The organism is Rhodococcus sp. BP-349 (assembly GCF_019835845.1).
In the GTDB taxonomy this organism is placed as follows: domain Bacteria; phylum Actinomycetota; class Actinomycetes; order Mycobacteriales; family Mycobacteriaceae; genus Rhodococcoides.
In genome coordinates this window covers 631,772-747,114 of the sequence record NZ_JABUDR010000003.1, presented here as the reverse complement: position 1 = coordinate 747,114, position 115,343 = coordinate 631,772, and the positions used below count along the sequence as shown (strand labels likewise).

Here is a 115,343-nt window from a genome sequence, read left to right as displayed (position 1 = left end):
CTCCTGCGCCATGAACCGGCCATACGGGATCTTCGACGCGTCGATCACCTCGACGTGCGGTCCCAGTTCGGCCAGCAGCTCGGGTGGTGCGAGACGGTCGGCCACCACCACGTCGGCGCGCGCGAGCAGTCGGCGTCCCCGCACGGTGATGAGGTCCGGGTCTCCCGGTCCGCCGCCCACCAACGCGACCCCGGCGATCGACTTCTCCGGCGCGTCCGCGATGGCCCCGGACTGGAGCCCGTCGAGCACGGCGTTGCGCACGGCGGCGGACCGTCGGTGTTCTCCGCTCGCCAGCACACCGACGGTCAGACCGTCGTACTCCGCGCTGGCGGGCGTGACCGCCGTGCCGTCCCTCGCCACGTCCGCGCGCACGCAGAAGATCCGGGAGCGCGCCGCTTCCGCGACGATCGCCGCGTTGGTCTCGGCCTCGTCGGTGCACGCGATCGCGTACCAGGCCTCGTGCAGGTCGCCGTCCCGATAGTCGCGCAGTTCCAGTGCGATCTGACCGAAGCTCGCCATGCCCTCGACGGCCGGGGTGGCCTCGCGGGTGATGACGACGACCTTCGCGCCGCACGACACCAGCAGCGGGAGCCGCCGCTGCGCGACACTGCCCCCACCGACGACGACCACGCGACGACCGGCCAGATCGAGCCCTGCGAGATAGGGAGAATCGGTCGCGTCCACGTCGGAAGACCCTACCTGTCGAGGCACGGGCACGATCAGCGCTGCCGCACCCCGGACGGCGTGAGGTCGTAGCGAGCCGTGGTGCTGAGCGTCTGACGCCCGTTCACCACCGCGGCGTGGTTCACCTCGAGACGCAGCGCCTGCGAGTCCGTGGTCAACGACATCACCCCGTTGTCGAACCACGGACCCGCCTCCGTGCTCCACTCCGCGTGCACGGGTTCCGCCTTGGCTCCGCGCGCCAGTCGCGCGAGCATCCTCGCGACCGGGCGGCGGATCGCGAGACGGTTGACCGCGCGGATCGGCAGGTTCAGCGGGTTACGGAACGGCGACATGGTCAGCTGGTAGAGCGAGGTCGACGTCGACACGCGGGTCTCCGCCTTGGCGACGTAGGAGCAGTGCACGTCACCCGACAACCACACCAGCGACTTCGGCGCGTCCGGTCCCACGACCACCTCGTCGACCAGATCCACCATGTCGCCGAACGACTTCCCGAACGCGGCCCAGTGCTCGAGATCGAGCGCGATACGCAGCTTCTCCCCGATTCTCCCGAATCGCTTCCCCCACGCGCCCTGTGCCACCGCCTCGTTCCACTGCTCCACCGCGTGCAGCCCCGGAAGCATCAGGAAGGGCAGCGACGACCCCAGGAGCACGTGCTCCTTGCCCGAGTTCAGCGTGTGCTCGCGCACCCATGCCCACTCGACGTCGTCGACCATGGCCCTGCGCTCGGGCGACAGGTCACGCGAACACCGGCTGTCGATCATGACCAGTCGCGTGTTGCCGATGTCACGGTGATAGCTCCAGCGCGCCGAGGACGGTTCCGCGTCCGCTTTCAGGGCGAACTCCGCGAGCAGCGTCTCGCGCTCGGAATCGCTCCCGGCGGATCGCACGGCCGCGTACATCGCGTCGTCCTCGAGTTCGCGCGGGGACAGGTTGCCCAGGTGTTGATAGACCCAGTACGAGGAGAAGGCGCCGATCACGCGGTCCTCCCACCAGGACGCCTGTGTCACCTCCGCGCGCCAGTCCGCGGAGGAGTTCCAGTCGTCCCGCAGATCGTGGTCGTCGAGGATCATGCACGTCGGGACCGTGGCCATCAGTTGGCGGACGCGGTCGTCCCCCCACGACTCCTGGTAGAGCCAGGTGTACTCCTCGAAGTCGCAGATCTCGTCCTCGACCTCCTCCGAGCGGGCGCCGGCAGCACGTTCGCCGGCCTCGCGCCGGGCGTGCAGGCGCTCGACGATCTCGGGCGACGGATCGTCCGCGTAGACCTGATCGCCTAGGAAGACCAGGAGGTCCGGCCACGTGTCCGGCTCCTCGCTCGCGACGCGGTCGGCGAGCCCGACCAGGGCGTCGGCGCCGATGCGCGTCAATGCCTCGTCGCTGTAGGTGTCACCCCGCCGGCAGGATCCGAAGGCGACGGTGACGGGCTCGTCGTCGCACATCGTGTGCACGACGGCCCGGCGATCGGGGGTGGGCCACACCTGCTCGCCGTCGATCGCGACGGTGTAGTCGACGACGGAGTTCTGCGGCAGATCCTCGACGGCGACGAGGGCGTAGTGGTGCCCGTGGAGACCCCACGTGCGCTCGTCCACCGAGGCGCCCGAGGACGTGGTGACCGTGACGGTGCAGGAGTGCGACGTCTCCACCCAGAAGGTCGCGCGATCGGTACTGACGTAGCGGACGAACGGCCCCAGGATCAGTCTCTGGTCGATGTCGGTCATTCGATCCAGATTGCCACCAATGCCCGATTTCCGCGCCGTTCACCGGCAACCTGTCGGAAAAGTCTCCCGTCGAGATGTCCGGGAAAAGCCGCCAGAGGGCACGTAGATGTCCCAATTGACGTGTGCGACAGGGGATGTTTACGTTGTTTGGATGACTGTGCGGATGTATTCGGTCGACGATGTCGCCGACATGCTGGGGCTGCATGTGCGCACCGTCCGCGGCTACGTGCGGTCCGGACGCCTCCCGGCCGTCCGCATCGGTAAGCAGTACCGCATCTCCGGTGAGGACCTCGAGACGTTCACCGGGCAGGCCGCCTCCACACTGCGCACCGAGCATCGGGTCGAGGTCACGTCGATCGTCGACATCGACACCGTCGACCGCGAGACCGCGGATCGGCTGACCGCACTGCTCGCCAGAGCCACCGGGGACGCGCGACCGGACAGTGAGCCGTTGCGCGTCAACACCGCCTACGACGCGCAACGCGACCGACTGAAGGTCGTCGTCCTCGGCGCCCCGCGCGAAGTGTCACGGCTACTGGACTACCTGGAGGGCCTGCTCGCGGCGTGATCGGTGGACGGTCGGCAGGCCGCCACGAACCGAGCGAATCCCCGGGCGGTCGCCACCGGATGGGTGTGCAGATACGACGCGTGCACCCGTCCGCCGGTGCCGACAGACCCCTCCTGCACGGTGCTGCCGTCGCGACGCCAGGCCCAGGCGGGTTCGAACGATCCCGCCCGGACGACGTGGGTGCGGTGGAATTCGTGACCGGTGATGCGCTGGCCGACGTCGAACATCACCGACCCCGTCAGCGCCACCGCGTCTCGATAGCCGAGGGTGAGCCGCGATCCGAACTCGACGTCGAGGTCGAGCACTCCCGCCATGCGGTGCCCGTCCAGCGAGGTGGCGAGGTACAGCAGGCCCGCGCACTCACCGTGCACCGGCCACCCGGCGTCGGCGAGAGCCCGGATGTCGTGCAGCAGCGGCTCGTTGGCTGCCAGCTCGGCGGCGTGGAGCTCGGGGAAGCCGCCGGGAACGACCAGGCCGGTGGCGCCCTCGGGCAACCGGTCGTGGCGCGGATCGAACACCGCGACGTCCGCCCCCGCGGCACTCAGTATTTCCGGTTGCTCGGCGTAGCCGAACGTGAACGCCGGGCCGCCGGCGACGGCGACGACCGGACGCGGACCCTCGATCCGCTCCCCCACCGCGGCGTCCGGACTCCACGGCTCCGCGGCAGGAACCTGCGCCGTCGCCGCGATGTGGACGAGAGCATCGACGTCGACATGGCGGGACACCAGCTCGGTCATCGCCGCGACGGCGTCCACCGCGGCGGAGCCGTGCTCGGCGGCGGTCACCAGGCCGAGGTGACGCGACGGCACCTCGAGCGCACCGGCGCGAGGCACCGACCCGATCACGGGAATGCCGACCCGGTCGCAGGCCTGCCGCAGCACCGCCTCGTGTCGCTCGCTGCCGACCCGGTTGAGGACCACCCCGGCGACGCGAACCGTGGGGTCGTAGGTCGAGAACCCGTGAACCAGCGCACCGATGCTCTGGCTGTGCCCTCGCGAATCCACCACGAGGATCACCGGCGCACCGATCGCGGCGGCGACGGCGGCGGTGGACCCCTCCGCAGCGGGTTCCGCGGCGTGGGGGTCGATGCGACCGTCGAAGAGACCCATGACGCCCTCGACGACCGCGATGTCGCAACCGCTCGCACCCCAGCGCAGCGCGGGCACCATCGCGTCGCGGCCCATCATGACGGCGTCGAGGTTGCGACCCGGCCGGCCCGCGGCGACGGCGTGGTACCCGGGATCGATGTAGTCCGGGCCGACCTTGAACGGAGCGACCCGCCGGCCGGCGGCGCGCAGTGCCCCCATGATGCCGGTGGCGATGGTGGTCTTGCCGCTGCCGGACGAGGGGGCCGCGATGACGACGGCGGGGAGGCCGTTCACCATTCGATCCCGCGCTGACCCTTGCGTCCCGCGTCCATGGGGTGCTTGACCTTCGACATCTCGGTGACCAGATCGGCGGCGTCGAGCAGCGCGGTGGGTGCGTTGCGGCCGGTGATGACGACATGCTGGTTGCCGGGCCGGTCGGTGAGGGTGCGCACCACGTCGTCGACGTCGATCCACCCCCAGTGCAGCGGATAGGTGAACTCGTCGAGAACGTAGAAACGGTGTCGTTCGTCGTGGATGCGCGCCGCGATCTCCGCCCACCCTTCACGGGCGTCCTCGGCGTGGTCGACCTCCTCGCCTCGCTTGCGCGACCAGGACCATCCCGAGCCCATCTTGTGCCATTCCACGGCGCCGCCGACGCCGGTCTCGTCGTGCAGATCGCCGAGGGTGCGGAACACCGATTCCTCCCCGACTTTCCACTTGGCGCTCTTGACGAACTGGAAGACCGCGACGTCGAAACCCTGGTTCCACGCGCGCATCGCCATGCCGAACGCGGCGGTGGACTTACCCTTTCCGGGGCCCGTGTGGACGGCCAGGATCGGAAGGTTGCGACGCTGCCTGGTGGTCAGACCGTCGTCGGGAACGGTACCGGGTGCCGGAACTCCCTGTGGCATGGACGATCTCCTCAGGCTGCGGCCCGGACGACGCCGGCCACGCTCGCCGACGACAGTTCGGGCAGTGAGATGTAGGTGCCGCGCAGGGCGGTCGCGAGGTCGCGCGCGAGTCCGAGGCGCACCATGCCGGATTCGCAGTCGACGACCACGGAGGCCACCTTGTCCGCGGCCAGCAGTGCGGCGGCCTGGCGAGCTCTCCCCACCGGATCAGGTCCACCGGTGGCTCGTCCGTCGGTCAGGGTGACGACGAGGGCACGACGCCCCGGCTCCCGGACCCGTTCACGTGCGATGACGTCGCGTGTCGTCAGGAAGCCCGAGGCGAGCGGCGTTCTGCCGCCCGTGCGCACGTCGCGGAGCCGGGTGACGGCGACGTCCACCGACCGGGTCGGCGGGAGGATCACCTCCGCGTCGCTGCCCCGCACCGAGACGACGGCGACGCGGTCGCGGCGTCGGTAGGCGTCGCGCAGCAACGACACGACGGCACCGGTGACCGCCGACAGGCGGTCGCGCGCCGCCATCGAGCCGGAGGCGTCGACGACGAAGACGATCAGATTGCCTTCGCGCCCCTCGCGATCGACGCCGCGCAGATCACCGCCCGCGATGGACAACCGGCCGGACTCGGCCGCTCCCCTGCGCTCCGCGGCACGCATCAGAGTGCCGACGAGATGGAGTGAGCCGCCGGTGAAGTCGGTCGCACGCACGACACGACCCGAGGACACCCGCGCGCGTGAGCGACGGCCGGGTGCGCCGTCGCCGACACCGTCGATCTGCAGAAGCCGGGCATCGAAGCCGTCCCCGGACGCGGCGGTTCCGGAGCTGCCGCCGGTCGACGGCGGCGGGGGCGGTTCATCGGCCGACGGTGCATCGTCGGAGCTCGAAGGTTCGGGGGCACCGTCCTCGGCACCGGGATCGGGTGCGCCGCCGCCGTCCGGGTCGGGATCGGGGTCGGGTTCCGGCTCCGAACGTCGCACGTCCTCGTCCGCCTGCGACATCGCGTCGTCCAGCTCGCCGTCCGCGAGTCCGGGCGCGTCGAACGGATCGCGCCGACGTCGATGCGGCAACGCCAGTTCGACGGCGACGCGCACGTCGTCCTCGGTCACCGTGGTGCCGCCCCGCCACGCGGCGTGCGCGGTCGCGGTGCGCGCGACGACGAGGTCACCGCGCATCCCATCCACGTCGAAGGCCGCACACACGGCCGCGATACGGCGCAGTTCCGAGTCGGGCAGCTCGACGTCGGCGACACGGTCACGTGCAGCGGCGATGCGGGCCGCGATCTCCGCGTCGGCGTCGGCGTGGGCCTCGGCGAACGCCTCGGCGTCGCGTTCGTAGTCGAGTCGGCGACGGACGACCGTCATCCGCGTGTCGACATCGCGGGAGGCGGACACGTCCACGGCGAGGCCGAAGCGATCGAGCAGCTGCGGGCGCAGCTCCCCCTCCTCGGGGTTCATGGTGCCGACGAGCACGAAGGTCGACGGGTAGGAGTGCGAGATACCGTCCCGCTCCACGTGTACCCGGCCCATGGCTGCCGCGTCGAGCAGCAGATCGACGAGATGGTCGTGGAGAAGGTTGACCTCGTCGACGTACAGCAGGCCACGGTCCGCTGACGCGAGCAGGCCGGGGGTGAAGGCGCGTTCGCCGTCACGGACGATGCGCTCGAAGTCGATGGACCCGACGACGCGGTCCTCGGTCGCACCGACGGGCAGTTCGACGAGCCGAGCGGGCCGGGTGCCCGCCGAGTCCGTGACGGGGGGCATCAGCGCCGTCAGGGCGCGCACGGCGGTCGATTTCGCCGTGCCCTTCTCACCGCGTACGAGCACGCCGCCGATGCCGGGATGAACGGCACAGAGTGAGAGCGCCAACAGCAGTCGGTCCTGACCGACGATGGCGGAGAACGGATATCCGGGATTCACGCGTGTGGTCCTGTTCGACCTCGGTGACCGCGCCGAGGAGTCGAGACGATGCTGCGCGTGGTCTCCTCACGCAGCAGTGACACGAACGCTCGGCGATCTGGCTCCGTGATCCGACCTCCTGAAGGAGGCCGGACCACGTCACAGTGGCGGGACCGCGCCCGAGTCACACGGGCTTCTCCGAGACGTTCGTCGGTTGTTCAGTGTCGGTGCAGGCGAGTCAGTTCTTGTCGCCTTCGCTCCAGGGACTGCCGCCGCCGCGCCGCATGGGCGTGTGCGGGATGCCGTCCTCGAGAACTTCCTGGCCGTCCGGGTAGAAGCCGTGCTTTGCGTACATCTCCACCAGGTAGCTCTGCGCGTTGATGCGGCACGGGGACGACCCGACCTCCGCGAGCGCAGCTCGCAGCAGACGCGTGGTGTGGCCCTGCCCGCGCGAGGAGCGGTGGGTGCACAGGCGCCCGATGCGGAACGACTTCTCGCCGTCGTCGTGCTCCTCGAGGAGACGCAGTGTGCAGACCACGCTGCCGTCGCGCTCGAGCCAGAAGTGGCGGGTGTCGGAGAGCAGGTCCTTACCGTCGAGCTCGGGGTAGGCGCAGGCCTGCTCCACCACGAAGACCTCCACGCGCAGCTTGAGCAGCTCGTAGAGGGTCTCGTTCGACAGGTCGAGTGCCCAGGATCGCTTGAGTGTTGCAGTCGCCGTCGTCATGTGATGGTGGTATCACACAGTTCCGGAGTGCGCGACCTGCCGGCCGGTGGCCGAGGTCGTGTCGAGCTGCAGCACTCGCGTGGTGTGCGACCAGATCTCGTCGAACAGACGCGGGTTCTCGGCCAGCTTGGTGCCGAGCGACGGAACCATGTCCTTGAGGGTGGGCTCCCACGAGCTGTACCGGTCGGAGAAGCAGCGCTTCAGCACGTCCAGCATCGCCGGCACGGCGGTGGACGCTCCGGGCGACGCCCCGAGCAGGCCCGCGATGGTGCCGTCGCCCGCGTTGATCACGGCGGTGCCGAACTCGAGCACGCCGCCGCGACCCTTGCGACGGATCACCTGGACACGCTGCCCGGCGGTGACCAGCTCGAAGTCCTTGCCCTGAGCGGACGGCATGAACTCCCGCAGCGTCTCCACGCGGTCGGTCTCGGACTGCAGCAGCTCGGTGACGAGGTACTTGGTGAGGGCCATCTCGGTGACACCGACGCCGAGCATCGAGAACAGGTTGTTCGGCTTGACCGAGTTGACGAGATCGGTCATCTTGCCCTGCTTGAGGAACTTGGGTGACCAGCCGGCGTAGGGCCCGAACAGGAGCCCGGGCTTGCCACCGATGACACGGGTGTCCAGGTGCGGCACCGACATCGGGGGCGCACCGACCGAGGCCTTGCCGTACACCTTGGCGGAGTGCTGCTCGACGAGCTCGGGGGTGGTGCATCGCAGCCACTCGCCGCTGACGGGGAAACCGCCGAAGCCCTTGGCCTCCGCGATACCCGACTTCTGCAGGAGGTGCAGGGCGCCGCCGCCCGCGCCCACGAAGACGAACTTGGTGACGATCTTGCGCGTGACGCCGGTCCGCCCGTTGTAGACCTTGACGGTCCAGGTGCCGTCGGAGTTCTTGGACAGGTCGCGGACCTCGTGTCCGAAGTTGACCGAGGCGCCCTCGACCGCGAGGTGGTTGAGGAGCTGCTTGGTCAGTGCGCCGAAGTCGACGTCCGTACCGCCGTCGGACCAGTTGAGCGCGATCGGATCACTGAAGTCGCGCCCCTTCGCCATCAGCGGGAGGCGATTGGCGAACTCGGTCTCGTCGTCGATGTACTCCATACCGGGGAACAGCGGGTTGCCCGACAGCGCGTCGTACCGCGCACGCAGGTACTTCACGTTGTCCTCGCCGTGCACGAAGCTGACGTGTGGGATGGGGTTGATGAAGTTCTTGGGATCGTCGAGCACGCCGGCCTCCAACGCGTGCGACCACCACTGCCGCGAGACCTGGAACTGCTCGTTGACGTTCAGCGCCTTGCTGATGTCGACGGAGCCGTCCTTGCCCTGCGGGGTGTAGTTGAGCTCGCAGAGGGCGGAATGGCCCGTACCGGCGTTGTTCCACGGGTCGCTGCTCTCCGCGGCCGCGGCGTCGAGACGCTCGAAGACGGAGATGGACCAGGTGGGCTCGACCTGACGGAGAAGCGTGCCCAGCGTGGCGCTCATGATGCCCGCGCCGATCAGGACGACGTCGGTCCTCTCCACCTTCGATCCCGACCTGGTGCCGGACTGACTGTTCTGATCGTGTTCGCCCACTGCTGGATCGACTTCCTTCGTCCATCGGCACTCCCTGCAGGAGTGCGGTGCGGATGCTGCTGTCCGCGGCGCCGTGCCGCGTCACCGCGACAGTCACCGTCTCTGTACCCGATTGTGCCCCTCGCCACCCCTGCGAAGCGGCCATTAGTGTGTGAGTGTGACTACATGGGCGCCCGATGTACTCGGTGACGATTACGAGCAACTGACCATACCGCTCGGGTCCGACCCGGACGGCGAGGGCGAGGTGCGGGCCACACTCGTGCGCCTGACGCGGTCCGTGACGGGTTCCGCGACGCCGAAGGGCGCGGTCCTCTACGTGCACGGTTTCACCGACTACTTCTTCCAGCGCCACCTCGCCGAGCACTTCGCCGCTCTGGGACACGCGTTCTACGCGCTCGACCTGCGCAAGTGCGGACGCTCCATCGGCGAGGGGCAGTCGCCGCACTTCGTGTCCGACCTGGCGCTGTACGACGAGGAACTCGACCGGGCGCTGGCGATCGTGCGCGAGGAGACGGGCGCCGAGGTCCTGATGGCGGCGCACTCGACGGGCGGCCTCATCGTCCCGCTGTGGCTCGATCGTCTCGAACGCACCCGAGGGGGCGCCGCTGCCGCCGGCATCTCCGGTCTGGTGCTGAACAGTCCGTGGTTCGACCTCCAGGGCCCGCCCCTGGTGCGCAGCGTCGGAACCGTCGCGATCGGTGTCCTGGGCCGCGTCGCGCCCCTGCGCGCGCTGCCGGGCCAGGGTCTGGACACCTACGGACTCTCCATCAGCTCGGGTGGCAACGGCGAGTGGGACTACGACCTGTCGTGGAAGCCGTTGGCAGGCTTCCCCATCAAGCTCGGCTGGATCCGCGCGGTCCGTCGCGGCCACGCGGAGTTGCACCGCGGACTCGACATCGGCGTGCCGTCCCTGATCCTGCGGTCCAAGGTCACCCGCTTCTCCAAGACGTACGTGCCGGACGTCGACGCCGCGGACGCCGTTCTCGATGTCCGTCAGATCGCGCGGTGGGCGGGGTGCCTGGGCAACCGCACGACGATCGTGCCGATCGAGGGCGCCCGCCACGACGTCTTCCTCTCCACACCCGAGCCGCTGGAACGCGCCTTCGCCGAGATGGACGACTGGCTGCGACACCGCGGCACCGGGTTGTCCGACGCGCCCTCGGGCGGCGACCACGCAGAACTGGCGACCGGATCGTGAGCGCCACGGCGGACACCGGGTCCGATGTCCAGCACTTCGACCTCGCGATCATCGGAACCGGTTCCGGCAACTCGATTCTCGACGAGCGCTTCGACGGGTTGACAGTCGCGATGTTCGAGGAGTCCATCTTCGGCGGCACCTGCATCAACGTGGGATGCATCCCGACGAAGATGTTCGTCTACGCGGCGGAGGTGGCCCGCGCTGTCACCACGGCGTCGAAGTACGGCATCGACGCCCACATCGACAAGGTGCGGTGGACCGACATCGTGGACCGCGTCTTCGGCCGGATCGACCCCATCGCGGACGGCGGGGAGAGATACCGCCGTGAGGGTTCGCCCAATGTGACGTTGTTCAGCAGCCACGCGCGCTTCGTCGGACCGCGCCGTATCGACACCGGTGACGGCCGTGTCATCACTGCGGACAAGGTCGTCGTGGCGAGCGGTTCGCGCGCCACCGTCCCGGATTTCATCCGCGACAGCGGCGTCACGTTCCACACCAACGACGACATCATGCGGCTGCCGTCCCTCCCCGATCGGCTGATCGTGCTCGGTTCGGGCTACATCGCCGCCGAGTTCGCGCACGTGTTCTCCGCACTCGGCTCGCACGTGACGATCCTGGCGCGCAAGGAACACCTTCTGCGCAAGTCCGATCTCGAGATCTCGCAGCAGTTCACCACGCTCGCGCAGGACAAGTGGGACGTCCGGCTCTCGGTCGATGCCACCGGTGTCCGGCAGGACGGCGACGATGTCGTGGTGTCCCTGTCGGACGGCACCGAGGTGCGCGGGGACGCACTGCTGGTGGCGATCGGTCGCGCTCCCAACGCCGATCAGCTCGGCGCCGACGAGGCGGGCATCGACCTGCACGACGACGGCCGCATCGCGGTCGACGAGTTCGGCCGCACGTCGGCCGAGGGCGTCTTCGCACTCGGCGACGTCTCGTCGCCGTACCAGCTCAAGCACGTCGCCAATGCCGAGGCGCGTGTGGTGCAGGAGAACGTCCTGCAGCCGTCGTGGGCCGACACGACGGGGTGGAAGCGCTTCGATCACCGCTTCGTCCCGTCCGCGGTGTTCACCGATCCGATGATCGCCGAGGTGGGCCTCACCGAGCAGGAGGCCCGTGACCAGGGATACGACATCGCGATCAAGGTCCAGAAGTACGCCGACGTCGCGTACGGCTGGGCGATGGAGGACGACGAGGGTCTCTGCAAGGTGATCGCCGACCGCGCGACCGGTCGACTGCTGGGCGCGCACATCATCGGTGAACAGGCGCCGACCGTGATCCAACCGCTGATCCAGGCCCTCACGTTCGGGCAGTCCGTCCGCGACGTCGCACGGGGCCAGTACTGGATCCACCCGGCACTGCCCGAGGTGGTCGAGAACGCGCTCCTCGGACTCGATCTCGACTGAATCGGACGCGCTCGCGCCACGCTGATTCGTGTCGGTGGTGTCGGTTACTGTCTGATCAGGCCGTCGGGGGGCGGTCTGATCGGGGCATCACCGGGGGGTGAATTCGTGTACGACACAGTGGTTTCGACGGATCTATTGGTGTCGTCGAAGGTGGACGCTCAGGCGTCGTACGCGCGGACCGTGTCGGCGTCGTGTGCGTACGTGCAGGAGTCGTCGCGCCGGCCGGCGGTGCTCGGTACGGGTGGGGTATTCGACGCCGAGGCTGCTGAGACCTGTGCGGTGGCGGAGGTCGCGGCGGCGTTGTCGGTGTCGACGCGCACAGTGACCGAGTGGTTGTTCCTGACCCGCACCGCGCATCCTGCGGTGGCGGAAGCGTTCGACGCGGGCCGGTTGGCGTACGCGGCGTTCCGGACGGTGTGCCGATCGGTGACCGGGGTTCCGAACGCCACCGAAGCACTGCTGCAGCGGGTGATCGCTGCCGCGTCGAAGTGCACTCCGGGTGCAGTGGCAGCCGCGGTCGACCGGATCCTCGCGGAGTTCGACGCGCAGTGGCACCGGAAGGCGCGTGAACGGGCGGCGTCGGAGCGGTCGGCGACGGTGCGGAAGCTGCCGCGGGGTCAGGCGGAGCTGACGATTCGTGGTCCGGCGGAGCAGGTCGCCGCGATGTGGCGGGTGATCGTGTCGGCGGCGCGTGGGGTGTGCGCCACGGATCCACGGCTGCTCCCGGCCCGCTTGTTCGACGCAGCTCACGCGGTGTTCACCGGTGGCGCTGTCTCGTGTGAGTGTGCTGATCAGGACTGCGCACGGCGGGGGCCGGTCGCCCGTCCGGACACCATTGCGGTGATCGTGCTCGATGCGGCCACGGCGGCGGGGTTGGCGGGGGAGCCGGGTCATCTCGTGGGTTGGGGACCGGTCCCAGCAGATGTGGCCCGGAGAATCGCCGGGGATGCGACGTGGCAGGCACTCATCACCGCCGCGACGGTCCCCGAACCGCGGGCGGGGTGCAGTTGCCCAAGCCCGCAGCACGACCCACCCACAATCCCCGACTCACCGGCCCCGCCGGTGCCGACCGCCGGTCGAGAAGTCCGCCGAACTCGCCGCATGCCGGCAGGGTGGACCCCCATCGAGGGGAAACTGGGCAGCACGAAAAACCGACAACTACGCGAGCAGGTCGACTACCTCCGCACGCTCCCACCCTCTGCGGTGGACCGTGCCGTCGAGAACCCCGACGGGCACGGCGGCTTCGCCGTACCCCCGACGGGTGCGTTGACGTACCGGCCGTCCGAGGCGATCGCCGCCCTGGTGACAGCCCTGTATCCGACGTGCATCCATCCGGGGTGTGCTGTGCCCAGCGAGGACTGCGACCTCGACCACGTCGTCCCGTTCGACCACACCGACCCCCGGAGAGGCGGATGGACGGTCGCCGCCAACCTTAAACCCCTGTGCCGCCGGCATCACGGGTTGAAGACACGGGGGCAGTGGCATTACCGGATGCTTCGCAACGGCATCGTCCACATCCGCGACTCCCGGGGCACCGACTACCTCACCGCACCCGGAGAGTGATCACCAGGCGCTGGTGCGCATCACGATCTCGGTCGCCAGGGCCGCGGCCGCAGCCTCGGGACTGGAGGAATCGAGCGTGACCACGCGGTAGTCGCCGTAGACGTAGCGACTCGTCGCGGACGCCTCCGCCGCGAGAGCCGGATCCACGACCACCATCGTCGTACGCAATTCGACTGCCGGGCAAGCGGAGTCGTCACGCACGGCCGGGTGGCCCCGGTCGATGACGACCAGGCTCGACACCCGCCCGAAGGTACGGGCGGCGAGCGACCAGGCGCGGTCTGCGCCCTCTCCCCTGCCGACCAGATTGACCCACGGCAAGCCGAGGGCATCGAGCAGCGCCACGAGATCGGTGTCGTTCGGAGTCACGCCGGGCTCGAGCGTCACGGTGCGCAGATCCGACGTGGTCAGTCGCGCCGCGGTGTCGTCGAAGACGTCTGCGCCGTCGGCGTCTGCCGGGAGCAACAACACCGCGTGGCCGCTGTCCGGCCCGTCGACCCGCACAGTCAGATCGCCGGAGGGCAGGGAGACGGTCTGCTGCTGCATGGGACCCGACGCTACCCGACCGACCACGACGACTGCGTGACGCGCAGTTCGGGCAGGGCGGGAGCGCCCTCGGCGACGAGCGTGAGAAGCGCATCGACGTCGAGGGAGCTCTCCATGAGGTCGGCCAGCAGATCCACCTGAGCCGTGCGCATGGCGTCGACATCGGTGTCCGGGGCCGCCACGAAGCCCGTGCGGCCGGCCTGCTCCGCCACCTCCGTGAGGAAGGCACGACGGAAGTCGTCGTTCTCGAGCAGGCCGTGCCAGTGGGTGCCGCGCACCCGTCCACGGACGCTGCCCTCCGGTTCGCCGTCCGTGCCCGTGAACCACGGGTCGTCCCCGCTCCGGGTCACCCGGCCGTGGTGGATCTCGTAGCCGGTGACGGGGACGGTGCCGGCATGCCCGGTGACCCGCGAGAGCACCTTGTTCGCAGCGAATTCGATGTCGAGGTCCAGGAGGCCGAGCCCCTGCACCTGCCCGGCACCCGACTCGACGGCGTCGGTGATCGTTCTCCCCAGCATCTGGTAGCCGCCGCAGATTCCGAGTACCGGAGCGCCGCGGGCGACGCGCCGCGCCAGCTCGTCCGCGATGCCGGTGCGCCGCAGCCAGTCCAGATCCTGGACCGTGGCCTTGGAGCCGGGGAGCACCACCAGATCCGCGTCCGCCAGCCGGGAGGCCTCGGTCGCCCAGTGCACCGTCACCCCCGGTTCGCAAGCCAGGGCCTCGACGTCCGTGGAATTCGAGATGCGCGGCAACCGTACGGCGGCGACGCGGAGCCACTGCGATCCGATCGGAGGAGCGGGCCGGCCCAACGGTGCGTCGGCCACGGTCCCCAGGGAGTCCTCGGCGTCGAGCCACAGCTCGTCGCTGAACGGAACGATGCCCAACGTCGGCCGGCCGGTGAGGCTCTCGAGGGTGTCGAGTCCCGGTTGCAGCAGCGCGGGATCGCCGCGGAACTTGTTCACGACGAACCCCGCGATCAGGGCCTGGTCCGCCGCGTCGAGCACGGCGAGTGTGCCGAAGAAGTGTGCCAACACTCCCCCGCGGTCGATGTCGCCCACGACGATCACGGGAAGGCTCGCAGCGCGCGCCAGTCCCATGTTCGCCAGATCGGTGGCCCGCAGGTTGATTTCGGCGGGTGAGCCGGCGCCCTCGCAGATCACCACGTCGAAGTCGGCCCGCAGCGAGTCGAGTTCCTCCGCCACGACCGAGCGCAGATGCTGTCGATGCGTCATGTAGTCGGCGGCGCCCACGGTGCCGGTGGCACGACCGCGAACGACCAGTTGCGACGTCCTGTCCCCGCCCGGCTTCAGCAGGATCGGATTGAACCGCACGCTGGGCTCGAGACCGCATGCCCGGGCCTGCAGTGCCTGCGCACGACCGATCTCCCCGCCGTCCAACGTGACGACGGAGTTGTTGGACATGTTCTGCGCCTTGAACGGTGCCACCCGCACACCGCGTCGAGCGAGGAGACGACACAGTCCCGCGACGACGACACTCTTGCCGGCATCGGAGGTGGTTCCCGCGACCAGGATGGCGCCGCGAACGGTCAAGGCAGGGTGAGGATCTCGGCGCCCGTCTCCGTGACGACGAGGGTGTGCTCGAACTGGGCGGTCCACGATCGATCCCGCGTGACGACGGTCCAGCCGTCGTTCCACTGATCCCAGTCGATACCCCCGAGGGTGATCATCGGCTCGATGGTGAACACCATTCCCGGCTCGAGCACCGTCTCGACGGTGGGCTCGTCGTAGTGCAGCACCACGAGGCCGTTGTGGAAGGTGGTACCGATGCCGTGACCCGTGAAGTCCCGGACGACGCCGTACCCGAAACGATCGGCGTAGGCCTCGATCACCCGTCCGACGACGTTCAGAGCGCGACCCGGCTTGACCGCCTTGATCGCCCGCATGGTTGCCTCGTGGGTGCGCTCCACGAGCATGCGCGCTTCCTCCGAGACGTCCCCGGCGAGGAAGGTGGCATTCGTGTCACCGTGCACCCCGTCGATGTAGGCAGTGACGTCGATGTTGACGATGTCCCCGTCCTGCACGACCGTCGAATCGGGGATGCCGTGGCAGATGACCTCATTGAGCGAGGTGCAGCAGGACTTGGGAAAACCCTTGTAGCCCAACGTCGACGGGTACGCACCGTGGTCGAGCATGTACTCGTGGGCGATGCGATCGAGTCGGTCCGTCGTGACGCCCGGCTCGACAGCTCTACCGGCTTCCTGGAGTGCCTGCGCCGCGATGCGACTGGCCAGACGCATCTTCTCGATGGTCTCCGGGGTCTGCACCCACGGCTCGTGACCTTCGCGGACGGTCTTCTTCCACGCGTACTCGGGACGCTCGATGGACTTGGGAACATCGAGAACGGGTGAGACGGTGCCGGGTTCGAGAACGGTGCGGACGGACATGGGTCCAGCGTAGTCGCCGCCGGTCGCGGTCAGTATCCGGCGGGCAACGCGGTGATCATGTCCCGCGTCACGGCGACGGCATTGTCCGAGCTGCCGCCGCGCACGACGAGTGTCGCGAACGCGAGATCACCGCGGTACCCCACGAACCAGGCATGGGATCCGCCCTCGACCTCGGCCTCACCCGTCTTCCCGTACACCTCGCCCTGGTCGGCGATCCGGTCCGCGGTGCCGCTCGTGACCACCGAGCGCATCATCCCGCGGAGTCCGTCGACCATGGCCGGTTCGATCTGCGGGTGGTCACCGTCGATCGTGGTCTCCTCCCCCTGGATCAGCCGGGGAACGGGCGTCGATCCGTGTGCGACGGTCGCGGCGGCGAGAGCCATGCCGAACGTCGACACCAGCACCTTTCCCTGCCCGAACCCGTCCTCGGTGCGCTGCACCAGTTCCTCGGCGGGCGGGACGGATCCCGACTCGGTGGGCAGACCCACGACGCCGTAGTCGGGCCCGACGCCGAACATCGCCGCCGCGTCGGTGAGAGCACTCGCCGACATCTCACTGGCGAGCTTGGCGAAGGAGGTGTTGCACGAGCGCGTGAAGGCCGTGCTCATCGAGACGTCGCCGAGCGAGAACTCGTTGTAGTTGGGCACGCTGCGCTCGCCGATGACGATGCGGCCGGGGCACGGCACCGTCGTCTCGGGCGTCGCGAGCCCCTCCTCGATCGCCGCTCCCGCCGTGATGATCTTGAAGGTGGAGCCCGGTGGGTAGAGGCCGGTCGAGGCCACGGGACCGTCCCGATCCGCCGCCGGGTTCTGCGCCACCGCGAGGATGTCGCCGGTCGACGGCTGGATCACCACCATCATCGCCTGGTCCCGGGACACGTTGACGGCGTTCTGTGCGGCCACCTGCACCGGTCGGTCGAGGCTGATGCTGATCGACGGAACCGGCTGCGGCGCCGTCTCGGTCAACACACCGGTGTCGGCGCCGTTGGTGTTGACCGCCACGACGCTCCAGCCCGCGGCACCGTCGACGCGGTCCATCACGGTCTTCTTCACCTGGCTCACCAGGTCGGGGGCGAACGTGCGATCGGTGGAGACCAGGTCGGACTGCTCCGTTACCGACACCCCGGACAACGCGAGCAGACCGGGGGCGACGGCGTCGTAGTCCTCGTCCCGGAGAGTCACCAGGCGGTACGGGCCCTGCGTCGCGGTCGCCGACTCCACGATGGACTGCGCCGTGATCGACGCGTCGAAGGGCTTCAGGATGCGTTCGAGGGTGCGCGCCGTGCCCACCACGTCGGTCGACTCGGCGGCGTCGAAGGACACCCCCTGGACCACCCCGGGGACCAGGACGTCGGACCCCGCGTGCTCGTTGACCCGCGCCCGCGGCGCCGACGTGGACCGCAGCACCATCGACTGGGTGTCCCCGAGCTTGGGGTGCAGATCGGTCGAGTTCCACCGGACCACCCAGGCCCCGTCGCGTCGGCCCATCTGGAGAGCGCCGTCGTACGTCCAGGTGCGGTCCTTCGGAAGGTGCCACGTGTAGGTGTAGTCGACGGTCGCGGTGTCGCCGTTCACGCTCACCGCACCGGTCGCCGCGTCGAGCGACTCGGCCTGCAGGCCGTCCCACGCCTGATCGACGGCGGCGGTCGCGAGATCCGGCCGATCCGTGGCCTGCGCCGCGGCGGCACTGTCACGCTCGGCCAGCGCGGAGACGAACGAATCGGCCGCGGACTCGGGGCCCTGCGGTTTCGGGGTGCACGCCGAGGCCGCCACCGCAGTCACCGCCGCGACGAGCACGATCAGGACGCGGGTGGCACGGCCGTGTTCACGAGAGGTCATCGATGTTCATCGTAGGGCGACGGGACGCCCGCGGCCCTCACCCTGACAGCGTGTCAGTCGAGCAGAACCGTGGAGAAAGTGGCGACGCGCTCGAACCCGACACGCTCGTAGGCCCGACGGGCGGGCACGTTGTAACTGTTGACGTACAGGCTGGCCGTGCGGCCGCTGTCGACCACCGCGGCCGCCACGGACGCGGTTCCCGCGGTACCGAGCCCGCGCCCGCGGTAGAGCGGGTGCACCCACACGCCCTGGATCTGACCGACCGAGGTGGAGAGCGATCCGACCTCCGCCTTGAAGACGACGCGCCCCTCCTCGAACCTCGCCCAGGCGCGACCCGCCGCGATCAACGAGGCGATGCGCCGCCGATAGCCGCGTCCGCCGTCGCCCGCGCGCGGATCGACGCCGACCTCCTCGATGAACATGGCTACGGCCGCTGTGAGGTAGACGTCGAGTTCGTCGACGGTGACGCGTCGGACGTGGGGGTCCACGGCGGTGGGCGCGCTCGTCAACGCCAGCAGTGGCTGTTCGGCACGCACCTCACGCGGGGTTCCCCAGTCGGCGGCGAGCAGGTCCCACAGCGGCAGCGTCAGCTCTGCCCGCCCCACCAGCGACGAGCAGACACGCGGAGATCGCAGCGCGCGCTCGGCGAAACTCCGGAGATCGTCGTAGGTACCGAACAACGGCACGAGATTGGCTCCCGAGAAACACAGGGACGATGCCGGACCTCCGCGTGACCACAGTTCACCGTGGTTGTCGCGGGGCTCCACGCCCGATTCCTCGACGCGCGCGAGCACCATGCACGACGCGACGGGATCGCTGCGCAGCACACGGACCACCTCGTTCGTGTCGCGGCTCGTCAGCGCCTTAGCACCGAGCAGCTTGAGCATCCCGCCACCTCCGTGACCACCGATCCACACCGCCCACACCCGTTGTCATGGTGACACTGCCAGGAAATGCCGCCGCAGACGAGGAGAATCAGCTGACCGACACGACGGGTGATCCGCCGGCGGCTTCCTGATCGGACTCGTACGACTCGGCGATACGCATGGCCTCCTCGATCAGGGTCTCCACGATCATCGCCTCGGGCACCGTCTTGATGACCTCACCCTTGACGAAGATCTGTCCCTTGCCGTTTCCGGACGCCACACCGAGATCGGCGTCGCGCGCCTCACCGGGACCATTGACGACGCATCCCATGACGGCGACGCGGAGCGGAATCTCCATGCCCTCGAGCCCGGCCGTCACCTGATCGGCGAGGGTGTACACGTCGACCTGCGCGCGTCCGCACGACGGGCAGGAGACGATCTCGAGCTTGCGCGGACGGAGGTTGAGGGACTGCAGAATCTGCGTCCCCACCTTGATCTCCTCGTTGGGCGGCGCGGACAGCGACACGCGGATCGTGTCGCCGATGCCGTCGGCCAGCAGTGACCCGAAGGCCACGGCGGACTTGATGGTGCCCTGGAACGCCGGCCCGGCCTCGGTCACGCCGAGGTGCAGCGGGTAGTCGCACTTGGCGGCGAGCTGCCGGTAGGCCTCGACCATGATGACCGGGTCGTTGTGCTTGACCGAGATCTTGATGTCGCCGAAGCCGTGCTCCTCGAAGAGCCCGGCCTCCCACAGCGCCGACTCCACCAGCGCCTCGGGAGTGGCCTTGCCGTACTTCTGCATCAGGCGCGGATCGAGGGATCCTGCGTTGACTCCGATACGGATGGGGATGCCCGCGTCACCGGCCGCCTTCGCGACCTCCTTGACGCGGCCGTCGAACTCCTTGATGTTGCCGGGGTTCACGCGCACGGCGGCGCACCCGGCATCGATGGCCGCGAAGATGTACCGCGGCTGGAAGTGGATATCCGCGATGACAGGGATCTGCGACTTGCGCGCGATGGTCGCAAGAGCGTCCGCATCTTCCTGTCGCGGGCACGCGACGCGGACGATGTCGCATCCTGCGGCGGTGAGTTCGGCGATCTGCTGCAGCGTGGAGTTGATGTCGTGAGTCTTGGTGGTGCACATCGACTGCACCGAGATCGGCGAGTCGCTGCCGACACCGACACTGCCCACCTGAAGCTGACGAGTCTTCCGTCGCGGTGTGAGCACCGGTACGGGTCCGGCCGGCATGCCCAGTCCAACGGTCACTTCGATCCTTTCGAGCTTCTGACGGCATCTGGTGCCGACTGACTCTCCCCACTGTAGTCGCGCCGTGAGGACCGCCGTGTGTTCGCGCCGTCACGCCGGACCTGCGCTTCTACCGGAAGATCTGAATGGGGTTCACGATGTCGGCGGTGAGGGTCAGGAGCATGAACGCGCCGCCGATGAGAATGACGACGTACGTCACCGGCATCAGCTTCAAATAGTTCACGGGCGCACCCTTGCCCAGCCCCCGCAGCGAGCGGATCTTGTTCCGAATGCCCTCGTAGACGGTCACCGCGATGTGCCCGCCGTCGAGCGGAAGCAACGGGAGCAGGTTGAAGGCACCGAGGAAGAAGTTGAGGGTCGCCAACAGCGTGACGAAGACCTCCCACAAGCCTCGTTCCGCCGCCTGACCGCCGATGACGCTGGCACCGACCACGCTGATGGGAGTGTTCGGATCACGCTCACCACCGGTGATCGACGTCCACAGTGCCCCCACCTTGCTGGGAAGATCGACGATGGCCTGCACCGTCTGTCCCGCGATGAAGACCGTGTAGGAGGCCGATCCGCCGATGGCGGACACCGGGTCGTAGTCGAGGGTGAGCGCGGTGCGGGCGACACCGATGGCGCCGGTGGTGCGCAGCTCGGTCTCGTCCGGTGCCCCGTTCTCCACCGGGAACAGTCGCTGGGTCTCCTGCACCTCGACGGGAAGGGTGAGAGACTCGCCAGCCCGGTCCACGGTCACGGTGACAGTGCCACGTTCGTCCTGAATCGCGGTCACCACCTCAGCGAACGTGTCGGTCGGCTCGCCGTTCACTGCCGTGATCACGTCACCGTTCCTCAGCCCGGCGGCGCCCGCGGGCCCGAGTCCGTCGCACGGCGCGAAGTTCCCGTCGGCGTCTTGCGGAGCGACACATTGCGTTCCCGCGACCGTGGACGAGTTCACGGCCGTCGTGTCGCGATTGGGTAGCCCCCAGCCGAGGGCGAGGGTGTACACGAGCACGAACGCCAGCACGAAGTTCATCGCGATCCCGCCGAACATCACGGCGAGGCGCTTCCAGGTCTTCTGCTTGTACATCGCGCGCTCGACCTCGTCGGGAGCGAGCTCGTCCACCGCCGTCATGCCCGCGATGTCGCAGAAGCCACCGGCCGGGATCGCCTTGAGTCCGTACTCGGTCTCGCCGCGACGCCAGGAGAAGATCTTGGGCCCGAACCCGATGTAGTAGCGGCGTACCTTCATGCCGGTGGCCTTGGCCACCCACATGTGCCCGCACTCGTGGAGCGCGATCGAGATGCCGATGCAGATCGCGAAGGCGATCACACCGAGAACGAACACCATCTTCTCGTTCAGCCTTTCGATCGTGTGGCGGCGAGTGTGCGGGCGGTGCCCCGAGCCCACGTGTCCGCTGCGAGAACGTCGTCCACCGTAGACGGTTCCGCGGACCAGTCGCCGCGTCCGGCGTCGACCACGTCGGACACGACGTCCACGATCTGCGGGAACGACAGGCGCCCGTCGAGGAACGCCTCGGCGGCGATCTCGTTCGCCGCGTTGTAGACCGCCGTCATGCAGCCGCCCAGCGCGCCGGCGGTGCGCGCGAGCTCGACCGCGGGGAACACCTCGTCGTCGAGTGGTTCGAAGTCCCACGTGTGGGCTCGGGTGAAGTCCAGGGCCGTCGCGGCGCCGGCGATGCGATCAGGCCATCCGAGTGCCAGCGCGATCGGCAGCTTCATGTCCGGCGGGCTGGCCTGAGCGAGCGTCGATCCGTCGGTGAACGTAACCATCGAGTGGACGATGGACTGCGGATGCACGGTGACGTCGATGCGGTCGTACGGGATGCCGAACAGCAGATGCGCCTCGATCACCTCGAGGCCCTTGTTCACCAGGGTGGCCGAGTTCAACGTGTTCATCGGACCCATCGACCAGGTGGGGTGCTTGCCGGCCTGCTCCGGCGTCACGGACTCGAGTCCCTCGCGATCCCAGCCGCGGAACGGCCCACCGGACGCCGTGACCACAAGTCGGGCCACCTCGTCCGCGCGACCGCCGCGCAGGCACTGGGCGAGAGCCGAGTGCTCGGAGTCGACGGGAACGATCTGGCCCGGAGCCGCCGCGGACGTGACCAGCGAGCCGCCCGCCACGAGAGACTCCTTGTTCGCCAACGCCAGTCGAGCTCCCGATTCCAGCGCAGCGAGCGTCGGCGGCAGACCGAGAGACCCGACGAGCGCGTTGAGGACCACGTCGGCCTGCACCTCGCGGACCAAGGACGTCGCCGCGTCGGCCCCCGAGCGCAGCCCCGGCGTGTCCACGGTCCGCGCAGCGTCGACGTCGGCCACCGCCACGTCGCGGACACCGGTCTCGGCGATCTGCCGACGCAACAGATCGACGTTGCCTCCGCCGGCGGCCAGCCCGACCACGGTGAAACGGTCCGGTCGAGCCGCCATCACCTCGAGCGCCTGGGTGCCGATGGACCCCGTACTGCCGAGCACCAGCACCCGCACGGGCCCGTCGGTCCCACGTGCCTTCTGTTCCGTCACCTGGACAGTGTGGACGACCTCACTGAGAGCACGGTGAGCGGGCAACTGCGTCTCACCGTGTGAGGATGGACCGCGTGCCCCTGCTCCCGTCCGCCGATCCGGACTCGTACTTCTCGACGCCCCTCACGTACGCCGAGATCGGAGGGACCGCGCACGAGTCGATGCCGGCGGATTACCACCACGTCGACGTGGAGAAGCGCATCGGGGCCGGCCTCGAACTCTTCGAGCGGGCCGGACGCCGCATCGTCGAGTGGGACATGCATCGCGGCGCCGGGCTGCGGGTGCGGTCGAGCGCGGCGTCGGCGACCGTCGACACCGTGGTGGTCCTGCTGCTCGGTCCGGTCCGTATCCCGTGCCGGGTCGTCGAGGTGATCGACGAGTCGCACCACCGGGGCTTCGCGTACGGCACGCTGCCGGGTCACCCCGAGTCGGGTGAGGAGCGCTTCACCGTCCGACACGATCCGGTCACCGACGCCGTAACCGCCCACATCCGCGCCTTCTCGCGGCCCGGCAACAGGGTCGTCGCACTGGGCGGGCCCCTCAACAGGGCGACCCAGCGCATCGCGACCGGTCGCTACCTCGCGGCCCTCACCGCGTGACACGTCGTGGCGACTGCCCCTACGACGGCCGGTCGTACAGCGCGCTAGGATTCAGCCCACCAGGGACCACCTGCATCACAGACTTTCAGGAGGATCGGCCGTGACCGACATCAGCCGCAACCAGGCTTCGGACGTCGAGCGCGTTCCCACAACCAAGGTCAGCACCGCCGAGGTGCCGTCCGCGGAGTGGGGGTGGAGCGGCGAAGGCCCCCGTACCTCGCGCATCGCGGGCTGGGTCACCGTCGCGATCCTGCTGGTCATGATCATCGGTAACCACACGGGCCGGGTCGAGGACATCTGGCTCGTCGGCTTCGCCGCGGCCATCGCAGGCCTGCTGGTCCGCGACATCCTGCTCCGCCGCAAGCCGCGCCGCTCCTGACGGCTCAGTTCTCGGCGGCCAGCTGCCCGCAGGCCGCCGCGATCTCCTGACCCCGCGTGTCACGCACGGTGCACGAGACTCCGTGCGCACGCACGCGTCGCACGAATTCCTGCTCCACCGGCTTCGGACTGGCGTCCCACTCGCTGCCGGGTGTCGGATTGAGCGGGATCAGGTTCACGTGGACCAGCGCCCCCAGGGCGCGCTTGAGCTTCTTGGCCAGCATGTCCGCTCGCCACGGCTGATCGTTGATGTCGCGGATCAGCGCGTACTCGATGGAGACCCGTCGCCCCGTGGTGTCGGCGTAGTAGCGCGCCGCGTCGAGGACCTCGGCGATGGGCCAGCGGTTGTTGACGGGGACGAGCGTGTCGCGCAGTTCGTCGTCCGGGCAGTGCAGCGACACGGCCAGCGTCACCGTCAGACCCTCGTCGGCCAGCTTGCGGATCGCGGGCGCGAGCCCGACGGTGGACACCGTCACCGAGCGCTGTGACAGGCCGAGGCCCTCCGGCGCGGGCGAGACGATCCGTTTGACCGCCGCGACGACGCGCTTGTAGTTCGCGAGCGGCTCCCCCATCCCCATGAAGACGACGTTGGACAGTCGCCCCTCGCCGCCCTCGACCGCACCGTCGCGGAGATCCGCCGCAGCGCTCCGCACCTGGTCGACGATCTCGGCCGTGGAGAGGTTGCGTTGCAGGCCGGCCTGGCCGGTGGCGCAGAACGGGCAGGCCATGCCACACCCGGCCTGGCTCGAGATGCACAGCGTCGCGCGATCCGGGTACCGCATGAGAACCGACTCGAGCAGAGTGCCGTCGGCGGCCTTCCACAGCGTCTTGCGCGTGTCCCCGCCGTCGCAGGCGATGTGCTTGACGGGCGTGAGCAACGTCGGGAACAGCGCGTCCCCGACCTTCTCGCGGACCGACGCCGGAAGATCGGTCATCTTCGCCGGGTCCGCCTCCAGCCGGGAGTAGTACTGCCGCGCCAGCTGGTCGGCGCGGAACGCCGGCAGGCCCAGCTCGGCGACGGCCGCTCGACGCTGGTCCGCGTCGAGGTCGGCGAGGTGCTTCGCGGGCATGCCGCGACGGGGAGCGTCGAACACGAGAGGGAGAGCGATGGGTGCCATAGTGAGCACCATTCTCTCACTGTTCGGCGACACTGTCGGGCACGGTCGGGGCAGACGTGCATTCGCCACCTCCGTACAGCATGATCTGTACATGGCCCGCTCATCGCACGACGCATCCGATCCGAACGCCCTGACCGGCACGGACGCTCCTCTGGACACCTCCTCCACCGCCGCGGGTCTCCCCGTCGAGCAGACCGGGCCCACGGACACCCGCCTGGCGCAGGGAAAGACGCCCGACGGCGTCAAGCACACCCGTGCGGCGGCGCTCTACACCGGTCTCGTGGTGGGCGCGATCATCCTGGTCGTCCTGATGGTGTTCATCATCCAGAACCTCGACAGCGTCCCGATTCACCTGTTCGGCTGGACCTTCGACCTGCCCATCGGCATCGGCATGCTCCTCGCCGCGGTCGCCGGTGCGCTCGTCATGGCCACCGCGGGTGGAGTGCGCATCCTGCAGGTCCGCCGGGCCGCCAAGCGCAAGTAGTTCGTCGGCCGCGGTCGTGAGCGATCTCACGTCGCGGCCGTCGGTGTTCCGTCGCGCACGTGAACACTATTGACACAACCTTCACGTGTGGTGGTCTGCCGTGCACAGTGGTGATCGAACGGTACGAGTCGCAGCTCGACGCGACCCACGAGCGACACACCGAGCGAGGACTGCACACGTGACGACCTTCCTGGAGAACCCCGTGCTATCTGGAGTGGCCGCCGACAAGGCGCGCTCGTGGCTTCTCGTTCCTGCGAGCAAGCCGGAACTCTTCACCCCGGCCGCGGAGTCCGCCGTCGACGCCGTGATCCTGGACATCGAGGACGCCGTTGCACCGGGCGCGAAGCCCGCCGCACGCGATGCCGTCGTGTCCTGGCTCCGTGCCGGCGGCCGCGCCTGGGTACGCATCAACGACGCCACCACGCCGTACTGGGCCGACGATCTCGACGCGCTGCGCGGCATCGACACCCTCGAGGGCGTCATGCTCGCCAAGACCGAGAGCGGAAGCCAGGTCGAGGCCACCGCCGACCGATTGGGTCACGGTTGCCGGATCGTGGCGCTGGTGGAGTCGGCCATGGGTCTCGAGGCTGCCCCCGAGATCGCGCGCGCCGAGGCCACCTTCCGCCTGGCGTTCGGCAGCGGCGACTTCCGGCGCGACACCGGCATGAGCGACGACCCGATGGCGATGGCCTACCCGCGCGCCCGGCTCGTCGTGTCGAGCCGCGCCGCCCGGCTTCCCGGCCCCATCGACGGCCCCACCCTCGCCGTCAACGACAGCATGCTGAGCCGCGACAGCCAGCTCACCGTCTCCATGGGCATGACCGGCAAGCTGTGCATGCACTCCGATCAGGGCCCCATCGTCAACCGCGAACTCGCACCCAGCGCTGCCGATGTGGCGTGGGCTCGGGACGTCATCGCCCAGCTCGGTGAGGACGGCTCCGGCGTGCGCGACGGCAGCGACCTCCCCCGCCTGGCCAAGGCGAAGAAGATCACCGCTCAGGCCGCGGTCTTCTCGATCGGCTGACGGTCACCGCTCGACGTACGCGGCGAGGTGTTCACCCGTGAGGGTGGACCGTGCCGCGACCAGGTCCGCGGGTGTTCCTTCGTAGACCACGGTGCCACCGTCGTGCCCGGCGCCCGGTCCGAGGTCGATGATCCAGTCCGCATGGGCCATCACGGCCTGGTGATGCTCGATGACGATCACCGACTTCCCGGCGTCCACCAGCCTGTCGAGCAGGGCGAGCAACTGCTCGACGTCGGCGAGATGCAGTCCCGTCGTGGGCTCGTCGAGGACCAGGATGCCGCCCTTGTCCCCCATGTGCGTCGCCAGCTTCAGCCGCTGACGCTCGCCCCCGGACAGTGTGGTCAGCGGCTGACCGATCTTCAGATAGCCCAGGCCCACGTCGTTCAGCCGAGTCAGGATTCGATGCGCCGCCGGTAGCGCGGCGTCACCGCCGGCGAAGAACTCCTGTGCCTGCGCCACCGACATCGCGAGCACCTCGCTGATGTCGCGGCCGCCGAGGTGGTACTCGAGGACCGAGTTCTGGAACCGTCGGCCCTCGCACAGCTCGCACACGGTGGCGACTCCGGCCATCATCGCGAGGTCGCTGTAGATCACCCCGTTGCCGTTGCACGTCGGGCACGCTCCCTCCGAATTCGCGCTGAAGAGAGCCGGCTTCACCCCGTTGACCTTGGCGAAGGCCTTCCGGATCGGCTCGAGGAGGCCCGTGTAGGTCGCGGGGTTGCTGCGCCGCGAGCCGCGGATCGCGCCCTGATCGACGGCCACGACGTCCTCGCGGCCCGAGAGCGAGCCGTGGATCAACGAACTCTTGCCCGACCCGGCGACCCCGGTCACGACCACCAGGACCCCGAGGGGCACGTCGACGTCCACCGACTTCAGGTTGTGCGAATCGGCGCCCCGGATCTCCACCGCTCCGGTCGACGTGCGCACCGCGTCCTTCACCGCGGCGCGGTCGTCGAAGTGCCGGCCCGTGATGGTGTCACTCGTCCGCAGCCCCTCGACGGTGCCCTCGAAGCACACCGTGCCACCGGCCGTTCCGGCGCCGGGTCCGAGATCGACGACGTGGTCGGCGATGACGATCGTCTCGGGCTTGTGCTCGACGACGAGCACCGTGTTTCCCTTGTCGCGCAACCGGATCAACAGATCGTTCATGTTGGCGATGTCGTGGGGATGGAGTCCGGTGGTGGGTTCGTCGAAGACGTAGGTGACGTCGGTGAGCGACGATCCGAGGTGCCGGATCATCTTGGTGCGCTGCGCTTCACCACCGGAGAGCGTGCCCGCCGGCCGGTCGAGACTCAGATAGCCCAGTCCGATCTCGCGGAACGAGTCGAGGGTGTCTCCCAGCGAGGTGAGCAGCGGGGCCACGGACGGTGCCGACACTCCGCGGATCCACGTCGCGAGATCACTGATCTGCATGGCGCACGCGTCGGCGATCGACACGCCGTCGATCGTCGAGGACCGTGCACCCTCGTTGAGCCGCGTGCCGTCGCACTCCGGGCACACGGCGAAGGTCACCGCGCGTTCGACGAACGCCCGGATGTGCGGCTGCATCGCGTCGACGTCCTTGGACAGGAACGACTTCTGGATCTGGGGAATCAGTCCGGAGTACGTGAGGTTGATGCCGTCCACCTGGATCTTGGTCGGCTCCCGGTACAGCAGGTCCTCGCGCTGGCGCTTGGTGAACTTCGCGATGGGCTTGTCCGGATCGAAGTAGCCGGAGCCGCGGAAGATCCTCCCGTACCACCCCTCCATGCTGTAGCCGGGGATCGTGATCGCACCCTCGTTGAGCGACTTGCTGTCGTCGAAGAGCGCGGTGAGGTCGATGTCGGAGACGGAGCCGCGCCCCTCGCACCGCGGGCACATCCCGCCGGTGATGCTGAAGGTGCGCTTCTCCTTCGTCTGACGTCCGCCCTTCTCCACCGTCACCGCTCCCGCACCGGAGATGGACGCCACGTTGAACGAGAACGCCTGCGGGGAGCCGACGTACGGCTGTCCGAGACGGCTGAAGAGGATGCGCAGCATCGCGTTCGCGTCGGTGGCGGTACCGACGGTGGACCGCGGGTCGGTACCGAGCCGCTGCTGGTCCACGATGATGGCCGTCGTCAGACCGTCGAGCAGATCCACGTCGGGCCGCGCGAGAGTGGGCATGAACCCCTGCACGAAGGCGCTGTACGTCTCGTTGATCATGCGCTGGGACTCGGCGGCGATCGTGCCGAACACCAACGAACTCTTGCCCGATCCGGACACGCCGGTGAACACCGTCAGACGGCGCTTCGGAAGGTCGACGCTCACGTTCTGCAACGTGTTGACTCTCGCCCCCTGCACCCGGATGACATCGTGGGTGTCGGCGACGTGCCGTGCGGTACTCGACTTCGTGGCCATGGCTGATGTCCTTCGTGGTGCAGCGAACGGGTCAGCGGACACGGTAGCCGGTGGGCACCGGGGCTGCTTCTCGATTCCTGATCGCCGACGCGGCGGCTCAGGCCGGCTCGAGTCCGTACGGTCTGCGACGAGTGTGCACCCGGTATCCGACCTCGAGGGACGTGCCGGTGAGCTGACGTAGCGCGCGAGCAGCCACGCGCGGCGAGAACTCGATTCCCAGCACCGCAGCGGCCTCCTCGCGGTCCGCGAACGACCACCGTGTCCGGACCCGGCGCAGGCCGAAGCCCTGCGCGGCGAAGAATCGTTCGACGGTGAGGGGGTCGTAGTGCGGCAGATCCCGGCGCATCCACGCGCCGTACGGATCGACCGTGGCATCGAGATCCACCACCACCAACACCCCGCCCGGACGTAGGACCCGCATGGCCTCGGTGATGCCCGGCCCGCATCCCGGCCCGAAGAAGTAGGCCGTCCTGGCGTGCACGACGTCCGCCGAGCAGTCCTCCAGCGGCAGCCGATCCGCAGTCCCCCGGAGCACCCGTACAGCGGAGCCCGCGACCCGGTGCCGAGCACGCTCGACCAGTGGTGGGTGCGGTTCGACACCGACCACGGACCGTGCCTCGCGGGCGAACAGAGGCAGATGGAATCCGGTTCCGCATCCGACGTCGACGACGTCGCGTCCCGCCCACGGCGTGAGATCCCGCAACACCGCCTCGATCTCGCCGGTGACGTCCTGGGCGCGATTCTCGGCCTCGTACACGTCGGGCCAGTTCCAGATGTTCGGACTGGCGATCACGCCGTCGCGGCCGGGCACGGGATCAGACGAAGATCGTCAGAACGATCCACGTCACGAGGATGCTGGGCAGAACGGAGTCGAGGCGGTCCATCAGTCCGCCGTGACCGGGAAGCATCGTCCCCATGTCCTTGATCCCGAGCTCCCGCTTGACCTGGGACTCGACCAGGTCGCCGAGAGTCGCGGAGAAGACGATGACCACTCCGAGCAGGGCGCCCACGAACGGGTTCGCATCCAGCAGGAACGTGACCGTCAGGACGCAGCCGACGACGCTGAAGAGTAGCGATCCGCCGAGCCCCTCCCAGGACTTCTTCGGGCTGATGGCCGGCGCCATCGCGTGTCGGCCGAACAGAACGCCCGCCGCGTAACCTCCGACGTCCGAACACACCACCGCGATCATCAGGACGAGGACTCGCGCGCCACCGTTGTCCTCGAGGGTCAGCAGCGCCGCGAACGCACCGAACAACGGCAGCCAGGACAGGACGAAGATGGAGATCGCGCAATCGCGCAGATAGTTCTTCGGTGCCACGTCGAGACCACCGGACAGCAGACGCCAGACCATCGTGACCAGCACCGTCGCCGCGAACGCGCTGAGCGCCCCCAGTGCACCGAACGGCCAGGCCAGCCAGATCATCGCCTGACCGCCGAGTATCACCGGGATGCGGGGCACCGAGATGTCGGACTCCCGCAGCCGCTTCGTCACCTCCCACGAGGCGACGGCGACCGCGGCGGCGGCGATGCCGATGAACACGAGCGGAACCAGGACCAGGACGACGATGAGGGACACGCCCAGTGCGCCACCGACCGCGATCGCCGCGGGGAGGTCGCGGCCCGCCCGCGAGGTCTTCGGGGCGGGATCGGCGGTCGAACCGCTGTCGGCCGATACGGACACTGCTTCTCGTTTCACTTCATCTGGGCCACCGGGACGTGCGGAGGTCACACCTCCATCAATTCCGCTTCCTTGTTCTTCACGATCTCGTCCACCTGCGCGACGTACTTCGCGGTGGTCTTGTCGAGCTCGGCCTCCGCGCGAGTGACCTCGTCCTCGCCTGCCTCGCCGTCCTTCTGGATGCGCTTGAGCTCGTCCATCACCTTGCGGCGGACGTTGCGGATGGACACCTTCGCGTCCTCACCCTTGCTCTTGGCCTGCTTGACGTACTCGCGGCGCCGCTCCTCGGTGAGCTGCGGGATGGAGATCCGGATGATGTGTCCGTCGTTGGACGGGTTGAACCCCAGGTCCGAGTTGCGGATCGCAGTCTCGATGGGGCCCAACTGGGCCTGCTCGTACGGCTTGACGATCACCATGCGCGCCTCGGGCACGTTGATGCCCGCGAGCTGGGTGATGGGGGTCAGCGAGCCGTAGTACTCGACCACGATCTTCGAGAACATCCCCGGGTTCGCGCGACCCGTCCGAATGGACGACAGATCGTTCTGCGCGACCGTGACGGCCTTTTCCATTCTCTCTTCGGCGTCGAAGAGCGCTTCGTCGATCACGACCGTTCCTTCCGAGAACCTCGAGTGTGCAGCGACTGCACGTGGTGACTCACTTGACCAGTGTTCCGATCTTCTCACCCGACACCGCTCGTGCGATGTTTCCCTCGGTGAGCAGATTGAAGACCATGATCGGCATCCCATTGTCCATGCAGAGGCTGAAGGCTGTGGCATCGGCCACCTTCAGCCCCTTCTCGATGACCTCGCGGTGCGAGATCTCGGTGTACATCGTGGCGGTCGGATCCTCTCGCGGGTCCGCGGAGTAGACCCCGTCGACACCCTTGGCCATCAGCACCACTTCCGCGCCGATCTCGAGCGCACGCTGCGCCGCCGTGGTGTCGGTGGAGAAGTAGGGCATGCCCATGCCGGCTCCGAAGATGACCACGCGCCCCTTCTCGAGGTGGCGTTCGGCGCGCAGCGGGATGTACGGCTCGGCGACCTGGCCCATGGTGATGGCCGTCTGCACGCGCGTGGTGATGCCCTGCTTCTCGAGGAAGTCCTGCAGGGCGAGGCAGTTCATGACGGTGCCCAGCATGCCCATGTAGTCGGAGCGGGACCGGTCCATACCGCGCACCTGGAGCTCGGCTCCGCGGAAGAAGTTCCCGCCGCCGATGACGACGGCGACCTGGACACCCGAACGGACGACGTCCGCGATCTCCTCCGCCACCTTCTGCACCACGTCGGGATCGAGTCCGACCTGACCACCACCGAACATCTCACCGCCCAGTTTGAGCAGCACTCGGGAGAATCCGGTGCGGGCGGGCGACGACTCGGTCATGAAGGCTCCTGTCCGTGGGGCGTGTGCGGGTCGGTGTCCGCACGACACTGTTGCGCCTGATCTTGCCCCATGCGTCGGCACGGGGCGCACATGACTGTGCCGTCCACCCCTCGGGGTGGACGGCACGGTCACGACGTCACTCGGGTGTCACGAGGCTCAGTGGGAGCCGACCTCGAAACGCACGAAGCGCGTGATGGTGACTCCGGCGTCGGCGAGAAGAGCCTTGACGGTCTTCTTGCTGTCCTGGACCGAGGACTGCTCGGTCAGCACGACGTCCTTGTAGTAGCCGTTGACGCGACCCTCGATGATCTTGGGCAGCGCCTGCTCGGGCTTGCCCTCCTCGCGGGCGGTCTGCTCCGCGATGCGGCGCTCGCCCTCGACGATGTCGGCGGGGACCTCGTCGCGGGTGACGTACTTGGCCTTGAGCGCGGCGACCTGCATCGCTGCGCCGCGAGCGGCCTCGGCTGCGGCCTCGCCCTCACCGGTGTACTCGACGAGAACGCCGACGGCGGGCGGGAGGTCCGAGCTGCGCTTGTGCAGGTAGGTCGCGACCGGGCCGTCGAAGGAGACGACGCGACGGATCTCGAGCTTCTCGCCGATCTTGGCCGAGAGCTCCTGCAGTGCGGCGTTGACGGTCTTGCCGTCGAGCTGCAGCGCCTTCAGGGCGTCGACGTCGGCCGGCTTGCCCTCGGCTGCCACGTCCGCGATGGACTGCGCGAAGTTCTGGAACTCCTCGTTCTTGGCGACGAAGTCGGTCTCCGAGTTGATCTCGAGGAGGACACCGTTCTTCGCGACGACGAGACCCTCGGCGGTGGAACGCTCGGCGCGCTTGCCGACGTCCTTCGCGCCCTTGATACGGAGCTGCTCGACGGCCTTGTCGAAGTCGCCGTCGTTGTCGGCGAGCGCGTTCTTGCAGTCCAACATGCCGGAGCCGGTCAGCTCACGGAGCCGCTTGACGTCGGCGGCAGTGTAGTTCGCCATCGTGGGCGAGCCTCCTTGCATTGCTCGAGGAAATGGGGGGTGAATCAGAACGAGACCCGGTGCGCCACGAACGGGCACACCGGGTCTCGACCGTGATCAGTTCTGCGCGGTGGGAACGTCCGCGACGGGTGCCTCGGTCTCGGCGGGAGCCGCCGCACCGTTCGCACCCTCGGCGGCCGGAGCCTCGGTGACGGGTGCGTCGGTGGCTGCCGGGGTCTCGGCAGCGGCCTGCTGCGTCGCCTCGGCGGCCGGGGAGGCCTGCGAGAGCTGCTCGAGCTCCCACTCGGCCAGGGGCTCGCCGGCACCGACCTCGGGCTTCTCGTCCGTACCGGCGTTGCGGCCGGCACGCGCCTGCACGCCCTCGGCCACGGCGGACGCCACGACCTTGGTGAGGAGTGCTGCGGAACGGATCGCGTCGTCGTTGCCCGGGATCGGGTAGTCGACGACGTCGGGGTCGCAGTTGGTGTCCAGGATCGCGATGACCGGGATGTTCAGCTTGCGAGCCTCGGCGACCGCGAGGTGCTCCTTGTTGGTGTCGACGATCCAGATCGCCGACGGGACCTTGGACATGTCCCGGATACCACCGAGGGTGCGATCCAGCTTGGTCATCTCACGCGTGAGCATGAGGATTTCCTTCTTGGTGCGACCCTCGAAGCCACCGGTCTGTTCCATCGACTCGAGTTCCTTGAGCCGGATCAGACGCTTGTGGACGGTGGTGAAGTTGGTGAGCATGCCGCCGAGCCAGCGCTGGTTCACGTAGGGCATTCCGACCCGAGTCGCCTCGGCCGCAATGGACTCCTGTGCCTGCTTCTTGGTCCCGACGAAGAGAACGGTGCCACCGTGGGCGACGGTCTCCTTGACGAATTCGTACGCCTGATCGATGTACGTCAGCGTCTGCTGCAGGTCGATGATGTAGATGCCGTTGCGATCGGTGAAGATGAAACGCTTCATCTTCGGATTCCAACGACGGGTCTGATGCCCGAAGTGCGTGCCGCTGTCGAGCAGCTGCTTCATGGTAACGACAGCCATAGCTGTGGATCTCTCTTTCGTGTGCCGGTTGACGCGCGAGCACCGCCGATCGCCCGGACCCGTGGGTCCGTCGTACCGCCGGTATGTCGTGCCCTGGCGCTCGTCGTCCGTCGGACCTGCAGTGCAGGACCAGCCGACGAACTCGTGCTCGGGTGGAGGATCGACAGGTGCCGTTCCGCTCCCGAGCGCGACGAGCGCGCGAAGTCGACCCGTGTGGACAGGCCGCAGATGCCAGTGTACGTCCGCGACGCCGCAGGTCATAACCGGGTCGACGGCCTGTGCACGGAGAACGGACCGTCCCCGGGAGACGACGCCTCGGTTCGGCGCATCGTCGACGCGCCCGCGAGAGTGCCGGGATGACCTGTCTCCGCACTGCCCGCCGTGTGTCGTCGCGTACGGCACTCGTGTACGCGGCGCTGACGGCCGCCCTGCTGGCGTCCGGATCCGTAGCCGCCGCGGACACGGACGGACGCACGTTCGACTGGCCGCTGCAGCCCCGTCCTGCCGTGGTGACCCCGTACGACCCGCCACCCGAGCGGTGGCTGCCGGGCCATCGCGGCGTCGATCTCGATGCGAGTTCCGATCCGTCTCACACCGTCGTCGCGGCCGGGGACGGCGTCGTCGTGTTCGCGGGTGCTGTCGCAGGCCGCCCGGTCGTCTCGATCGACCATGCCGGCGGCCTCCGGACCACGTACGAGCCGGTCACCTCCACCGTCACGGTCGGAACCCGGCTTCGACAGGGTCAGCCGATCGGTGTACTCGTCCCGGGCCACGTGGGGTGCTCCGCCGTGTGGTGCCTGCACTGGGGAGCGCGCCGCGGCCGCGACTACCTCGATCCCACGGCTCTGGTCGACCGCGGTGTGATGGTGCTGAAACCCCTGGCCGAGCCCGAGTGACGCGCCGTCAGTACGCGCGGTGACGCTGCGGCGTCGAGTGCGGAGAGGACGCGTGACGGCCCTCCGCGTCCGGAAAATCGTCCGCCATCATCGCCGCCAGGTCCACGAAGGCGGCGCGCGTGCGGGGGCGGAGTCGATCGAGGTCGACGACGGAGCCTTCCGCGAGATGATCGTCGAAAGGGATCACCACGACGGCACGGCAGCGCGCGAGGAAGTGGCGGGTGAGCTCCTCCATGTCGATGCTCGCGGCGCCCGGCCGGTGGGCGCTGATGACCACCACGGTCCGCTCCACGAGATGCGCGTACCCGTGCAGACCCAGCCAGTCGAGGGTTGCGGCGGCGCTCTTGGCACCGTCGACAGCCGGCGAGCTGACCAGCACCAGCGCGTGCGCCAGCGACAGCACCCCCTCCATGGCCGAGTGCATGATGCCGGTGCCACAGTCGGTGAGAATCAGGTTGTAGTGAGCTCGGAGGGTGTCGATGACCGCGCGATAGTCCTGTTCGGTGAACGCTTCCGACGCGGCCGGATCTCGTTCCCCGGCGACGACCTCGAGGCGGCTCGACGACTGGGAGGTGTGCTCCCTGATGTCGGCATAGCTCCGGATGGTCGGCCGGGCCGCGAGAAGGTCGCGCACCGTGGACATCGTCTGCCGCGGAACGCGTTCACCGAGCGTCCCGAAATCGGGATTCGCATCGACGGCGATGACGTCGTCGCGGCGCAGAGACGCGAACACGGACCCGAGGCCGACCGTGACGGTCGTCTTGCCCACACCGCCCTTGAGGGACAGGAATGCGATCCGGTAGTCGCTGCGCAGCGGCTGTCGGATGCGGTCGATCTGCTGGCGACGCTCCGATTCGGACGCGACCGGACCACGATCGCCCGGTCGCCCACTGCCCATGACCCGATCGAGGGCACGGCGCCATCCCGTCCGAGTCGAGGACGGCGACGGCGAGACGAACGGAGATCCGGGTCTGCGCATCCCACTCCCACCACCGAGGGCGTCCGAGTCACGTCGTGGATCGGCGAGGCCGGGGTGATGCGGTGCGGGACCGGGCGCGGGAGGAATTGGCTGTCGTACGAATCGTTCGGGTTCGGGCGGAGACCACGGCCCGTTCGTCTCGGCCCGGCCGTCGGGCGCTCCGCCGGGAGAATGCGCGCCGTCGTCTCGACGATCCACGGTCCCACCCTCCTGTCGACGGTCTGCTCCGATGGCCGATCAGGGACCGACGGTGTGGTTCACCACGCCGTCACGGTCACGCCCCCCGTGCAGACGGTACCAAACGTGCGCGAGCGCGCAGGGTCGCGAGACCGACCGACGTCAGGCTCGCGGATGCGCCTGATCGTGGACCGCACGGAGCCGCTCGACGGAGACGTGGGTGTAGATCTGCGTCGTGGCCAGTGACGCGTGACCGAGCAGTTCCTGCACCACGCGGAGATCGGCGCCGCCCTCGAGCAGATGGGTCGCGGCGGAGTGCCGAAGGCCGTGCGGACCCAGATCGGGGGCACCGGGCACGGCGGACAGCACCTCGTGCACCACCGAACGCGCCTGCCGTTGATTCAGTCGTCCGCCGCGTCGCCCCAGCAACAGGGCCGCGCCGGAGTCCGGTGCGGCCAGGGCGGGGCGGCCGACGGTCGACCACTGCACCAGCGCGTCCTCCGCAGGCGCACCGAACGGGACGACCCGCTCCTTGTCACCCTTGCCGAGAACACGGAGCACACGCCGGTCGAGGTCGACGTCGTCCACGTCGAGACCGCACAGCTCGCCGACCCGGATTCCGGTGGCGTACAGGACCTCGACGATGACCCGGTCGCGCAAGGCCATCGGATCCTGTTGTTCGGCACCGGATGTCGCGGCCGCCATCGCGTCGTGGGCGTCACGCTCGCGCAGCACGCCCGGAAGCGTCCGGCGCGCCGGCGGTGCCGCCAGCCGCACCGCGGGGTCCGCGGAGAGTGCTCCGACGGTGCACGACCAGGCGGTGAAGGTGCGCGCCGAACTCGCCCGGCGCGCGAGGGTCGACCGGGACGCTCCTGCGACCGACATGGAGGCGAGCCAAGAGCGGAGGTATCGGAGAGTGATCACGTCGTCGAGTGCCGCGAACGGATCCCCGTGCGCGTCACGACAGAATCCGATCAGCGCCGTCGCATCCCCGACGTAGGCGCGCACGGTGTGCTCGGAACGGTTGCGCTGCAGCGCGAGATGCTCGGTGAATCTCGCGAGGAGCGCGAGGTCGTCAGGATTCGCTGGCAGCGAGTTCTCGCTTCCAGGTACGGAACCCTTCCTCGGTGCGCCCACGACGCCAGTATCCCGATATCGACGCCCATTCCGCCGTCACGCCACGCTCCTTGCGGATGTACGGCCGAATCTCGTGCATCACGGAGTGCGCCTCACCGTGCACGAAGACATGGGGCTGTCCCGGTAGCCACTCCACCGCACGGACCGCAGCGGCCAGCGGTGAGCTGCCGGAATCGTGGTCGCGGTACACCCAGCGGATGTCGGCGGAGGCCGGCGCTGCGATCTCGACGCGGTCCTCCGTGGTGGCCGCTTCGAGCACCACGCGCGCGATCGCCCCCTCGGGAAGCGCCGCGAGTGCTGCGGAGATGGCGGGAATGCCCGTCTCGTCGCCGGCGAGGAGGTGCCAGTCGGCGTCCGCGCGAGGCGAGTACGCCCCGGCGGGCCCGAAGAACGAGAGGTGGTCCCCCGCGGTGGCCGCCAGCGCCCACGGGCCCGCGACACCCTCGTCGCCGTGGACGACGAAGTCGATGGCGACCTCGCGGGCCTCCGTGTCCACCGAGCGCACCGTGTACGTGCGTAACGTCGGCTCGTCGGCATCACCGAAGTGCAGCTTGACGTAGCTGTCGGTGAACTCGGACGGCGCGAACTCGTCGAAGTTGGCGCCACCGAGCACCACGCGCACCATGTGCGGGGTGAGTCGCTCGGTACGGAGAACGGTCAGGGTGGTCAGTCGTCGCGCCACAGGGCACCTCCATCGGGTACGGGCCTTGCCGCCGGTGGGGCACAAGACGTGGTTAGCCTACCCTAATTCGCCGACCGGCCCCACGACAGGTCAGTGCGCAGCGTCGTACGCGTCCTGGATCTCCTGGCTGATACGTCCGCGCGTGCTGACCTCGAAGCCGTTCTCCTTGGCCCAGGCACGCACGTCCTGCAGATTCTGACGGCCCTTCTTCGGCGCCGCGGCGGATCCGGTCCGGCGCGACTTCTTGCCGCCGACCTTCTCCGCATGCTCGATCCAGAATGCGAATTGGTCGTACAACTCGTTGGCGTGCTTGCTGTTGAGATCGATCGAGTAGGACACGCCTCCGACCGCGAACTCGACGGTTTCTCCCTGACCGTCCTTGATCAGAGAACCGTCGACGTCGTCGATCATCTGGACAGTGGTGCGTCGTGCCATTGTTCTGCGCTCCTCGATACCAAGTGAAGAAAGAATTTCCTCCAAGGTAACAGTCGAGACGGCCCTCCCTGTCACACCGACCCGACACCGATCCGAAAAGCACCCGAATCATGACGAACCGGTCGCGAATTCGACCACCTATTCTTCGGAACCGGCACGGCACGATCGGGCCCGACCGCGCCCAGCGGTACTGTGACGAACGCACACGACGCGGCCACACCCGTCGACGTCGGCCACGAAGGGTTCTCGGATGACCGCACAGAGTTTCTCGGAAACGCGTGCCGAGTCGTCGACGACCAGACCGTCCGGTCCGCTGACATTCGTCGATCTCTTCAGTGGCGCGGGCGGAATGAGTTGCGGCTTCGCACGACACGGCGCATTCGAGGTCGTCGGCGCGGCGGACGCACAACTGGGTAAACCGAGCAGCGCGCGCGGGTCGCTCGAATGCAATGCGTCCTACGAGTCGAATATCGGAACAGTGCCGCACGCGGTGGATCTTTCCGCCGTCACAGGAGTCGAGTTGGCGAGACTGTTCGCGCCGCGACTGAACGGACGACCGCTCGACGTACTCAGCGCGTGCCCGCCCTGTACCGGTTTCTCGCGGGCGAATCCGAGAAATCATCTCACCGACGATCCACGCAATTCGCTCGTGACGCGGGTCGCCGACGCCGTCGACGCTCTGCGCCCGATCGTTCTCGTCATGGAAAATGCGCGAGAATTGGTCGGCGGCAATTTCCGTGGTCATCTCGACGCGTTGGCGCTGCGGTTGGATCACCTCGGTTACGACGTCGATGCCTCGGTGCACATGCTCAGCGCCGTCGGATTACCGCAACGACGCGAGAGGTCTCTGGTCGTCGCGGTGCGGCGCGATCACGACATGCACACTCTGTCCGAATTGTGGGAGGGCACGACCATCGCACCGGAGGCGATCACGGTGCGGCGCGCGATCGGTCACCTGCCCCGCGTCGATGCGGGCGAGATGGCGCCCGGTGATCCGATGCACCTCTCGCCCAGCATCGGGCGTGAGTCCACTCGCCGGCGCCTGCAGGCGCTCCCCCACGACGGCGGTTCCTGGCTCGACCTCCGGTCCACCCCCGGCGGCGACGATCATCTGACGCCCGCGATGCAGCGCCTCGTCGCCGCCGGGCGGCTGGGGTCGCACCCCGACGTGTACGGCCGACTGTGGTGGGACCGTCCCGCGCCCACCGTCAAGCGGGAATGCGCCCACTTCGGCAACGGCCGCTACACCCATCCCGAGCAGGACCGACTGTGCACGGTGCGAGAATTGGCCCTGCTGAACGGTTTCCCGGACGACTACGTCTTCCGGGCGCGATCGCTGTCGAACATGTACCGACACATCGGCGACGCGGTGCCGCCACTCGTGTCCGCTCAACTCGCCGCGCTGTGCACCTGGATCATCACCGGGACCAGGCCGGACCTGCGCGACGCTATCCTGCCCGGCACCTCACTACGGCCCGAGGACCTGATCCCGGCACAGCGCTCACCGGATCTTCTCGATGCGCACCCATCCCGTCTCGTCGCGGCCGGCGTGTCCCTCGATCTCGAGGACCACCAGCGCTGACCGCACCGCCGACACGGGCACTCCGGAGTCCACGGACAGCTGCTGCACCGTTCGGGCGCCCGAGACCGGGAACGCGTCCAGTACGCGGGCGGGAGTCTGCGGCAGGCGGTCGAGATCACGGCCGAACAGGGCGTCCCGATCGTCGTCGTCCTCGACACCCGCACCCACCGCTCCTGCCTCGGCCACCACGTCGCGGGCGCCCGTCACCAGACGCGCTTCGCCCTCGCGGATCATCCGATGGCACCCCGTCGACGACGCGGACGTCACCGGCCCCGGCACCGCCATGACCGGTCGCCCCAGCGCCCGCGCCCACGACGCCGTGTTGCGCGCCCCGCTGCGCCACCCGGCCTCGACGACGACCACGCCGTCGCACAGTGCGGCCACGAGCCTGTTGCGGGAGAGGAAGCGGTACCGGGCGGGTGGTGTGCCCGGCGGATACTCCGACACCACCGCACCCGTCTCCGACACTCTCCGCAACAGACGCTCGTGCCCCGCCGGGTACGCACGGTCGACGCCGCACGCCAGCACCGCCACCGTGCAGCCGCCCACGCCCAGCGCGGCCCGGTGCGCCGCACCGTCGATGCCGTACGCGCCGCCGGAGACCACCGTCCACCCGTCCACGGCCAGGTCTCCCGCGATCTCACCCGTCACGTGCTCCCCGTAGCTCGTCGCGGCGCGCGTTCCCACCACGGCCACCGCCCGCTCCGTGGACGACGCCACCGGCGCCGGACCCACCACCCACAAGGCCAGCGGCGCACCGCCGTCCCGAGTGGGCAGGGCCCCGTCCGGCCGCTCGAAGCCGAGGAACCGCCATGCCGGCCACTCCTCGTCCGAGGGCACCACCAGCCGGCCGTCCATCGCCTCCATCAGGTCGAGGCTCGCCGCGGCGGTATCGAGATGCGCCCGCGCCGACACTCGGTCCCACACCGCCTTCGGCACGTCCCCGGTGCGCATCGTCGCCGCCGCGTCCACCACCCCGCGCGAGGCGATCAGGTGCTCGACGGCGCGCGACGGTCCCTGCACCACCGTCGAGACGTACGCCCACGCCACGGTCTCCGGATCCTTGGCCCCGCTCACACGCCGCTCCCCTGCTCGCGAAAACTCATCGCCGACGCCACGCACTCGGGTCCCGGAGACATCCGCCCCTCGAGGTCGCCGAGCGTCCAGGCCAGCCGCAGTATGCGGTCCGCACCTCGCGCCGTGATGCCGCCGCGGCGCAGCGACCGTTCGATCGGGATCAACGCCTCGCGTTCGAGTCGGAAGCGCTGTCGCAGTGCTGATCCCGGCACCTCCGCATTGGTCCGCCAGCCGAACTCGGACCACCGTTCCGCCGCCGCCTGCCGCGCCGCCGACACCCGGCCGCGCACCACCTCGGTCGTCTCGCCCACGTCGTCGGTGAGCATTCCCGTGGCTGCGGGCTGCATCGACAGCCGCAGGTCCACGCGGTCGAGGAGCGGGCCGGACAGTTTGCCCAGATAGCGCCGACGGGTGTTCGGCGCACACACGCAGTCGGCCGTCCGCGGCGATGCGCACGGGCACGGGTTGGCCGCCAGCACCAGCTGGAACCGAGCGGGATAGCGGGCGACCCCGTCGCGCCGCGCGATCCGCACCTCGCCGTCCTCGAGCGGAGTGCGCAGGGCCTCGAGCACGCGCACCGACATCTCGGCGCACTCGTCCAGGAAGAGCACGCCGTGGTGCGCCCGACTCACCGCACCCGGCCGCGCCATGCCGCTCCCGCCGCCCACCAGAGCCGCCACCGAGGTGGTGTGATGCGGCGCGATGAATGGGGCCGTGGTGATCAACGGGCACTTCGCCGTGAGCGTCCCGGCGACGGAGTGCACCGCCGTCACCTCCAGGGCCTGACCCTCCGTCAACGGCGGCAGCAGGCCGGGCAGCCGACCCGCCAGCATCGTCTTGCCGATGCCGGGCGGCCCCGTGAACATCAGATGGTGCGCCCCGGCGGCGGCGACCTCGAGCGCCCACCGCGCCTCCGACTGCCCGACCACGTCGGCGAGATCGCCGTACCGCGTCTCCGGACCCGGCTGTGTCGGTATCGGTTCCGGCAGCGAGCACCGGTGCGAGAGCCACTCGATCACCTGCCGCAGGTGCGCAGCTCCGAGGACCTCGATCCCGCCCACCAGGCCGGCCTCGGCGAGGCTGTCCTGCGGCACCACCACGCGGGTCCATCCCGCTCCGCGGGCGGCGAGCACGGCGGGGAGAACCCCGCGCACGCTCCGCACCCGCCCGTCGAGTGCCAGTTCACCCACCAGCACCGTCGAGGCCAGCAGACCTGGCGGCACCACCTTGGCGGCACCGAGCACCGCGCACGCCAGCGCCAGGTCGTACACGGATCCCACCTTCGGAAGCGTGGCCGGCGACAGTGCGAGCACCACCTTGGATGCGGGCCAGCTCTGGCCGGAGTTGTTCACCGCGGCCCGCACTCGATCCCGCGACTCCTGCAGCGCCGCATCGGGGAGCCCGACGACGTGCACGCCCGGCAGGCCTCGCCCCACGTCGGCCTCGATCTCCACCAGGATGCCGTCGATGCCCGTGACGGCGACCGAGAACGTCCGTCCCAACGCCATCAGAACGCCGCCTTCAGATGGGAGAGCAGGGGCCCTCGACCGTCGGCGACGACGACCTCCACGACGTCGAACCGCACCGGCACCCAGGGACCGGACCGCTCGGCGAGCCACAGGCCCGCCAGCCGGTGGATGCGCTGCGCCTTCGCCGGCGTGACCGCCTCGGCCGGAGTGCCGTACCTGTCACCGGAACGCGTCTTCACCTCCACGAACACGACGGTGTCGCCGTCCACGCCGATGATGTCGACCTCGCCGTGTCGACACCGCCAGTTGCGGTCGAGTATCCGCAGACCCACCGTCGCCAGATAGGACGCGGCGGCCTCCTCGCCCGCTCTGCCCGTGTCCCCGTTCGTCACCATGGCTCCCCCCGCCGACCCGGTGCCCGGTGGTGGGCACACCCGGTGTCGAGCACGACTGTGCAGGGATGCGCCGACCGTGCCGCTGCGCCGACCTGCAGCCACGGAATTCCCGGGGATGATGCTCGACCCGGGGATGACGGACCACCGAAACCCCCTGTTGCGCGGCGCCCGGCCGTGGGGTTTGCGATGATCTGGTCATGAACACTGCACGCGACACGTCGGCGAGCGGGACGCCGTCCGGCAGTGAGTTCCTTCTCCGCCGGGTGCCGGACGCTCGGCGGCCCGCTCACCCCTACGCACTGCTGTGGACGTCCAACGATGCCCTGGGGCAGGAATCGACGAGAGAGGTGGGATGCGGCGACTACTCGTGGGCGCTACGGACGGCGCGAATCCTGTCGATTCCTCGCGCGTCGATCGAGCACGACCAGCGCGGCGGTGTGGACGACGGTTACGAGGGGTGGCACCTCAACGCGCGCATCCTGGGAACGGATCAGCGCTGACTCACTCCGGGAGTCCCGTCACTCGGGAAGTCTCAGATCCGGCTTGTCGAGTTCTTCGATGTTGACGTCCTTGAACGTGATCACGCGGACGTGCTTCACGAAGCGCGCGGGTCGGTACATGTCCCACACCCACGCGTCGGACATCCGCACCTCGAAGTAGATCTCGCCGTCCGCGTTCCGCGGGATCATCTCCACCGAGTTCGCGAGATAGAAGCGGCGCTCGGTCTCCACCACGTAGGTGAACTGGCCGACGATGTCGCGGTACTCCCGGTACAGCGACAGTTCCATCTCGGTTTCGTACTTCTCGAGATCCTCGGCACTCATGCCGCCATCATCGCGCATCGACGCCCTGGTGTTCCCATCGACCCCGCTCCTGCGGCGACGCCGTCGATGTGGCGCCGGCATCCTCTAGGCAGGCGACGTTGGACCACGAGCGACGGTGCTCCCGGCTCGCCCCGAGACGGGCGAGAGCGTCGGTGTGCAGCGTCGTGTTGTAACCCTTGTGGACGGAGAAGTCGTAGCCCGGGATCTCGTGATCGAGTGCGCGCATGATGCGGTCGCGGTGCACCTTGGCGAGCACGCTCGCGGCCGCGATGCACGCCGCGGTGGCGTCCCCACCGATCACCGGGAGTGACGGAGCCGGGAGCCCGGGCACTCGAAAACCGTCGGTCAGCACGTATCCGGGATCGACCGACAGCCCGGCCACCGCGCGGCGCATGCCCTCGATGTTGGCGACGTGGATGCCGATGCGGTCGATCTCCGCCGCGGGGACGGTGACGATCGAGTATGCCGTCGCCCAGCGGATCACCCTCGGGAACAACGACTCCCGTGTCTTCTCGCTCAACTTCTTCGAGTCGTCCAGAAGGTCCAGCGCGGCACGGGCGCGATCGCCCAGGATGCACGCGGCGATGACGAGGGGCCCGGCACAGGCGCCACGACCCGCCTCGTCCACGCCGGCCACGGGCCCGAGACCCGACCGGAGGAGGGCCGACTCCATGGTGCGCATGCCACCCGCACGCCGGATGACGGTGCGCGGCGGCCACGACGTGCGGGAGAGCCGAGTGGTCGTCGATCTCGGGGTGGTCGACTTCATGGGCCCCGAACTCACTGCCCCTGGATGTCCGGATCGTCGATGAGACCCCAGCGGCCCGGCGGCAACACGATGACCTGCGCCTTGCCGATCACGTTGTCCAGCGGGATGGTTCCCTGCAGTTCGTCCGCGACGTGGTAGCGCGAGTCGGCGGAGTTGCTGCGGTTGTCACCCATGACCCACACGTTGCCCTCGGGCACGGTGACGGGTCCGAAGCACCGCCCGGAGCGGATCGGGGTGTCGCACGTGAGAGTGCCGGGCACGAAGTCGAAGTCCATGGTGATGTACGGCTCGTCGAGCGGCTTCCCGTCGACGAGGACGCGGCCCTGCTCGTCGCAGCACTCGACGGTCTGACCGCCGGTGGCGATGACGCGCTTGACCAGATCGTTCTCGTCCGGTGCGACCAGGCCGACGAGGGATCCGAGTTCCTGAGCGCCACGGATCACGACGTTGGACGACCGCGTGGAGACGTAGTCGCCGTCCCAGGACGGTGGTCCACGGAAGACGATCACGTCGCCGGCCGTCGGATCGCCGAACCGGTACCCGATCTTCTCCACGACGATGCGGTCACCGGTGCAACCGTTGCAGCCGTGCAGGGTCGGCTCCATCGACTCCGAGGGAATCAGATACACCCTCGCGACGAAGGTCTGCAACAGGAAGCTGAGCACCAGGGCGACCAGGATGAGAATCGGGAGCTCACGCCAGAAGGACCGTGGCTTCTTGGTTCGCTGCGCCTCGTCGTTGTCGTCGCCCGCGCGCTCGTCCGTCACGGGTCAAGATTAGCGGCAGCGCCGCGGTGCAGAACGGCCGGGACGCAGAACAGCCGGGACGCAGAACGGCCGGACACCGGGGAGCGAATCCCCTGGGTCCGGCCGTCGTGAGAGAAGAACGCCGAAGATCAGCGCTTCTCCTTGATCTTGGCTGCCTTGCCGCGCAGCTCGCGCAGGTAGTACAACTTCGCGCGACGCACGTCACCGCGGGTCAGCACGTCGATCTGGGCGATGTTCGGGGTGTGGACGGGGAAGGTGCGCTCCACGCCGACGCCGAAGGACACCTTGCGGACCGTGAAGGTCTCGCGGATGCCGCCACCCTGACGCCGAATGACGACGCCCTTGAAGATCTGCACGCGCTCCTTGGAGCCCTCGATGACCTTCACGTGCACGTTCAGTGTGTCGCCCGGGCGGAACTCGGGAATGTCGCTGCGGAGCGACTGCTTGTCCAGGAAATCCAGGGTGTTCATGGTTCATCCTTGCTGTGACGAGATCTCGAGCAGAGGACCCGAGCGGCTGCCGTCGGCAGATGCCGTCGACGCTCGACTGGTTCGTACTCCGAATAGGTGTCCACCGGATGCCGGGCATGCGAGAAGCACGCCCGGTGTCAGGCAACCCCACGATTGTGCCAGAGAACCGGTGCCCGACGAAATCGGTCGGTTCAGCCGGCCCCGACCGGTTCGCGGTCGGGCCGCGACTCCCCCGGCGCCGGCGCCGGAACGACGATGCGATCGAGTTCGTCCTCGGCCGCCGCACGTACGTGCGCGACGTCGGGCGTGCCGGCGATGGCGTCCTGCATCCAGATCTTGGCGCGCACGACAGGTCGACGCAGGTTCCGCTCGCGCCGCAGGGCCTTCGCCATCCGCCGCGGGCGCCGGGTGTAGCGCCAGCGCGCCCAGGGCGAGCCGGGCCGACCGATTCGAACGGCACCGACCACGAGCAGGGGCAGAAAGAACAATCCGGCCAGTCCCGTCCAGATCTTGCCCTTCGCGAGCACGACCGCGGCGAGGAGGAGGTTGAGCCCGGCCAGCACGACGATGGCGCTGCGCACCGCGACGCTGGGATCGTCGCGGAAGCCGGCCACATCGAAGAACTCGAGCGGCTTGGCGCCGAACAGCAGCATGACGGTGGCCGCCACGGCGACGAAGACCGCGTCGACGGAGGTGCGGCCCTGCTCGGCCCAGTACACGTCCTCCAGGTAGAAGATGAGGGCGAACTCGTCGAGTACCAGTGCCGCACCGATGCCGAAGAACGCCGCCAGCGCGGCACCCGTGGTCTGGGTTCCATCGACGTACACGGTGATCATCGCGATACCCGAGACCAGCATGGCGACCACACCGAACACCACGTGATGCACGTGGTGTCCACCCGGTGTGACGTTGCCCGGCCACCAGGACACCTGCGCGCGGATCATGCGGACGCTGAACCGGATGAAGACGAACCCGGCGACGAAGCCGAGGAGGAAGAACAGCAGCGGGATGCGCCCCTCATCGGAGATGTGATGCAGCCACCGCTCCATCGCAGCGCCTTCCTGCCGTGCCGGTCCCGTGACGAGGAAGTGTATCCACCGCCGCCGCGACTCCCTCTACTTTCCGAAGCCCGCCTTGCGCAGCGCATCGGCCATGGATCCCGACGCCGCGGCCGGTGCCGAGGACTGCACTCCCTTGCGCGGTCCGGCTCCGGTCTTCTGCCTGTTCCGCGCGCCCTGGCCTCCCGACCCGCCGCGTGGACCCGATGCCGCTGCCGTACCGCCGACCTCGTCGGTCAGTCGCAGGGACAGGCCGATGCGCTGGCGCGGCAGATCGACCTCCATGACCTTCACGCGAACCACCTGCCCGGACTTGACCACATCGTGCGGGTCCGAGACGAACCGGTCGGACATCGCCGAGACGTGGACGAGTCCGTCCTGGTGCACACCCACGTCGACGAAGGCGCCGAACGCCGCCACGTTGGTCACCACTCCCTCGAGCACCATGCCCGGCTCGAGGTCGGCGACCTTCTCGACGCCGGCCGCGAAGGTGGCGGTCGCGAACTCCGGGCGCGGATCACGGCCGGGCTTCTCGAGCTCGGACAGGATGTCGGTGACGGTGGGGAGCCCGAACCGATCGTCGACGAAGTCCTGCGGGCGCAGGGACCGCAGCACCCGCTCGTTGCCGATCACCTCGCGGACCCCCACTCCGGCCCTGTCGACGATGCGGCGCACGACGGGATACGCCTCGGGGTGCACGCTCGACCGGTCGAGGGGGTCGTCGCCGTCGGTGATGCGCAGGAACCCGGCGCACTGCTCGAAGGCCTTGGGCCCGAGCCGCGGAACCTTCTGCAGCGCGGATCGGGATCGGAAGGGGCCGTTCTCGTCGCGGTGCGCGACGATCGACTCGGCGAGGGTGGTGGCCACGCCGGAGACGCGCGCGAGCAGCGGCACGCTGGCGGTGTTGACGTCGACACCGACCGCGTTCACCGCGTCCTCGACGACGGCGCCCAGGGAACGCGCCAACATCGATTCCGAGACGTCGTGCTGGTACTGCCCCACGCCGATCGACTTCGGGTCGATCTTCACCAGTTCCGCGAGGGGATCCTGCAGACGACGGGCGATGGAGACCGCGCCGCGGATGGAGACGTCGAGATCGGGCAGTTCGCGCGACCCGTAGGCGGACGCGGAGTACACCGAGGCCCCGGCCTCGGAGACCATCGCCTTGGTGAGTTTCGCGTCGGGATATTTCGCGATGAGCTCCGCCGCCAGCGCGTCGGTCTCGCGCGACGCGGTGCCGTTGCCGATGGCCACCAGATCGACACGGTGCTTCGCCGCCAGTGCGGCCAGCGTCGCGAGCGCCTCGTTCCACTTGCTCTGCGGCTTGTGCGGATAGATGGTGTCGTACGCGAGGACCTTGCCGGTGGGGTCCACGATCGCGACCTTGGTCCCTGTGCGGAACCCGGGGTCGAGACCCATGGTGGTACGGCTGCCGGCGGGTGCCGCCAACAGCAGATCCTTCAGGTTGGAGGCGAAGACGTCGACCGCGCGCTCCTCCGCGGACTGCCGCAGCCGCATGCGGGTGTCGATGCCCAGGCTGACCAGGAGCTTGGTCCGCCACGCCCACCGCACCGTGTCGAGGAGCCACCGGTCGGCCGCACGGCCGTGGTCGCCGATACCGAAGCGCGCCGCGATGCGGGTCTCGTACACCGACGCGGTGCCGGGTGCGGAGTCGTCGGAGTTCGGCTCCGGGTCCATCGTGAGGGAGAGCACCTCCTCCTTCTCCCCGCGCAGGACGGCCAACACGCGGTGGGACGGAACGGAGGTGAAGGGCTCGGAGAACGCGAAGTAGTCGGAGAACTTCGCCCCGTCGGTCTCCTTGCCCGGTCGCACCGCGGACGTCACCCGGCCGCGGGTCCACATCAGCTCGCGCAGCGACCCGACGAGGTCGGCGTCCTCGGCGAAGTGCTCGACGAGGATCGCCCGCGCACCGGCGAGCTGGTCCTCGTCGAAGGACATCGGGTCGGTGGTCGGGTCGGACAGCAGGGCGTCCGCCACGGGCTGGTGGCCGGCCTCGCGCGCGATCTGCGCCTTGGTGCGTCGCTTCGGTTTGAACGGGAGGTAGATGTCCTCGAGGCGCGCCTTGGTGTCCGCGCGCATGATCGAGTCCTCGAGCGCGTCGTCGAGCGAACCCTGCGAGCGGATGGACTCGAGGATCGCCGAGCGGCGCTCGTCGAGCTCGCGCAGGTACCGCAGCCGCTCGTCGATCGTGCGCAGCTGGGTGTCGTCGAGCGTGCCCGTGACCTCCTTGCGGTAGCGCGCGATGAAGGGCACCGTCGCGCCTCCGTCGAGCAGGTCCACGGCGGCGCGTACGCGCTCCTCCGCGACGTCGAGCTCCTCGGCGATCCGGCGGTTGACAGATTTCACAGCGGTCGTCACGGCGATGGACCCTACCGCGCCGGTACCGTGGAGTGACGGTGCCGCCCCGGGTTCCGAGCGCCGACGCGCTCGGTACGTCCACTCTCGAATGCGGGGGCACTCGATGACAGAACGGTAGTCACGTGACAACTCTCTCGGCGCGGGTGCGACGAGCCTCCACCATGATGGCGGCGGTGGCGCTCGCCACCACGATGGCGGCGGCCTGCGCGCAGCCGACCGAGCCGGCCGTGACGACGGTCCCGGTCGCACCGGAGTTCCCCGAACCCGAGATGCCGATGGCGCCGGACCTCACCGGCCGCCTGCAGCAGGCACTCGACGGCGCGGCCGCGCGCGGCGCCTCGCTCTCCATCGGCTTCCTCGACCGGGAGACCGGCACGTACATGGGTTCCGGTGACAACGATCCGATCGAGACGGCGTCGGTGGTCAAGCTGTTCATCGCCGATGATCTGCTCTACCGCTCGTCGCGTGGCGAGTTCGCCCTCGACGAGGAGTCCCGTGCCCTCATCGCCCCGATGCTCTCGTCCTCGGACGACAGTGCGGCACAGGTCCTCTGGGATGCCGCCGGTGGATCCGACGTCGTGGGACGCGTCGCCGGTCGCTACGGCCTGCCCGCCACCACCGCGTCGGCGGACGGCATCTGGTGGAACACCCGGACCACCGCGGCGGACCTTGTGCGGTACTACGACGCCGTCCTCGACGGCACCGGCGGACTGAATCCGGCCGACCGCGCGACCGTCGTGGGCGATCTCGAGGCGTTCACTCCCGAGGGAGCGGACGGCTATCCCCAGACGTTCGGTATCCCCCGGGCACTGACGGGCGAGACGGTCCGCGGGGTCAAGCAGGGCTGGATGTGCTGCGTCGACGGTCGGTGGATCCACTTGAGCACGGGGTTCGTCGGCGACGGCGAACGCTACGTGGTGGCGGTGCTCTCGCGGGAGGAGCCCTGGTACGGCGCGGACGGCGGCAGCGCGGAGACGACGGCAGACACCGCGGTGACCGACGACGACGGAGCCAAGCACGCGCGTGTCACCGTCACCGGTGCGCTGAAGATCCTGTTCCCCGCCGGGGTCGTCGCCTGAGCGACCAGGTCAGGGCAGGAGGTCGGGACGCCGCTGAGCCGTGCGCTCGAGCGACTGTTCCCGCCGCCACTGTTCGATGCGGGAGTGGTTGCCGGACAACAGGACCGGCGGCACGTCGAGGCCGCGCCACGTGGCCGGACGGGTGTAGCCCGGCCCCTCGAGGAGACCGTCGGAGAACGAGTCCTGTTGATGCGATAGCTGATTGCCCAGGACGCCGGGCAACAGCCGCGTCACGGCCTCGGTCATCACCAGCACCGCGGCCTCGCCGCCGATGAGCACGTAGTCTCCGATGCTGACCTCTTCTACGCGCACCCGGGTCGCCGCGTCGTCGAAGACCCGCTGATCGATGCCCTCGTAGCGACCGCACGCGAACACCAGGTGATCCTCGCGCGACCATCTCTCGGCGGTGCGCTGGGTGAACGGCACCCCGGCGGGCGTGGGCACCACCAGGATCGGATCGGTGTCGCGCATGACGTCGTCCAGCGCGTCTCCCCACACGGTCGGCTTCATGACCATGCCGGGGCCGCCGCCGTAGGGCGAGTCGTCGACCGCCTTGTGCACGTCGTGTGTCCAGTCACGGAGGTCGTGGACACCGAGGGTCACCAGACCGTTCTGCACGGCCTTGCCCAGCAGCGCGGTACGCATGGGCTCGAGGTACTCGGGGAAGATCGTCACCACGTCGATACGCATGGTCACTCGCCGTCCAGAAGCCCTTCGGGCGGGTCGATCTCGACGATCCGCGTCTCGCGGGAGACCGACACCACGATCGCGGACACGAACGGGACGAGCAGTTCCCGACCGACGGTCTCGTCGGCCGGCCTGATCGACAGCAACTCCCCCGCAGCGGAGTGCAGCACCTCGCTGACCGTGCCGATCACCGTGCCCGCCGACTCGTGACCCGGAGCAAACCGCACCGTCATGCCCTCGAGCTCGTGGTCGTAGAACTCGTCCGGATCGTCGGACGGGGGTAGATCCGCGGTGTCGACGACGAACAGGATGCCGCGCATCGCGTCGGCGGTACTGCGATCGTCGATTCCCTTCAGACGCAGCAGAAGCCGCCCGGAGTGCTCCCGGGCGGCTTCCACCGTGTAGTCGGTCGTGCTGTTGTCGCGACGCGCGCGGCCGTGCAGAACGGATCCCGGAGCGAACCGCTCGTCAGGATCGTCCGTGCGGACCTCCACGACGACCTCGCCCTTGATGCCGTGCGACTTGGCCACGCGGCCCACGACGAGCTCCACGTCGGTGATCAGCGATCGGTGTCGACGACGTCGACACGGATCCCACGGCCGCCGATACCCGAGACGAGGGTACGGAGCGCGGTGGCGGTACGACCGCCACGGCCGATGACCTTGCCCAGATCGTCGGGGTGCACATGCACCTCGACGGTCCGGCCACGGCGACCGGTGATCATCTCGACACGAACGTCGTCCGGATTGGACACGATGCCGCGAACCAGATGCTCGACGGCGTCGGCGACCATGGTGCTCACAGGTGGGTCCTACTTCTCGGTGGACTCGGCGGTGGCGTCGGCGGTCTCGTCAGCCGGTGCGCTCTCGGCGTCGTCGGCCTTGGCGGCCTTCTTCTTCTTCGGCGTGGTGGCCTCGGCGACGGGCTCGTTGTCGGCGGCGGCGAGCGCAGCGTTGAACAGGTCCAGCTTGGACGCCTTCGGCTCCTTGACGCGGAGCGTGCCCTCGGCGCCCGGGAGTCCCTTGAACTTCTGCCAGTCACCGGTGATCTTGAGGAGTGCCTCGACGGGCTCGGTGGGCTGTGCGCCCACGCTCAGCCAGTGCTGCACGCGATCCGAATCGATCTCGATCAGCGACGGCTCTTCCTTCGGGTGGTACTTGCCGACGGTCTCGATGGCGCGGCCACCGCGACGGGTACGCGCGTCGGCGATGACGACGCGGTACTGGGGGTTGCGGATCTTGCCGAGACGGGTGAGCTTGATCTTGACTGCCATGTGAAACGAAGCCTCTTTCGATGTGGTCGCAGGACGCGACCGCTGGTCACGGCGCAATTCAGCGATGCGCACGGCATGCGCACCCGGTTTTGCGGTGGATGGGTGTTGTGACCGCCGCTCGGTACGGAACCGAAGACGGGCGAACAGCGCCTTATTCTGCCAGACACCGCCCGAGCGTCATAATCCCAGCCCGGTCACCAGATCCGGCCGCGCAACACCACCACGTCCGGCGCCGACAGGACGTCCGGCCCGGTTCGTGGGTCGGTGGAGTAGAACACCAGATCCGCGGGTGCGCCGTGCTCGATGCCCGCACGTCCGAGCCACCGCCGCGCCGTCCAACTGGCCGCGCCCAGGGCGTCGGTCGGCGACAGGCCCACGCCCACCAGCGCCGCCACCTCGTCGGCCACCCGCCCGTGCTCGATGCTGCCGCCCGCGTCGGTGCCCGCGTAGATCGGGACTCCGGCGTCGTGGGCGCGCCCCACCGTGTCCGCCACGCGGGCGTGCAGGTCACGCATGTGATCGGCGTAGCGCGGATAGCGGGTGGCCGAGTCGGCGATCGACGGGAAGGTCTCGATGTTGATGAGCGTGGGTACCAGCGCGGTTCCGTGCTCGACCATCATCTCGATGGTCTCGTCGGTCAGGCCGGTGCCGTGTTCGATGCAGTCGATGCCGGCACCGATCAGCCCGGGCAGCGCGTCCTCGCCGAAGACGTGCGCCGTGACCCGGGCGCCCTCGGCGTGGGCGGCCTCGATGGCCCGGCGCAGGACCGCGTCGTCCCACAAGGGTGCGAGATCGCCGACCTCGCGGTCGATCCAGTCGCCGACCAGCTTGACCCACCCGTCGCCGAGGCGCGCCTGCTGAGCCACGGCCTCGGGCAGTTGCGACTCGTCCTCGAGATCGACGGCGAGGCCGGGAATGTAGCGCTTGGGCATCGCGATGTGCCGACCCGCGCGGATGATGCGCGGCAGATCCTCGTGGTCGTCGAGTGCGCGGGTGTCGACGGGCGATCCCGCGTCACGCAGCAGCAGCGCACCCACCTCGCGCTCGGTGGTGGCCTGCGCGACGGTGCCGTCGTGATCCTCGTGTCCACCGCCGTACGCGATACCGACGTGGCAGTGCGCGTCGACGAGACCCGGGACTATCCAGCCGCCCCGCGCCACCGTGGTCGCACCGGGAACCGGATCCAGTGAGACGAGACCGTCTCGCACCCAGACGTCCACCTCGTCGTGGCCGGGCAGCACGACGCCGCGCAGATGCAGACTCGGCGAGATGCGCACCGCGTGCTCCGCCCTACTTCTTGGGGAGCTTCAGCTGCGACAGGTCGATGCCCTCGAGGCCCGGCGGAAGCTGGTCGAGGCCCTTCGGCATCGAGGACAGATCGGGCATCCCGGCGGGCATCCCGCCCGGCATGCCGGGGAAGCCTCCCCGCACGCCCTTGGGCGGGGTGGGCCCGCGGCCGCCCTTCTTCCCTTTCTTGCCCTTCTTGTTGCTGCGCTGGACCTGCTTGCGCGCGCCGGGCATGCCCATGCGGCCGGCCATCGACGCCATCATCTTGCGGGCCTCGAAGAAACGGTCGACCAGCTGATTGACGTCGGAGACCTTGACGCCGGAACCGTTGGCGATGCGCAGACGACGGGAGGCGTTGATCATCTTCGGATCGGCCCGCTCGGCAGGTGTCATACCGCGGATGATGGCCTGCACGCGGTCGAGCTGCTTGTCGTCCACGGACGCGAGGGCGTCCTTCATCTGACCGGCACCGGGCAGCATGCCGAGCAGGTTGCCGATCGGTCCCATCTTGCGGATCGCCATCATCTGCTCGAGGAAGTCCTCGAGCGTCAGCTGGCCGGACCCGATCTTCGCGGCGGTGTCCTCCGCCTGCTTCGCGTCGAAGACGGTCTCGGCCTGCTCGATGAGGCTGAGCAGGTCGCCCATGCCGAGGATGCGGCTCGCCATGCGATCCGGGTGGAAGATCTCGAAGTCCTCGAGCTTCTCGCCCGTCGACGCGAACATGATCGGCCGACCGGTGACCTCGCGGACGCTCAGGGCGGCACCACCGCGGGCGTCACCGTCGAGCTTGGTGAGCACTACGCCGGTGAAGCCGACACCGTCCTGGAAGGCCTGCGCCGTGCTGACGGCGTCCTGGCCGATCATCGCGTCGAGCACGAACAGGATCTCGTCGGGGTTCGTCGCGTCGCGGATACCGGCGGCCTGGCCCATGAGCTCGGTGTCGATACCGAGACGGCCCGCGGTGTCGACGATGACGACGTCGTACTGCTTGGCGCGAGCCTCGGCGACACCGGCGCGAGCGACCTCCACCGGGTCGGCCGCGGTCACGCCGAGGGCGTTCTCGCCGCCACCGATCGACGTGCCCGGATGCGGCGCGAAGACCGCGGCGCCCGCACGCTCGCCGACGATCTGGAGCTGGCTCACGGCACCGGGGCGTTGAAGGTCGCAGGCCACGAGGAGCGGGGTGTGGTTCTGGTCCTTGAGCCACTTGGCGAGCTTGCCGGCGAGTGTCGTCTTACCGGAGCCCTGCAGACCGGCCAGCATGATGACCGTCGGCGGGTTCTTCGCGAACTCCACACGCCGGGTCTCGCCACCGAGGATGCCGACGAGCTCGTCGTTGACGATCTTGACGACCTGCTGCGCGGGGTTGAGAGCAGCGGAGACCTCGGCGCCCTTCGCGCGCTCCTTGATCCGGGTGATGAAGGCGCGCACGACCGGCAGTGCGACGTCGGCGTCGAGCAGTGCCAGGCGGATCTCGCGGCACACCGCATCGATGTCGGCGCCCGAGAGCCGACCCTTGCCTCTCAGATCCTTGAGGCTTCCGGTCAATCTGTCGGACAGTGATTCGAACACCGATACTCCTGAACATCGCGAGAGAAGTGAAGACTCCGTCGACCAGCCTAACGGTCGACCGACCCGGCGGTGGCCCGGCCCGACGGGTGTCTCGGTCCCCCGTGTACGTCAGTCGTCCGACTCGGGCTCCTTCGGGCGCAGGGAGGGGACGACGGCCAGCAGTGCACGCTCGAGCTCCTCGCGCTGAGCCCGTGATCCGGGGTCGCCCTCCGCCGCACCGCTGGTGTCGACGCAGAACGCGTCCACCACCGAGGATCCGCGGGTGGTGACCTTCGCCCAGCGCACGTCGGCACCGTGTTTCTCGAAGACGGACGAGAGGCGGCACAGCAGCCCGAGCCGATCCTCGGCGCGAACCTCCACGATCATGGAGTCGCCGTCCGGACCGTCGAACCACAGCACCCGCGGCGGCGCCTGCGCGTACAGCAGCACCTCCGACGAGTCGAGCAGCCCCGGGTCGCCGTCCGCCGCGGCAGTACGTGCTCCGGCCTCCTTGAGGTCGAGTTGCGCGAGCAGGTCCAGGTCGCCGTCGAGTGCCCGGATGAGCTCCTGGCGCAGCAGGCCGGGCTGGGGCGGCGCCCCGAAGGTGGGCGTGACGACGAAACGGTTGATCGCGAACCCGTTCGCGCTGACCACGGACGCGGACAGCACTCGCAACGCGGCCAGGGCGAGTACGCCCGACGCGTTGGACAGCAGGCCGAGCCTGTCCGGCGCGGTCACCGTCACCTCGAACGTGTGCGGACTGTCCGACGGCTGCAGATCGACGTCGACTCCGCCCTCGGCGGCGCGGGCCGCGAGCGCCGCATCTATCGGATCGGGTGTCGGCAGCGGTTCACCGGCCATGATCATGCGGCACCGCCGTACGAGCTCACCGATGAGCGAAGACTTCCAGTCCCCCCAGACGCCGGGTCCCGTCGCGAGCGAGTCCGCCTCGGCCAGCGCGTGCAGGAGTTCGAGCAGGATCGGATCGCCGTCCAGCGCGTCGACCACCCGCTGCACCGTCGCGGGATCGTCCAGGTCGCGCCTGGTCGCGGTGTCCGGCAGGAGCAGATGGTGGCGCACCATCGCCTCGAGCAACCGGACGTCCGACGGCCACAGACCGAGCCGTTTACCCACCTGCGTGGCCAGATCCGCGCCGACGATGCTGTGGTCTCCCCCGCGGCCCTTGCCGATGTCGTGCAGCAACGCCCCGAGGACCAGCAGGTCGGGCCGCGCGACCCGGGTGGTGAAACCGCTCGCGTGGGCGGCGGTCTCGACGAGATGGCGGTCCACCGTCCAGGTGTGCACGGCGTCGCGCGGCGGCAGGTCGCGCACCGCGCCCCACTCGGGAAGGAGACGCCCCCACAGGCCCGTCCGGTCCAGAGCCTCGATCGCGTCGATGGCGCGACGGCCGGAGCCGAGGACCACCAGCAGGTCGTTGAGCGCCTCCTTCGGCCACGGCTCGCGCAGTTCCGGTGCACTGTCGGACAATCGGCCCAGGGTCGACGCGGACATCGGCATCCCCGTCACCGCGGAGGCCGCCGCGACACGCATGATCAGTCCCGGATCCTTGTTGGGGCGGGCGTCCCGCGCCAGCACCACCTCGCCGGCGTGCTCGACGACCCCCTCGTCGAGGGGCCGACGCACCGGTACCCGGCGGAGCCGCGAGAGTCCGCGTCGCGGTATGGCATTCCGGGCGGTACGCAGGCCCACGTCCGTCGAGTAGACGATGGTGCGCGCCGAATCACTGAGTACGCGTGCAAGATCGAACCGATCGCCGATGCGGAGCGCGGCGGCGATCTCGTCCGCGTCCTGCGCTCGCAGCTGATCACGGGCACGGCCCGCCACCCGGTGCAGCTCGGTGCGGACGTCGAGAATCCGCCGGTGTGCGAAATCCAGTCCACCGCCCGGTGATTCGGGCCCGAGGCCCGGCATCGCGTCGGTGAGCTGCGCGATGGAGAGCGCGTCGAGAAGCTGCACGTCGCGCAGGCCGCCGCGTCCACTCTTGAGATCGGGCTCGGCCCGGTGAGCGATCTCGCCGCTACGCCCCCAGCGAGTGCGGGTGAGCGCGTGCAACTCGTCGAACCGATCGCGGATCCCGATGCGCCACTGGCGCCGGATCCCGTCGATCAACATCGAACTGAGTTCGGCGTCGCCCACGATGTGTCGGGCGTCGAGCAGACCGAGGGCCGCGGTCATGTCGTGGGCGGCCACGTCCAGAGCCTGCGGAACCGTGCGGACACTGTGATCGAGCTTGATGTGCGCGTCCCACAGCGGATACCAGAGTTGGTCGGCCACACCGCTGACGAGCGCGGGGTCGAGATCGTCGTGCAGCAGCACGAGGTCCAGGTCGGAGTACGGCAGCATCTCGCGGCGGCCCAACCCGCCGACGGCGACGATGGCGAATCCGCTGTCCGGCTTGATCCCCACCTCGGAACCCTTGGTGGTCAGCCAGAACTCGTGCAGGTCGACCAGCGCCTGACGCAACGCCGTCGCATCCAGTCGTCGATTCCGGCCCTGGCCGGCGAGCAGTTGCTCGCGCGCCCGGACGAGATCCGCCGCTGCTTCGGAACCACCCACGGGGCTCACTCCTTCTGGTGTCGTGTCGCCGAGAAACAGATCGGCCGCGGATCCGCCCCGTCGAACGAGGCGGATCCGCGGCCGGACCGACGGGAACTACAGAGCGTCGGAGCCACGCTCGCCGGTACGCACGCGCACGACGGCCTCCACGGGCGAGACCCAGACCTTGCCGTCACCGATCTTGCCGGTACGGGCTGCCTCGACGATCACCTCGACGACCTTGTCCACGGCCGCGTCGTCCACGACGACCTCGACGCGCACCTTGGGAACGAAGTCCACGGAATACTCGGCACCGCGGTAGACCTCGGTGTGGCCCTTCTGTCGGCCGTACCCCTGTACCTCGCTCACGGTCATACCGAGAACGCCTGCCTGCTCGAGAGCCGTCTTGACGTCCTCGAGAGTGAACGGCTTGACGATTGCAGTGATCAACTTCATGTCTCACGCCTCCTTGCTGGGAACGCGTCCCAGTGTTGACCCACCGAGTGCCGCAAAGTCGTAGGCGGTCTCGGCATGTTCCGATTCGTCGGCTCCCATGGATTCACCATCGTCGTCGATCCGGAGGCCCACGGTGTACTTGACGATGAGCGCGACGATGGTCGTACCCACCAGAGAGTAGAGCAGCACCGCACCGGCACCGACTGCCTGACGCCACAGCTGGTCGAATCCGCCGCCGTAGAACAGCCCCTCGACACCGGCCGGTGCCTCGGAGGTGGCGACCAGTCCGACGAGCAGCGTGCCCACCAGACCGCCGACGAGGTGGACGCCGACGACGTCGAGCGAGTCGTCGAAACCGAACTTGAACTTCAGACCGACGGCCAGTGCGCAGAGCACTCCGGAGACGACGCCGATGACGAGTGCACCGAGGATGTTGACCGAGGAGCAGGCCGGGGTGATGGCCACGAGTCCGGCGACGATGCCCGACGCACCACCGAGACTCGTCGCGTGCCCGTCACGGATGCGCTCCGTGAGGAGCCAGGCCAGCATGGCTGCGGCCGTGGCCGCGATGGTGGTGACGAAGGTGGCACCGGCGATGCCGTTGGAGCCGACGGCGGAACCGGCGTTGAAGCCGAACCAACCGAACCAGAGGAGGCCGGCACCCAGCATGACGAACGGCAGGTTGTGGGGGCGGAACGGAGTGCCCGGCCATCCCTTGCGCTTGCCCAGGATGACGGCGAGCACCAGGCCCGCGGCACCCGCGTTGATGTGGACGGCCGTACCGCCGGCGAAGTCGACCGCGGCGAGCTTGTTGGCGATCCAGCCACCGGTCGTGGTGGTGACCTCGTCGAAGGAGAAGACCCAGTGCGCGACCGGGAAGTAGACGAGAGTCGCCCACAGTCCGGCGAACAGCAGCCACGGTCCGAAGCGCATGCGGTCGGCGACGGCGCCGGAGATGAGCGCGACCGTGAGAATCGCGAACATGGCCTGGAAGGAGACGAACACGGTCGCCGGGATGGTGCCGACGAGCGGGATCGCGGCATCGGTGAGGACACCGGCCTCGTCCTCGGAGGCGAGGTACGTTCCGCCGATCAGGCCCTCGAGCCCGAAGTACTGGAACGGGTCACCGATGAGGTTGCCCTTGTCCTCGCCGAACGTGACCGAGTAGCCGTACAGCACCCAGAGAACGCCGACGACGCCCATCGCGCTGATGCTCATCATGATCATGTTCAGCACGCTCTTCGCGCGGACCATGCCGCCGTAGAAGAACGCAAGACCCGGAACCATGAGCAACACGAATGCCGCGCTTGTCAGCATCCATGCGGTGTCACCGGTGTCGGGCGCACCGATAGTGGGAAAATCCACCTTGAGCCTCCTCCTTCTTCCTCGCCCCAGCCGATGGCGGCTGACGACCTGAGGAGAAGGGTGCTCACTCGACGTTTCGGCGACGACACTGCGGTGTTTCGTCGGTGTGAACGCACAGCCGAATCATGTTGCGACCGTGTTGCGTCTCGGTCTTTTCACCCGATTCGGCCGCCGGGACTCGACGAGAGTCGAATTCTCAGCGGCCCGATCGGGGCTGTCGGTCAGCCCAGAAGAGCGTCGACGAACGCGCCCGGCTCGAACGGAGCGAGGTCGTCGGCGCCCTCGCCGAGACCCACGAGCTTCACCGGGACGCCGAGTTCACGCTGCACCTGGAACACGATGCCGCCCTTCGCCGTGCCGTCCAATTTGGTCAGCACGACGCCGGTGATGTCGACGACCTGAGCGAACACGCGAGCCTGCGCGAGACCGTTCTGACCGATGGTCGCGTCGAGCACGAGCAGGACGTCGTCGACGGGCGCCTTCTTCTCGATGACGCGCTTGACCTTGCCCAGCTCGTCCATCAGACCGGTCTTCGTGTGCAGTCGGCCCGCGGTGTCGATGAGCACGGCGTCGACCCCGTCGGCGATGCCGCGCGTCACGGCGTCGAACGCGACGGCGGCCGGATCGGCGCCCTCCTTGCCGCGCACCACCTCGGCGCCCACGCGCTCGGCCCACGTCTGCAGCTGGTCGGCCGCGGCGGCACGGAAGGTGTCGGCCGCGCCCAGCACGACTCGACGACCGTCCGCCACCAGGACGCGCGCCAGCTTGCCGGTCGTCGTGGTCTTGCCGGTGCCGTTGACGCCGACCACGAGCAGGACGGACGGGCGGTCACCGTGCGGCAGCGCACGGATGGAACGGTCGAACGACGGGGTGAGCTGCTCGATCAGCACCTCGCGCAGCAGAGCGCGTGCCTCGGGCTCGGTCCGCACGTTGCGCACGGCCATCTGCTCACGCAGAGTCGCGACGATCTCGGCGGTCGCCGCGCTCCCCAGGTCGGCGACGAGGAGGGTGTCCTCGACCTCCTCCCACGAGTCCTCGTCGAGGTCGCCGCCACCGAGCAGTCCGAGCAACGACCGGCCCACGGCGTTCTGCGATCGCGACAGTCGACCGCGCAGCTTGGTCAGGCGGCCCGACGTGGGCTCGATCTCGTCGAGCACCGGAGCGGAGCTCACCGGTTCTGCGGGCGCCTCCTCCTCCACCGGAGGAACCACCACGGGCGGGGTCTCGACAGGCGGTGCCTCCGTGGCCGGAGCGGGCTCGTCGAGCACCGGGTCGGGCAGCGAGATGTCGGTGATGCCGCGCTTCGGCGCGTCGCGAGGGACCGACGCGTCGTCACCGACCCGCGGCTGATCGTCGGTGTCGGTGCGCTCGAGCGTGGGTTCAGGGATCGGCTTCCGGGGCGCCGGCGCGGGCGGAGCCGCCGTGCCCTGCGAGAAGTCGAATCCGGTGCCGGCCGTGTAGCCACCCGATCGGTCGACCTCGCGGACCTGCTCGGTGGTGTCGGGACGGGCCAGAGAGATGCGGCGACGACGCTGCAGCACCAACCCGACGACGAGCACGACGACGAGCAGTGCGAGGACGGCCGCCACGACGATCCAGAGTTCGGTAGTCACGTCGACCATCCTGTCAGGACGGCGGCTCGGCGCCCGGCTCGGGAGTCGCCACCTCCCCCGCGGGCTCGAGGACGGCACGCTTGGGCAACCGTTGCGAGATCACCGTCGTGATGCCGTCGCCGCGCATGCTCACCCCGTAGAGAGCGTCGGCCACCTCCATGGTGGGTTTCTGGTGGGTGATGACGATGAGCTGAGACTTCTCCCGCAGCTGCTCGAACAGGCCGATCAGTCGCCGGAGGTTCGTGTCGTCCAGCGCTGCCTCGACCTCGTCCATGACGTAGAACGGGGACGGCCGGGCCCGGAAGATGGCCACGAGCATCGCGACCGCGGTGAGCGACTTCTCGCCGCCGGACAGCAGCGACAGCCTCTTGACCTTCTTGCCCGGCGGACGGGCCTCGACCTCGATGCCGGTGGTGAGCATGTCCGAGGGGTCGGTCAGTACCAGTCGGCCCTCACCGCCCGGGAAGAGCTTGGCGAAGACGCCGACGAACTCGCGCTCGACGTCGGCGTAGGCCTCGGTGAACACCTGCAGGATGCGGGCGTCGACGTCCGCGACCACGCCCAACAGATCCTTGCGCGCCGACTTCACATCCTCGAGCTGGGTGGACAGGAAGTTGTAGCGCTCCTCCAGGGCGGCGAACTCCTCGAGAGCCAGCGGGTTGACCTTGCCCAGCGTCGCGAGGTCCTTCTCCGCACGCTTGACCCGGCGCTCCTGCTCCGCGCGGTCGAACGGCATCGGGGCCGGGGCCACCACCTGCTCGCCGCGTTCCTTCGCCTGCTCGTACTCCGCCATCTCGAGGTCGGTCGGCGGCAGCGTGACGTCGGGTCCGTACTCGGCGATCAGGTCGTCGGGCGCAATGGAGAACTGCTCCACCACGTTCTGTTCGAGCTGCTCGATGCGGAGCACCGCCTGTGCTTTGGCCACCTCGTCGCGGTGCACCGCGTCGGTCAACTGTGTGGCGCGCGCGGCGAGGGCGCGAACCTGTTCCCGCGTCCGGTCCAGCTCGGCCGCTCGGTCGGAGCGGCGGCGAGCCAGTTCGTCGCGGCGCACGGCAGCGTCCGCGACGACGCGCTCCAGCCGGCCGGCGACACGAGTCCCGGCCTCGGAGACCGCGGCGGCCACGGCAGCGGACTGCACGCGGCGTGCCCGTGCCCGCTCGGCCCGCGCTCGCCCTTCTCGTTCCATCCGAGCCTGCCGACGGAGCCCGTCGGCCTTGCCGCGGACCGAGTCGGCGCGCTCCTCGGCGGTGCGCAGGGACAGTCTCGCCTCGACCTCGACGGACCGCACCTCGGTGACCGCGGCGGCAGCGCCCTCGCGGGCCCGCGCCCACTCCTCCGCCTCATCGTCCCCGTCGGCGTCGCCGCCCTGGTCGTCCTCGGCACGACGCACGCGCTCCTCGAGCTCGGCGAGCGCGGTCACCGCCTCGTCCCGCTGATGCTCGGCCCGCTCGCGCTGGGTCTGCAGCCGGGTCGACTCGGCGTGCGCGACACGGGCGACCTGACCCAGTCGACCGAGTTGCTCGTACACCGCGGACATCGCGGCGTCGGACTCCGTGAGCGCGGCCAGTGCCTGGTCTGCGGCCTCCCGGCGGTCCGCCTGTTCGGCGAGCGCCCCGGACAGCGCCGCGGCGAGTTCCTCGGTCCGACGCTCCGTCGCCGCCAGTTCGGTCACCGACTCGTCGATGGCCGCCTGCACCTCGAGCGTGCTGGGCCGTCGGTCGGACCCGCCGGTGATCCACCCGCGCCCCACCAGGTCGCCGCCCCGCGTCACGACGCGCACGTCGGCGCTGCCCTCGACCAGGGCCGTGGCCTCCGCCAGCGTGTCGACGACGCTCGTGCCGCCCAACAGCGAGGCGAGCGCACCCCGCGCCGACTCGGACGCCTCGATCACCGACAGGATCGACGTCCCGGAGCCGATCTGTCGCTCGTCCACCCCGGGGCCCGTCGGGTAGACGATCGCCGCGCGCCCCGCGTCCGCGCTCTTGAGCGCCGACACCGCCTCGCGGGCGTTCTCGACCGACGAGACCACCACGGCGTCGGCCGCGGCTCCCAGCGCCACGGCCACCGCCACCTCGTAGCCCGGTCGCACGGTGAGGTGATCGCCCAACCTGCCGACGACGCCGTGCTGCTGCTTCTCTCCCAGCCACGCGCCACCGTCGCCGCGTTCCAGGTTCATCGTCAGAGCGTCGATCCGGGCGCGCAGCGATGCCACGCGCTGGCTCGACTCCCGTTCTCCCGTCTGCAGTTCCGCGACGCGGGCATCGGCGATGGCCAGTGCCTCGACGGCGTTCTCGTGCTGCGAGTCCAGTCCCGCCTCACCGGCGTCGAGTTCGCCGACCTTCTCCTGGACGATGTCGAACTCGGCCTGTGCGGCGTCGCCTCGGTTCCTCGCGTCCTCGATCGCGGTCGCGAGACGGGCCACCTCCGTGTCGTACGACTCCGCCCGGGCGCGCAGACCGTCCACCTGGCCGGACAGCCGCGCGAGCCCTTCCCTGCGGTCGGCGACGGCCCGTACGGCGGCGGCGTGTGCGCGCTCCGCGTCCGACGCGGCCGCCTCCCGTTCCGCGAGCTGCTCCCGCGCGGCGTCGAGTGTGGCGCGCGCGAACTCCACCGCCTCGGTCAGCTGCAGTTCCTCCTCGGCGACCCGGTCCGCACGCTGCTCGAGCTCGTCCGGGTCGGGACCGCGTCGGTCCTCCGGCTCGTCACCGAGGTGGCGCGCCCGCTCGGTCGCGATGCGCACGGTGGCGCCGACACGCTCCGCGAGCGCGGACAGCTGGAACCACGTCTGCGCCGCCGCCTCCGCGCTCGGGGTGAGTCGCGCGAGGTCCTGCTCGCCCTCGGCGAGCACCGCCTCGCCCTCGGCCAACGCGTCCTGGACCGCGGCGTACTCCTCACGGGCCTTCGTCTCGTCGTGCGACTGCTCCGCCAGTTCGGTCCGGCGTGTCACCAGATCGTCGGCGGCGATGCGCAGTCGCGCATCGCGGAGGTCGGCCTGCACCGTCTGCGCGCGCCGGGCCACCTCGGCCTGACGACCGAGAGGTTTGAGCTGCCGACGCAGTTCGGTGGTGAGATCCGTCAGACGTGCGAGGTTGGCCTGCATGGAGTCGAGCTTGCGGACGGCCTTCTCTTTGCGCTTGCGGTGCTTGAGGACGCCGGCGGCCTCCTCGATGAAGGCGCGCCGGTCCTCCGGCCGCGACTCGAGAATGGCGGCGAGTCGACCCTGACCGACGATGACGTGCATCTCACGGCCGATACCCGAATCGCTGAGCAGTTCCTGGACGTCCATCAGTCGGCACGAGCTGCCGTTGATCTCGTACTCGCCGGCACCGTCGCGGAACATGCGGCGGGTGATCGAGACCTCGGAGTAGTCGATCGGCAGCGCGCCGTCGCTGTTGTCGATGGTCAGCGTCACCTCGGCCCGGCCCAGCGGGGCGCGGCCGGACGTGCCGGCGAAGATGACGTCCTCCATCTTGCCGCCGCGCAGCGCCTTCGCGCCCTGCTCCCCCATGACCCAGGTCAGCGCGTCGACGACATTCGACTTGCCCGATCCGTTGGGCCCCACGACGCAGGTGATGCCGGGCTCGAAACGCAGAGTCGTCGCCGAGGCGAAGGACTTGAAGCCCTTCAGCGTCAGACTCTTGAGGTGCATGGCGGTTCAGACTACCCAGCCCTGCTCTCTCAGCGTTCGACGAACCCGTCGAGTCCGCCGCGCGCGGATTCCCAGTTGTCCACCACGGTGGTCACCGAGCCCGGGGTGTCACGCGATCGCAGAGCGGCGAGCAGCGCCTCGAGATCCGCTCGATCTCCCTCGGCGACCACGTGCACCCGGCCGTCGGACGTGTTGGTCGCTGATCCGACGAGCCCGAGTTCCAACGCGCGCGACCGCGTCCACCAGCGGAAACCGACGCCCTGGACACTGCCGTGGACCCACGCGCTCAGCCGTTCGAGGTCGACTGCCGTCACTCCTCGACCTCGATACGGAGGTCCACCTCGGTGCCCGCCTTCAACGTGCGCCCCACCGTGCACACCTTGTCGACGGCCTTGGTGACGACGGTGAGCAACCGTTCCCTGGCCTCCGGATCGAGGGCGCTGAGGTCGACCGTCAGCACCTCCTCGAGCCGCGGGTAGCGCTCCTCGTCACGATCGGCGACGCCCGACACCCGGACGGTCGCGTCGTAGTCGTCACCGAGCCGGCGGGCGAGGGGACGGTCGGAGCTCATGCCCGTGCACGCCGCGAGAGCGATCTTGAGCAGCTCACCGGGAGTGAAGACACCCTCGACGTCCTCGGACCCGATGAGCACTTCGGCACCGCGCGAACTCTTGCCGGTGTAACGACGTGTCCCGGTGCGATCGACCCACAGTTCAGTCATGATCGCGATGGTAGTGGGAGGACGTCAGATCATGTCCTTGCGCGCCAACCACCGCATGATCGGCCAGCCGAGGAACACCGGGATCCAGCACGTGAGCACGCGATAGAGCAGAACGGACGGTACCGCGATGGTGGCGGGCAGTCCGAACGCCGCCAGACCGCCGATGAGGGCGGCCTCCACGGCGCCGATTCCACCCGGCGTCGGGGCGGCGGAGGCGAGTGTTCCGCCGATCATCGTGACGATGGTGACGGTGATGAAGGTGGTGCCCCCGCCGAACGCCTCGATGCTCACCCACAGCGCGAAGGCGGCACCGAGAGTCGTTGCGGCGCAACCCAGCACGATGACGGTGAAGCGTGCCGGGTGGCGCACGAGCTCCGAGAGGTCGGAGTAGACCTCCGCGAGCTGGGGCCGTACCGCCGTGCGCAGGAAGCGCCGCAGGGTGGGCACGAAGAGAAAGGCTCCGAGAGCGCCGAACGCGACACCGGCGATGAGGTACAGAATCGTGGCGCTCGGGACGAAGCGGGACAGATCGGCGGACTGCCCCGCCGCGACGCTGAACACGACGAGCAACGTGACGTGCGAGATCACCTGCACCAGTTGTTGCAACGCCACCGCAGCGGTCGAGCGCGTGAGCGTCAGTCCGCCCTTCTGCAGGAAGCGCACACTCAGCGCCAGTCCGCCGACGCCCGCCGGAGTCGTCGTCGCCGCGAAGGTGTTGGCCACCTGCATGATCGTCGTGTTCAGAAAGCCCACAGCACCCGATGCGCACGCCCACAGCGCCGCGGCCGCCCCGAAATAGGTTGCGGCAGAGATCACGAGACCGAGCAGTGCCCACCACCAGTCGATCGAGGCCAGCTCGGAGGCGAAGGTCGGCACCTGGCTGATGAACGGATACGCGACGTAGACCAGTGCGATGAGCAGAACCAGCTGCACGACCTGGTTACGCGAGAACCGTGTCACCTGCTCGGTCGCGATCGCCGAGGTTCCGGTTCTGGCCAGCACCGTGTCTCGCGTCGCCGTGAGCAGTGCCTTCGCATCGTGCACCGATCGGCGCACGCGCGCCGGGATGGCGGCCGGCGTCAACCTGCGCGACGCCGTGAGGACGTCCTCCGGACCGATCCTGTCGATCGCGGCGTCGACGGCGACGTCGGATCCGTACAGCGCAGCCGTGGTCAGCATCAGCTGCGCGGCGTCCGAGTGCAACTGAGCCTGCGACGCACCGAGTTCCGCGGTGTCGAAGCCGCCGAGCAACGCGGTGCCGTCCTCGCCCATCCGGATGTCGTCGACCCGGAGGTCCCCGTGCGAGATCTGCCGGGACCGCAACACCCCCAGGGTCCGCCACAGTGCCTGCGCATCCTCCGGACGCTCGGGGTCCACGGGCCGACCGCGAGGAACGCTGTGCGCGTACAGGACCCAGCCACGCTCGAGAGCCGACACCGCCGTCGGGACGCAGGCCGCCACGCCCAGGTCGTTCAGCGCGATGCCCATCAGCGCGCGGTGCTCCACCGCACGGCGCTGCGACGCGTGCAGGGGCGGACTCTCCGACGACCGCAGGGTGACCAGTCTGCGGAGCAACCGCAGGGCGCCGCGGCTGCGCTGATTGGGACCGAACAGCTCGACGACGACGTCGTGGCCCACCGGCCCGATCCGCCCCGAGAGCACCAGCGGACCGGAACCCGCCGGGCGCAGGACCACGAAGCCGGCGATGTCGACACCTCGTCGTTTCAGCGCTCGCACGGCCTCGGCGAGAGGCACCTCGAGTGCCGGCGTCCCCACCACCCAGATCACGAGCGATCCGGCGAGCCACCCCACGGCGAGACCGAGCAGCGAGCGCGCGGGGACGACGGTGCTGATGAGCAGATGGATCGGGACGAAGGCCAGGAGCAGCACCCACCACGTCCGCTTCCAGCGGATCGGCAGCCCCGGGCCGGAGACGGTCAGCACGGCCGCGACGATGGCGATCCAGCGCGGATCGTCGAGGATCTGCGAGAGCAGGGTGTCCAGGCGGGTCGATTCGTCGATGTGCCACTTGGGCGCGGAGATCCCGCTGCCACTGACCGACAACGCCAGTGCGGCCACCACGGCCGCGGCGACGTAACCCGCGAGCAGCCGCCAGCGGCGTGCCGCCACCAGTCCGGCGAGCACGGTGAACGGGAGTGCCAGGATGGCGACGCCGTAGACGAGATAGACGGCGTTGGACTGGCTCGGGGAGAGCACGCCGACGATGTCGGAGATCGACCGCTCCAGTGCGGTCCACTCGTTGCGGGTCACCAACGATCCGACGACGATCGCCCCCAGGACGATCGCCGCGGTCACGACCCGCAGGATGTCGCTCGTTCGCCGGGTCAACGGTTGCAGGACGCTCCCGGTGACCAGGATGTCTCTTCCGTCGACCAGCACACCGGCCAACCTATCCGAGCCGTGGGTCGCGGTCGGTGAGGCGCATCAGGTCCGGAAGCGATACCCCATGCCGGCCTCGGTCAGCAGGTGGCGCGGATGCGCGGGATCGGGTTCGAGTTTGCGGCGCAGCTGACCGAGATACACGCGCAGATAGTGGGTCTCGGTCTCGTAGGCCGGACCCCACACCTCGCGCAGCAACTCTCGCTGTCCGACCAGCTTGCCGCGGTGTCGCACCAGCATCTCGAGCATGCCCCACTCGGTGGGGGTGAGGTGCACCGGCTGCCCGTCGCGCGTCACCGATCTCGCGGCCAGATCCACGGTGAACGAGTCGGTCACGACGACCGCCTCGCCCTCGCCGTCGGCCGTGCGTGCGGCGCGCCGCACGGCGACCCGCAGCCGGGCGAGGAACTCGTCCATGCCGAACGGCTTGGTCACGTAGTCGTCCGCACCCGCGTCGAGCGCGTCGACCTTGTCGCCGGAATCGGAGCGGGCGGACAGCACGATGACGGGCACGGTGGTCCACCCGCGAAGTCCGGCCAGCACCTCCAGGCCGTCGAGATCCGGCAGACCCAGGTCGAGGACGATCACGTCCGGGTGCCGTTCGGCGGCGGCGCGCAGAGCTCCCGCTCCGGTCGACGCCGTCGACACGTCGTAGCCCCGCACCCCGAGATTGATGCGCAGCGCCCGCAGCAACTGCGGCTCGTCGTCGACGACGAGGACGCGGGTGGGCGGCGGTCCGGGCCGAGGCGTCTCGGTCGTTCTCGCGTCCTCGGTCACGACGCCGCCGGCAGGTCGACGGTGACGGTCAGTCCGCCGCCGACGGTGCGCTCCGTCGACACCGTCCCGTGCATGGCCTCGACGAAGCCGCGCACCACGGACAGTCCGAGGCCGACGCCGGTGGTGGTGTCACGATCCCCGAGCCGCTGGAACGCGTCGAAGACGGTCTCCTCCGAGCCGTCCGCGATACCGGGCCCGTGGTCCGCCACGGCGAGTCGGACGCGGTCGTCGTCGACACGAGCGGACACGCGGATCTCGCCGTGGGGTGCGTACCGCACCGCGTTGTCGATCAGGTTGGCCACCACCCGTTCCAGCAGACCCTCGTCCGCGAGCACCGACAGATCTCCCACCTCCACCTGCAGACGGGACCGCGCCGGACCGACGGAGGCCGACGCACGGTGCACCACCTCGTCGAGGAAGACACGCGCCGACACCGGCCGTACGACGCCGGCGGCCAGGCGCGAGGAGTCGAGCAGGTTCTCCACCAGCGCGGTGAGCTGATCCGCCGACTCCTCGACCGTCGCCAGCAACTCCGCGGTGTCCTCGGGCGAGAAGGTGACATCCTCGCTGCGCAGACTCGAGGCGGCGGCCTTGACCGCGGCCAGCGGCGTCCTCAGGTCGTGTCCCACCGCGGACAGCAGTGCCCGCCGCAGTGTGTCCGACTCGACGGCGGCCGCGGCGGTGCTCGCCTCCGCGGCGAGTTCGCTCTGGCGGATCAGGCCGACGGCCTGATTGGCGACCGCCGTGAGGACCCGCCGGTCGGTGGCGCGGGTGCGATGCCCCGCGAGGACGAGCGCGTACTCCTCGTCGCTCACCTCCACCGCGGTGTCGGCGTCGTCCACGTTCGTGGGCGGATTCTCACCCACTGCACTGACGACGCCGTGACCCGAGCGCAGCACCGCCACGGCGCGCTGCCCGTACGTCTCGCGCACCCGCTCGAGCAGAGCCGGCAGGTCGGCGCCACGCAGCACCGATCCGGCGAACAGCGCCAGCAGCTCCGCCTGTTGCGAGGCGCTGCGGGCGTCCCGCGCCCGCCGGGCGGCCGCGTCGACCAGCACGGCCACCGCCACGGCGACGACGAGCAGCACCACTGTCGTCACGAAGTTGTCCGGCTCGGCGATGGTGAAGCTGTAGCGCGGTTCGGTGAAGAGGAAGTTCAGCAGCAGGGCGGAGAACAGCGCCGACAGAACGGCGGGGGCCACACCGCCGAGCAGGGACACCGCCAGCACGACGATGAAGAACAGCGCGCTCTCGCCGCCGAGATCGAGAAGGTCGTCCACGAGCGAGATCAACCCCGCCGCCACCGCCGGTACGGCGAGCGCGGCGATCCAGGCGACCGGGCGCCGGACGGTCGGTGACGACAGTCGCCGGACTCCGGTGGAGGCGTGATCGTGCGTGACCATGTGGACGTCGATCGCACCGGAGTTCTGCACCACGGTCGAACCGATGCCCTCGTCGACGGCCCGTGCCCACCGTGAGCGGCGCGACGTTCCGAGCACGAGTTGCGTCGCGTTCACCCCGTGGGCGAACTCGAGCAGCGTCACGGGCACGTCGTCGCCGACGACACTGTGCATCGACGCGCCCAGAGCACCTGCCAGAGTGCGTACCGCGCCCATGTGTGCGGCCGACACCCCCGCCAACCCGTCACCTCGCACCACGTGCAGCACCATGAGTTCGGCGCTGGACTTCGCGGCGATCCGGCTCGCGCGGCGCACGAGGGTGTCGGACTCGGGTCCGCCCGTGACCGCCACGACGACGCGCTCTCGCGCTTCCCAGGTGTCGGCGATGGCGTTGTCCGCGCGATACCGCGCGAGTGCCGCGTCGACCTGGTCCGCGAGCCACAGCAAGGCCAGCTCTCTGAGCGCCGTGAGGTTTCCGGTGCGGAAGAAGTTGCTCAACGCCGCGTCGACCTTCTCCGGCGCGTAGACGTTGCCGTGCACGAGTCTGCGGCGCAACGCCTCCGGTGCGACATCGACCAGTTCCACCTGGTCCGCCGCGCGCACGAATTCGTCCGGAACCGTCTCGCGCTGAGCCACTCCCGTGATCTGCTGCACGACATCGTTCAGGCTTTCGAGGTGCTGCACGTTGACCGTCGAGACGACGTCGATGCCGGCGTCCAGGATGTCCGCCACGTCCTGCCATCGTTTCGGGTGCCGACTGCCCGGCGTGTTGGTGTGCGCCAGTTCGTCCACCAGAACCAGGGAGGGACGGCGGCGGATCACCGCGTCGACATCGAGCTCGGGCATCGCCGTTCCGCGATGGGACACCAGCGCGGGCGCCAGGAACTCGATGCCGTCCGCGAGTTCTGCCGTCCTCGGTCGGCCATGGGTCTCCACGATGCCGGCGACGACGTCGCAGCCACGACCCTGTCGACGATGCGCCTCACCGAGCATGGCGAACGTCTTCCCGACGCCGGGGGCCGCGCCGAGATAGATGCGCAGCGATCCCCGTTCCTGCCCAGCGTTGCGCAGGTCACGGCGCCCGGTCGTCCTCACGCTGCCATCATCCCCCGTCGGTGGCAGACGTGCCGCAGCCCGGCGCCGTGAGTCCCAGTGCCACGTTGAGCGCCGGCACGTGGACCGCGGGCTCGCCGAGGACGCCCAGCGTGCGACCGCTGGTGTTCTCCTGCACCCGGGCCCGGACCTCGGCATCGGACAGACCGGTGGCCGCGGCGACGCGCGAAACCTGCAGTGCCGCGTAGGCAGGCGAGATGTCCGGGTCCACACCGGATCCCGACCCGGTGACGGCGTCGACGGGCACCTCGGCCGGGTCGACGTTCTCGCGCTGGGCGACCGCAGCACGGCGGGCGTCGACCATGGCTGCGAGGAGCTCGCTGCTCGGACCCTGGTTCAGCGGCAGCGCTGCGGACGGGTCGCCGGCGGCGAACGCGTCGGGTCCGCCGTCGGCGCCGCCGGTGAGCGACCCCGTCACCCGCGGGTGGAAGAACGGGTCCGGCTGCCCGTCGGCGACCACCGGGTCGACCGCCGTCAGGGCGCTGCCGACGACGCATCCGTCGGCATCGACGAGCGCGGATCCCTCGGCGGAGTGCGCGCCGAGACGCGAGACTCCCCACACGGCAGCCGGGTAGGCGACTCCGAGGACGACGGTGAGAGCGAGCAGCACGGCGAGTCCGGCGAGGACCTGGCGCAGTGCGGTGGAGACGGTGGTCATGGTCAGCTCATTCCGGGGATGTGTCGGACGACGAGATCGAGGAGCCAGATGCCCAGGAAGGGAGCGACGACTCCGCCCACGCCGTAGATCGCGAGGTTGCGGCGCAGCAGCGTCGAGGCGGTGGCCGGGGTGTAGCGAACACCTCTGAGCGCCAACGGGATCAGGAACACGATCACCAGGGCGTTGAAGACCACGGCCGAGACGATGGCCGACTGCGGTGTCGCCAGATGCATGATGTTCAGCACGCCGAGTTGCGGATACAGCGTCGAGAACATGGCCGGCAGGATTGCGAAGTACTTGGCCAGGTCGTTCGCCAGGGAGAACGTCGTCAGTGCACCGCGGGTGATGAGCAACTGCTTGCCCACCTCGACGATCTCGATGAGTTTGGTCGGATCGGAGTCGAGATCCACCATGTTCCCGGCCTCCTTCGCCGCCGAGGTCCCGGTGTTCATCGCGACACCGACGTCCGCCTGCGCCAGCGCGGGCGCGTCATTGGTGCCGTCGCCCGTCATCGCGACGAGGCGTCCACCCTCCTGCTCACGCCGGATGAGAGCGAGCTTGTCCTCCGGGGTGGCCTCGGCCAGGACGTCGTCGACGCCCGCCTCGGCCGCGATCGCGCGCGCCGTCAACGGGTTGTCGCCCGTCACCATCACGGTCCTGATTCCCATGGCACGCAGTCGGGCGAATCGTTCCGCGATGTGCGGCTTGACCACGTCCGACAGCTGGACCACACCCAGTATCCGGGCCGCGCTCCCGGAGCGGGCCTCCGCGACCAGCAATGGCGTACCCCCGGCCTGCGCGACCTCCTCGATACGGGCCCGGACCTCGTCGGGCGCGGTGTCCGGTCCGCCGAGGTCGCGGACCCAGGCGACGACGGTGTCGGCGGCACCCTTGCGGACGGACGCGGCACCGGTGTCGAGTCCACTCATCCGGGTCTGCGCGGTGAAGGGGACGAACTCGGCCCCGTCGGGGACCCCCGAGTCCGTGTCGCCCGCTCCGTCCGCGGCACACAGGTCGACGATGCTCCGGCCCTCGGGAGTCCCGTCCGCGGCGGACGACAGCCACGAGGCACGCATCAGCGCGACCCGGCTGATCCCCGGCGCCGGGAACACTGCCGTCGCGCGGCGATTGCCGAAGGTGATGGTGCCGGTCTTGTCCATGAGCAGTGTGTCGATGTCGCCCGCCGCCTCCACGGCGCGTCCGGACATGGCCAGCACGTTGCGCTGCACGAGACGGTCCATGCCCGCGATCCCGATGGCGGACAACAGCGCGCCGATCGTGGTGGGAATCAGACACACCAGGAGCGCGATCAGTTCCACGGGGCTCCGGCCGTCACCGGCGTAGTCGCTCATCGGGCCGATCGCGACGACGGCGAAGAGGAACACCACCGTCAAGGACGCCAGCAGAATGTTCAGCGCGATCTCGTTGGGCGTCTTCTGGCGTGCCGCACCCTCCACGAGCGCGATCATGCGGTCGACGAACGTGTGTCCCTGCGCGGCGGTCACCCGGACGACGATGCTGTCCGACAGCACCGTGGTGCCGCCCGTGACGGCGCTGCGGTCCCCGCCCGATTCGCGGACCACCGGTGCGGACTCGCCCGTGATCGCCGACTCGTCGACGGAGGCGATGCCCTCCACGACGTCGCCGTCCCCGGGTATCACCTCCCCCGCGTCCACGACGACGAGGTCGCCCACTGCGAGTTCCGTTGCCGCGACGCGTTCTTCGCCGCCGCCCGGAAGCCTGCGCCGCGCCTCGGTGTCGCGCTTGACGCTGCGCAGTGTCGCGGCCTGCGCCTTGCCGCGTCCCTCCGCGACCGATTCGGCCAGGTTCGCGAACACGACGGTGAACCAGAGCCACCCCGCGATGACCCACGCGAACACGGTGGGGTCGAGCACGGCGAACACCGTCGTGACGATCGAGCCGACGAACACCACGAACATGACGGGGTTACGGGCCTGGTGGCGCGGATCGAGCTTGCGCAGCGCGCCGGGAAGCGAGGTCGCCAGTTGTCTCACGTCGAAGTACCCCGACGCGACCGAAGCCGGTGCGGGTTCGGCGGAGAGTTCCTCTCGCGGAGTGGAGGCGGTGTCGAGCGTCATTGGACTGCCTCTGCGATGGGTCCCAGCGAGAGCGCCGGGAAGAAGGTGAGGGCGGCGACGAGCACGACGGTGCCCAGTAGCAGCCCGGAGAAGAGGGGTCCGGTCGTCGGGAGGGTGCCGACGCCGGGAGCGACGCGGCGCTGTGTGACGAGCGATCCGGCCATCGCGAGGACGAACACGATGGGCAGGAAACGGCCGAGCAACATCGCCACCGCCAGTGAGATCTGGAACCAATCGCTGGTGACGGTCAGTCCGCCGAACGCACTGCCGTTGTTGTTCGAAGCGGAGGCGTACGCGTACAGCACCTCGGTGAACCCGTGCGCGGAGGACGGCGTACCCGGATCTCCACTGTTTCCCTGGTATCCCGTCGTGGACGGCAGCGCGACCGTGACGGCGGTGCCCACCAGGACGAGGGCGGGCATGACGAGAACCGACAGCGCGGCCATCGTGATCTCGCGGCGCCCGAGCTTCTTGCCCAGGTACTCCGGGGTCCGGCCCACCAGCAGACCACCGACGAAGACGGCGATCACCGCCAGCACCAGCAGGCCGTACAGGCCGGTACCCACACCACCGGGAGCGATCTCGCCGAACAGCATGTTCAGCAGCACGGCGCCGCCGCCCAGCGGAGACATGCTGTCGTGCGCGGAGTTGACTGCGCCGGTGGAGGTTCCGGTGGTGCTCACCGCGAACAGCGCCGATCCTGCGAGTCCGAAGCGCTGTTCCTTCCCCTCCATCATCGCGCCGGCCGCGGCGGCGGCTGCTCCACGTGCGCCGGACTCGGCGGCCATGGTCACCGCGAGCATGGCTGCCCACAGCACGCCCATGACGGACAGCAGGGTCAGACCCTGTCTGCGACTGCCGACCATCGTGCCGAAGGTCCTGGTGAGGCTGACGGGGACGAGGAGCAGCGAGATGATCTGCACCACGTTGCTCAGGGGCGTGGGGTTCTCGAACGGGTGCGCCGAGTTCGCGGCGAAGATGCCGCCGCCATTGGTGCCGAGTTCCTTGATCGCCTCCTGCGAGGCTGCGGGCGCGAGGGCGTTCCGGATGCCGGATCCGTCCAGACCCGTGACGTCGAAACCGGTCCGGAAGGACATGACCACGCCCTGTGTCAGCAGGATCAGCGCGACGACGAACGCGAGCGGGAGCAGGATGCGCAGGGTGCCACGGGTCAGGTCGACCCAGAAGTTCCCGAGCTCACCGCCGGCACGTACTCGGACGAAGCTGCGCACCACGGCCACGGCCACGGCGAGGCCCACCGCGGCGGACACGAAGTTCTGCACCGCGAGACCCACCGGTTGCACGAAGTTGCTCATGGTCGTCTCGGGTGTGTACGACTGCCAGTTGGTGTTGGTGACGAACGAGACGGCCGTGTCGAACGCCACCGCCGGACTCACCCCCGCCAGACCACCGTTCAACGGGAGAACACCCTGTAGACGTTGCAGCCCGTAGAGGAACAGCACGCTCGCGGCGCTGAAGCCGAGCAGGCTGGTGGTGTAGCCGATGCGCGTCTGCTCCACGCGAGAATCGATGCGGCACAGACGATAGAGCAGGGACTCGACCCGCGAGTCGGACGACGGGGTGGCGAACACGCGAGCCATGTAGTCCCCGAGCGGGACGTACGCGAGCGCGAGGACGAGGACGACCAGCGCGATCTGCAGACCTGCTGCAGCGGTGAACACGGAGTCAGAACCGTTCGGGATCGAGCAGCGCCACGAGCAGGTAGACACACAGCGCCGCCGCGATCACGAGGAGAACGACGGTGGTGGTGCCGGCCGCGGTCACGATGCGACCGCACGGACCACGGCGAACAGCAGTGCGAAGCCGCCCACCGTGATCGAGAGAAAGACGAGATCAGCCATGCGTTCAGGATCCGACCGCAGATCCAGCCGAACGACGATCCTCACGACATCCTGACACCGGCCGGGCCGGCGCTTACGGGATCTTTACGCCCGGCGTTCGCGCGGCCGCGGCTGACACTTCGGACAGCTGAAGGACGACCGATTCATGAACTTCTCGCGGCGGATGGGAGCGCCGCAGCGAGGGCACGGGAGTCCCTCCTGGCCGTACGCGGCCAGTGACCGGTCGAAGTACCCCGACTGACCGTTCACGTTGACGTACAGCGCGTCGAAGGAGGTGCCGCCCTGCGCCAGTGCCTCCCCCATGACAGCGTGCGCGTTGTTCAGCACCCTGCGCAGCGCCGGGCGAGTCAGTGAATCGGTGAGTCGATTGCCGTGAAACTTGCTGCGCCACAACGACTCGTCGGCGTAGATGTTGCCCACGCCCGACACGACGGTCTGATCGAGGAGCGCGCGCTTGATCTCGGTGTGCTTGCCCCGCATCGCCGTCACCACGGACTCCGCGTCGAACTGGGGGTCGAGTGGGTCGCGGGCGATGTGCGCCACAGGGACCGGGACCCGGGAGCCGTCGACCTCCACGAGGTCGGCGACAGCCCACCCGCCGAACGTTCGCTGATCGACGAATCGCAGATCCGTGCCGCTGCCCAGTCGGGCCCGGATGCGGAGATGCTTCTCGTCGGGTGCGTCCGCGGGCTGGACGAGCATCTGCCCACTCATGCCGAGGTGCACCACGATCGACTCGAGCGGCCCGGTCGCGTCGTCGTCCGCGACGACCACGAGCCAGAGATACTTGCCACGGCGCTCAGCGGACACGACGGTGGTGCCGGCCAGCCGCGACTGGAGATCGAGACTTCCCTCGAGATGCCGTCGAGCGGCACGCGGATGCAGGACCTCGATGTCGACGAGGGTCTCCCCCACGACGTGCGAGGCGAGTCCGCGTCGCACCACCTCGACCTCGGGGAGTTCAGGCATTCCGGTCGGACGACATCTCCGGGGTGGGGCCGGCGATCAGCGCCGCGGAGGACGATTCACTGAGAGCGTTCCAGGCCGCGCTGGCGGCGCGCTGCTCGGCTTCCTTCTTCGAACGACCCACGCCCTGCCCGTGCGGCGACCCGCCGACGAGCACGGTGGCCGTGAACTCCTTGTCGTGGTCCGGTCCCGTCGCGGTGATCTCGTACGCGGGAACGCCCAGACCCTTCTCGGCCGTGAGCTCTTGGAGACTGGTCTTCCAGTCGAGACCGGCACCGAGGCGCGGTCCACGCTCGAGCAACGCGTCGAACAGACGCAGCACCACCTCGCGTGCGACGTCGATGCCGTGCTCGACGTGAATGGCACCGAGAAGCGACTCCATGCCGTCCGCGAGGATCGACGGCTTGTCGCGCCCGCCGGTCATCTCCTCGCCCTTGCCCAGCAGCAGGTGCGCGCCGAGTCCGCCGTCACCGAGCTGGCGAGCCACCTCCGCGAGCGCGTGCATGTTGACCACGCTCGCGCGGATCTTGGCCAGCTCGCCCTCCGACTTGTCGGGGTGGGCGCTGTAGAGCTGCTCGGTGATGCTCAGACCCAGGACGGAGTCTCCGAGGAACTCGAGACGTTCGTTCGTGGGCAGTCCACCGTTCTCGTACGCGTACGAGCGGTGGGTGAGAGCGTGGACGAGCAGGTCGTGGTCCAGAGACACGCCAAGAGCGGCGAGAAGCGATGCATGATCGTCCTCGCCGCTCCGGTCTGTCGCTGGCGACTGTGAGGTCACCGTCAGACTGCCGCGGTGACCTGGCGACCCTTGTAGGTGCCGCAGTTGGGGCACACCGTGTGGGGCAGGGTCTTCTCGCCGCACCCGCGGTTGGGGCAGGTGATGAGGGTGGGTGCAGTGGTCTTCCACTGGCTGCGTCGCGATCGGGTGTTGGACCGCGACATCTTGCGCTTCGGAACAGCCACTTCTACTTCTCCTCGTACTCGTTCGGTGCAATGTCGTGCTGGTGAAGCACGGGTCGTGCAGGCGCAGGGTGCGCCGGCCGACTAGATCTGGTCGGTGTCGGTCTGCAGCTTCGCCGCGAGACCGGCCCAGCGAGGATCAAGTGTCTCATGTCCATGACCCGGTTCCGCAATCGACAGGCGGATCCCGCACTCCGGGCACAGTCCCTGGCAGTCCTCGGTGCACAGGGGCCGCAGCGGCAGGGTGAGCCCCGCCACGTCCACGATCAGTGGTTCGAGATCGATCGCGTCGTCCTCGACCCGGTAGAGATCGTCCTCGTCCGTCGTGGCCTCGGTGACGCTGTTCGGGTACGCGTACAGCTCCGTGAGGTGGAGCTGTACGTGCGAGGTGAACGGCTCGAGGCACCGCGAACACTCCCCGACGGTGTCGGCGTCGACGGTGCCGCTGACGAGCACGCCCTCGGACACCGACTCGAACCGGAGATCGAGGTCGATGTCGGCCCCCTCCTGGATCGCGATCAGGTCCAGACCGATACGCGACGGGGAGGGAACGGTGCGAGCGACCGGCATCATCGACCCTGCGCGGCGACCCAGACGACGGGTGTCCACCACCAGCCCCGAGACGGGTTCGGTGGAGTGGCGACGAGCAGCGGGAGACAACGAACGATCCTTTCACGGGCGGTGCAGGCAACCACTCCACGATACGGGAGCGGCAGATCAGCGCCAAATCACCGCAGCCCCCCCGCGAGGAGGGACCAGCGTGGCGGTCACCAGCGCGAGCGGCCCTCGCCACGCGACTCGGCGAAATCGGTGTCGTAACTCGGAACACCGTTCCCCGTGCGGAGTTGCTGACGTCCACGGCCGACGGACCGCAACGTGCCGGAGAGGATCTCCTCGAACTCCGCGAACTTCGTGTCGACGTAGAGGTCGCACTCGGTACGCAGACGATCCGACTCGGCGTGCGCCGCATCGATGACACGAGCGGACTCGGCGTGCGCGGACTGCACCACCTCGGTCTGCGACACCAGTCGGTCCTGCTCGGCGAGACCCTCGGCGACGGACCGCTCGTAGGCCGCCTTACCCGCGTCGATCGAGCGAGCGGACTCGACGCGGCCGCGCTCGGTCAACGTCTCGTACTCGTGTTCGGCGTCCGCGATGGTGCCGTCGGCGCGGGCCGTAGCGTCGGCGACCAGGCTCTCGGCGTGGGCGGTGGCTTCGGCGACCATCCGGTCGGCGTGCGCCTTCGCGTCGGCCAGGAGTCGATCGGCCTCCTCCCGCGCGTTCTCCACCGTGCTGGTGGCTTCAGCGTCGGCCGACGAGATCGTCTTCTCGGCACCGGTCCGTGCGTCCGACACCAGCTTGTCGCGGTGGTCCAGCACGTCCTGCGCGTCGTCGAGCTCACCCGGAATGGCGTCTCGGACGTCGTCCAGCAGCTCCAGCACATCACCACGCGGGACGACGCATCCCGCGGTCATCGGGACGCCGCGCGCCTCCTCGACGATCGCGACGAGCTCGTCGAGCGCCTCGAATACCCGGTACACCGTGCTCGGCCCTCACTTCGATCGACAGTCACTGACTTCGGCGACCACACCCGTCGGGCGCGATCTCCGGTGTCAGTGTGCCCGGTACGCGCACCGGTCCGCACGATTGTCCCTCGGTGTGTCGCCGTCCGGCCCGGTCAGGCGCGCTCGGCCAGCCGGGCCAGCAGCCGGTCGTGCACGGCGGTCGGCACCATCGTCGTGACGTCTCCGCCCAGTCTGGCGATCTCCTTGATGAGCGAGCTGGACAAGCTGCTGTGCACCGGGTCGGTTCCGAGGAACACCGTGTCCACGCCGGTGAGTCGCCGGTTCATCTGCGCCATCTGCACCTCGTAGTCGAAGTCGGCGGCGTTGCGCAGGCCCTTGACGATGGCGGTGGCTCCGGACTCCGACGCGAAGTCGACGAGCAACCCCTGCCACGTCGCGACCCGTACGCCCTGCAGATGGGTGCTGGCCTGCGCCAGCATCTCGACCCGTTCGTCGACGGTGAAGAGACCACTCTTGTTGGGGTTGACCACCACCGTGACGATGACCTCGTCGAATTGCGTTGCGACACGGGAGATCACGTCGAGATGACCGTTGTGGATCGGATCGAAGGATCCCGGGACCAGGGCGCGGCTCATGGTGGGTGAACGTATCAGCTTCCCTGTGCGGGGTGCTCGATCTGCGCGACCTCGAACCGGGCCATGTCGATGCGAGCCTCGCCGTAGCGCTTGGCCTTCAATTCGACGAGCCCAGCGGGCCACAGCGTCGCGGGCGAGCGCGAGGACCGCTCGACGACCACGAGGGCGTCCTCGGCGAGCCACTCGCCCTCGACGAGTCGGTCCAACACCGAGGACACGGCGCCGTCCGACACGGAGTACGGAGGATCGGCGAGCACGAGGTCGTAGCGGCGCTCCGGTGTCCCGCCGACGACGGCCGCGACGGGCGCGGTCCGCACCTGTGCTCCCGGCAGTCCCACGGATTCGATGTTCCGGGCGACCACGGCCGCCGCGCGCGCGTCGTTCTCGACGAGGACGACGTGCTCGGCTCCGCGCGAGAGCGCTTCGAGGCCGAGAGCGCCCGACCCCGCGTACAGGTCCAGCACCGACGCACCGTCGAGGTACATCCGGCTCTCGAGCGCACTGAAGAGCGCCTCTCGGACCCGGTCCGCGGTGGGTCTGGTGCCGCGGGACGGCACGACGAGCGCACGCCCGCCGGCCGTCCCGGCCACGATCCTGGTCACTGCGAGAACCCTGTCAGGAGCGGTCGGTGGTGTCGCCGACGGCGATGACGCAGATCAGGTCCCCGCCCTCGACCTGCGCGACACCGGACAGAGCCAGACGGGTGACGGTGCCCGCCCGCGGCGCGGTGACGGCTGCTTCCATCTTCATCGCCTCGATCGTCGCCACCGTCTCCCCCGCCGACACCGACTGCCCCACCTCCGCGGTCAACGTCACCACACCCGCGAACGGCGCCGCCAGATGCGACGGATCGTCCCGATCCGCCTTCTCCGTCGTCGGCGCATCCGCCGAGATCGACCTGTCCCGCACCGACACCGGCCGCAACTGACCGTTGAGGATGCACATCACCGTCCGCATCCCCGCCTCGTCCGGCTCGGAGATCGCCTCCAACCCGATCAGCAGGTCCACACCCTTCTCCAGGCGCACCCGATGCTCGTCGCCCTGACGCAACCCGTAGAAGAACTGGTTCGCCGACAACCCCGAGGTGTCGCCGTACTTCTCCCGGTGTTCCGCCAACTCTTTCGCCGGCCCCGGGAACAGCAGATGGTTGAGTCGATCCCGCCGCTCCGCCGACGTGCCGGAGAGCAGCACCTCGTCCTGCGTCGTCAACGTCGCCTCCCCGCGCCCGGCGCCGCGCCCCGCCAACGCGGTCGACCGGAACGGCTCCGGCCACCCACCGGCCGGGGTGCCCAGATCGCCGCGCAGGAACCCGATCACCGAATCGGGGATGTCGAACTTCCCCGGATCCGCCGCGAAGTCCTCCATCGACACACCCGCGCCGACGAGGTGCAACGCCAGATCGCCCACGACCTTCGACGACGGCGTCACCTTGATCAACCGGCCCAACAACCGATCCGCGTCCGCGTACGCCTTCTCCACGTCCTCGAACCGGTCTCCGAGGCCCAACGCGATGGCCTGCTGACGCAGATTGGACAGCTGCCCACCCGGAATCTCGTGCGTGTAGACGCGGCCCGTCGGGGCGGGGAGCCCGGACTCGAACGGGGCGTACACCTTTCGGATCGCCTCCCAGTACGGTTCCAGATCGCACACCGCCGCCAGATCCAACCCGGTGTCCCGGTCGGTGTGCGCCGCCGCCGCGACGATCGCCGACAACGCCGGCTGGCTGGTCGTGCCCGCCATCGACGCCGACGCCCCGTCCACGGCGTCCGCACCGGCCTGCCACGCCGCCAGATACGTCGCCAACTGGCCACCCGGGGTGTCGTGCGTGTGCACGTGCACCGGCAGGTCGAAATTCTTGCGTAACGCCGTCACCAACGTCGTCGCCGCCGGCGCCCGCAGAAGCCCCGCCATGTCCTTGATCGCCAACACGTGCGCGCCCGCGTCGACGATCTGCTCCGCCAACCGCAGGTAGTAGTCGAGGGTGTAGAGCTTCTCGTCCGGGTTCGACAGGTCACCGGTGTACGACATCGCCACCTCGGCGATCGTCGTGCCCGTCTCGCGGACGGCGTCGATCGCCGGGCGCATCTGATCGACGTTGTTCAGCGCGTCGAAGATGCGGAAGATGTCCACACCCGTCGCCGCCGCCTCCTCGACGAACGCTGTCGTCACCCGCTCCGGGTACGGGGTGTAGCCGACGGTGTTACGCCCGCGCAGCAACATCTGCAGAGCGATGTTCGGCACCGCCTCCCGCAGCGCCGCCAACCGCTCCCACGGATCCTCGTGCAGGAACCGCAACGCCACGTCGTACGTCGCGCCGCCCCAGCACTCGATGGACAACAGCTCGGGTGTGGTCCGCGCGACGTAGGGGGCGACCATCAGCAGTCCCGAGGTCCGCACGCGCGTGGCCAACAACGACTGGTGGGCGTCGCGGAACGTGGTGTCGGTGACGCCCAACGCCTTTCGCTGACGCAGGTCGCGGGCGAAACCCTCGGGACCGAGTTCGAGCAGCCGCTGCCGAGACCCGTCACGCGGCGCGACGGACAGATCGATGTCCGGCAGCTTGTCCTGTGGGTAGACCGTGCTCGGACGCTCGCCGTGCGGCTTGTTCACCGTCACGTCCGCGAGGTAGGTCAGGATCTTGGTACCGCGATCGCCGGACGACCGCGCCGTCAACAGCTCGGGTCGCTCCTCGATGAACGACGTCGTGACGTTGCCCGCACGGAAGTCCTCGTCCTGCAGAAGTCCCTGCAGGAAACCGATGTTGGTGGACACACCGCGGATACGGAACTCCGCCAACGCCCGCCGCGACCGCGCCACCGCGTCCTCGAACGTGCGTCCACGGCAGGTCAGCTTCACCAGCATCGAGTCGAAGTACGCCGACACCTCCGCACCCAGCGTCGTCCCACCGTCGAGACGGATACCCGCACCGCCCGGGGTGCGGTACGCGGTGATGCGGCCGGTGTCCGGGCGGAACCCGTTCGCCGGGTCTTCGGTCGTGATGCGGCACTGCATCGCCGCACCCCGGATCCGGATGTCCTCCTGCCGCAACCCCAGATCCTCGAGCGACTCCCCCGAGGCGATCCGCAACTGCGACTGCACCAGATCGACATCGGTGATCTCCTCGGTCACCGTGTGCTCGACCTGGATCCGCGGATTCATCTCGATGAACACATGATTGCCGTCCCGGTCCACCAGGAACTCCACCGTGCCCGCACACGAGTACCCGATCTTTCGCGCGAACGCCACAGCGTCACTGCACAACCGGGCCCGCAGTTCGTCCGAGATGTTCGGCGCCGGCGCCAGCTCGACCACCTTCTGGTGACGACGCTGCACCGAGCAGTCCCGCTCGAACAGATGCATCACGTTGCCGTGGGTGTCCGCGAGGATCTGCACCTCGATGTGCCGCGGCTCGACCACCGCCTGCTCCAGGAACACCGTCGCATCGCCGAACGCCGACTCCGCCTCCCGCGCCGCCGCCTCGATCGCCGCACGCAACCCCGACGGCTCCGCAACCCGCCGCATACCGCGGCCACCACCGCCCGCGACCGCCTTGACGAACACCGGGAACGTCATCGACTCCGACGCCGCCACCAACGCATCGACGTCCGTCGACGGCTCCGACGACGCCAACACCGGCAACCCGGCATCCTTCGCCGCCGCGATCGCCCGCGCCTTGTTCCCCGTCAGCTCCAACACCTCCGCCGACGGACCCACGAACGTGATCCCTGCCGCCGCACACGCCGCCGCCAACTCCGGATTCTCCGACAGGAACCCGTACCCCGGATAGATCGCGTCCGCACCCGCACGCACCGCCGCGTCCACGATCAGATCGACCGACAGGTAGTTGCGCACCGGATGCCCCGGCTCACCGATCTCGTACGCCTCGTCGGCCTTCGTCCGATGCACCGAATTGCGGTCCTCGAACGGGAACACCGCCACCGTCTGCGCCTCGAGTTCGTACGCCGCGCGGAACGCACGGATCGCGATCTCGCCGCGATTTGCCACCAGCACCTTGGAGAACATTCCGGTCAACCTACCTTCAGTACGGGCGAGACGGAGCTATGACTTGTCCAGATATGAGACACGGGTCGCGTCCACCGCGGATCGCATCATCGCCGCGAGCCCGGGGTGCTCCACGAGCCCCGGGTCTCGATCGACGACGTCGCGGGCAAAGGTCTGGGCCGCGGTGATGATGTCGAGGTGATCGAGGAGCGACAGCAGCCGCAGGGTCGTCGTGGTGCCCGACTGCGCTGCGCCCAACACGTCGCCCTCCCGTCGTTGCCGTAGATCGAGAACAGCGAGCTCGAACCCGTCGGTGGTCGCGGCGACGGCGTCGAGCCGCGCGTACGTGGGTGTGCCCGGCGCGAGTTCGGTGAGCAGGATGCACAGACCCTGGTGGCCGCCACGACCGATGCGGCCACGCAACTGATGCAACTGACTCACACCGAAGCGGTCGGCGTCGACGATGACCATGACCGTGGCGTTGGGGACGTCGACACCGACCTCCACCACGGTGGTGCAGACGAGGACGTCGATGTCGCCGTCGTTGAACGCGGACATCACCTCGTCCTTCTCCTCCGTGGGCAGCCGCCCGTGCAGCAACCCGACGCGCAGGTTCGCCAGAGCGCCGGCGCTCAGCGACTCGTACACGTCGACGGCCGACGCGGTGTCCGGAGTGTCCTTGCCGAGATCCTCGGGCTTCTCGTCGCCGATCCGCGAACACACCACGTAGGCCTGGCGGCCGGCGGCCACCTCCTCGGAGATCCGGCTCCACGCTCGCTCGACCCAGGCGGGCCTGTGCTGGGCGGGAACGACCGAGGTGCGGATGGGCGCGCGTCCGCGGGGAAGCTCACGCAGGGTGGACGTCTCGAGATCGCCCAGCGTGGTCATGGCGATCGTCCGCGGAATGGGCGTGGCCGTCATGACCAGCAGGTGCGGGCTTACGCCCTCTCTCGCCTTCGCGCGCAACGCGTCCCGCTGCTCGACTCCGAAGCGGTGCTGCTCGTCGACCACCACCATCCCGAGGTCGAAGAACGACACCGTGCTCTGGATGAGTGCGTGAGTGCCGATGACGATGCCTGCGTCTCCGGTCACGATCGACAACAGTGCGGCACGTTTCGCGGCCGTCGACATCGATCCGGTCAGCAGCACCACTCGGGTGGCGCGGTCGGGCGCACCCAGTTCCCCGGCCGTCGCGAGCGCCCCGAGTTGCCGCGTGATCGACCGGTGGTGCTGTGTGGCGAGCACCTCGGTGGGTGCCAGCAGCGCGCACTGCAGTCCCGCGTCCACCACCTGCAGCATGGCGCGCAGAGCAACGATCGTCTTGCCCGATCCCACCTCACCCTGCAGGAGCCGGCTCATCGGCCGAGTGCGGGACAGGTCGCTCTCGATCTCCTCGGCGACCTCCTTCTGCCCGTCGGTCAGCTCGAACGGCAGAACCTCGTCGAAGGCGGCGGCGACACCGTCGGCCACGCGCGGGCAGGCCGGCGCCGTGCGCACCGCCACCGAGTGACGCCGTTCAGCGAGCACCAACTGCAACGCCGTCGCCTCGTCGAAGCGCAGACGGTAGCGCGCGTTCTCGATGTCGTCCTCGGACTCCGGAAAGTGCACGACCCGCAGTGCGTCGTCGAGGCTCGTCAGCGCGTGCTCGGCGCGCACCGTCTCGGGCAACGGATCCTCGACGGGATCGAGCTGGTCCAGGACCTGACGCACGCAGCGCAGGAAGGTCCAGCTCTCGACCTCCCGCGTCGCCGCGTACATGGGAAGGAACGGAAGCGACAGCATGGACATGTTCACCGCACCGGAACTGTCCGTGGCGCCGCGAGCCATGCCGGCGAGCTCGCCGCCGCCGTGCGGGCGCCCCACCAGGTCGTCCTCGTCCCCCTCGAGCATCAGGTAGCCGGGGTGGTTCAGCGACCAGGACGTCCGGAACCACTTGACCGTGCCCGAGAACATCGCGCGCGACCCCACGGTGATGTTGTGACGCACCTTGTGACCGTTGAAGAAGGTGGCGGAGACGTTCTGACCGTCGCACGTCAGCACGACCTTGAGCATGTGGCCCTTGCGCGCCTTCATGGGCACGAGGTCCGCCTTGGACACCGTCCCCACGACGGTGATGCGTTCACCGTCGTCCGGGTCCTTGCGGGCCAGCTCCTGACCCTGTGTCACGTAGCGGAAGGGGTAGTGGCGCAGCAGGTCCTCGACCGTGACGAGACCGAACGCCGTCTCGAGCGGATCGGCGGCCCTGCGACCCAGTACGTGGTCGAGCCGGTCACCGAGCTGAACCACCGCGCTGCTCCCGTCCTGATGCTGCCGCCATCTGTGCGACCATTCCACCAGGCACCTGCGGCATCGGCGCGTGCGGGCCGGTTTGGACTCGGGGCACCCGAGCGGCTAGTCTTGCAGGGTTGCGTCTGACGCGTCCGGCATGCCCGGAGGTATCGGGCGCAGTTGCACGAAGATCTTGCCCCACACCGGCCACGGTTCGAATCGTGTCCCGGTCTCACCTCGAATACCAAGGAGTTCGCGACTATGGCTGCCGTCTGCGACGTATGCGCCAAGGGACCCGGCTTCGGTAAGTCGGTTTCGCACTCGCACCGCCGTACCAACCGTCGCTGGAACCCCAACATCCAGACCGTCCGCGCGCAGGTCGCGCCGGGTAACTCTCGTCGGCTCAATGTGTGCACCTCGTGCCTCAAGGCCGGCAAGGTGGTCCGGGGCTGACGTTCCCGCACGAGATTTTCACGGCTGGGCCCCGATACCTCGGTATCGGGGCCTCTGTCGTCTCCGGCGACTCTGTCGTTTCCGGAGCCGAGCAGTCCTGGTCTAAGTTCGAACGATGACCGAATCAGTCGACTCCCCGGCCACGTCCCCTGTCACCGTGGAGGACGGCGTCCTGTACGTGCGGGTGGCGACGCCCCGCGGCGGCAACGTGCTGAACGGCGAGGCGATGGCCGCAGGCGCCGCGGCGCTGTCCGATCTCGACGAGTCCGTGGGCGCCGTGCTGCTGGTCGGCGCCGAATCCAATTTCTGCGCCGGCGGCGACGTCCGCGCCTTCCACGGGGCACCCGACAGAAGTGCGTTCGTCCGGCAGCTCGCCGACACCTTCCACGATTTCGTCCGCGCGCTCACCTCGGCGCCGGTCCCCGTCGTGGCGGGAGTGCCGGGCTGGGCGGCGGGGGCGGGCATGTCGCTCGTGTGCCACGCCGACATCACGATCGGCGGTCGATCCACCCGGCTCCGTCCCGCGTACCCGGCGCTCGGCTTCACTCCGGACGGCGGCCTGACGTGGGCCCTCCCCCGCATCATCGGCACCCGCCGCGCGCGCGACATCCTGCTCACCGACGGCGTTCTCGGCTCGGACGAGGCCTACCGCCTGGGCCTGCTGACACGGTTGGTCGGTGACGACGTCATCGCGTCGGAGGCCGAGCGGGTGGCCCGCTCTCTCGCCGCCGGGCCCACCGAGGTCTCCCGTGCGACCAAACGGTTGCTCCTCGCCTCGGACTCCTCGACGCTGTCCGATCAGCTCGACGCGGAGACCGACTCCATCTCCCACCAGGCGTCCACCCCGGACGGCATCGAGGGTGTCGACGCGTTCGTGGAGAAGCGTCGGCCGTCCTTCGGCCACTGACGGCCGCCTCAGTCCAGACGCCAGTCCACGGGGTCCTCGCCGAGTGCGGCCAGATGCTCGTTCACGGTGCTGAACGGCCGTGAGCCGAAGAACCCCCGGGACGCGGACAGCGGTGAAGGATGAACGGACTCGACCGTGGGCGTGGACCCGAGCAGGGGCTTGGCCGTCGCGGCGTCGCGTCCCCAGAGGACGGCGACCAGGGAACGGCCGGGGCGGTCCACCAGAGCGGTGATCGCTTGCGCCGTCACCGCTTCCCAGCCCTTGCGCCGGTGCGACGCCGCCTTGCCCGGTTCCACGGTGAGAACACGATTCAGCAGGAGCACCCCGCGATCGGCCCACGGCGACAGATCACCGGTGGTGGGTGTCGGCAGGCCGAGATCGGCGCTGTACTCGGCGAAGATGTTCGCGAGGCTGCGCGGTACCGGACGCACGTCGGGCGCCACCGAGAAACTCAGTCCCACAGCATGTCCCGGCGTCGGGTAGGGATCCTGCCCCAGCACCAGCACACGCACCTCCTCGAACGGGCGGCTGAAGGCGCGCAGCACGTCCTCGCCGGCGGGCAGGTAGCCCCGCCCGGCAGCATTCTCGGCGCGCAGGAAGTCGCCCATCCGGGCGATGTCGTCGGCCACCGGACCGAGCGCGGACGCCCACCCCGGATCCGCGACGGGCGCCGTCACGAGAGCACGCGCAGCGCGCCGCGGTAGTACTCCGCGTTGGCCTTGTACATCGCGACGTTGACGTCCACGTGCCCCTCCGCCACCTCGTGGCCCTCGCGGACCTTGGCCGGAACTCCCAGCGCCATACGGCGTTCGGGCACGACCGCGTCGAACGGGACCACGGCTCCGGCGCCGACGATCGCGCCGGGTCCGATGGACGCACCGTTGAGGACGACGGACCCCGACGCGATGAGGCACGCGTCCCCGATGGTGGCCCCCTCGACGTGCGCGTTGTGCCCGACCACGCATCCGGCACCGATGACGGTCGGATGGATCGGCGTGCAGTGCACGACGGTGCCGTCCTGAATGTTCGTGTCCTGCCCCACGGTGATGGTCCCGTAGTCGCCGCGCAGCACCGCCCCGGGCCACACCGACACTCCCGCAGCGAGTGTCACCGCACCGATGACCACGGCATCGGGATGCACGTAGGCGGTGGGGTGGATGTCGGGTTCGCGGTCACCGAGTGCGTAGACGGTCATGGCTCCAGCATGTCATCCGGTCAGATCCTTCACCATGCACACCGACTGCTCCTCGTGCCGGTAGAGGCCGAACTTCGGTACGAGCGGGCGATACCCACTCGAGGTGTAGAGGCCGATGGCCTCGGGTTGACGCAGTCCGGTCTCGAGGACCAGCCGGAGCCGGCCTGCAGTGCGGGCCGTGTCCTCGATCGTCCGGAGCAGCGCACGCGCCACGCCCGCGCCCCGCGCCTCGGTGCGGACGTACATCCGCTTGATCTCCGCGTCACCGGTGCGCAGGCCCTCCGCCTCGGGTCCCCCGTGCTCGTGGGTCCGCCAGCCGCCCATACCGACGACGGCGCCGTCCAGCACGGCCCGCAGCATCACGCCGTGCGGCGGCAGGAACTCCCGGACGTCGAGCGGCGTCTCGTCGGGACCGCCGTAGCGCCGCACGTACTCCTGCTGGACCTCGTCGATCATCGCCACGACGTCCTCGTCGTCGAGCCGTGTGGTCGTGATCGTCAGAAGCTCGTCCATGCCGCAGGTCCTTCCCATCGCACACCGTCCACCGTGACTCCTGTTCCCGCACTGACGGATCCGATCCGACGCCAGCCGTTCGGCACGTCGTCGGAGGCGAAGGTCGCGAGCAGCACGTGGTCCTCACCGCCGCCCAGAGCCCAGTGCAGTGGGTCGACGCCGAGCTCGGTACCGGCCTGCGAGAGGTCCTCGGGGATCTCCATGTCGGCCGACGAGATGTCGAGCCGCACAGCGGACATCGACGCCAGATGTCCCGCGTCGCCGATCACACCGTCGGACACGTCGCACATCGACGTCGCTCCTGCGAGTGCCGCGATCGGGCCGTCGGCCGGGTCGGGCGTCGGGACGCGGTGTGCTGCCAGCAGATCCGGGTGGGTGATCGAACTCGCTTCGTACAGTGCCCACCCGGCAGCGGACCGGCCGGTGGTTCCGGACAGTGCGAGGACGTCGCCCGGCCGCGCACCGGAACGCAGCACCGGTGGACGACCCTCGAGGTCACCCAACGCGGTGATCGACAACACCAGCCGGTCGCCGCCCGTGACGTCTCCGCCGACGATCGACGCACCGACCCGGGTCGCCTCCGCCCACAGACCCGCTGTGAGCGCGTCCACGTCCGAGACCGCGGTGGTCGACGGGCACGACATCGAGACGAGGAACCCCGTGCACCGCGCGCCCATCGCGGAGACGTCCGCGGCGTTCTGCGCGATCGCCTTTCGGCCGACGTCGTGGTGACTCGACCAGTCGAGGCGGAAGTGTCGACCCTCCACGAGCATGTCCGTCGTGACGACGACGCGAGAATCGGGGGCAGCGATCACCGCCGCGTCGTCTCCCGGTCCGATCGTGACCGTCGGAGGGTGGACACGGCCGGCCGTCGCGCGGCCGATGAGTGCGAACTCGCCGAGGTCTCCCACCGTCCCGGTCGGGGGATCGTCCGCCTGTGACACAGAACTCCTCCATCGCCGTCGTGGTTCGCCGTCGTGCAGCATCCCACGGGGCCTCGTCGTCCTCTGGCGTCCGGGTCCCCGTCCGGTGCGCGGGTAACGTCTCCGCCGAGACCGTTCGACACGAGGGAGCACGATGAAGCAGGACGAATCGACCGCGACGGACGAGTCGGCCACGGGTCTGCATCCCGCCCTGGTCGCCACCGCGATCGCCCTGCCCGTCGCACTCGTCGTCGGCATCATCGTCGCTGCGGTCATGGCGAACAGAACACCCGTTCGCGAGGCCGTCGCTCTCGGCGCCGTTCCCTCACCGCTCGCCGAGAGCACCGAGTGCGCGACGCTGATCGGCGCACTTCCCGAGACCTTCGACTCGTTCACCCGCGCCGAGTTGGCCGATCCCGCGCCCGTGGGTGCGGCCGCCTGGCAGTCCGAGGACGTCGCCGACCCGATCGTGCTGCGGTGCGGCCTCGACCGCCCGGTCGACTTCGACCGGGCCGCCGCACTCGACGTCGTCGACGGGGTGCAGTGGTTCCGGGTGTCGGGAGCAGATCAAGGCATCGCCGCCAGCACCTGGTTCGTCGTCGACCGGGGTGTGTACGCGGCCGCCACGATCCCGGACGGCACCGGCCCCACACCGATCCAGGCCCTGTCGGCCGCGGTGTCCGGCGCCCTTCCGCAGACGCCGCTGGACCCCGCTCCGATCAACTGACCCCCGTCAGCGCAGTCCGGTCCCGCGGGCGAGGGCGGTGTCGACCAGGGTGCCGACGAGCTCCGAGTACCCGACGCCGGTGGCCTCCCACATCCGCGGGTACATCGAGATGGCCGTGAAGCCGGGCATCGTGTTGATCTCGTTGATCACCGGACCGTCGTCGGTCACGAAGAAGTCGACGCGCGCGAGACCTTGCAGATCCAACGCGGCGAAGGCACGGACCGCGATCTCCCGCAGCACCGTCGAGACGTCGTCGTCCAGCAGAGCCGGGATGTCGAACTCGACCACGTCGTCGAGGTACTTGCTGTCGAAGTCGTAGAACGTCGCACTGCCGGCCGACTCCGGGGCCTCGTCCATGCGGATCTCGGCGACGACGCTGGCGCGGACGGAACCGTCCGGCATCTCCAGTACACCGCACTCCACCTCGCGGCCGACGATGCCCGCCTCGATCACGACCTTCGGATCATGTTCTCGCGCAACGGCCACCGCGTCGTCCAACTCGTTCCAGTCGACGATGCGCGTGATGCCGATCGACGATCCGCCGCGGGCCGGCTTCACGAACGCGGGAAGCCCGATGACGTCGCGCTCGTCGGCGGTCAGAGTCTCGCGATCGCGGCGCAGGACGACCTGGCGGCCGACGGGCAGGCCTTCGGCCGCGAGCAGCTTCTTGGTGAACTCCTTGTCCATCGCCGCGGCGCTCGCGAGGACTCCCGGTCCCACGTAGGGGATCCCGGCGACCTCGAACAGGCCCTGGACCGTGCCGTCCTCGCCGTAGGCGCCGTGCAGAACCGGGAAGACGACGTCGACCGCGCCGATGTCCTCGCCCGTCCCGTCGACGACGCGCGTGAGACGTCCGGGGTTCTCGGGATCGACCCCGAGAGCGAGCGGAACGCCCTCATCGGCGACCGACGGGAGGACGCGATCCCGGATCTGCAGCTCCGTCGGGTCGGCGGTGCCCTGGACCCACGTTCCTGCGCGCGTGATCCCGATGGGGATCACGTCGAATCGGTCCGAGTCGAGGTGACGCATGACGCTTCCTGCCGAGACGCAGGAGACGGAGTGTTCATTGCTTCGACCGCCGTAGATCACGGCGACCTTGATGGGATCGGTCACGTGAGCACCGTACCGGCGAACCCGAGACGAGACGTGACGCGCACCGCCCCGGTTCACTCCGGCTTGTGACGACGCCCCAGGAGGCTGTGCACGGCGTCCGGAACGGAGAGGCCCTCGTGGCAGACCCGGTGGACCGCGTCGGTGAGCGGCATCTCGACGTCGTAGGCCTCCGCGAGGGCCCGGATGGATGTGCACGATTTCACACCCTCGGCCACCTGACCGTGCGCTGCCTCCTGGGCACTCTCCAACGAACCACCCGAGCCCAACCGCTCACCGAACGTGCGATTACGCGAGAGCGGGGACGAACACGTGGCGACGAGGTCGCCCACCCCGGCGAGACCTGCGAGCGTCGACGGGTTGGCCCCGAGCGCGACACCGAGCCTGGTCACCTCGGCGAGACCGCGGGTGATGATGCTGGCGACCGAGTTCTCCCCGAAACCGATACCCGCCGCCATGCCGCACGCGAGGGCGATGACGTTCTTGCACGCACCGCCGATCTCGCACCCGATCACGTCGGAGTTCGTGTACGGGCGGAAGTAGCTCGTGGCACACGCCGATTGCAGCGCGATCGCGCGATTCGAGTCCGGGCACGCGATGACCGTCGCGGTGGGTTGCTCGGCGGCGATCTCCTTGGCGAGGTTCGGACCCGACAACGTGCCGACGCGGCTCGGGTCCGCACCGGTGACCTGACAGATCACCTGCGACATGCGCATGAGGGTGCCGGTCTCGATCCCTTTGGCGAGCGAGAGCAGGGTGACGTCCGGGCCCATCAGTGGAGCCCACTCCGCCAGGTTGGCACGCAACGCCTGCGAGGGCACCGCGAGGACGACCGTGCAGGCCCCGTCCAACGCCTCAGCCGCGTCGTGCGTCGCTCGAATGGCCGCCGGCAGTGCGACTCCCGGAAGGTAGTCGTCGTTCCGGTGGTTCTCCTGGATGGACGTCGCGAGTTCCTCTCGACGCGCCCACATGGTCACGTCGGTGCCCGCGTCGGCGAGCACCTTCGCGAACGCGGTTCCCCACGAACCAGAACCGAGCACCGCTGCCTTGACCATGACCCAGCCTTTCCTCGATCGACACGAGGCCGTCGCCCGCTCGGCAGCCCTGGCGGCTCACAGTAGCGATGTCGGAGGCCTGCCGAACGAAGTCGGCGGTAATGACTGCTGGCAGGATCGACGGTCATGAGCACGCCCAGTCGACCTCCGACCGACACCGCGCCGCGGCGCGGTGTCCATCTCGTGCTCGCGGTGAAGAACCTCGTCGACGCGAAGAGCAGACTGTCCACGACCTTCCCCGGCGACGAACGCGCCGAACTCGTGTTGGCGATGTTGCGCGACACCGCGTCCGCAGCCGCGGCCGCGGACGTCGTCACGGGATGGTCGGTCGTCACGCCGGACGCCCGCGTCGCCCGCGTCGCGATCGCCCTCGGCGGACACACGGTGTCCGAACCCGAGTCGGGCGCCGCCACCACCGTCGAGCGTCTCAATCGCGCCCTGTCCGCAGCGGACGACGCGATCAACGATGCCCACGGCGGCGACGTGATCGCGCTGCAGGCCGACCTCCCCGCCCTGCGCACCGCGGAACTGATCGAGGCCTACGCCGCCGCTCCCCCGGACACCCGCTCGGTGGTGATCGATCACACCGGCACCGGAACGTCGGCGTTGATCGTCCGGGGTCGGCCCCGGCGCCTCGAGCCACGGTTCGGTCCCGATTCGGCCTCACGCCACGTCGATTCGGGGGCGTTCCCCCTCCGCGGCACCTGGCCCGGTCTGCGTCTGGACGTGGACACTGCGGACGACGTCCGCGCCGCCCTCGACCTGGGCGTCGGGCCGCACACCGCCGCGGTGCTCGCCGAGCTCGGCTGGACCGCCACACGCTGACCGCGCTCGGGCGAGGCCTGTCGCGAATTCGCACGCGGTCGACTACTCGCGCCCGGCCCGCGTGAGGGATGATCGACGCGTGACCAACGAGGCGACCGAGAATCCGACCGACGCCCCTTCCCGTTCCGGGGCCCCCACGAGTTCCGCAGCACCCGGTGACGCCGTCGACGGTGAGTGGAGCGCGCCGTTGGCCAGCCGCGCACCCTCCGCACCGACGGCACCGCCGGCCGCGACATCGGACACCGCGGTGCCGGTGGACCTGCTCCCGGAGGACCGCTATCTCAACCGCGAGTTGAGCTGGCTCGACTTCAACTCACGGGTGCTGGCACTCGCGGAGGACTCGTCGCTGCCGCTGCTCGAGCGGGCGAAGTTCCTCGCCATCTTCGCCAGCAACCTCGACGAGTTCTACATGGTGCGGGTGGCCGGCCTCAAGCGTCGCGACGAGACCGGACTGTCCGTCCGCTCCGCCGACGGTCTCTCCCCCCGCGAGCAACTGTCGTTGATCGCCCGGCGCACCCAGGAGATCGCCGACCGTCACGCCCGCACCTTCATCGACCGCATCCTGCCGGAGCTGGCGAACGAGGGGATCTCGGTCATCCGGTGGTCGGAGGTCACCTCCGACGAGCGGACCCGTCTGACACGGTATTTCACCGAGCAGGTGTTCCCCGTCCTCACCCCGCTGGCGGTGGATCCGGCCCACCCGTTCCCGTATATCTCCGGCCTGAGCCTCAATCTTGCTGTCACGGTGAAGGACTCGACCACAGGCGGCGAGCATTTCGCCAGGGTCAAGGTGCCGGACAACGTCGATCGGTTCGTGCAGTTGCACCGGGGCGACGTCGGCGCCGTCCCCGCGTTCCTTCCCATGGAGGAGCTCATCGCGGCGCATCTCGACGTCCTGTTCCCCGGACTGCAGATCGCCGAGCACCACGCCTTCCGGATCACGCGCAACGCCGATTTCGAGGTGGAGGAGGACCGGGACGAGGACCTCCTGCAGGCCCTCGAGCGCGAACTCGCCCGCCGTCGTTTCGGATCTCCCGTGCGCCTCGAGGTCGCGGACGACATGACCGACCACATGCTCAGCCTGCTGCTGCGCGAGTTGGACGTCGATCCCGGCGACGTCATCCAGGTGCCGGGACTGCTCGATCTGTCGTGCCTCATGCAGCTCTACGGCGTCGACAAGCCCGTGCTGAAGGACGCCCCGTTCGTGCCGGCGACGCACCCCGCCTTCGGCGAACGGGAGACTCCCAAGTCGATCTTCTCCACGCTGCGGGACGGGGACGTGCTGCTGCATCACCCGTACGACTCGTTCTCCACCAGCGTGCAGCGCTTCATCGAGCAGGCCGCGGCGGATCCGCACGTCCTCGCCATCAAGCAGACGCTCTATCGAACATCGGGCGACTCCCCCATCGTCAACGCACTCATCGCCGCGGCGGAAGCCGGCAAGCAGGTCGTGACCCTCGTGGAGATCAAGGCGCGCTTCGACGAACAGGCCAACATCGCCTGGGCGCGCAAGCTGGAGCAGGCCGGCGTCCACGTGGTCTACGGACTGGTCGGACTCAAGACCCACTGCAAGACGTGCCTGGTCGTCCGCCGCGAAGGCGACACCATCCGCCGGTACTGCCACATCGGCACCGGCAACTACAACCCCAAGACCGCCCGTCTGTACGAGGACGTGGGTCTGATCACGGCCGCCGACGAGATCGGTGCCGACCTCACCGACCTGTTCAACTCGCTCACCGGCTACTCACGCAAGGAGCAGTATCGGAACCTTCTCGTCGCGCCGTTCGGTGTGCGAGCGGGAATCATCGAGCGCATCGAGGCCGAGGTGCGTGCGCACAAGGACGGCGCGAAGGCCCGGATCCGCCTGAAGGCCAACGCACTCGTCGACGAGCAGGTGATCGATGCTCTGTACTGGGCATCCACCGAGGGCGTCCAGGTCGAGGTGGTCGTGCGTGGCATCTGCGCGCTCAAGCCGGGCGTGCCGGGTCTCAGCGAGAACATTCAGGTGCGGTCGATTCTCGGACGGTTCCTCGAACACTCTCGCGTACTGCACTTCGAGGCGATCGACCAGTTCTGGATCGGCAGCGCGGACATGATGCACCGCAACCTCGATCGACGCGTGGAGGTCATGGCTCAGGTGAAGGATCCGAAGCTGTCGGGTCAGTTGAACTCCATGCTCGACTCGGCCATGGACGTCACGACGCGCTGCTGGGTACTGCAGTCCGACGGCGCCTGGACGGCGTCCCCCGCGAGCGGCGAGACGGTGCGGGATCACCAGGTGTCCCTCATGCGCCAGCGTCGCTACACCGGTTCGTGAGGCGGGTCGGTGAGCAGCTCACGCGCATCGAAGACTCCTGATCCGGTCCTGGCCGCGGGTGCGGTGCTGTGGCGGCCGGCGCCTCAGGGCGACGAGCCGATGGTGGCGCTGGTGCATCGACCGCGCTACGACGACTGGTCCCTTCCCAAGGGCAAGGTCGAGGCCGACGAGGTACCCGCAGTCGCCGCGGTTCGAGAAGTGCGGGAGGAGACCGGCTTCCGGTGCGTTCTCGGACACGGTCTCGGTACCACCACCTACCCGCTCCCGCGCTCGAAGAAGACCAAGCATGTCGACTACTGGGCAGCACGCGTCGTGGACGGCGAGTTCGCGGTCAACGAGGAGGTCGACGAACTGCGATGGCTGACTCCCGCCGAGGCCCGCGATCTCGCGACCTACGAGGCCGACCGCGACGTCGTGGGCCGCTTCGCGCAGCACCCGGTACCGACGAGCACCGCGGTGCTGGTGCGCCATGCCAGGGCGGGGAGCAAGGCCCGTTACAAGGGAGACGATGCCGAGCGGCCACTCGACAGTGTCGGTGTCCGTCAGGCAGCCGCACTGGTTCCGCTGATCCAGGCCTACGGCGGCACCGACGGATTCACCGCCGAGCGAGCTCGGTGTGTCCAGACCATCGCGCCGTGGGCCGAGTCCGTCGGTGTCGACCTCGAACTGGAACCCACTCTGACCGAGGAGGGGTACGCACAGGACCCCGATCAGGGACATCAGCGCGCACGCGAGATCGTCGCCTCGTCGTCCGGCGTCCCGGTCATCTGCAGTCAGGGCAAGGTGATTCCGAACCTGATGGAGTGGTGGGCCGACAGCGACGGCGTCGAGCTCTCCCGCACCCGGTCGCGTAAGGCCAGCATGTGGGTGCTCAGCTTCGTCGGTGGTGTGCTGGTGGCGGCCGACTACACCGACTCGCCACTCCCGCGTAGCCGGCACGACTGAACTGCCGACACGACTGAACTGACACGAACACGAAGGAGCCCCGGACCATTGGTCCGGGGCTCCATCGCGTCGTACGGGAACGTTACTTGCGTGCAGTACGTTTCGCCGGAGCCTTCTTGGCGGGCGCCTTCTTGGCGGGCGCGGCCTTCTTGGCCGGGGTGGTCTTCTTGGCTGCCGTCTTGGCCGGTGCCTTCGTCGCCGTGGTCTTCTTCGCGGCGGCCGTGGTGGTCTTCTTGGCTGCCGTCTTGGCCGGTGCCTTGGTGGCGGTGGTCTTCTTGGCTGCCGTCTTGGCCGGTGCCTTGGTGGCGGTGGTCTTCTTGGCTGCCGTCTTCGCCGGTGCCTTGGTGGCGGTGGTCTTCTTGGCTGCCGTCTTCGCGGGAGCCTTGGTCGCCGCCTTCGCCGGAGCCTTGGCCGCGGTCTTCTTCGCCGCTGCCGTCTTCTTCGCTGCCGCAGTCTTCTTCGCGGGGGCTGCGGAGGCGCCACGCTTCACGGCGGGGCCCGTGGCGGACAGCTTCTGGCCACCGGCGATGACTGCCTTGAACTGCGCGCCGGGACGGAACGCGGGGACGGACGTCGGCTTGACCTTGACGGTCTCGCCGGTGCGCGGGTTACGAGCGACGCGCGCGGCGCGGCGGCGCTGCTCGAAGACACCGAAGCCGGTGATGGTGACCGACTCGCCACGGTGCACGGCGCGCACGATGATGTCGACGATGTTCTCGACAGCGTCCGTGGCGCTCCGGCGATCCGCGCCTGTCTTCTCGGTCAGGGCGTCGATCAGTTCTGCCTTGTTCATCGGTGATTCCTCCGCATACTGATTGGCCCGTCGTCGGACCGACTGAGTACCACGGTAAACCGGAAATGCGCACGAGTCCACGAGCCACGCCAAAACAGTCTGTTCGGCTGTAATCGTCGCAGCCACAATGAGTGTCGCGGGAAGGGCCTTTTCGGCCCGGAATCACCGAGCCTGATCAGGCGCCGGAAGTGTCGTCGGCTTCCATTCCGGACGCGACTTCTCGAACTCGGAAATGGCTTCTACCTGGCGTAACGTCAACGCGACGTCGTCCAGGCCCTCCAGCAGACGCCACCTCGTGTAGTCGTCAATATCGAAGCGCACCACCAGTGTTCCGGCGCTGATCGTCTTCGTCTCGAGGTCGACGGTGAGTTCCGTCCCGGGGCGCTCGTCGAGCAATTTCCACAGCAGTTCCACATCCGATTGCTCGACAACGGCGGCCAGCAGACCCGCCTTTCCGGCGTTGCCGCGGAAGATATCGGCAAATCTGGACGCGATCACGGCCCGAAATCCGTAGTCGGAGAGTGCCCACACGGCGTGCTCCCGCGAGGACCCGGTACCGAAATCGGGACCAGCGACGAGGACCGAACCCTTGTCGAACGGCGGGGTGTTGAGGACGAATCCGGGATCGGTGCGCCACCCCGCGAAGAGCCCGTCCTCGAAACCTGTTCGGGTCACGCGCTTGAGGTACACGGCGGGGATGATCTGGTCGGTGTCGACGTTGCTGCGGCGCAGCGGGACACCGATTCCGGTGTGCGTGGTGAACGATTCCATGACGAGCTCCTGACGGGGCGTACGAGGGACGGGGCGGAAGGGTTCTCGGTGGACTCAGCCGAGATCGGCGGGAGCCGACAACCGTCCACGCACCGCGGTGGCGGCGGCGACAGCCGGCGAGACGAGGTGTGTACGGCCGCCCTTGCCCTGGCGCCCTTCGAAGTTGCGGTTCGACGTCGAGGCCGATCGCTCACCCGGAGCGAGCTGATCGGGATTCATTCCGAGACACATCGAGCAGCCCGCCTGGCGCCATTCCGCGCCTGCGGCAGTGAAGATCGCGCCCAGTCCTTCGTCCTCCGCCTGTGCGCGCACCCGCATCGACCCGGGAACGACGAGCATGCGCACACCGTCGGCAACGGTACGACCGTCCAAGATCTTCGCTGCCACACGGAGATCCTCGATGCGACCGTTGGTGCAGGACCCGAGGAAGACGGTGTCGACCGCGATGTCGCGCAACGGCGTGCCCGGCTCGAGACCCATGTAGGTGAGCGCCTTCTCGGCGGACTGGCTCTCGCCCTCGTCGAGGATCTCGGCCGGATCGGGTACCGACGCACTGAGGGGCGCGCCCTGGCCCGGATTCGTGCCCCACGTGACGAACGGGGTCAGCGCGGAGCCGTCGATACGCACTTCCTTGTCGAAGACCGCACCGTCGTCCGTGACGAGCGTCGACCAGTCGGCGACGGCCTGCTCCCACAGCTCACCGGAGGGAGCGTGCGGCCGACCCTTGATGTAGTCGAACGTGATCTCGTCGGGGGCGATCATGCCCGCGCGTGCGCCCGCCTCGATGGACATGTTGCAGATGGTCATCCGCGCTTCCATCGACATCGTCCGGATGGCCTCGCCGCGGTACTCGATGACGTAGCCCTGCCCACCGCCCGTACCGATCTGAGCGATGACCGCCAGGATGAGGTCCTTGCTGCCGACGTCGTCACCGAGCTCGCCGTCCACCGTGACCGACATGGTCTTGAAAGGTCGCAACGACAGTGTCTGGGTCGCCAGCACGTGCTCGACCTCGCTGGTGCCGATACCCATCGCGAGAGCGCCGAAGGCACCGTGCGTCGAGGTGTGGCTGTCGCCGCACACGACGGTGGTTCCCGGCTGCGTCAGGCCGAGCTGAGGCCCGATGATGTGCACGATGCCCTGCTCGATGTCGCCCATCGAGTGCAGGCGGATGCCGAACTCCTCGCAGTTGCGCCGCAGGGTGTCCACCTGCGTCCGGGAGACGAGATCCGCGATCGGCTGGTCGATGTCGACCGTCGGGACATTGTGGTCCTCGGTCGCGATGGTCAGATCGGGGCGTCGCACGGGTCGTCCCGCCAGGCGCAGTCCGTCGAAGGCCTGCGGACTGGTGACCTCGTGAACCAGGTGGAGATCGATGTAGACGAGATCCGGCTTGGTCGCATCTCCCTCACCACCGCCGCGAACGACGACGTGCTGATCCCAGACCTTCTCCGCCAGGGTCTTCGCTGCCATGACTCCACCTTTCGAACGACGACGATCACCATCTCACGTTGTGAGACGCTAGTATCGCTACATGGGACAGCATAGCGGCATCGGTGTTCTGGACAAAGCAATGAGCGTTCTGCAGGCTGCGTCGCTGGAACCGTGCAGTCTCGCCGACCTGTGTTCTGCCACCGGGCTCCCCCGCGCCACCGCGCACCGGCTCGCCATCGGACTCGAGACGCACCGCATGCTGAGCCGCGACACCGACGGGCTGTGGCGACCCGGGCCGGCACTCGCCGAACTCGCGCACACCGCCGCGGACCCTCTTCTCGACGCCGCGGCCACCGTGCTGCCGACGCTCCGCGAGATCACCGGGGAGAGCGTGCAGGTCTACCGGATCGACGGCACCGTGCGCGTGTGTGTCGCCTCCATGGAACCTCCCACCGGTCTGCGCGACACCGTGCTCGTCGGCGCCCGCCTCCCTCTCACCGCCGGGTCCGGCGCCAAGGTGCTTCTCGCGTGGGCCGATCCCGCGCTCCAGCGCGCCGTCCTCCCCGACGCCGCCTTCGGTGAGCGAGTGCTCGCGGAGGTCCGCAAGCGCGGTTGGGCACAGAGCGCCGCCGAGCGTGAAGCCGGCGTCGCCAGTGTCGCCGCACCGATCCGCGGGCGGGACGACCGTGTGGTCGCCGCCATCTCCGTGTCCGGCCCGATCGACCGGATGGGCCGCCGACCCGGAGCGCGCTGGGCAGCCGACCTTCTCGCTGCCGCAGACGCCGTGCAGAAACGCCTCTGAGGGGGCGCGCAGACTGCTCTACCGGAACTCGTGCACCGTCGGCTGCGGTGTGGAGAGCCACTTCCGCACATTTCCCCGGTGCAGGCGTAGAACACCGCCCACCATGCCCACCGCGGACTTGGCGAGGTACTTCCGGTTGCCCATCATCTCGATGGCGGTGGCTCGGCCGAAGTGGTTGATGAAGGCACGTTCGGTGACATAGCTGCCGAATCCCTCTGCTGCGGCGCGGATGCAGAAATCGACGTCCGCGCCCCACCCCGTGGACCCGAAGTTGCGTTCGTCGTATCCGCCGAGTGCGAGCCAGGCGTCCTTCGAGATGGTCATGGCCGTCCCGTCCACCGCGTAGCACTTGCGGTACCGGTCGACCGGGACGTAGTCCTCGGCCGGCCCGGAGTACGTCGTCTTCATGTCTCGGTGGCCGTACGCGTCGTCGTAGACGGGCACGACGATGGCCGCGTCGGACGGCAACTGCGGGTCGGTCACCGCGTCGAGGAACCCGCGGGACAACCTGGTGTCGTTGTTCAGGGTCATCGCATGGGTGTGGCCGTCGCTGAAGGCGATGCGGAACCCCAGATTCGATCCGCCGGCCCAGCCGAGGTTGCGGCCGGGTGTGACGACGCGCTCGTCGGCGAGCGGGGTGTAGTCACCGCGGTTGTCGATGATCACGAAGGTGGCGTTCTCGCGTCGCAGATCCTGGACCACAGCGTGGGTGTAGTCGATCTGGCCGTAGACGGGAACAGCGATGAGTAGTGAGGACACACTGTGAACGTACGACACGGCGTCACGCGCCACCACCGGGACAGAACCGAGCGGTACTCGGTCTACTCGACAAACGACTCGAGGACCACCGCATCGCGGTGGTCCTCGAGTGTTGTAGCCCCGACGGGATTCGAACCCGCGCTACCGCCTTGAGAGGGCGGCGTCCTAGGCCGCTAGACGACGGGGCCAGGATCTTCATCTGTGAATCAGGTGGAGCAACCGGAAGAGCATAACCGGCCGAGAGCATCCGACGAAATCGGGTGTTTCTCTGCTGGGGTACCAGGACTCGAACCTAGAATGGCGGTACCAGAAACCGCTGTGTTGCCAATTACACCATACCCCAATGGCCTGGTCCGGACGCGTTCTCCGGGCCGTTTCGAGCCGTGGAGAACACTACCAAACACCATGCCGAATTCACCAAATCGGCTGGTCAGCGCGCTGCATCGGTCGACTGCGGCCCGTCGGGCTCACCGAAGGTGACCTCGATCTCCTCGAAACCCTTGCTCCGCTGCGCCTCTGCCTGCGCCGTGTACGCGTCCCGGTCACCGTCGGTCAGCTCGACGTTGTCCGTGAAGGGAGTGAGCAGAGCCCGCGGGTGCAACCTGTCGGTCCGTACGACGTTCACCTCGATGCACAGCACGAGCACCAGCGAGGAGATGTAGAGAAACGCGAGCAGACCCAGGACGATCGCGAACACCCCGTTGGTGGTGTCCGCACCGCCGACGACGCGCTGGACGTACAGGCCACCGAACGACTGCAGCGCCTGCCACAGCAGCGCGCCGATCAACGCGCCGGGAAGCACGTCGCGCACGCTCACCGCACGTGTGGTCCCCAGGCGGAAGGCCACGACGAACGTGGCGGTGTTGAGGACGATCGCCGCGATCGTGACCAGCACCTGAGCGACCGTGCCGAAGAACCCGGCCGAGTTGAAGCCGTTCAGGATCGTGACGCCGATGACAGCGGTCCCGACCGTGAGCAACAGACCGAAGCCGCGCACCCGTGCCCGAATGGGATCGGGCCGATCGTTCTTCGGCACGGACCAGGCGACGTTCATCGCATTCTGTGCAGCCACCGCGACGCCCAGTCCGCCGTAGAGCGATCCCAGGACGCCGATGACGATGGCGCCCGTTCCACCGCTCAGCCCCTCGGGTTGGCCGAGCTGGTCGCCGATCAGCGGGATCTGACTCATCGCCGAGTCGATGATCTGTTGCTGCAGTTCAGGATTGCCGGCGAGGACGATACCCAGGACGGTCGAGAAGAGCAGCAGCAGAGGGAACAGCGAGATGAAGCCGAAGTAGGCGATGAGCGCTGCCAGGTACCCGCCCTGATCGTCGAAGAACTTGTAGAACACGGCCAGCGGAAATCCCATGGCTGGGTGCCGCTGCTGAAACCTGTCGATTCGATCGGTGACACTCATCGCCCCAGCCCTTCCACCGACCCCAGCCCTTCCACCGACCTCAGCCCTTCCACCGAACAGTCCCGAGTCACCTCAGACGATCGATGCACGGGCCGACCGCAGACGGGCCGTCGTCAGCTCCCGGCCCAGCAGCACCATCGACTCGTACAGCGGTGGGCTGATGTGGGAACCGGTGACCGCCACGCGCACCGGCGCGAACGCCTTGCGCGGCTTCAACTCCAACTCGTCGATCAGCGCGACCTTCAGAGCCGACTCCAAGGCCTCGGCCGTCCAGTCCGCCGTGCCCTCCACGGCTCGCAGCGTGGCATCCAGAACGGGTGCCGCGTCGGCGCCCAGGTTCTTCGCGGCCGACGCCGGATCGACCGTGAACTCCTCGGTGGGGGCCAGCAGGAACTTCAGGAGACCCCATGCGTCGGACAGGACGACGATACGGGTCTGCACCAGTTCCGCGGCCTCGGCGAAAGCGGTGTCCGACACCTCGACCGGGTGGCCGTGGGTCTCGAAGTACGTCCGCAGGCGCGCGGCGAAGTCGGCCGGGTCGAGCAACCGGATGTGCTCGGCATTGATGGCGTCGGCCTTCTTCTGATCGAAGCGGGCCGGGTTCGAATTGACCGTCGAGATCTCGAAGGCACCGACCATCTCGTCGAGCGAGAACACGTCCCGGTCGTCGGAGAAACCCCAACCGAGGAGGGCCAGGTAGTTGAGCAGACCTTCCGGGACGAATCCGCGCTCCCGGTGCAGGAAGAGGTCTGCCTCGGGGTCGCGCTTCGACAGCTTCTTGTTGCCCTGCCCCATCACGAACGGAAGGTGCCCGAACTCCGGAACCCGTTCTGCCACACCGATTCGTATCAACGCCTCGTACAGTGCGATCTGACGCGGGGTCGAGGACAGCAGGTCCTCACCGCGCAGGACGTGCGTGATCTTCATCAGCGCGTCGTCCACGGGGTTCACCAACGTGTACAGCGGGACACCGTTGCCGCGGGTGAGCGCGAAGTCCGGAACGGTGCCGGCGCGGAATGTCGTCTCCCCGCGCACCAGGTCGTTCCACGACAGATCGTGATCGGGCATGCGTAGCCGAACGACGGGCTTGCGGCCCTCGGCGAGGAAGGCCTCCCGCTGCTCGTCGGTCAGCGTCCGATCGTGATTGTCGAAGCCCAACTTGGGATCTCGGCCGGCGGCGAGATGCCTCGCCTCCACCTCCTCCGGTGTGGAGAAGCTCTCGTACGCCTCCCCCGCGTCGACGAGTTGCCGGACGACGGCGAGGTGCTGATCACGGCGCAACGACTGCCGGTACGGCTCGTACGGCCCGCCCACCTCGGGACCCTCGTCCCAGTCGAGCCCGAGCCACCGCAGCGCGTCGAGCAGCGCCCGGTACGACTCCTCGGAGTCACGCGCGGCGTCGGTGTCCTCGATGCGGAACACGAACGTCCCACCGTGGTGACGGGCGAAGGCCCAGTTGAACAGAGCCGTGCGCACCAGCCCGACGTGCGGAGTACCCGTGGGCGACGGGCAGAACCGGACGCGGACGTCGGATGCGGGAACACTCGCGGCGGTCACTTGTCCACCACCGGGTTCGTCAGGGTGCCGATGCCCTCGATCTCGACGGACACGCTCTCGCCCGCATCGATCGGACCCACTCCCTCGGGAGTTCCGGTCAGGATGACGTCGCCGGGAAGCAGGGTCATCACCGACGAGATCCACTCGATGATCTTCGGCACGTCGTGCAACAGGAGCGAGGTGCGGCTGTTCTGCTTCACCGCGCCGTCCACCGTCGTGGTCAGAGCGAGATCCGAGGCGTCGAGGGACGTCTCGATCCACGGGCCGAGCGGGCAGAAGGTGTCGTAGCCCTTCGCGCGGGTCCACTGGCCGTCGTGGCGCTGGTTGTCGCGGGCCGTGACGTCGTTCGCGACGGTGTAGCCGAGCACCACGTCGAGAGCGCGTGCGGCCGGGACGTCCTTGCACGGGCGGCCGATGACCACCGCGAGCTCACCTTCGTAGTGCACCTCGGACGACGTCGGCGGACGCACGATGTTCGCACCGGGTCCGACGATGGACGTGTTGGGCTTGATGAAGATCACCGGGTCCTCGGGTGCGTCCGAGCCCATCTCCGCAGCATGCGCCGCGTAGTTCTTGCCGATGCAGATCACCTTGCTGGCAAGAATGGGCGCCAGGAGGCGGACATCGGCGAGAGGCCAACTCCGGCCGGTGAAGGTCGGTGTGCCGAAGGGATGTTCCGCGATCTCTCGCGCCGTCCTCTCGTCTCCGTCGCCTTCAATGGCGACGAACGCAACACCGTCGGGACTCGCTACTCGACCAAGACGCATGGCGGAAGTCTATCGAGCGGCGTCGGGCGGATACCGGCGGGCGACGAACGACGATCGAGTACGGGGTAGCATCGGCGACCGGGAGTTCATCATTCGAGAATGATGTCCCACATAGTGAGAACGGAGTCGGCATGAGTCGCGTCCAGCGCTACACCACGTCCACGGCGGGTCGGTGGGCGATGCTCGTGATCGGCATGCTCGCGACCGCATCCACGGCACTGCTCTTGAACGGCGCCGCGTTCCTCATTCCCGCACTTCGAGATCAGCGCGGACTCTCACTCGCGTCGGCGGGCCTGGTCGTGGCGATGCCCACGGCCGGCATCGTCCTGACGCTGTTCGCGTGGGGCGCCGTCGTCGACCGCGTCGGCGAACGGCGGTCCCTGATCGCCGGATCCGTGCTGACGTCGGTGGCCGCGTTCTGCGCCGCCGCGACGGAGTCCACGGTCGCGCTGGCCGTCTTCCTGCTCCTGGGCGGGATGGCTGCCGCCAGCGTCAACTCCGCCACGGGTCGCGTGGTCGTCGGATGGTTCCCTCCACATCGTCGCGGACTGGCCATGGGTGTCCGGCAGATGTCGCTTCCCCTCGGAGTCGCGCTGTCGGCGTTGCTGATTCCCGGTATCGCCCGCGATCACGGTGTGGGGACCGCGATGCTCCTTCCCGCGGTCGCGTCCGCCCTGGCGGCTCTCGCATGCCTCGCCGGTGTGTTCGATCCGCCGCGGCCCTCCCGATCGGCCGCCTCCAGTGCCGATCTCCTCGCCAACCCCTACCGCGGGCGTCGTGATCTCTGGCGCATTCACGGCGCGTCGGTCGCGCTGGTGGTGCCGCAGTACGTGGTGTGGACGTTCGCTCTCGTCTGGCTCGTCGACCAGCGGGCGTGGTCCCCCGAAGCCGCCGGGGTCCTCATCACCGTCTCGCAGATCCTCGGAGCGGGCGGACGCATCGCCGCCGGCGCAGTATCGGACCGGGTGGGCAGCAGACTCGGACCGATGCGGTGGGTCGCCGTCGGCGTCGTGGCCGCAATGGCCGCGCTCGCGTCGGCGGACGCCCTCGGCCTCGCGGCGTCGGTGGTGATTCTCGTGGTCGCGTCGGTGGCGACGGTGTCACCCAACGGGCTGGCGTTCACCGCCGTCGCCGAGCGGGCGGGTCCGTTCTGGAGCGGGCGGGCACTCGGCGCCCAGAACACCAGTCAGTTCATCGCCGCGTCGGCAGTTCCCCCGGTGTTCGGCGCCCTGATCACGCACACGTCGTATGCGGTGGCGTTCGGGGTGTCCGCGGTGATCGCGCTTCTCGCGGTACCGACCATTCCGCGAGAAGCGCGAGACCGACTACACCAGTGAGGCGATCCGGTCGCCGATCGTCGCGGTCGTGCCCGGATCCCCGGCGGTGCGCGTCGCCAGGTCCTGCGCGACGGCGGACTCGACGCGCGCCGCCGCCTCGGTCTCGCCGAGATGCGCGAGAAGGAGCGACACCGACAGAATGGCGGCTGTCGGATCGGCGATTCCCTTGCCGGCGATGTCCGGCGCACTGCCGTGCACGGGCTCGAACATGCTCGGGTTCGTCCGCGTCGCATCGATGTTCGCGCTCGCGGCCAGACCGATACCACCGGCGACCGCGGCCGCGAGATCGGTGATGATGTCGCCGAAGAGATTGTCGGTGACGATCACGTCGAAGCGGCCCGGGTCGGTCACCAGGTGGATCGTCGCCGCGTCGATGTGCTGGTACGCCACCTCGACGTCGGGGAACTCGGCGGCGACCTCGTCGACCGTCCGCTTCCACAGCGATCCCGCGAACCCCAGCACGTTGGTCTTGTGCAGCAGGGTCACGTGCTTGCGACGACCCATCGCTCGCGCGAAGCCGTCACGGACCACGCGCTCCACACCGAACCGCGTGTTGAGGCTGACCTCGGTGGCGACCTCGTGCGGAGTGCCGACGCGGATGGCGCCGCCGTTGCCCGTGTACGGGCCCTCGGTGCCCTCCCGCACGACGACGATGTCGACCGGCTTGTTGCCCGCCAACGGACCGACGACACCCGGGTACAGCTTGGACGGGCGCAGGTTGATGTGGTGATCCAGCGCGAATCGTGCGGTCAGCAACAATCCGCGCTCGAGCACACCGCTGGGCACCGACGGATCACCGATGGCGCCGAGCAGGATGGCGTCGTGGCCGCGGAGCTCCTCGAGCACCGACGGCGGCAGGATCTCCCCCGTCGCGTGATAGCGCCGTGCACCCAGGTCGTACTCCGTGGTCTCCGCACCGGGCGCGACCACCTCGAGCACCTTGAGTGCCTCGGCCACCACCTCCGGTCCGATGCCGTCTCCGGCCACGACACCCAGCTTCATCGAAGTCCCCTCGTTCGGCGTCGACATCAGGACAGGTCGACCAGCTCGATGGTCGTCGCGCCCACGGAGGCGGCGATGGCGTCCCGAACGTCCTGCGCCACATCACGATCGACGCGCAGCAGGATGGTGGCGCCACCGCCCTCCGCGTCCTGGCTGAGTGCCGCGGCGGCGATGTCGACACCGGCGTCGCCCAGGGCGGTGCCGATGCGTCCGAGCGAGCCGGGACGGTCGTCGTACGTCACGATGAGGTTCTTGCCCTCGGCGCGCAGATCGAAGTTGCGGCCGTTGATGTTGACGATCTTCTCCACGTGCTGGGGACCGGTGAGGGTGCCCGCGACGTTGACGACGGTCCCGTCGCCGTAGACCGCACGGACGTCGACGACGCTCCGGTGGTTGGGGCTCTCGCTGGCCTTGGTCACGTCGGCCGTGACACCACGCTCCTCGGCGAGCGACGGTGCGTTGACGAAGGTGACCGCGTCCTCGATGACGGCGGAGAACAGTCCCCGCAGCGCCGACAGCTTGAGGATGTCGACGTCCTCGGACGCCAGCTCACCGCGCACGTCGACGGACAGCGACGTCGGGAGCTCGTCCGACAGGGCACCGAGCAGGACGCCCTGCTTCCGCACGATGTCGAGCCACGGCGCGACCTCCTCGCCCACGGCGCCGCCGGAGACGTTCACCGCGTCGGGCACGAACTCGCCGGCGAGGGCGAGCAGGACGGACTTGGCGACGTCGGTGCCGGCGCGGTCCTGGGCCTCGGTGGTGGACGCACCGAGGTGCGGGGTGACGACGACCTGCGGGAGCTCGAACAGCGGGCTGTCGGTGCAGGGCTCGCTCGCGTAGACGTCGATACCCGCGGCGAAGACGTGGCCGCTGGTGATCGCGTCGGCGAGAGCCTGCTCGTCGACGAGTCCACCGCGAGCGGCGTTGACGACGATGACGCCCTTCTTGGTCCGGGCGAGCGCCTCCTTGCCGATCAGACCCTTGGTCTCGGGAGTCTTCGGCAGGTGCACGGAGAACATGTCGGCGCGCTCGAGGAGCTCGTCGAGGCTGACCAGCTCGATACCAAGCTGCGCGGCACGAGCCGGCGAGACGTAGGGGTCGTAGGCGATGATGTGGGTCTCGAACGCGGCGAGACGCTGCGCGAAGAGCTGACCGATACGGCCGAGCCCGACCACACCGACGGTCTTGCCGAAGATCTCGACACCGTTGAACTTGCTGCGCTTCCACTCGTGCTGACGCAGCGTGGCGTCGGCGGCGGGGATCTGGCGAGCAGCCGAGAGCAGCAGCGTCACCGCGTGCTCGGCGGCCGTGTGGATGTTGGAGGTCGGGGCGTTGACCACGAGCACACCGCGCTCGGTGGCGGCGGGCACGTCGACGTTGTCGAGGCCGACTCCGGCGCGCGCGACGATCTTGAGCTTCGTTCCGGCAGCGAGCACCTCGGCGTCGACCGTGGTCGCGGAGCGGACCAGGATGGCGTCCGCGTCGGGAACCGCGGCCAGGAGGGCCGGGCGGTCCGGACCGTCCACCCACCGCACCTCGACACCGTCGCCGAGAGCCTCGACGGTGGACTGCGCAAGTTTGTCGGCGATGAGTACGACGGGGCGGCCTGGCTGGCTCACGTGGAGAACTCCCTGATCAGGTGACGGAGAAGAGGTGTGGTTCCGGATTCGTGCGGGCGTCAGCCTAGTGGCCGAGCCGAGACCCGACGCAGGGCACCCGAGGTCGACGAACTCGACCGCGGGTGCCCCGTGTCAGGAATGCGAGGGTCAGGCCGTCTCGGTGATGGGACGGTCGACCCAGCTCATGAGGTCGCGCAGCTTCTTGCCGGTGACCTCGATGGGGTGCTCGGCGTTCTGCTTGCGCAGGCCCTCGAGCTCGGTGTTGCCGTTCTCGACGTTGGCGACGAGGCGCTTGGTGAACTCGCCCGACTGGATGTCGGCCAGGATCGCCTTCATGCGCTCCTTGGTGCCGGCGTCGATGACGCGCGGCCCGGAGAGGTAGCCACCGAACTCCGCGGTGTCGGACACCGAGTAGTTCATGCGGGCGATGCCGCCCTCGTACATGAGGTCGACGATCAGCTTGAGCTCGTGCAGGACCTCGAAGTACGCCATCTCGGGCGCGTAGCCGGCCTCGACCATGACCTCGAAGCCGGTCTTCACCAGCTCCTCGGTGCCGCCGCACAGCACGGCCTGCTCGCCGAAGAGGTCGGTCTCGGTCTCTTCCTTGAAGGTGGTCTTGATGACGCCGGCGCGCGTGCCGCCGATGCCGCGGGCGTAGGACAGTGCGAGAGCCTGGCCCTCGCCCTTGGGATCCTGGTCGACGGCGATGAGGGCGGGGACACCCTTGCCGTCGACGAACTGACGACGCACGAGGTGGCCGGGCCCCTTGGGGGCGACCATGCCGACGGTGATGTTGGCCGGGGCCTCGATCAGCTTGAAGTGGATGTTGAGACCGTGGCCGAAGAACAGCGCGTCGCCGTCCTTGAGGTTGGGCTCGATGTCGTCCTTGAAGATCTGCGCCTGGGCCGTGTCCGGAGCGAGCAGCATGATGACGTCGGCCCACTCGGAGACCTCCGCCGGCGTGCCCACGCCGAGGCCCTGCTCGGCAGCCTTGTCACGCGACTTGGAGCCTTCCTTCAGGCCGATGCGGACGTCGACGCCCGAATCGCGGAGGCTGAGCGAGTGCGCATGGCCCTGGCTTCCGTATCCGATCACAGCGACCTTGCGGCCCTGGATGATCGAGAGATCGGCATCGTCGTCGTAGAACATCTCGACTGCCACTGTGGTTTCCTCCTACATCTGTCCCGGTCGCATGTGACCGGGTAATCGAAACTACTGGGTTGGGTGATCAGCGGGACGCGGTGATGGACTTCGGTCCACGACCCACCGCGACGACGCCGGACTGGACGATCTCGCGGACACCGTACGGGTCGAGCATCCGGAGCAATGCCTCGAGCTTCGAGCGGGTGCCGGTCGCCTCGACGGTGACTGCCTCCGGGGAGACGTCGATGACCTTGGCGCGGAACAGGTTCACCGTCTCGATGACCTCGCTCCGCACGCTCGCGTCGGCACGGACCTTGATGAGCACGAGTTCACGCGCGACCGACGAGTCGGCTTCCTGCTCGACGATCTTGATGACGTTGACGAGCTTGTTCAGCTGCTTCGTCACCTGCTCGAGCGGGAACTCGTCGACCGTGACGACGATGGTCATGCGCGAGATCTCGGGAACCTCGGTGCCGCCCACCGCGAGGGACGCGATGTTGAACCCGCGGCGCGAGAACAGAGACGCCACACGTGCGAGCACGCCCGGCTTGTCCTCGACGAGCACGCTCAGGGTGTGACTGGTGCTCACAGGTCGATGCCTTTCGAATTCGCGCCCTGGGCCGCCTCGGTGACGTCGCCGACCGAGCCGGGCTCCTGAGCCGCTTCCTCGTCGTTGTCGAACAGCGGGCGGATGCCGCGGGCGGCCATGATCTCGGAGTTGCCGGTGCCCGCTGCGACCATCGGCCACACCTGGGCGTCCTTGCCGACGATGAAGTCGATGACCACGGGCCGGTCGTTGATCGCACGCGCCTGCGCGATCACCGCATCGACGTCCTCCTCGCGCTCACAGCGAAGACCGACGCAGCCCAGCGCCTCGGCCAGCTTGAGGAAGTCCGGGATGCGCACGGCACCGTGTGTACCGAGCTCGGTGTTGGAGTAGCGCTCCTCGTAGAAGAGCGTCTGCCACTGCCGCACCATGCCGAGGTTGCCGTTGTTGATGACGGCGACCTTGATCGGGATCCCCTCGACCGCGCAGGTCGCGAGCTCCTGGTTGGTCATCTGGAAGCAGCCGTCACCGTCGATGGCCCAGACTTCGGTGTCGGGCAGGCCCATCTTGGCGCCCATCGCGGCCGGGACCGCGTAGCCCATCGTGCCGAGTCCGCCGGAGTTGAGCCAGGTGCGCGGCTTCTCGTAGCTGATGAACTGAGCGGCCCACATCTGGTGCTGACCGACGCCGGCGCAGTAGATCGCGTCGGGCCCGGCGAACTTGCCGATCGACTGGATCACGAACTCGGGTGACATGGCGCCGTCCGACGGTCGGTCGTAGCTCAGCGGGTACGTGCGTCGGACGTTGTCGAGGTAGGTCCACCAGTCGGCGAGATCCAACGCGGTGCCGGTGGCCTGGTCCGCGCGGATCGCCTCGATCAGTTCGACGATGACCTCGCGGCAGTCACCCACGATCGGCACGTCGGCGAACCGGTTCTTGCCGATCTCGGCGGGATCGATGTCCGCGTGCACCACCTTCGCCTCGGGGGCGAACGAGTCGAGCTGTCCGGTCACACGATCGTCGAAGCGTGCGCCGAGCGTGATGAGCAGATCGCTCTTCTGCAGTGCGGCGACCGCGGCGACGGTTCCGTGCATACCGGGCATGCCGAGGTTCAGGTCGTGGCTGTCCGGGAAGACACCCCGGGCCATCAGAGTCGTGACGACGGGGATGCCGGTGAGCTCCGCCAACTCGAGCAGCTCGGGCGACGAGTTCGACTTGATGATGCCGCCGCCGCAGTACAGCACCGGCTTCTTCGCGGCCGCGATGAGCCGTGCTGCCTCACGCACCTGCTTGCCGTGCGGCTTGGTCACCGGGCGGTAGCCGGGCAGCTTCATCTCCGGCGGCCACGAGAACGTGGTCTGTGCCTGCAGCACGTCCTTCGGGATGTCGACGAGCACCGCACCCGGACGCCCGGAGGACGCCAGATAGAAGGCCTCGGCGATCATGCGAGGGATGTCGATCGGATCGGTGATGAGGAAGTTGTGCTTGGTGACGGGCATCGTGATGCCCGAGATGTCGGCTTCCTGGAAGGCATCCGTACCGATCAGACCACGGCCGACCTGTCCGGTGATGGCGACGACCGGGACGGAGTCCATCTGCGCATCGGCCAGCGGCGTCACCAGATTGGTCGCGCCGGGACCCGAGGTCGCGATGCAGACACCCACGCGGCCGGTGGCCTGCGCGTAGCCGGTGGCGGCGTGGCCGGCACCCTGCTCGTGTCGCACCAGCACGTGCCGGACCTTCGCCGAGTCGAGCAGCGGATCGTAGACGGGAAGTACGGCACCACCGGGAATGCCGAAGACGACGTCGACCTCGAGCTCCTCGAGTGCGCGGACGACGGACTTCGCTCCGGTCACGCGCTCGGGCGGAAGGGGACGACGCTGCGGCGTCGCGGACGGAGTGGGGCGATCGGCGGCGGGCGGAGCCTTGCGTGGTGCCGGGCCGGGCCGGGCGGTGGGTGCGCTCACTGGTGCTTCCTTAGATCTTCATCCGGGCAAGAAAAAACCCTCGCCAGCAGATGCTGTACGAGGGTGGCGCGTCGTGGCTGAGCGTGAAGACGTTTCGGCTCAGGCGACGACGCGCCTGCCGATTACGAGGAACTCTTCACGCTTCACGCGTGTGACGTTAGGCGCGTGATGCGGTGCCAGTCAAACTTACCGAACTCGTGATCCCATTATGTGGGATGGCGTTATGCAGTGCGAAGATGGAGGGGTGTCGTCTTCGCAGCAGTCCGAACCACCGGTGACAGTCTCCCACACCGAGAGCCCCACTCCCGACGTGTCCCCCACGGCCTCCGCGGTGTTCCGCATTCCGGCCCTGGCGCTGTCCGGCGTCGCGCTGTTCCTGTTCGGGGTCACGTTCCCCGTGGTCGGCGCGCCGGAACTCTTCGGGTGGATGCTCGCGCTCCCGGTTCTGCTGGGCTATTGGATCATCCGCGTCCGCACCACGGTCACCCCGCAGCAGTTCGTCTCACGTCGGGCGTTCCGCTCGACGACGGTGCCGTGGACGTCCGTCACGGGACTGCTGTTCCCGAAGCTCGGGTGGGGCAAGGCGACTCTCGACGACGGCTCGACCGTTCGGATGCCGGGCGTGACCGTGGACAAGCTCCCGCTGCTCTCCGCGGCGAGCGGCGGCGCGGTGCCGGACCCCTCGCCCGTCGAGGAGCCCGTTCGCGACGAGTCGGCCGAGCCCGAGCCCGGTGCCTGAACGACGGTGACGCACGGGTCAGGCGAAGGGGTCGGCGCCGTTCAGGAAGATCCACAGCGCCGCGGCGCCGCCGATGCCGATGGCCAATGCGAGGAACGACCCGATGAAGGGGCGGCGTGCCCAGCCGCGTCCGCCGTCCACGGCGATCCGTCCCGGGCCCGTGAGGATGATGGACGCCGAGGCCAGCACCAGCAGCGTCTCGTACTCGACACCCGTGGGGGCGAAGAACTGCAGCCCCGGCTCGCCGACCTGGCGTACGAGCCAGGCATTGATCATGACGGCCAGCACGGCGGCACCGGCGAGCGGCGTCGCCAGTCCGAGAATCAGCAGCGCACCGCCGGCGACCTCGCCGACCGCGCCGAGAATGGACAGCAGACGTGCCTGGTCGTAGCCGGACCCGGCCACGATCTCCTGGAAGCCCGAGAGCCCGGGACCGTCGAACCATCCCGTGAGCTTCTGCAGACCGTGCACCAGCACGATCGCGCCGACGCTCACGCGCAGGATCAGCAGTCCGAGATCGAGCGTGCCGCGACGGTCCGGGACCACCTCGGGGCGCACCTCGGCCGGCGTCGCGGTGCGATCCGTGCCGGTCACCGGGATCGCGCGGGTCGCGCTGTCGTCGTACGCGGGTTCGGTGCGGCTCGACGTCGCCGCGGTGTCAGCGGGGTAGCTGGGCAGCTTCTCGGTGGGATGCGCGGTGCGCGACCGGTCGGCGTCGAGCTCGTCGTCGGTGCGCGGGAGCTGTGATCCGCTGCCCCCGCCTATCCGCTCTGTCGGCTGGTCGTAGGGACTCGCCGCCGGCTCGTAACCGGACGGGGAACGGCCTGTGTCATCGGACTTCTCACTCACGTGCATCAGCGTAGATGCGGCGGGCCCGTTCCCGGCGCAGGCGCGACCCGTACCGTGGGATCTCATGACAGTGGGTGGGACTCGGCGCGCGGCCCGGCGATCGTTCGTGCTCGGAGCGGCGGTGATGGCGATCGTCACGGCCTCCGCGGGATGCGCACGGTTCGACGACTCCGCCTCGACGGAATTCTCCCCCGAACCCACCTTCGGCGCGGCCGACATCGCACCGGTGGAACCGGGCGCACCGGGGTCCAGCACGCCGCCCCCGCCGTCGCCTGCCGCCGGTCCCTGCGTGGATCCGGACCCCAATGTCGTCGCGACCTGCCTCGACACGTTGTCCGGGCTCGTCGTCCTCCCGGGCGGCGCATCGGCCCTGGTCGGCGAGCGTCGTACCGGGACCGTCTTCCAGGTGGCTCCGGGCCAGACACCTCGACCCGTCGTGACCGTCCCGGTCGACGGTGACGGCGACGGCGGACTTCTCGACATCGCGCTGTCCCCCACCTACGACGAGGACCGTCTTCTCTACGCGTACATCACCACGGCGACCGACAACCGCGTGGTGCGCATCGCGGCAGGAGACGTCCCGAAGACCGTGCTCGCCGGCATCCCCCGCGGGTCCAGCAGCTCGGGTGCGCTCGACTTCTCCTCCCCCGACGAACTCCGGGTGATCACCGGCGACGGAGGCGATCCGACCGCTGCGGCGAATCCGTCGTCCCTCGCCGGCAAGGTCCTGGCCGTCACCGACCCACGCGTCGACTCCACCTCGGCCCCCCGCGTCGTCATGAGCGGAATAGGCAGGGCCGGCGACGTCTGCATCGACGCCACGGGCAGCACCTGGGTGACCGATGCGACGGCCACCGAGGACCGGCTCTCCCGCATCACGCCCGAGGGCGCCGTCGTCAGTCCAGTGTGGACGTGGCCGGACAAGCCGGGAGTCGGCGGATGCGCTGCCGCACCCGGCTCGGTGGCGGTGTCGATGACCGGGGCCCGTGCGCTGGCTCTGGTTCCCGTCGACCCCGACACCAACGCCGTCACCACGCCGCCGACTCTCACCG

Annotated in this window: 107 protein-coding genes, 2 tRNA genes and 1 riboswitch (2 of these 110 running past the window's edge); of the genes, 22 read left to right on the top strand and 87 right to left on the bottom strand. The window is 68.9% G+C overall.

The window, feature by feature from the left end:
• Window positions 1-684, bottom strand: partial view of a uroporphyrinogen-III C-methyltransferase gene (gene cobA / locus HQ325_RS19880; protein WP_222631954.1) — the 5' portion only. Its footprint begins 549 nt before the window's first position; the window shows 684 of its 1,233 coding nt (coding positions 1-684); its start codon is at window positions 682-684; its stop codon lies off the left edge, out of view.
• Window positions 685-719: 35 nt separating this feature from the next.
• Window positions 720-2,402 (bottom strand): alkaline phosphatase D family protein, encoded by a 1,683-nt coding sequence (locus HQ325_RS19875; RefSeq protein WP_222631953.1) that lies wholly within the window; start codon window positions 2,400-2,402, stop codon window positions 720-722.
• A 151-nt stretch (window positions 2,403-2,553) separates the two neighbouring features.
• Here HQ325_RS19875 and HQ325_RS19870 point away from each other — a divergent pair, with 151 nt between their 5' ends.
• Window positions 2,554-2,970, top strand: coding sequence for a helix-turn-helix domain-containing protein (locus tag HQ325_RS19870; protein ID WP_027505065.1), 417 nt, complete (start codon window positions 2,554-2,556; stop codon window positions 2,968-2,970).
• On the opposite strand, the gene HQ325_RS19865 is transcribed toward HQ325_RS19870, so the two are convergent.
• The 5 genes from HQ325_RS19865 to mqo form a co-directional block, all read right to left on the bottom strand.
• On the bottom strand, window positions 2,943-4,355 hold the full coding sequence (locus HQ325_RS19865) for a cobyrinate a,c-diamide synthase (protein ID WP_222631952.1): 1,413 nt from the start codon (window positions 4,353-4,355) through the stop codon (window positions 2,943-2,945). The genes HQ325_RS19870 and HQ325_RS19865 overlap by 28 nt on opposite strands.
• Window positions 4,349-4,969 (bottom strand): cob(I)yrinic acid a,c-diamide adenosyltransferase, encoded by a 621-nt coding sequence (cobO, locus tag HQ325_RS19860; protein ID WP_222631951.1) that lies wholly within the window; start codon window positions 4,967-4,969, stop codon window positions 4,349-4,351. Before cobO ends, HQ325_RS19865 begins: the two co-directional genes overlap by 7 nt.
• An 11-nt stretch (window positions 4,970-4,980) precedes the next feature.
• Window positions 4,981-6,879: a VWA domain-containing protein gene (locus HQ325_RS19855; protein WP_222631950.1), complete on the bottom strand. Its 1,899-nt coding sequence runs from the start codon at window positions 6,877-6,879 to the stop codon at window positions 4,981-4,983.
• Window positions 6,880-6,973: 94 nt separating this feature from the next.
• Window positions 6,974-7,057: riboswitch (cobalamin riboswitch) on the bottom strand.
• Window positions 7,058-7,096: 39 nt separating this feature from the next.
• Window positions 7,097-7,582, bottom strand: coding sequence for a GNAT family N-acetyltransferase (locus tag HQ325_RS19850; protein WP_027505061.1), 486 nt, complete (start codon window positions 7,580-7,582; stop codon window positions 7,097-7,099).
• Window positions 7,583-7,594: 12 nt separating this feature from the next.
• The gene (gene mqo, locus HQ325_RS19845) at window positions 7,595-9,154 is read right to left on the bottom strand and encodes a malate dehydrogenase (quinone) (RefSeq protein WP_222631948.1); all 1,560 of its coding nucleotides are present in this window, start codon (window positions 9,152-9,154) and stop codon (window positions 7,595-7,597) included.
• Between the two features lie 157 nt (window positions 9,155-9,311).
• On the opposite strand from mqo, the gene HQ325_RS19840 reads away from it, so the two are divergent.
• The 3 genes from HQ325_RS19840 (at window position 9,312) to HQ325_RS19830 (ending at window position 13,321) form a co-directional block, all read left to right on the top strand.
• Window positions 9,312-10,352, top strand: coding sequence for an alpha/beta hydrolase (locus tag HQ325_RS19840; RefSeq protein ID WP_222631946.1), 1,041 nt, complete (start codon window positions 9,312-9,314; stop codon window positions 10,350-10,352).
• Window positions 10,349-11,758: a mycothione reductase gene (mtr, locus tag HQ325_RS19835; RefSeq protein WP_222631945.1), complete on the top strand. Its 1,410-nt coding sequence runs from the start codon at window positions 10,349-10,351 to the stop codon at window positions 11,756-11,758. Before HQ325_RS19840 ends, mtr begins: the two co-directional genes overlap by 4 nt.
• 105 nt (window positions 11,759-11,863) lie before the next feature.
• Window positions 11,864-13,321: an HNH endonuclease signature motif containing protein gene (locus HQ325_RS19830; RefSeq protein WP_222631943.1), complete on the top strand. Its 1,458-nt coding sequence runs from the start codon at window positions 11,864-11,866 to the stop codon at window positions 13,319-13,321.
• On the opposite strand, the gene HQ325_RS19825 is transcribed toward HQ325_RS19830, so the two are convergent.
• From HQ325_RS19825 to dxr, 8 genes are all read right to left on the bottom strand, one after another.
• The gene (locus tag HQ325_RS19825; protein WP_222631941.1) at window positions 13,322-13,864 is read right to left on the bottom strand and encodes an alpha/beta fold hydrolase; all 543 of its coding nucleotides are present in this window, start codon (window positions 13,862-13,864) and stop codon (window positions 13,322-13,324) included. It lies immediately after the preceding gene.
• 11 nt (window positions 13,865-13,875) lie between these two features.
• Window positions 13,876-15,414, bottom strand: a complete 1,539-nt coding sequence (locus HQ325_RS19820) for a cobyric acid synthase (RefSeq protein ID WP_222631940.1) — start codon at window positions 15,412-15,414, stop codon at window positions 13,876-13,878.
• Window positions 15,411-16,268, bottom strand: coding sequence for a type I methionyl aminopeptidase (gene map, locus HQ325_RS19815; protein WP_222631939.1), 858 nt, complete (start codon window positions 16,266-16,268; stop codon window positions 15,411-15,413). The genes HQ325_RS19820 and map overlap by 4 nt, the downstream gene beginning before the upstream one ends.
• Window positions 16,269-16,297: 29 nt before the next feature.
• Window positions 16,298-18,106 (bottom strand): penicillin-binding transpeptidase domain-containing protein, encoded by a 1,809-nt coding sequence (locus HQ325_RS19810; RefSeq protein WP_222631937.1) that lies wholly within the window; start codon window positions 18,104-18,106, stop codon window positions 16,298-16,300.
• A gap of 53 nt (window positions 18,107-18,159) precedes the next feature.
• Window positions 18,160-18,993 carry a GNAT family N-acetyltransferase gene (locus tag HQ325_RS19805; RefSeq protein WP_222631936.1) on the bottom strand — a complete coding sequence of 278 codons (834 nt, stop codon included), beginning with the start codon at window positions 18,991-18,993 and terminating at the stop codon, window positions 18,160-18,162.
• 88 nt (window positions 18,994-19,081) lie between these two features.
• Entirely contained in the window at window positions 19,082-20,245 is a 1,164-nt protein-coding gene (gene ispG / locus HQ325_RS19800) for a flavodoxin-dependent (E)-4-hydroxy-3-methylbut-2-enyl-diphosphate synthase (protein WP_155956970.1), read from the bottom strand.
• Between the two features lie 103 nt (window positions 20,246-20,348).
• Complete coding sequence (locus HQ325_RS19795; protein WP_222631934.1) at window positions 20,349-21,572, bottom strand: RIP metalloprotease; 1,224 nt, start codon at window positions 21,570-21,572, stop codon at window positions 20,349-20,351.
• Window positions 21,573-21,580: 8 nt separating this feature from the next.
• Window positions 21,581-22,723, bottom strand: a complete 1,143-nt coding sequence (dxr, locus tag HQ325_RS19790) for a 1-deoxy-D-xylulose-5-phosphate reductoisomerase (protein ID WP_056445324.1) — start codon at window positions 22,721-22,723, stop codon at window positions 21,581-21,583.
• A gap of 107 nt (window positions 22,724-22,830) precedes the next feature.
• On the opposite strand from dxr, the gene HQ325_RS19785 reads away from it, so the two are divergent.
• Window positions 22,831-23,364 carry a DUF1990 family protein gene (locus HQ325_RS19785; protein ID WP_222631932.1) on the top strand — a complete coding sequence of 178 codons (534 nt, stop codon included), beginning with the start codon at window positions 22,831-22,833 and terminating at the stop codon, window positions 23,362-23,364.
• A gap of 100 nt (window positions 23,365-23,464) precedes the next feature.
• Window positions 23,465-23,743: a DUF2631 domain-containing protein gene (locus tag HQ325_RS19780; protein WP_374107245.1), complete on the top strand. Its 279-nt coding sequence runs from the start codon at window positions 23,465-23,467 to the stop codon at window positions 23,741-23,743.
• Between the two features lie 4 nt (window positions 23,744-23,747).
• On the opposite strand, the gene rlmN is transcribed toward HQ325_RS19780, so the two are convergent.
• On the bottom strand, window positions 23,748-24,860 hold the full coding sequence (rlmN, locus tag HQ325_RS19775; protein WP_027505044.1) for a 23S rRNA (adenine(2503)-C(2))-methyltransferase RlmN: 1,113 nt from the start codon (window positions 24,858-24,860) through the stop codon (window positions 23,748-23,750).
• A 91-nt stretch (window positions 24,861-24,951) separates the two neighbouring features.
• Here rlmN and HQ325_RS19770 point away from each other — a divergent pair, with 91 nt between their 5' ends.
• Both HQ325_RS19770 and HQ325_RS19765 read left to right on the top strand, forming a co-directional pair.
• Window positions 24,952-25,344, top strand: a complete 393-nt coding sequence (locus tag HQ325_RS19770; protein WP_027505043.1) for a lipopolysaccharide assembly LapA domain-containing protein — start codon at window positions 24,952-24,954, stop codon at window positions 25,342-25,344.
• Between the two features lie 178 nt (window positions 25,345-25,522).
• Window positions 25,523-26,368, top strand: coding sequence for a CoA ester lyase (locus HQ325_RS19765; RefSeq protein ID WP_197027755.1), 846 nt, complete (start codon window positions 25,523-25,525; stop codon window positions 26,366-26,368).
• A gap of 3 nt (window positions 26,369-26,371) precedes the next feature.
• Here the strand turns inward: HQ325_RS19765 and HQ325_RS19760 are convergent, their stop codons facing one another.
• The 7 genes from HQ325_RS19760 to rpsB form a co-directional block, all read right to left on the bottom strand.
• Window positions 26,372-28,747: an excinuclease ABC subunit UvrA gene (locus HQ325_RS19760; protein WP_222631931.1), complete on the bottom strand. Its 2,376-nt coding sequence runs from the start codon at window positions 28,745-28,747 to the stop codon at window positions 26,372-26,374.
• A gap of 97 nt (window positions 28,748-28,844) precedes the next feature.
• A complete protein-coding gene (locus HQ325_RS19755; RefSeq protein WP_222632616.1) occupies window positions 28,845-29,540 on the bottom strand; it encodes a class I SAM-dependent methyltransferase in 696 nt (231 codons plus the stop codon).
• 22 nt (window positions 29,541-29,562) lie between these two features.
• Window positions 29,563-30,429, bottom strand: coding sequence for a phosphatidate cytidylyltransferase (locus HQ325_RS19750; protein WP_308014645.1), 867 nt, complete (start codon window positions 30,427-30,429; stop codon window positions 29,563-29,565).
• Between the two features lie 44 nt (window positions 30,430-30,473).
• Entirely contained in the window at window positions 30,474-31,031 is a 558-nt protein-coding gene (frr, locus tag HQ325_RS19745; protein WP_027505038.1) for a ribosome recycling factor, read from the bottom strand.
• A gap of 49 nt (window positions 31,032-31,080) precedes the next feature.
• Window positions 31,081-31,806, bottom strand: a complete 726-nt coding sequence (pyrH, locus tag HQ325_RS19740) for a UMP kinase (RefSeq protein ID WP_027505037.1) — start codon at window positions 31,804-31,806, stop codon at window positions 31,081-31,083.
• A 156-nt stretch (window positions 31,807-31,962) separates the two neighbouring features.
• Window positions 31,963-32,787, bottom strand: coding sequence for a translation elongation factor Ts (gene tsf, locus HQ325_RS19735; protein ID WP_222631928.1), 825 nt, complete (start codon window positions 32,785-32,787; stop codon window positions 31,963-31,965).
• Window positions 32,788-32,883: 96 nt separating this feature from the next.
• Window positions 32,884-33,816: a 30S ribosomal protein S2 gene (gene rpsB / locus HQ325_RS19730; protein ID WP_222630770.1), complete on the bottom strand. Its 933-nt coding sequence runs from the start codon at window positions 33,814-33,816 to the stop codon at window positions 32,884-32,886.
• Between the two features lie 356 nt (window positions 33,817-34,172).
• Between rpsB and HQ325_RS19725 the strand changes: the two genes are divergently transcribed.
• Window positions 34,173-34,712, top strand: a complete 540-nt coding sequence (locus HQ325_RS19725; protein WP_222631926.1) for a M23 family metallopeptidase — start codon at window positions 34,173-34,175, stop codon at window positions 34,710-34,712.
• 7 nt (window positions 34,713-34,719) lie between these two features.
• Here the strand turns inward: HQ325_RS19725 and HQ325_RS19720 are convergent, their stop codons facing one another.
• The 4 genes from HQ325_RS19720 to HQ325_RS19705 form a co-directional block, all read right to left on the bottom strand.
• Window positions 34,720-35,691, bottom strand: a complete 972-nt coding sequence (locus HQ325_RS19720) for a MinD/ParA family protein (RefSeq protein ID WP_222631925.1) — start codon at window positions 35,689-35,691, stop codon at window positions 34,720-34,722.
• Between the two features lie 339 nt (window positions 35,692-36,030).
• On the bottom strand, window positions 36,031-36,960 hold the full coding sequence (locus HQ325_RS19715) for a tyrosine recombinase XerC (protein WP_222632615.1): 930 nt from the start codon (window positions 36,958-36,960) through the stop codon (window positions 36,031-36,033).
• On the bottom strand, window positions 36,944-37,687 hold the full coding sequence (locus HQ325_RS19710) for a siderophore-interacting protein (RefSeq protein WP_222631923.1): 744 nt from the start codon (window positions 37,685-37,687) through the stop codon (window positions 36,944-36,946). The genes HQ325_RS19715 and HQ325_RS19710 overlap by 17 nt, the downstream gene beginning before the upstream one ends.
• A 90-nt stretch (window positions 37,688-37,777) precedes the next feature.
• Entirely contained in the window at window positions 37,778-38,122 is a 345-nt protein-coding gene (locus HQ325_RS19705; protein ID WP_222631921.1) for an Lsr2 family protein, read from the bottom strand.
• Window positions 38,123-38,372: 250 nt separating this feature from the next.
• Here HQ325_RS19705 and HQ325_RS19700 point away from each other — a divergent pair, with 250 nt between their 5' ends.
• Window positions 38,373-39,704 (top strand): DNA cytosine methyltransferase, encoded by a 1,332-nt coding sequence (locus HQ325_RS19700; protein ID WP_222631920.1) that lies wholly within the window; start codon window positions 38,373-38,375, stop codon window positions 39,702-39,704.
• On the opposite strand, the gene dprA is transcribed toward HQ325_RS19700, so the two are convergent.
• The 3 genes from dprA to HQ325_RS19685 are packed head-to-tail and all read right to left on the bottom strand — an operon-like array spanning window position 39,624 to window position 42,645.
• Window positions 39,624-40,781 carry a DNA-processing protein DprA gene (dprA, locus tag HQ325_RS19695; RefSeq protein WP_308014649.1) on the bottom strand — a complete coding sequence of 386 codons (1,158 nt, stop codon included), beginning with the start codon at window positions 40,779-40,781 and terminating at the stop codon, window positions 39,624-39,626. The two genes, HQ325_RS19700 and dprA, sit on opposite strands and share 81 nt — an antisense overlap.
• Window positions 40,778-42,289 carry a YifB family Mg chelatase-like AAA ATPase gene (locus HQ325_RS19690; RefSeq protein WP_222631919.1) on the bottom strand — a complete coding sequence of 504 codons (1,512 nt, stop codon included), beginning with the start codon at window positions 42,287-42,289 and terminating at the stop codon, window positions 40,778-40,780. The genes dprA and HQ325_RS19690 overlap by 4 nt, the downstream gene beginning before the upstream one ends.
• Window positions 42,289-42,645, bottom strand: a complete 357-nt coding sequence (locus HQ325_RS19685; RefSeq protein ID WP_222631917.1) for a YraN family protein — start codon at window positions 42,643-42,645, stop codon at window positions 42,289-42,291. The genes HQ325_RS19690 and HQ325_RS19685 overlap by 1 nt, the downstream gene beginning before the upstream one ends.
• A 197-nt stretch (window positions 42,646-42,842) precedes the next feature.
• Here HQ325_RS19685 and HQ325_RS19680 point away from each other — a divergent pair, with 197 nt between their 5' ends.
• Window positions 42,843-43,145, top strand: coding sequence for a hypothetical protein (locus HQ325_RS19680; RefSeq protein ID WP_222631916.1), 303 nt, complete (start codon window positions 42,843-42,845; stop codon window positions 43,143-43,145).
• Window positions 43,146-43,163: 18 nt separating this feature from the next.
• On the opposite strand, the gene HQ325_RS19675 is transcribed toward HQ325_RS19680, so the two are convergent.
• From HQ325_RS19675 to HQ325_RS19650, 6 genes are all read right to left on the bottom strand, one after another.
• Window positions 43,164-43,469, bottom strand: a complete 306-nt coding sequence (locus HQ325_RS19675) for a DUF2469 domain-containing protein (RefSeq protein WP_027505026.1) — start codon at window positions 43,467-43,469, stop codon at window positions 43,164-43,166.
• 7 nt (window positions 43,470-43,476) lie between these two features.
• Window positions 43,477-44,238 (bottom strand): ribonuclease HII, encoded by a 762-nt coding sequence (locus tag HQ325_RS19670; protein ID WP_222631914.1) that lies wholly within the window; start codon window positions 44,236-44,238, stop codon window positions 43,477-43,479.
• 11 nt (window positions 44,239-44,249) lie between these two features.
• Entirely contained in the window at window positions 44,250-45,005 is a 756-nt protein-coding gene (lepB, locus tag HQ325_RS19665) for a signal peptidase I (RefSeq protein WP_222631912.1), read from the bottom strand.
• A 128-nt stretch (window positions 45,006-45,133) separates the two neighbouring features.
• Window positions 45,134-45,475: a 50S ribosomal protein L19 gene (rplS, locus tag HQ325_RS19660; protein WP_027505024.1), complete on the bottom strand. Its 342-nt coding sequence runs from the start codon at window positions 45,473-45,475 to the stop codon at window positions 45,134-45,136.
• Between the two features lie 191 nt (window positions 45,476-45,666).
• Window positions 45,667-46,524, bottom strand: a complete 858-nt coding sequence (locus HQ325_RS19655; protein ID WP_222631910.1) for a hypothetical protein — start codon at window positions 46,522-46,524, stop codon at window positions 45,667-45,669.
• A 66-nt stretch (window positions 46,525-46,590) separates the two neighbouring features.
• The gene (locus HQ325_RS19650) at window positions 46,591-48,912 is read right to left on the bottom strand and encodes a Tex family protein (protein ID WP_222631907.1); all 2,322 of its coding nucleotides are present in this window, start codon (window positions 48,910-48,912) and stop codon (window positions 46,591-46,593) included.
• A 122-nt stretch (window positions 48,913-49,034) separates the two neighbouring features.
• Between HQ325_RS19650 and HQ325_RS19645 the strand changes: the two genes are divergently transcribed.
• Complete coding sequence (locus HQ325_RS19645; RefSeq protein WP_308014651.1) at window positions 49,035-49,991, top strand: hypothetical protein; 957 nt, start codon at window positions 49,035-49,037, stop codon at window positions 49,989-49,991.
• Window positions 49,992-50,000: 9 nt separating this feature from the next.
• Here the strand turns inward: HQ325_RS19645 and trmD are convergent, their stop codons facing one another.
• The 30 genes from trmD to recG all read right to left on the bottom strand — a co-directional run bounded on the left by trmD (window position 50,001) and on the right by recG (window position 85,833).
• Window positions 50,001-50,681 (bottom strand): tRNA (guanosine(37)-N1)-methyltransferase TrmD, encoded by a 681-nt coding sequence (gene trmD / locus HQ325_RS19640; protein ID WP_222632609.1) that lies wholly within the window; start codon window positions 50,679-50,681, stop codon window positions 50,001-50,003.
• A gap of 2 nt (window positions 50,682-50,683) precedes the next feature.
• Complete coding sequence (gene rimM / locus HQ325_RS19635; protein WP_222631905.1) at window positions 50,684-51,229, bottom strand: ribosome maturation factor RimM; 546 nt, start codon at window positions 51,227-51,229, stop codon at window positions 50,684-50,686.
• A gap of 8 nt (window positions 51,230-51,237) precedes the next feature.
• A complete protein-coding gene (locus HQ325_RS19630) occupies window positions 51,238-51,480 on the bottom strand; it encodes an RNA-binding protein (protein WP_027505019.1) in 243 nt (80 codons plus the stop codon).
• Window positions 51,481-51,489: 9 nt separating this feature from the next.
• Window positions 51,490-51,951 (bottom strand): 30S ribosomal protein S16, encoded by a 462-nt coding sequence (rpsP, locus tag HQ325_RS19625; RefSeq protein ID WP_204867873.1) that lies wholly within the window; start codon window positions 51,949-51,951, stop codon window positions 51,490-51,492.
• Between the two features lie 194 nt (window positions 51,952-52,145).
• Window positions 52,146-53,210, bottom strand: coding sequence for an amidohydrolase family protein (locus HQ325_RS19620; RefSeq protein WP_222632607.1), 1,065 nt, complete (start codon window positions 53,208-53,210; stop codon window positions 52,146-52,148).
• Window positions 53,211-53,241: 31 nt separating this feature from the next.
• Window positions 53,242-54,810, bottom strand: coding sequence for a signal recognition particle protein (gene ffh / locus HQ325_RS19615; protein WP_056445067.1), 1,569 nt, complete (start codon window positions 54,808-54,810; stop codon window positions 53,242-53,244).
• A gap of 108 nt (window positions 54,811-54,918) precedes the next feature.
• Window positions 54,919-57,405 (bottom strand): [protein-PII] uridylyltransferase, encoded by a 2,487-nt coding sequence (locus tag HQ325_RS19610; RefSeq protein ID WP_261778752.1) that lies wholly within the window; start codon window positions 57,403-57,405, stop codon window positions 54,919-54,921.
• A 57-nt stretch (window positions 57,406-57,462) separates the two neighbouring features.
• Window positions 57,463-57,801 carry a P-II family nitrogen regulator gene (locus tag HQ325_RS19605; RefSeq protein ID WP_027505009.1) on the bottom strand — a complete coding sequence of 113 codons (339 nt, stop codon included), beginning with the start codon at window positions 57,799-57,801 and terminating at the stop codon, window positions 57,463-57,465.
• Window positions 57,802-57,804: 3 nt separating this feature from the next.
• Window positions 57,805-59,166, bottom strand: coding sequence for an ammonium transporter (locus HQ325_RS19600; RefSeq protein WP_222631903.1), 1,362 nt, complete (start codon window positions 59,164-59,166; stop codon window positions 57,805-57,807).
• 221 nt (window positions 59,167-59,387) lie between these two features.
• Window positions 59,388-60,788: a signal recognition particle-docking protein FtsY gene (ftsY, locus tag HQ325_RS19595; protein WP_222631901.1), complete on the bottom strand. Its 1,401-nt coding sequence runs from the start codon at window positions 60,786-60,788 to the stop codon at window positions 59,388-59,390.
• A 4-nt stretch (window positions 60,789-60,792) separates the two neighbouring features.
• Window positions 60,793-64,428, bottom strand: a complete 3,636-nt coding sequence (gene smc, locus HQ325_RS19590; RefSeq protein ID WP_222631899.1) for a chromosome segregation protein SMC — start codon at window positions 64,426-64,428, stop codon at window positions 60,793-60,795.
• 29 nt (window positions 64,429-64,457) lie between these two features.
• Window positions 64,458-64,742: an acylphosphatase gene (locus HQ325_RS19585; protein ID WP_222631897.1), complete on the bottom strand. Its 285-nt coding sequence runs from the start codon at window positions 64,740-64,742 to the stop codon at window positions 64,458-64,460.
• Window positions 64,739-65,149 carry an OsmC family protein gene (locus HQ325_RS19580; RefSeq protein WP_056445078.1) on the bottom strand — a complete coding sequence of 137 codons (411 nt, stop codon included), beginning with the start codon at window positions 65,147-65,149 and terminating at the stop codon, window positions 64,739-64,741. The genes HQ325_RS19585 and HQ325_RS19580 overlap by 4 nt, the downstream gene beginning before the upstream one ends.
• A 24-nt stretch (window positions 65,150-65,173) precedes the next feature.
• Complete coding sequence (locus HQ325_RS19575) at window positions 65,174-67,549, bottom strand: lysylphosphatidylglycerol synthase transmembrane domain-containing protein (RefSeq protein ID WP_222631896.1); 2,376 nt, start codon at window positions 67,547-67,549, stop codon at window positions 65,174-65,176.
• A gap of 45 nt (window positions 67,550-67,594) precedes the next feature.
• Window positions 67,595-68,326, bottom strand: a complete 732-nt coding sequence (locus HQ325_RS19570) for a response regulator (protein ID WP_222631894.1) — start codon at window positions 68,324-68,326, stop codon at window positions 67,595-67,597.
• Window positions 68,323-70,848, bottom strand: coding sequence for a DUF4118 domain-containing protein (locus HQ325_RS19565; protein ID WP_374107259.1), 2,526 nt, complete (start codon window positions 70,846-70,848; stop codon window positions 68,323-68,325). The genes HQ325_RS19570 and HQ325_RS19565 overlap by 4 nt, the downstream gene beginning before the upstream one ends.
• Complete coding sequence (locus HQ325_RS19560; RefSeq protein WP_222631892.1) at window positions 70,829-71,497, bottom strand: potassium-transporting ATPase subunit C; 669 nt, start codon at window positions 71,495-71,497, stop codon at window positions 70,829-70,831. The genes HQ325_RS19565 and HQ325_RS19560 overlap by 20 nt, the downstream gene beginning before the upstream one ends.
• Window positions 71,498-71,499: 2 nt before the next feature.
• Entirely contained in the window at window positions 71,500-73,596 is a 2,097-nt protein-coding gene (gene kdpB / locus HQ325_RS19555) for a potassium-transporting ATPase subunit KdpB (RefSeq protein WP_222631891.1), read from the bottom strand.
• Window positions 73,593-75,278, bottom strand: a complete 1,686-nt coding sequence (gene kdpA, locus HQ325_RS19550; protein ID WP_222631890.1) for a potassium-transporting ATPase subunit KdpA — start codon at window positions 75,276-75,278, stop codon at window positions 73,593-73,595. The genes kdpB and kdpA overlap by 4 nt, the downstream gene beginning before the upstream one ends.
• Window positions 75,279-75,282: 4 nt before the next feature.
• A complete protein-coding gene (kdpF, locus tag HQ325_RS19545; protein WP_222631889.1) occupies window positions 75,283-75,381 on the bottom strand; it encodes a K(+)-transporting ATPase subunit F in 99 nt (32 codons plus the stop codon).
• Window positions 75,378-75,503 carry a hypothetical protein gene (locus HQ325_RS22680; protein WP_261778542.1) on the bottom strand — a complete coding sequence of 42 codons (126 nt, stop codon included), beginning with the start codon at window positions 75,501-75,503 and terminating at the stop codon, window positions 75,378-75,380. Before HQ325_RS22680 ends, kdpF begins: the two co-directional genes overlap by 4 nt.
• 39 nt (window positions 75,504-75,542) lie before the next feature.
• On the bottom strand, window positions 75,543-76,427 hold the full coding sequence (mutM, locus tag HQ325_RS19540) for a bifunctional DNA-formamidopyrimidine glycosylase/DNA-(apurinic or apyrimidinic site) lyase (protein WP_222631888.1): 885 nt from the start codon (window positions 76,425-76,427) through the stop codon (window positions 75,543-75,545).
• Window positions 76,420-77,202 (bottom strand): ribonuclease III, encoded by a 783-nt coding sequence (rnc, locus tag HQ325_RS19535; RefSeq protein ID WP_222631887.1) that lies wholly within the window; start codon window positions 77,200-77,202, stop codon window positions 76,420-76,422. Before rnc ends, mutM begins: the two co-directional genes overlap by 8 nt.
• A 2-nt stretch (window positions 77,203-77,204) precedes the next feature.
• A complete protein-coding gene (gene rpmF, locus HQ325_RS19530; protein WP_027504976.1) occupies window positions 77,205-77,387 on the bottom strand; it encodes a 50S ribosomal protein L32 in 183 nt (60 codons plus the stop codon).
• Window positions 77,388-77,468: 81 nt separating this feature from the next.
• Window positions 77,469-77,957, bottom strand: a complete 489-nt coding sequence (locus tag HQ325_RS19525) for a DUF177 domain-containing protein (RefSeq protein ID WP_222632603.1) — start codon at window positions 77,955-77,957, stop codon at window positions 77,469-77,471.
• 194 nt (window positions 77,958-78,151) lie between these two features.
• Window positions 78,152-78,925 (bottom strand): DivIVA domain-containing protein, encoded by a 774-nt coding sequence (locus HQ325_RS19520; RefSeq protein WP_222631885.1) that lies wholly within the window; start codon window positions 78,923-78,925, stop codon window positions 78,152-78,154.
• A gap of 137 nt (window positions 78,926-79,062) precedes the next feature.
• Window positions 79,063-79,545, bottom strand: a complete 483-nt coding sequence (gene coaD, locus HQ325_RS19515) for a pantetheine-phosphate adenylyltransferase (protein ID WP_222631883.1) — start codon at window positions 79,543-79,545, stop codon at window positions 79,063-79,065.
• A gap of 14 nt (window positions 79,546-79,559) precedes the next feature.
• Window positions 79,560-80,147: a 16S rRNA (guanine(966)-N(2))-methyltransferase RsmD gene (rsmD, locus tag HQ325_RS19510; RefSeq protein WP_222631881.1), complete on the bottom strand. Its 588-nt coding sequence runs from the start codon at window positions 80,145-80,147 to the stop codon at window positions 79,560-79,562.
• Window positions 80,148-80,160: 13 nt separating this feature from the next.
• Window positions 80,161-83,568, bottom strand: coding sequence for a pyruvate carboxylase (locus tag HQ325_RS19505; protein WP_222631880.1), 3,408 nt, complete (start codon window positions 83,566-83,568; stop codon window positions 80,161-80,163).
• Between the two features lie 36 nt (window positions 83,569-83,604).
• Complete coding sequence (gene recG, locus HQ325_RS19500) at window positions 83,605-85,833, bottom strand: ATP-dependent DNA helicase RecG (RefSeq protein WP_222631878.1); 2,229 nt, start codon at window positions 85,831-85,833, stop codon at window positions 83,605-83,607.
• Window positions 85,834-86,076: 243 nt separating this feature from the next.
• Here recG and rpmB point away from each other — a divergent pair, with 243 nt between their 5' ends.
• Both rpmB and HQ325_RS19490 read left to right on the top strand, forming a co-directional pair.
• Window positions 86,077-86,268 (top strand): 50S ribosomal protein L28, encoded by a 192-nt coding sequence (gene rpmB, locus HQ325_RS19495; RefSeq protein WP_042576517.1) that lies wholly within the window; start codon window positions 86,077-86,079, stop codon window positions 86,266-86,268.
• 115 nt (window positions 86,269-86,383) lie between these two features.
• Window positions 86,384-87,175, top strand: coding sequence for an enoyl-CoA hydratase/isomerase family protein (locus HQ325_RS19490; RefSeq protein WP_222631876.1), 792 nt, complete (start codon window positions 86,384-86,386; stop codon window positions 87,173-87,175).
• Window positions 87,176-87,183: 8 nt separating this feature from the next.
• Here HQ325_RS19490 and HQ325_RS19485 read toward each other — a convergent pair whose 3' ends face one another.
• Genes HQ325_RS19485 through HQ325_RS19475 form a run of 4 tightly spaced genes read right to left on the bottom strand, consistent with a single transcriptional unit; the run spans window position 87,184 to window position 89,827 of the window.
• Complete coding sequence (locus HQ325_RS19485; protein ID WP_308014657.1) at window positions 87,184-87,852, bottom strand: uracil-DNA glycosylase; 669 nt, start codon at window positions 87,850-87,852, stop codon at window positions 87,184-87,186.
• On the bottom strand, window positions 87,849-88,370 hold the full coding sequence (locus HQ325_RS22675; protein WP_261778539.1) for a gamma carbonic anhydrase family protein: 522 nt from the start codon (window positions 88,368-88,370) through the stop codon (window positions 87,849-87,851). The genes HQ325_RS19485 and HQ325_RS22675 overlap by 4 nt, the downstream gene beginning before the upstream one ends.
• A gap of 12 nt (window positions 88,371-88,382) precedes the next feature.
• The gene (locus HQ325_RS19480) at window positions 88,383-88,883 is read right to left on the bottom strand and encodes a GNAT family N-acetyltransferase (protein WP_222631872.1); all 501 of its coding nucleotides are present in this window, start codon (window positions 88,881-88,883) and stop codon (window positions 88,383-88,385) included.
• A complete protein-coding gene (locus tag HQ325_RS19475; protein ID WP_308014659.1) occupies window positions 88,868-89,827 on the bottom strand; it encodes a thiamine-phosphate kinase in 960 nt (319 codons plus the stop codon). Before HQ325_RS19475 ends, HQ325_RS19480 begins: the two co-directional genes overlap by 16 nt.
• A gap of 133 nt (window positions 89,828-89,960) precedes the next feature.
• Here HQ325_RS19475 and HQ325_RS19470 point away from each other — a divergent pair, with 133 nt between their 5' ends.
• Entirely contained in the window at window positions 89,961-90,533 is a 573-nt protein-coding gene (locus HQ325_RS19470) for a DUF3515 domain-containing protein (RefSeq protein WP_222631868.1), read from the top strand.
• Between the two features lie 6 nt (window positions 90,534-90,539).
• Here the strand turns inward: HQ325_RS19470 and HQ325_RS19465 are convergent, their stop codons facing one another.
• A complete protein-coding gene (locus HQ325_RS19465; protein ID WP_222631866.1) occupies window positions 90,540-91,646 on the bottom strand; it encodes a D-alanine--D-alanine ligase family protein in 1,107 nt (368 codons plus the stop codon).
• 53 nt (window positions 91,647-91,699) lie between these two features.
• Window positions 91,700-92,698: an NAD(P)H-dependent glycerol-3-phosphate dehydrogenase gene (locus HQ325_RS19460; RefSeq protein WP_222631864.1), complete on the bottom strand. Its 999-nt coding sequence runs from the start codon at window positions 92,696-92,698 to the stop codon at window positions 91,700-91,702.
• A 126-nt stretch (window positions 92,699-92,824) separates the two neighbouring features.
• On the opposite strand from HQ325_RS19460, the gene cofC reads away from it, so the two are divergent.
• From cofC to HQ325_RS19445, 3 genes are all read left to right on the top strand, one after another.
• Entirely contained in the window at window positions 92,825-93,523 is a 699-nt protein-coding gene (cofC, locus tag HQ325_RS19455) for a 2-phospho-L-lactate guanylyltransferase (RefSeq protein WP_222631862.1), read from the top strand.
• Window positions 93,524-93,710: 187 nt separating this feature from the next.
• Window positions 93,711-95,840 carry an RNA degradosome polyphosphate kinase gene (locus tag HQ325_RS19450; RefSeq protein ID WP_261778744.1) on the top strand — a complete coding sequence of 710 codons (2,130 nt, stop codon included), beginning with the start codon at window positions 93,711-93,713 and terminating at the stop codon, window positions 95,838-95,840.
• A 9-nt stretch (window positions 95,841-95,849) separates the two neighbouring features.
• Entirely contained in the window at window positions 95,850-96,785 is a 936-nt protein-coding gene (locus HQ325_RS19445; protein ID WP_308014662.1) for an NUDIX hydrolase, read from the top strand.
• Window positions 96,786-96,867: 82 nt separating this feature from the next.
• On the opposite strand, the gene HQ325_RS19440 is transcribed toward HQ325_RS19445, so the two are convergent.
• From HQ325_RS19440 to leuC, 3 genes are all read right to left on the bottom strand, one after another.
• The gene (locus tag HQ325_RS19440; RefSeq protein ID WP_027507003.1) at window positions 96,868-97,578 is read right to left on the bottom strand and encodes an HU family DNA-binding protein; all 711 of its coding nucleotides are present in this window, start codon (window positions 97,576-97,578) and stop codon (window positions 96,868-96,870) included.
• A gap of 162 nt (window positions 97,579-97,740) precedes the next feature.
• Window positions 97,741-98,349, bottom strand: coding sequence for a 3-isopropylmalate dehydratase small subunit (leuD, locus tag HQ325_RS19435; RefSeq protein ID WP_222631858.1), 609 nt, complete (start codon window positions 98,347-98,349; stop codon window positions 97,741-97,743).
• Between the two features lie 54 nt (window positions 98,350-98,403).
• Entirely contained in the window at window positions 98,404-99,822 is a 1,419-nt protein-coding gene (gene leuC / locus HQ325_RS19430) for a 3-isopropylmalate dehydratase large subunit (RefSeq protein ID WP_222631856.1), read from the bottom strand.
• A 61-nt stretch (window positions 99,823-99,883) separates the two neighbouring features.
• Here leuC and HQ325_RS19425 point away from each other — a divergent pair, with 61 nt between their 5' ends.
• Window positions 99,884-100,585, top strand: a complete 702-nt coding sequence (locus HQ325_RS19425; RefSeq protein ID WP_222631854.1) for an IclR family transcriptional regulator — start codon at window positions 99,884-99,886, stop codon at window positions 100,583-100,585.
• Between the two features lie 18 nt (window positions 100,586-100,603).
• On the opposite strand, the gene HQ325_RS19420 is transcribed toward HQ325_RS19425, so the two are convergent.
• The 6 genes from HQ325_RS19420 to HQ325_RS19395 all read right to left on the bottom strand — a co-directional run bounded on the left by HQ325_RS19420 (window position 100,604) and on the right by HQ325_RS19395 (window position 105,085).
• Window positions 100,604-101,344, bottom strand: a complete 741-nt coding sequence (locus tag HQ325_RS19420; protein ID WP_222631852.1) for a glycosyltransferase family 2 protein — start codon at window positions 101,342-101,344, stop codon at window positions 100,604-100,606.
• Between the two features lie 115 nt (window positions 101,345-101,459).
• Window positions 101,460-101,532: transfer RNA gene (locus HQ325_RS19415), tRNA-Glu, on the bottom strand.
• Between the two features lie 83 nt (window positions 101,533-101,615).
• Window positions 101,616-101,687: transfer RNA gene (locus tag HQ325_RS19410), tRNA-Gln, on the bottom strand.
• An 87-nt stretch (window positions 101,688-101,774) separates the two neighbouring features.
• On the bottom strand, window positions 101,775-102,761 hold the full coding sequence (locus HQ325_RS19405) for a YihY/virulence factor BrkB family protein (protein ID WP_222631850.1): 987 nt from the start codon (window positions 102,759-102,761) through the stop codon (window positions 101,775-101,777).
• Between the two features lie 72 nt (window positions 102,762-102,833).
• Window positions 102,834-104,318 (bottom strand): glutamate--tRNA ligase, encoded by a 1,485-nt coding sequence (gene gltX / locus HQ325_RS19400; protein WP_222631848.1) that lies wholly within the window; start codon window positions 104,316-104,318, stop codon window positions 102,834-102,836.
• Window positions 104,315-105,085, bottom strand: coding sequence for a fumarylacetoacetate hydrolase family protein (locus HQ325_RS19395; RefSeq protein ID WP_222631846.1), 771 nt, complete (start codon window positions 105,083-105,085; stop codon window positions 104,315-104,317). The genes gltX and HQ325_RS19395 overlap by 4 nt, the downstream gene beginning before the upstream one ends.
• A gap of 131 nt (window positions 105,086-105,216) precedes the next feature.
• Between HQ325_RS19395 and HQ325_RS19390 the strand changes: the two genes are divergently transcribed.
• A complete protein-coding gene (locus tag HQ325_RS19390) occupies window positions 105,217-106,422 on the top strand; it encodes an MFS transporter (protein ID WP_222631844.1) in 1,206 nt (401 codons plus the stop codon).
• On the opposite strand, the gene HQ325_RS19385 is transcribed toward HQ325_RS19390, so the two are convergent.
• From HQ325_RS19385 to HQ325_RS19365, 5 genes are all read right to left on the bottom strand, one after another.
• Window positions 106,411-107,424, bottom strand: coding sequence for a 3-isopropylmalate dehydrogenase (locus tag HQ325_RS19385; protein WP_056446202.1), 1,014 nt, complete (start codon window positions 107,422-107,424; stop codon window positions 106,411-106,413). The two genes, HQ325_RS19390 and HQ325_RS19385, sit on opposite strands and share 12 nt — an antisense overlap.
• 26 nt (window positions 107,425-107,450) lie before the next feature.
• Window positions 107,451-109,046 (bottom strand): phosphoglycerate dehydrogenase, encoded by a 1,596-nt coding sequence (serA, locus tag HQ325_RS19380; protein ID WP_056445463.1) that lies wholly within the window; start codon window positions 109,044-109,046, stop codon window positions 107,451-107,453.
• A gap of 147 nt (window positions 109,047-109,193) precedes the next feature.
• A complete protein-coding gene (ilvC, locus tag HQ325_RS19375; RefSeq protein WP_027507014.1) occupies window positions 109,194-110,195 on the bottom strand; it encodes a ketol-acid reductoisomerase in 1,002 nt (333 codons plus the stop codon).
• A gap of 79 nt (window positions 110,196-110,274) precedes the next feature.
• Complete coding sequence (gene ilvN / locus HQ325_RS19370) at window positions 110,275-110,778, bottom strand: acetolactate synthase small subunit (RefSeq protein ID WP_027507015.1); 504 nt, start codon at window positions 110,776-110,778, stop codon at window positions 110,275-110,277.
• On the bottom strand, window positions 110,775-112,703 hold the full coding sequence (locus HQ325_RS19365; protein WP_222631842.1) for an acetolactate synthase large subunit: 1,929 nt from the start codon (window positions 112,701-112,703) through the stop codon (window positions 110,775-110,777). The genes ilvN and HQ325_RS19365 overlap by 4 nt, the downstream gene beginning before the upstream one ends.
• 274 nt (window positions 112,704-112,977) lie before the next feature.
• Between HQ325_RS19365 and HQ325_RS19360 the strand changes: the two genes are divergently transcribed.
• On the top strand, window positions 112,978-113,442 hold the full coding sequence (locus HQ325_RS19360; protein WP_222631840.1) for a PH domain-containing protein: 465 nt from the start codon (window positions 112,978-112,980) through the stop codon (window positions 113,440-113,442).
• An 18-nt stretch (window positions 113,443-113,460) separates the two neighbouring features.
• On the opposite strand, the gene HQ325_RS19355 is transcribed toward HQ325_RS19360, so the two are convergent.
• A complete protein-coding gene (locus HQ325_RS19355; RefSeq protein WP_308117869.1) occupies window positions 113,461-114,291 on the bottom strand; it encodes a DoxX family protein in 831 nt (276 codons plus the stop codon).
• 64 nt (window positions 114,292-114,355) lie between these two features.
• On the opposite strand from HQ325_RS19355, the gene HQ325_RS19350 reads away from it, so the two are divergent.
• Window positions 114,356-115,343 carry the 5' portion of a PQQ-dependent sugar dehydrogenase gene (locus HQ325_RS19350; RefSeq protein ID WP_222631836.1) on the top strand. Its footprint extends 155 nt past the window's final position, so only the first 988 of its 1,143 coding nucleotides appear in the window; the start codon lies at window positions 114,356-114,358; the stop codon falls past the right edge of the window.

What these genes read in the sequence shown, in the direction of transcription:
- HQ325_RS19875 (WP_222631953.1), bottom strand. Translation starts at nt 2,402, where the DNA reads ATGACCGACATCGACCAGAGACTGATCCTGGGGCCGTTCGTCCGCTAC.
- HQ325_RS19870 (WP_027505065.1), top strand. Translation starts at nt 2,554, where the DNA reads ATGACTGTGCGGATGTATTCGGTCGACGATGTCGCCGACATGCTGGGG.
- HQ325_RS19865 (WP_222631952.1), bottom strand. Translation starts at nt 4,355, where the DNA reads ATGGTGAACGGCCTCCCCGCCGTCGTCATCGCGGCCCCCTCGTCCGGC.
- cobO (WP_222631951.1), bottom strand. Translation starts at nt 4,969, where the DNA reads ATGCCACAGGGAGTTCCGGCACCCGGTACCGTTCCCGACGACGGTCTG.
- HQ325_RS19850 (WP_027505061.1), bottom strand. Translation starts at nt 7,582, where the DNA reads ATGACGACGGCGACTGCAACACTCAAGCGATCCTGGGCACTCGACCTG.
- HQ325_RS19825 (WP_222631941.1), bottom strand. Translation starts at nt 13,864, where the DNA reads ATGCAGCAGCAGACCGTCTCCCTGCCCTCCGGCGATCTGACTGTGCGG.
- map (WP_222631939.1), bottom strand. Translation starts at nt 16,268, where the DNA reads ATGTCCGTCCGCACCGTTCTCGAACCCGGCACCGTCTCACCCGTTCTC.
- HQ325_RS19810 (WP_222631937.1), bottom strand. Translation starts at nt 18,106, where the DNA reads ATGACCTCTCGTGAACACGGCCGTGCCACCCGCGTCCTGATCGTGCTC.
- HQ325_RS19805 (WP_222631936.1), bottom strand. Translation starts at nt 18,993, where the DNA reads ATGCTCAAGCTGCTCGGTGCTAAGGCGCTGACGAGCCGCGACACGAAC.
- HQ325_RS19795 (WP_222631934.1), bottom strand. Translation starts at nt 21,572, where the DNA reads ATGGTGTTCGTTCTCGGTGTGATCGCCTTCGCGATCTGCATCGGCATC.
- HQ325_RS19785 (WP_222631932.1), top strand. Translation starts at nt 22,831, where the DNA reads ATGGACCGCGTGCCCCTGCTCCCGTCCGCCGATCCGGACTCGTACTTC.
- rlmN (WP_027505044.1), bottom strand. Translation starts at nt 24,860, where the DNA reads ATGGCACCCATCGCTCTCCCTCTCGTGTTCGACGCTCCCCGTCGCGGC.
- HQ325_RS19770 (WP_027505043.1), top strand. Translation starts at nt 24,952, where the DNA reads ATGGCCCGCTCATCGCACGACGCATCCGATCCGAACGCCCTGACCGGC.
- HQ325_RS19760 (WP_222631931.1), bottom strand. Translation starts at nt 28,747, where the DNA reads ATGGCCACGAAGTCGAGTACCGCACGGCACGTCGCCGACACCCACGAT.
- pyrH (WP_027505037.1), bottom strand. Translation starts at nt 31,806, where the DNA reads ATGACCGAGTCGTCGCCCGCCCGCACCGGATTCTCCCGAGTGCTGCTC.
- tsf (WP_222631928.1), bottom strand. Translation starts at nt 32,787, where the DNA reads ATGGCGAACTACACTGCCGCCGACGTCAAGCGGCTCCGTGAGCTGACC.
- rpsB (WP_222630770.1), bottom strand. Translation starts at nt 33,816, where the DNA reads ATGGCTGTCGTTACCATGAAGCAGCTGCTCGACAGCGGCACGCACTTC.
- HQ325_RS19725 (WP_222631926.1), top strand. Translation starts at nt 34,173, where the DNA reads ATGACCTGTCTCCGCACTGCCCGCCGTGTGTCGTCGCGTACGGCACTC.
- HQ325_RS19720 (WP_222631925.1), bottom strand. Translation starts at nt 35,691, where the DNA reads ATGCGCAGACCCGGATCTCCGTTCGTCTCGCCGTCGCCGTCCTCGACT.
- HQ325_RS19705 (WP_222631921.1), bottom strand. Translation starts at nt 38,122, where the DNA reads ATGGCACGACGCACCACTGTCCAGATGATCGACGACGTCGACGGTTCT.
- HQ325_RS19700 (WP_222631920.1), top strand. Translation starts at nt 38,373, where the DNA reads ATGACCGCACAGAGTTTCTCGGAAACGCGTGCCGAGTCGTCGACGACC.
- HQ325_RS19690 (WP_222631919.1), bottom strand. Translation starts at nt 42,289, where the DNA reads ATGGCGTTGGGACGGACGTTCTCGGTCGCCGTCACGGGCATCGACGGC.
- HQ325_RS19685 (WP_222631917.1), bottom strand. Translation starts at nt 42,645, where the DNA reads ATGGTGACGAACGGGGACACGGGCAGAGCGGGCGAGGAGGCCGCCGCG.
- HQ325_RS19680 (WP_222631916.1), top strand. Translation starts at nt 42,843, where the DNA reads ATGAACACTGCACGCGACACGTCGGCGAGCGGGACGCCGTCCGGCAGT.
- HQ325_RS19675 (WP_027505026.1), bottom strand. Translation starts at nt 43,469, where the DNA reads ATGAGTGCCGAGGATCTCGAGAAGTACGAAACCGAGATGGAACTGTCG.
- HQ325_RS19670 (WP_222631914.1), bottom strand. Translation starts at nt 44,238, where the DNA reads ATGAAGTCGACCACCCCGAGATCGACGACCACTCGGCTCTCCCGCACG.
- rplS (WP_027505024.1), bottom strand. Translation starts at nt 45,475, where the DNA reads ATGAACACCCTGGATTTCCTGGACAAGCAGTCGCTCCGCAGCGACATT.
- HQ325_RS19655 (WP_222631910.1), bottom strand. Translation starts at nt 46,524, where the DNA reads ATGGAGCGGTGGCTGCATCACATCTCCGATGAGGGGCGCATCCCGCTG.
- trmD (WP_222632609.1), bottom strand. Translation starts at nt 50,681, where the DNA reads ATGCGTATCGACGTGGTGACGATCTTCCCCGAGTACCTCGAGCCCATG.
- rpsP (WP_204867873.1), bottom strand. Translation starts at nt 51,951, where the DNA reads ATGGCAGTCAAGATCAAGCTCACCCGTCTCGGCAAGATCCGCAACCCC.
- HQ325_RS19605 (WP_027505009.1), bottom strand. Translation starts at nt 57,801, where the DNA reads ATGAAGTTGATCACTGCAATCGTCAAGCCGTTCACTCTCGAGGACGTC.
- ftsY (WP_222631901.1), bottom strand. Translation starts at nt 60,788, where the DNA reads ATGGTCGACGTGACTACCGAACTCTGGATCGTCGTGGCGGCCGTCCTC.
- smc (WP_222631899.1), bottom strand. Translation starts at nt 64,428, where the DNA reads ATGCACCTCAAGAGTCTGACGCTGAAGGGCTTCAAGTCCTTCGCCTCG.
- HQ325_RS19580 (WP_056445078.1), bottom strand. Translation starts at nt 65,149, where the DNA reads ATGACTGAACTGTGGGTCGATCGCACCGGGACACGTCGTTACACCGGC.
- HQ325_RS19560 (WP_222631892.1), bottom strand. Translation starts at nt 71,497, where the DNA reads ATGACCACCGTCTCCACCGCACTGCGCCAGGTCCTCGCCGGACTCGCC.
- kdpB (WP_222631891.1), bottom strand. Translation starts at nt 73,596, where the DNA reads ATGACGCTCGACACCGCCTCCACTCCGCGAGAGGAACTCTCCGCCGAA.
- mutM (WP_222631888.1), bottom strand. Translation starts at nt 76,427, where the DNA reads ATGCCTGAACTCCCCGAGGTCGAGGTGGTGCGACGCGGACTCGCCTCG.
- HQ325_RS19525 (WP_222632603.1), bottom strand. Translation starts at nt 77,957, where the DNA reads ATGATGCCGGTCGCTCGCACCGTTCCCTCCCCGTCGCGTATCGGTCTG.
- coaD (WP_222631883.1), bottom strand. Translation starts at nt 79,545, where the DNA reads ATGAGCCGCGCCCTGGTCCCGGGATCCTTCGATCCGATCCACAACGGT.
- HQ325_RS19505 (WP_222631880.1), bottom strand. Translation starts at nt 83,568, where the DNA reads ATGTTCTCCAAGGTGCTGGTGGCAAATCGCGGCGAGATCGCGATCCGT.
- rpmB (WP_042576517.1), top strand. Translation starts at nt 86,077, where the DNA reads ATGGCTGCCGTCTGCGACGTATGCGCCAAGGGACCCGGCTTCGGTAAG.
- HQ325_RS19490 (WP_222631876.1), top strand. Translation starts at nt 86,384, where the DNA reads ATGACCGAATCAGTCGACTCCCCGGCCACGTCCCCTGTCACCGTGGAG.
- HQ325_RS22675 (WP_261778539.1), bottom strand. Translation starts at nt 88,370, where the DNA reads ATGACCGTCTACGCACTCGGTGACCGCGAACCCGACATCCACCCCACC.
- HQ325_RS19480 (WP_222631872.1), bottom strand. Translation starts at nt 88,883, where the DNA reads ATGGACGAGCTTCTGACGATCACGACCACACGGCTCGACGACGAGGAC.
- HQ325_RS19470 (WP_222631868.1), top strand. Translation starts at nt 89,961, where the DNA reads ATGAAGCAGGACGAATCGACCGCGACGGACGAGTCGGCCACGGGTCTG.
- HQ325_RS19460 (WP_222631864.1), bottom strand. Translation starts at nt 92,698, where the DNA reads ATGGTCAAGGCAGCGGTGCTCGGTTCTGGTTCGTGGGGAACCGCGTTC.
- cofC (WP_222631862.1), top strand. Translation starts at nt 92,825, where the DNA reads ATGAGCACGCCCAGTCGACCTCCGACCGACACCGCGCCGCGGCGCGGT.
- HQ325_RS19440 (WP_027507003.1), bottom strand. Translation starts at nt 97,578, where the DNA reads ATGAACAAGGCAGAACTGATCGACGCCCTGACCGAGAAGACAGGCGCG.
- leuD (WP_222631858.1), bottom strand. Translation starts at nt 98,349, where the DNA reads ATGGAATCGTTCACCACGCACACCGGAATCGGTGTCCCGCTGCGCCGC.
- leuC (WP_222631856.1), bottom strand. Translation starts at nt 99,822, where the DNA reads ATGGCAGCGAAGACCCTGGCGGAGAAGGTCTGGGATCAGCACGTCGTC.
- HQ325_RS19425 (WP_222631854.1), top strand. Translation starts at nt 99,884, where the DNA reads ATGGGACAGCATAGCGGCATCGGTGTTCTGGACAAAGCAATGAGCGTT.
- HQ325_RS19405 (WP_222631850.1), bottom strand. Translation starts at nt 102,761, where the DNA reads ATGAGTGTCACCGATCGAATCGACAGGTTTCAGCAGCGGCACCCAGCC.
- HQ325_RS19395 (WP_222631846.1), bottom strand. Translation starts at nt 105,085, where the DNA reads ATGCGTCTTGGTCGAGTAGCGAGTCCCGACGGTGTTGCGTTCGTCGCC.
- HQ325_RS19390 (WP_222631844.1), top strand. Translation starts at nt 105,217, where the DNA reads ATGAGTCGCGTCCAGCGCTACACCACGTCCACGGCGGGTCGGTGGGCG.
- HQ325_RS19385 (WP_056446202.1), bottom strand. Translation starts at nt 107,424, where the DNA reads ATGAAGCTGGGTGTCGTGGCCGGAGACGGCATCGGACCGGAGGTGGTG.
- ilvC (WP_027507014.1), bottom strand. Translation starts at nt 110,195, where the DNA reads ATGTTCTACGACGACGATGCCGATCTCTCGATCATCCAGGGCCGCAAG.